Origin of the sequence: Pseudomonas sp. WS 5532, from assembly GCF_012985445.1 — a bacterium.
GTDB lineage: Bacteria > Pseudomonadota > Gammaproteobacteria > Pseudomonadales > Pseudomonadaceae > Aquipseudomonas > Aquipseudomonas edaphica.
This window is the reverse complement of sequence record NZ_JAAQWK010000022.1, coordinates 1-114,857: the sequence shown is the minus strand read 5'-3', so window position 1 is coordinate 114,857 and position 114,857 is coordinate 1. Positions and strand designations below refer to the sequence as shown.

Annotated in this window: 104 protein-coding genes, 1 rRNA gene and 2 pseudogenes (1 of these 107 running past the window's edge); 47 read left to right on the top strand and 60 right to left on the bottom strand. The window is 60.2% G+C overall.

The features are described 5' to 3' along the window. Positions 1-1,619, top strand: the 3' portion of a protein-coding gene (locus HBO23_RS27830; RefSeq protein ID WP_170040545.1) for an LTA synthase family protein. Its footprint begins 403 nt before the window's first position; the window shows 1,619 of its 2,022 coding nt (coding positions 404-2,022); its start codon lies off the left edge, out of view; its stop codon occupies positions 1,617-1,619. On the opposite strand, the gene HBO23_RS27825 is transcribed toward HBO23_RS27830, so the two are convergent. Beyond that, positions 1,620-1,994: a cytochrome c family protein gene (locus HBO23_RS27825; RefSeq protein ID WP_017135415.1), complete on the bottom strand. Its 375-nt coding sequence runs from the start codon at positions 1,992-1,994 to the stop codon at positions 1,620-1,622. Between the two features lie 181 nt (positions 1,995-2,175). Here HBO23_RS27825 and HBO23_RS27820 point away from each other — a divergent pair, with 181 nt between their 5' ends. The 8 genes from HBO23_RS27820 to HBO23_RS27785 all read left to right on the top strand — a co-directional run bounded on the left by HBO23_RS27820 (position 2,176) and on the right by HBO23_RS27785 (position 9,993). Then, positions 2,176-2,556, top strand: a complete 381-nt coding sequence (locus HBO23_RS27820) for a response regulator (protein ID WP_017135414.1) — start codon at positions 2,176-2,178, stop codon at positions 2,554-2,556. 194 nt (positions 2,557-2,750) lie between these two features. Continuing rightward, a complete protein-coding gene (locus HBO23_RS27815; protein WP_169988409.1) occupies positions 2,751-3,365 on the top strand; it encodes a biliverdin-producing heme oxygenase in 615 nt (204 codons plus the stop codon). Further along, on the top strand, positions 3,362-5,590 hold the full coding sequence (locus tag HBO23_RS27810; RefSeq protein WP_099549459.1) for an ATP-binding protein: 2,229 nt from the start codon (positions 3,362-3,364) through the stop codon (positions 5,588-5,590). Before HBO23_RS27815 ends, HBO23_RS27810 begins: the two co-directional genes overlap by 4 nt. 142 nt (positions 5,591-5,732) lie before the next feature. Beyond that, positions 5,733-5,930, top strand: coding sequence for a hypothetical protein (locus tag HBO23_RS27805; RefSeq protein ID WP_170040543.1), 198 nt, complete (start codon positions 5,733-5,735; stop codon positions 5,928-5,930). A 108-nt stretch (positions 5,931-6,038) separates the two neighbouring features. Continuing rightward, entirely contained in the window at positions 6,039-7,937 is a 1,899-nt protein-coding gene (locus tag HBO23_RS27800) for an alkaline phosphatase D family protein (protein ID WP_170040541.1), read from the top strand. Between the two features lie 191 nt (positions 7,938-8,128). Then, positions 8,129-8,470, top strand: coding sequence for a type II toxin-antitoxin system RelE/ParE family toxin (locus tag HBO23_RS27795; RefSeq protein ID WP_017135409.1), 342 nt, complete (start codon positions 8,129-8,131; stop codon positions 8,468-8,470). 10 nt (positions 8,471-8,480) lie between these two features. Continuing rightward, positions 8,481-8,789, top strand: coding sequence for an XRE family transcriptional regulator (locus HBO23_RS27790; protein WP_017135408.1), 309 nt, complete (start codon positions 8,481-8,483; stop codon positions 8,787-8,789). A 190-nt stretch (positions 8,790-8,979) separates the two neighbouring features. Beyond that, positions 8,980-9,993 carry a sensor domain-containing diguanylate cyclase gene (locus tag HBO23_RS27785; protein WP_170040539.1) on the top strand — a complete coding sequence of 338 codons (1,014 nt, stop codon included), beginning with the start codon at positions 8,980-8,982 and terminating at the stop codon, positions 9,991-9,993. A gap of 331 nt (positions 9,994-10,324) precedes the next feature. Here HBO23_RS27785 and HBO23_RS27780 read toward each other — a convergent pair whose 3' ends face one another. Then, positions 10,325-11,341: an amino acid ABC transporter substrate-binding protein gene (locus HBO23_RS27780; RefSeq protein ID WP_170040537.1), complete on the bottom strand. Its 1,017-nt coding sequence runs from the start codon at positions 11,339-11,341 to the stop codon at positions 10,325-10,327. Between the two features lie 223 nt (positions 11,342-11,564). Between HBO23_RS27780 and HBO23_RS27775 the strand changes: the two genes are divergently transcribed. Beyond that, a complete protein-coding gene (locus HBO23_RS27775; protein WP_170040536.1) occupies positions 11,565-12,815 on the top strand; it encodes an aspartate aminotransferase family protein in 1,251 nt (416 codons plus the stop codon). Here HBO23_RS27775 and HBO23_RS27770 read toward each other — a convergent pair. Beyond that, positions 12,812-14,827, bottom strand: a complete 2,016-nt coding sequence (locus HBO23_RS27770; protein ID WP_170040534.1) for a c-type cytochrome — start codon at positions 14,825-14,827, stop codon at positions 12,812-12,814. The genes HBO23_RS27775 and HBO23_RS27770 overlap by 4 nt on opposite strands. A 199-nt stretch (positions 14,828-15,026) precedes the next feature. Here HBO23_RS27770 and HBO23_RS27765 point away from each other — a divergent pair, with 199 nt between their 5' ends. Both HBO23_RS27765 and HBO23_RS27760 read left to right on the top strand, forming a co-directional pair. After that, positions 15,027-15,530, top strand: coding sequence for a DUF6622 family protein (locus HBO23_RS27765; RefSeq protein WP_170040532.1), 504 nt, complete (start codon positions 15,027-15,029; stop codon positions 15,528-15,530). A gap of 71 nt (positions 15,531-15,601) precedes the next feature. Continuing rightward, positions 15,602-16,321: a hypothetical protein gene (locus tag HBO23_RS27760; RefSeq protein WP_017135403.1), complete on the top strand. Its 720-nt coding sequence runs from the start codon at positions 15,602-15,604 to the stop codon at positions 16,319-16,321. Positions 16,322-16,438: 117 nt separating this feature from the next. Here HBO23_RS27760 and HBO23_RS27755 read toward each other — a convergent pair whose 3' ends face one another. Continuing rightward, positions 16,439-17,518, bottom strand: a complete 1,080-nt coding sequence (locus HBO23_RS27755) for a pyridoxal phosphate-dependent aminotransferase (protein WP_170040530.1) — start codon at positions 17,516-17,518, stop codon at positions 16,439-16,441. Positions 17,519-17,614: 96 nt separating this feature from the next. Then, on the bottom strand, positions 17,615-18,970 hold the full coding sequence (locus HBO23_RS27750) for a serine hydroxymethyltransferase (RefSeq protein WP_170040528.1): 1,356 nt from the start codon (positions 18,968-18,970) through the stop codon (positions 17,615-17,617). Between the two features lie 274 nt (positions 18,971-19,244). On the opposite strand from HBO23_RS27750, the gene HBO23_RS27745 reads away from it, so the two are divergent. Both HBO23_RS27745 and HBO23_RS27740 read left to right on the top strand, forming a co-directional pair. Further along, a complete protein-coding gene (locus HBO23_RS27745) occupies positions 19,245-19,850 on the top strand; it encodes a helix-turn-helix transcriptional regulator (protein ID WP_170040526.1) in 606 nt (201 codons plus the stop codon). After that, complete coding sequence (locus HBO23_RS27740) at positions 19,837-20,715, top strand: queuosine precursor transporter (protein WP_017135067.1); 879 nt, start codon at positions 19,837-19,839, stop codon at positions 20,713-20,715. The genes HBO23_RS27745 and HBO23_RS27740 overlap by 14 nt, the downstream gene beginning before the upstream one ends. Before the next feature lie 125 nt (positions 20,716-20,840). On the opposite strand, the gene queC is transcribed toward HBO23_RS27740, so the two are convergent. The 6 genes from queC to cyoA all read right to left on the bottom strand — a co-directional run bounded on the left by queC (position 20,841) and on the right by cyoA (position 26,476). Continuing rightward, a complete protein-coding gene (queC, locus tag HBO23_RS27735) occupies positions 20,841-21,539 on the bottom strand; it encodes a 7-cyano-7-deazaguanine synthase QueC (protein ID WP_017135068.1) in 699 nt (232 codons plus the stop codon). Positions 21,540-21,642: 103 nt separating this feature from the next. Then, on the bottom strand, positions 21,643-22,530 hold the full coding sequence (gene cyoE / locus HBO23_RS27730; protein WP_017135069.1) for a heme o synthase: 888 nt from the start codon (positions 22,528-22,530) through the stop codon (positions 21,643-21,645). Positions 22,531-22,541: 11 nt separating this feature from the next. Then, positions 22,542-22,883 carry a cytochrome o ubiquinol oxidase subunit IV gene (cyoD, locus tag HBO23_RS27725; protein WP_010206434.1) on the bottom strand — a complete coding sequence of 114 codons (342 nt, stop codon included), beginning with the start codon at positions 22,881-22,883 and terminating at the stop codon, positions 22,542-22,544. After that, on the bottom strand, positions 22,883-23,509 hold the full coding sequence (locus tag HBO23_RS27720) for a cytochrome o ubiquinol oxidase subunit III (RefSeq protein WP_010206435.1): 627 nt from the start codon (positions 23,507-23,509) through the stop codon (positions 22,883-22,885). The genes cyoD and HBO23_RS27720 overlap by 1 nt, the downstream gene beginning before the upstream one ends. Positions 23,510-23,512: 3 nt before the next feature. Then, positions 23,513-25,531: a cytochrome o ubiquinol oxidase subunit I gene (gene cyoB / locus HBO23_RS27715; protein WP_017135070.1), complete on the bottom strand. Its 2,019-nt coding sequence runs from the start codon at positions 25,529-25,531 to the stop codon at positions 23,513-23,515. Positions 25,532-25,534: 3 nt separating this feature from the next. Next, positions 25,535-26,476, bottom strand: coding sequence for a ubiquinol oxidase subunit II (gene cyoA, locus HBO23_RS27710; protein ID WP_026013527.1), 942 nt, complete (start codon positions 26,474-26,476; stop codon positions 25,535-25,537). Positions 26,477-26,503: 27 nt separating this feature from the next. On the opposite strand from cyoA, the pseudogene HBO23_RS34120 reads away from it, so the two are divergent. Continuing rightward, positions 26,504-26,795 (top strand): annotated as a pseudogene (locus HBO23_RS34120) (hypothetical protein). 474 nt (positions 26,796-27,269) lie between these two features. Here HBO23_RS34120 and HBO23_RS27705 read toward each other — a convergent pair. Together HBO23_RS27705 and hmpA are read right to left on the bottom strand one after the other, a co-directional pair. After that, positions 27,270-27,776 carry a disulfide bond formation protein B gene (locus HBO23_RS27705; protein ID WP_170040524.1) on the bottom strand — a complete coding sequence of 169 codons (507 nt, stop codon included), beginning with the start codon at positions 27,774-27,776 and terminating at the stop codon, positions 27,270-27,272. Positions 27,777-27,973: 197 nt separating this feature from the next. Further along, on the bottom strand, positions 27,974-29,155 hold the full coding sequence (gene hmpA, locus HBO23_RS27700; protein WP_170040522.1) for an NO-inducible flavohemoprotein: 1,182 nt from the start codon (positions 29,153-29,155) through the stop codon (positions 27,974-27,976). A gap of 147 nt (positions 29,156-29,302) precedes the next feature. Here hmpA and norR point away from each other — a divergent pair, with 147 nt between their 5' ends. Next, on the top strand, positions 29,303-30,847 hold the full coding sequence (gene norR, locus HBO23_RS27695; protein ID WP_170040520.1) for a nitric oxide reductase transcriptional regulator NorR: 1,545 nt from the start codon (positions 29,303-29,305) through the stop codon (positions 30,845-30,847). Positions 30,848-30,942: 95 nt separating this feature from the next. Here the strand turns inward: norR and HBO23_RS27690 are convergent, their stop codons facing one another. Further along, positions 30,943-31,845 (bottom strand): DMT family transporter, encoded by a 903-nt coding sequence (locus tag HBO23_RS27690; protein WP_170040518.1) that lies wholly within the window; start codon positions 31,843-31,845, stop codon positions 30,943-30,945. A 137-nt stretch (positions 31,846-31,982) separates the two neighbouring features. On the opposite strand from HBO23_RS27690, the gene HBO23_RS27685 reads away from it, so the two are divergent. After that, the gene (locus tag HBO23_RS27685; RefSeq protein ID WP_017135076.1) at positions 31,983-32,858 is read left to right on the top strand and encodes an AraC family transcriptional regulator; all 876 of its coding nucleotides are present in this window, start codon (positions 31,983-31,985) and stop codon (positions 32,856-32,858) included. Here the strand turns inward: HBO23_RS27685 and HBO23_RS27680 are convergent. From HBO23_RS27680 to HBO23_RS27650, 7 genes are all read right to left on the bottom strand, one after another. Next, complete coding sequence (locus HBO23_RS27680) at positions 32,855-35,350, bottom strand: LuxR C-terminal-related transcriptional regulator (RefSeq protein WP_170040516.1); 2,496 nt, start codon at positions 35,348-35,350, stop codon at positions 32,855-32,857. The two genes, HBO23_RS27685 and HBO23_RS27680, sit on opposite strands and share 4 nt — an antisense overlap. A gap of 257 nt (positions 35,351-35,607) precedes the next feature. Next, positions 35,608-36,966: a DUF1329 domain-containing protein gene (locus HBO23_RS27675; protein WP_169988435.1), complete on the bottom strand. Its 1,359-nt coding sequence runs from the start codon at positions 36,964-36,966 to the stop codon at positions 35,608-35,610. 26 nt (positions 36,967-36,992) lie between these two features. After that, the gene (locus tag HBO23_RS27670; protein ID WP_099549448.1) at positions 36,993-38,783 is read right to left on the bottom strand and encodes a DUF1302 domain-containing protein; all 1,791 of its coding nucleotides are present in this window, start codon (positions 38,781-38,783) and stop codon (positions 36,993-36,995) included. Positions 38,784-39,265: 482 nt separating this feature from the next. Further along, positions 39,266-40,177: an SDR family oxidoreductase gene (locus HBO23_RS27665; protein ID WP_017135080.1), complete on the bottom strand. Its 912-nt coding sequence runs from the start codon at positions 40,175-40,177 to the stop codon at positions 39,266-39,268. A 173-nt stretch (positions 40,178-40,350) separates the two neighbouring features. Beyond that, positions 40,351-41,253 (bottom strand): alpha/beta hydrolase, encoded by a 903-nt coding sequence (locus tag HBO23_RS27660; RefSeq protein ID WP_099549447.1) that lies wholly within the window; start codon positions 41,251-41,253, stop codon positions 40,351-40,353. Next, complete coding sequence (locus HBO23_RS27655) at positions 41,253-42,035, bottom strand: class II aldolase/adducin family protein (protein WP_170040514.1); 783 nt, start codon at positions 42,033-42,035, stop codon at positions 41,253-41,255. The genes HBO23_RS27660 and HBO23_RS27655 overlap by 1 nt, the downstream gene beginning before the upstream one ends. Before the next feature lie 276 nt (positions 42,036-42,311). After that, complete coding sequence (locus tag HBO23_RS27650; protein WP_099549446.1) at positions 42,312-42,767, bottom strand: flavodoxin; 456 nt, start codon at positions 42,765-42,767, stop codon at positions 42,312-42,314. A 129-nt stretch (positions 42,768-42,896) separates the two neighbouring features. Here HBO23_RS27650 and HBO23_RS27645 point away from each other — a divergent pair, with 129 nt between their 5' ends. Both HBO23_RS27645 and HBO23_RS27640 read left to right on the top strand, forming a co-directional pair. Further along, the gene (locus tag HBO23_RS27645; protein ID WP_017135085.1) at positions 42,897-43,364 is read left to right on the top strand and encodes a PAS domain-containing protein; all 468 of its coding nucleotides are present in this window, start codon (positions 42,897-42,899) and stop codon (positions 43,362-43,364) included. A gap of 58 nt (positions 43,365-43,422) precedes the next feature. Beyond that, the gene (locus HBO23_RS27640) at positions 43,423-44,028 is read left to right on the top strand and encodes a hypothetical protein (RefSeq protein WP_017135086.1); all 606 of its coding nucleotides are present in this window, start codon (positions 43,423-43,425) and stop codon (positions 44,026-44,028) included. A gap of 2 nt (positions 44,029-44,030) precedes the next feature. Here HBO23_RS27640 and HBO23_RS27635 read toward each other — a convergent pair whose 3' ends face one another. Next, complete coding sequence (locus HBO23_RS27635) at positions 44,031-44,990, bottom strand: MerR family transcriptional regulator (RefSeq protein WP_170040512.1); 960 nt, start codon at positions 44,988-44,990, stop codon at positions 44,031-44,033. A 210-nt stretch (positions 44,991-45,200) separates the two neighbouring features. Here HBO23_RS27635 and HBO23_RS27630 point away from each other — a divergent pair, with 210 nt between their 5' ends. The 6 genes from HBO23_RS27630 to HBO23_RS27605 are packed head-to-tail and all read left to right on the top strand — an operon-like array spanning position 45,201 to position 48,125. After that, complete coding sequence (locus tag HBO23_RS27630; protein WP_170040510.1) at positions 45,201-45,758, top strand: antibiotic biosynthesis monooxygenase; 558 nt, start codon at positions 45,201-45,203, stop codon at positions 45,756-45,758. 57 nt (positions 45,759-45,815) lie between these two features. Beyond that, entirely contained in the window at positions 45,816-46,526 is a 711-nt protein-coding gene (folM, locus tag HBO23_RS27625; RefSeq protein WP_099549443.1) for a dihydromonapterin reductase, read from the top strand. A 20-nt stretch (positions 46,527-46,546) separates the two neighbouring features. After that, positions 46,547-47,107 carry a GTP cyclohydrolase I FolE gene (gene folE, locus HBO23_RS27620; RefSeq protein WP_017135090.1) on the top strand — a complete coding sequence of 187 codons (561 nt, stop codon included), beginning with the start codon at positions 46,547-46,549 and terminating at the stop codon, positions 47,105-47,107. Between the two features lie 2 nt (positions 47,108-47,109). After that, the gene (gene folX, locus HBO23_RS27615; protein WP_017135091.1) at positions 47,110-47,481 is read left to right on the top strand and encodes a dihydroneopterin triphosphate 2'-epimerase; all 372 of its coding nucleotides are present in this window, start codon (positions 47,110-47,112) and stop codon (positions 47,479-47,481) included. A 16-nt stretch (positions 47,482-47,497) separates the two neighbouring features. Beyond that, complete coding sequence (locus HBO23_RS27610; protein WP_017135092.1) at positions 47,498-47,794, top strand: DUF1244 domain-containing protein; 297 nt, start codon at positions 47,498-47,500, stop codon at positions 47,792-47,794. Next, on the top strand, positions 47,787-48,125 hold the full coding sequence (locus HBO23_RS27605) for a HopJ type III effector protein (RefSeq protein WP_170040508.1): 339 nt from the start codon (positions 47,787-47,789) through the stop codon (positions 48,123-48,125). Before HBO23_RS27610 ends, HBO23_RS27605 begins: the two co-directional genes overlap by 8 nt. Before the next feature lie 188 nt (positions 48,126-48,313). Here HBO23_RS27605 and trxB read toward each other — a convergent pair whose 3' ends face one another. Then, entirely contained in the window at positions 48,314-49,276 is a 963-nt protein-coding gene (trxB, locus tag HBO23_RS27600; protein WP_017137935.1) for a thioredoxin-disulfide reductase, read from the bottom strand. 292 nt (positions 49,277-49,568) lie between these two features. Here trxB and cysZ point away from each other — a divergent pair, with 292 nt between their 5' ends. Next, complete coding sequence (gene cysZ, locus HBO23_RS27595; protein WP_017137936.1) at positions 49,569-50,333, top strand: sulfate transporter CysZ; 765 nt, start codon at positions 49,569-49,571, stop codon at positions 50,331-50,333. Positions 50,334-50,387: 54 nt separating this feature from the next. Next, complete coding sequence (locus tag HBO23_RS27590) at positions 50,388-51,566, top strand: glycosyltransferase family 1 protein (RefSeq protein WP_138453820.1); 1,179 nt, start codon at positions 50,388-50,390, stop codon at positions 51,564-51,566. Positions 51,567-51,673: 107 nt separating this feature from the next. Here the strand turns inward: HBO23_RS27590 and HBO23_RS27585 are convergent, their stop codons facing one another. The 7 genes from HBO23_RS27585 to rplU form a co-directional block, all read right to left on the bottom strand. Next, a complete protein-coding gene (locus tag HBO23_RS27585; RefSeq protein WP_017137938.1) occupies positions 51,674-52,777 on the bottom strand; it encodes an NADH:flavin oxidoreductase in 1,104 nt (367 codons plus the stop codon). A gap of 165 nt (positions 52,778-52,942) precedes the next feature. Next, positions 52,943-53,425, bottom strand: coding sequence for a glutathione peroxidase (locus HBO23_RS27580; protein WP_017137939.1), 483 nt, complete (start codon positions 53,423-53,425; stop codon positions 52,943-52,945). A gap of 101 nt (positions 53,426-53,526) precedes the next feature. Beyond that, positions 53,527-53,991 (bottom strand): CreA family protein, encoded by a 465-nt coding sequence (locus tag HBO23_RS27575; RefSeq protein ID WP_017137940.1) that lies wholly within the window; start codon positions 53,989-53,991, stop codon positions 53,527-53,529. A 16-nt stretch (positions 53,992-54,007) separates the two neighbouring features. Then, positions 54,008-55,126 (bottom strand): glutamate 5-kinase, encoded by a 1,119-nt coding sequence (gene proB, locus HBO23_RS27570; protein WP_026013771.1) that lies wholly within the window; start codon positions 55,124-55,126, stop codon positions 54,008-54,010. A 109-nt stretch (positions 55,127-55,235) separates the two neighbouring features. Then, positions 55,236-56,459, bottom strand: a complete 1,224-nt coding sequence (gene cgtA, locus HBO23_RS27565; protein WP_016976186.1) for an Obg family GTPase CgtA — start codon at positions 56,457-56,459, stop codon at positions 55,236-55,238. Between the two features lie 193 nt (positions 56,460-56,652). Then, positions 56,653-56,910 carry a 50S ribosomal protein L27 gene (rpmA, locus tag HBO23_RS27560; RefSeq protein WP_003176049.1) on the bottom strand — a complete coding sequence of 86 codons (258 nt, stop codon included), beginning with the start codon at positions 56,908-56,910 and terminating at the stop codon, positions 56,653-56,655. Positions 56,911-56,944: 34 nt separating this feature from the next. Next, positions 56,945-57,259, bottom strand: a complete 315-nt coding sequence (gene rplU / locus HBO23_RS27555) for a 50S ribosomal protein L21 (RefSeq protein ID WP_170040506.1) — start codon at positions 57,257-57,259, stop codon at positions 56,945-56,947. Between the two features lie 239 nt (positions 57,260-57,498). Between rplU and HBO23_RS27550 the strand changes: the two genes are divergently transcribed. The 3 genes from HBO23_RS27550 to HBO23_RS27540 all read left to right on the top strand — a co-directional run bounded on the left by HBO23_RS27550 (position 57,499) and on the right by HBO23_RS27540 (position 59,421). Then, complete coding sequence (locus HBO23_RS27550) at positions 57,499-58,467, top strand: polyprenyl synthetase family protein (RefSeq protein WP_099549439.1); 969 nt, start codon at positions 57,499-57,501, stop codon at positions 58,465-58,467. Positions 58,468-58,662: 195 nt separating this feature from the next. Continuing rightward, positions 58,663-59,004 (top strand): zinc ribbon domain-containing protein YjdM, encoded by a 342-nt coding sequence (locus tag HBO23_RS27545; RefSeq protein ID WP_003230858.1) that lies wholly within the window; start codon positions 58,663-58,665, stop codon positions 59,002-59,004. A 159-nt stretch (positions 59,005-59,163) separates the two neighbouring features. Then, the gene (locus HBO23_RS27540) at positions 59,164-59,421 is read left to right on the top strand and encodes a hypothetical protein (RefSeq protein WP_003194088.1); all 258 of its coding nucleotides are present in this window, start codon (positions 59,164-59,166) and stop codon (positions 59,419-59,421) included. A 191-nt stretch (positions 59,422-59,612) separates the two neighbouring features. On the opposite strand, the gene HBO23_RS27535 is transcribed toward HBO23_RS27540, so the two are convergent. Both HBO23_RS27535 and HBO23_RS27530 read right to left on the bottom strand, forming a co-directional pair. Beyond that, entirely contained in the window at positions 59,613-60,230 is a 618-nt protein-coding gene (locus tag HBO23_RS27535; protein WP_017137944.1) for an FKBP-type peptidyl-prolyl cis-trans isomerase, read from the bottom strand. Positions 60,231-60,334: 104 nt separating this feature from the next. After that, positions 60,335-61,558: an OprD family porin gene (locus tag HBO23_RS27530; protein ID WP_170040504.1), complete on the bottom strand. Its 1,224-nt coding sequence runs from the start codon at positions 61,556-61,558 to the stop codon at positions 60,335-60,337. Positions 61,559-61,743: 185 nt separating this feature from the next. On the opposite strand from HBO23_RS27530, the gene HBO23_RS27525 reads away from it, so the two are divergent. From HBO23_RS27525 to HBO23_RS27510, 4 genes are all read left to right on the top strand, one after another. Beyond that, complete coding sequence (locus tag HBO23_RS27525; RefSeq protein WP_170040502.1) at positions 61,744-62,640, top strand: LysR family transcriptional regulator; 897 nt, start codon at positions 61,744-61,746, stop codon at positions 62,638-62,640. A gap of 109 nt (positions 62,641-62,749) precedes the next feature. Further along, positions 62,750-64,177, top strand: a complete 1,428-nt coding sequence (locus HBO23_RS27520) for an AbgT family transporter (RefSeq protein WP_170040500.1) — start codon at positions 62,750-62,752, stop codon at positions 64,175-64,177. A 19-nt stretch (positions 64,178-64,196) separates the two neighbouring features. Then, the gene (locus HBO23_RS27515; protein WP_170040554.1) at positions 64,197-66,023 is read left to right on the top strand and encodes a CocE/NonD family hydrolase; all 1,827 of its coding nucleotides are present in this window, start codon (positions 64,197-64,199) and stop codon (positions 66,021-66,023) included. Between the two features lie 186 nt (positions 66,024-66,209). Continuing rightward, positions 66,210-68,129 (top strand): methyl-accepting chemotaxis protein, encoded by a 1,920-nt coding sequence (locus tag HBO23_RS27510; RefSeq protein WP_170040499.1) that lies wholly within the window; start codon positions 66,210-66,212, stop codon positions 68,127-68,129. Positions 68,130-68,332: 203 nt separating this feature from the next. Here HBO23_RS27510 and HBO23_RS27505 read toward each other — a convergent pair whose 3' ends face one another. Genes HBO23_RS27505 through HBO23_RS27490 form a run of 4 tightly spaced genes read right to left on the bottom strand, consistent with a single transcriptional unit; the run spans position 68,333 to position 72,432 of the window. After that, on the bottom strand, positions 68,333-68,701 hold the full coding sequence (locus tag HBO23_RS27505; protein WP_017137946.1) for a glyoxalase superfamily protein: 369 nt from the start codon (positions 68,699-68,701) through the stop codon (positions 68,333-68,335). 29 nt (positions 68,702-68,730) lie between these two features. Then, positions 68,731-70,194 (bottom strand): D-aminoacylase, encoded by a 1,464-nt coding sequence (locus HBO23_RS27500; protein WP_099549437.1) that lies wholly within the window; start codon positions 70,192-70,194, stop codon positions 68,731-68,733. A 1-nt stretch (position 70,195) separates the two neighbouring features. Then, on the bottom strand, positions 70,196-71,056 hold the full coding sequence (locus HBO23_RS27495) for a MurR/RpiR family transcriptional regulator (RefSeq protein WP_017137948.1): 861 nt from the start codon (positions 71,054-71,056) through the stop codon (positions 70,196-70,198). 26 nt (positions 71,057-71,082) lie between these two features. Further along, positions 71,083-72,432: a gluconate:H+ symporter gene (locus HBO23_RS27490; protein WP_225933009.1), complete on the bottom strand. Its 1,350-nt coding sequence runs from the start codon at positions 72,430-72,432 to the stop codon at positions 71,083-71,085. 247 nt (positions 72,433-72,679) lie between these two features. Here HBO23_RS27490 and HBO23_RS27485 point away from each other — a divergent pair, with 247 nt between their 5' ends. Further along, on the top strand, positions 72,680-73,072 hold the full coding sequence (locus tag HBO23_RS27485; RefSeq protein WP_099549435.1) for a lysozyme inhibitor LprI family protein: 393 nt from the start codon (positions 72,680-72,682) through the stop codon (positions 73,070-73,072). On the opposite strand, the gene HBO23_RS27480 is transcribed toward HBO23_RS27485, so the two are convergent. From HBO23_RS27480 to HBO23_RS27465, 4 genes are all read right to left on the bottom strand, one after another. Further along, positions 73,073-74,518 carry a SulP family inorganic anion transporter gene (locus tag HBO23_RS27480; protein WP_170040497.1) on the bottom strand — a complete coding sequence of 482 codons (1,446 nt, stop codon included), beginning with the start codon at positions 74,516-74,518 and terminating at the stop codon, positions 73,073-73,075. 197 nt (positions 74,519-74,715) lie between these two features. Next, positions 74,716-75,609 carry an NAD-dependent epimerase/dehydratase family protein gene (locus HBO23_RS27475; RefSeq protein ID WP_170040495.1) on the bottom strand — a complete coding sequence of 298 codons (894 nt, stop codon included), beginning with the start codon at positions 75,607-75,609 and terminating at the stop codon, positions 74,716-74,718. 103 nt (positions 75,610-75,712) lie between these two features. Beyond that, positions 75,713-76,609, bottom strand: a complete 897-nt coding sequence (locus tag HBO23_RS27470; RefSeq protein ID WP_017137953.1) for a LysR family transcriptional regulator — start codon at positions 76,607-76,609, stop codon at positions 75,713-75,715. A 49-nt stretch (positions 76,610-76,658) separates the two neighbouring features. Next, the gene (locus HBO23_RS27465) at positions 76,659-77,423 is read right to left on the bottom strand and encodes a sulfite exporter TauE/SafE family protein (RefSeq protein ID WP_170040493.1); all 765 of its coding nucleotides are present in this window, start codon (positions 77,421-77,423) and stop codon (positions 76,659-76,661) included. Between the two features lie 190 nt (positions 77,424-77,613). Here HBO23_RS27465 and HBO23_RS27460 point away from each other — a divergent pair, with 190 nt between their 5' ends. After that, positions 77,614-78,504, top strand: coding sequence for a LysR substrate-binding domain-containing protein (locus HBO23_RS27460; RefSeq protein WP_170040491.1), 891 nt, complete (start codon positions 77,614-77,616; stop codon positions 78,502-78,504). On the opposite strand, the gene HBO23_RS27455 is transcribed toward HBO23_RS27460, so the two are convergent. Further along, positions 78,450-79,856 (bottom strand): amino acid permease, encoded by a 1,407-nt coding sequence (locus HBO23_RS27455; protein ID WP_017137956.1) that lies wholly within the window; start codon positions 79,854-79,856, stop codon positions 78,450-78,452. The two genes, HBO23_RS27460 and HBO23_RS27455, sit on opposite strands and share 55 nt — an antisense overlap. Positions 79,857-80,051: 195 nt before the next feature. Then, positions 80,052-81,302: a kynureninase gene (gene kynU / locus HBO23_RS27450; protein WP_170040489.1), complete on the bottom strand. Its 1,251-nt coding sequence runs from the start codon at positions 81,300-81,302 to the stop codon at positions 80,052-80,054. 145 nt (positions 81,303-81,447) lie between these two features. Here kynU and HBO23_RS27445 point away from each other — a divergent pair, with 145 nt between their 5' ends. Continuing rightward, complete coding sequence (locus HBO23_RS27445) at positions 81,448-81,921, top strand: Lrp/AsnC family transcriptional regulator (protein WP_003176072.1); 474 nt, start codon at positions 81,448-81,450, stop codon at positions 81,919-81,921. Between the two features lie 166 nt (positions 81,922-82,087). Here the strand turns inward: HBO23_RS27445 and catA are convergent, their stop codons facing one another. The 3 genes from catA to HBO23_RS27430 are packed head-to-tail and all read right to left on the bottom strand — an operon-like array spanning position 82,088 to position 84,489. Continuing rightward, the gene (gene catA, locus HBO23_RS27440; RefSeq protein WP_170040487.1) at positions 82,088-83,017 is read right to left on the bottom strand and encodes a catechol 1,2-dioxygenase; all 930 of its coding nucleotides are present in this window, start codon (positions 83,015-83,017) and stop codon (positions 82,088-82,090) included. A 41-nt stretch (positions 83,018-83,058) separates the two neighbouring features. Then, positions 83,059-83,349, bottom strand: coding sequence for a muconolactone Delta-isomerase (gene catC / locus HBO23_RS27435; RefSeq protein ID WP_099549426.1), 291 nt, complete (start codon positions 83,347-83,349; stop codon positions 83,059-83,061). A 12-nt stretch (positions 83,350-83,361) separates the two neighbouring features. After that, on the bottom strand, positions 83,362-84,489 hold the full coding sequence (locus HBO23_RS27430; protein WP_170040485.1) for a muconate cycloisomerase family protein: 1,128 nt from the start codon (positions 84,487-84,489) through the stop codon (positions 83,362-83,364). A gap of 114 nt (positions 84,490-84,603) precedes the next feature. On the opposite strand from HBO23_RS27430, the gene HBO23_RS27425 reads away from it, so the two are divergent. Then, the gene (locus tag HBO23_RS27425; protein WP_138452827.1) at positions 84,604-85,479 is read left to right on the top strand and encodes a LysR family transcriptional regulator; all 876 of its coding nucleotides are present in this window, start codon (positions 84,604-84,606) and stop codon (positions 85,477-85,479) included. 71 nt (positions 85,480-85,550) lie between these two features. Here HBO23_RS27425 and HBO23_RS27420 read toward each other — a convergent pair whose 3' ends face one another. Continuing rightward, positions 85,551-86,543, bottom strand: a complete 993-nt coding sequence (locus HBO23_RS27420) for an AraC family transcriptional regulator (protein WP_017137963.1) — start codon at positions 86,541-86,543, stop codon at positions 85,551-85,553. Positions 86,544-86,855: 312 nt separating this feature from the next. On the opposite strand from HBO23_RS27420, the gene antA reads away from it, so the two are divergent. From antA to HBO23_RS27400, 4 genes are all read left to right on the top strand, one after another. Continuing rightward, positions 86,856-88,247: an anthranilate 1,2-dioxygenase large subunit gene (antA, locus tag HBO23_RS27415; RefSeq protein WP_170040483.1), complete on the top strand. Its 1,392-nt coding sequence runs from the start codon at positions 86,856-86,858 to the stop codon at positions 88,245-88,247. Beyond that, positions 88,247-88,738, top strand: coding sequence for an anthranilate 1,2-dioxygenase small subunit (gene antB, locus HBO23_RS27410; RefSeq protein WP_056858366.1), 492 nt, complete (start codon positions 88,247-88,249; stop codon positions 88,736-88,738). Before antA ends, antB begins: the two co-directional genes overlap by 1 nt. A 226-nt stretch (positions 88,739-88,964) precedes the next feature. Continuing rightward, positions 88,965-89,972 (top strand): anthranilate 1,2-dioxygenase electron transfer component AntC, encoded by a 1,008-nt coding sequence (antC, locus tag HBO23_RS27405; RefSeq protein WP_170040481.1) that lies wholly within the window; start codon positions 88,965-88,967, stop codon positions 89,970-89,972. 71 nt (positions 89,973-90,043) lie between these two features. Beyond that, positions 90,044-91,447, top strand: coding sequence for an amino acid permease (locus tag HBO23_RS27400; RefSeq protein WP_017137967.1), 1,404 nt, complete (start codon positions 90,044-90,046; stop codon positions 91,445-91,447). Between the two features lie 177 nt (positions 91,448-91,624). On the opposite strand, the gene kynA is transcribed toward HBO23_RS27400, so the two are convergent. Continuing rightward, complete coding sequence (gene kynA / locus HBO23_RS27395) at positions 91,625-92,482, bottom strand: tryptophan 2,3-dioxygenase (RefSeq protein WP_170040479.1); 858 nt, start codon at positions 92,480-92,482, stop codon at positions 91,625-91,627. Beyond that, positions 92,479-93,129: an arylformamidase gene (kynB, locus tag HBO23_RS27390; protein WP_017137969.1), complete on the bottom strand. Its 651-nt coding sequence runs from the start codon at positions 93,127-93,129 to the stop codon at positions 92,479-92,481. The genes kynA and kynB overlap by 4 nt, the downstream gene beginning before the upstream one ends. A 372-nt stretch (positions 93,130-93,501) precedes the next feature. Between kynB and HBO23_RS27385 the strand changes: the two genes are divergently transcribed. Beyond that, positions 93,502-93,846, top strand: coding sequence for a cupin domain-containing protein (locus HBO23_RS27385; RefSeq protein WP_003230905.1), 345 nt, complete (start codon positions 93,502-93,504; stop codon positions 93,844-93,846). Between the two features lie 105 nt (positions 93,847-93,951). Then, a complete protein-coding gene (locus tag HBO23_RS27380; RefSeq protein WP_017137970.1) occupies positions 93,952-95,202 on the top strand; it encodes an OprD family porin in 1,251 nt (416 codons plus the stop codon). Positions 95,203-95,250: 48 nt separating this feature from the next. Here HBO23_RS27380 and mmsB read toward each other — a convergent pair whose 3' ends face one another. Both mmsB and HBO23_RS27370 read right to left on the bottom strand, forming a co-directional pair. Then, positions 95,251-96,138, bottom strand: coding sequence for a 3-hydroxyisobutyrate dehydrogenase (gene mmsB / locus HBO23_RS27375; RefSeq protein WP_017137971.1), 888 nt, complete (start codon positions 96,136-96,138; stop codon positions 95,251-95,253). A 15-nt stretch (positions 96,139-96,153) separates the two neighbouring features. Next, positions 96,154-97,671, bottom strand: coding sequence for a CoA-acylating methylmalonate-semialdehyde dehydrogenase (locus HBO23_RS27370; RefSeq protein ID WP_099549421.1), 1,518 nt, complete (start codon positions 97,669-97,671; stop codon positions 96,154-96,156). A gap of 350 nt (positions 97,672-98,021) precedes the next feature. Between HBO23_RS27370 and HBO23_RS27365 the strand changes: the two genes are divergently transcribed. Next, a complete protein-coding gene (locus tag HBO23_RS27365) occupies positions 98,022-98,969 on the top strand; it encodes a LysR family transcriptional regulator (protein ID WP_017137973.1) in 948 nt (315 codons plus the stop codon). A gap of 331 nt (positions 98,970-99,300) precedes the next feature. Continuing rightward, positions 99,301-99,591: a DUF3077 domain-containing protein gene (locus tag HBO23_RS27360; protein ID WP_017137974.1), complete on the top strand. Its 291-nt coding sequence runs from the start codon at positions 99,301-99,303 to the stop codon at positions 99,589-99,591. A 158-nt stretch (positions 99,592-99,749) separates the two neighbouring features. Here HBO23_RS27360 and HBO23_RS27355 read toward each other — a convergent pair whose 3' ends face one another. The 3 genes from HBO23_RS27355 to HBO23_RS27345 all read right to left on the bottom strand — a co-directional run bounded on the left by HBO23_RS27355 (position 99,750) and on the right by HBO23_RS27345 (position 101,965). Further along, on the bottom strand, positions 99,750-100,697 hold the full coding sequence (locus tag HBO23_RS27355; protein ID WP_017137975.1) for a LysR substrate-binding domain-containing protein: 948 nt from the start codon (positions 100,695-100,697) through the stop codon (positions 99,750-99,752). Beyond that, positions 100,697-101,545, bottom strand: coding sequence for an EamA family transporter (locus HBO23_RS27350; RefSeq protein WP_017137976.1), 849 nt, complete (start codon positions 101,543-101,545; stop codon positions 100,697-100,699). The genes HBO23_RS27355 and HBO23_RS27350 overlap by 1 nt, the downstream gene beginning before the upstream one ends. A gap of 93 nt (positions 101,546-101,638) precedes the next feature. Further along, positions 101,639-101,965: a hypothetical protein gene (locus HBO23_RS27345; protein WP_170040477.1), complete on the bottom strand. Its 327-nt coding sequence runs from the start codon at positions 101,963-101,965 to the stop codon at positions 101,639-101,641. Positions 101,966-102,077: 112 nt separating this feature from the next. On the opposite strand from HBO23_RS27345, the pseudogene HBO23_RS27340 reads away from it, so the two are divergent. Then, positions 102,078-102,167: pseudogene (locus HBO23_RS27340) on the top strand (DUF3077 domain-containing protein); the annotation flags it as partial. Between the two features lie 766 nt (positions 102,168-102,933). Here the strand turns inward: HBO23_RS27340 and HBO23_RS27335 are convergent. The 7 genes from HBO23_RS27335 to rrf all read right to left on the bottom strand — a co-directional run. Continuing rightward, positions 102,934-103,425 (bottom strand): OmpA family protein, encoded by a 492-nt coding sequence (locus HBO23_RS27335; protein WP_017137978.1) that lies wholly within the window; start codon positions 103,423-103,425, stop codon positions 102,934-102,936. A 4-nt stretch (positions 103,426-103,429) separates the two neighbouring features. Next, complete coding sequence (locus tag HBO23_RS27330; protein WP_017137979.1) at positions 103,430-104,692, bottom strand: diguanylate cyclase; 1,263 nt, start codon at positions 104,690-104,692, stop codon at positions 103,430-103,432. Further along, positions 104,689-105,255 (bottom strand): YfiR family protein, encoded by a 567-nt coding sequence (locus HBO23_RS27325; protein WP_099549471.1) that lies wholly within the window; start codon positions 105,253-105,255, stop codon positions 104,689-104,691. Before HBO23_RS27325 ends, HBO23_RS27330 begins: the two co-directional genes overlap by 4 nt. Before the next feature lie 142 nt (positions 105,256-105,397). Continuing rightward, a complete protein-coding gene (gene recD, locus HBO23_RS27320) occupies positions 105,398-107,467 on the bottom strand; it encodes an exodeoxyribonuclease V subunit alpha (RefSeq protein WP_170040475.1) in 2,070 nt (689 codons plus the stop codon). Continuing rightward, positions 107,464-111,138 (bottom strand): exodeoxyribonuclease V subunit beta, encoded by a 3,675-nt coding sequence (recB, locus tag HBO23_RS27315; RefSeq protein ID WP_170040473.1) that lies wholly within the window; start codon positions 111,136-111,138, stop codon positions 107,464-107,466. The genes recD and recB overlap by 4 nt, the downstream gene beginning before the upstream one ends. After that, entirely contained in the window at positions 111,135-114,587 is a 3,453-nt protein-coding gene (gene recC / locus HBO23_RS27310; protein ID WP_170040471.1) for an exodeoxyribonuclease V subunit gamma, read from the bottom strand. Before recC ends, recB begins: the two co-directional genes overlap by 4 nt. Before the next feature lie 160 nt (positions 114,588-114,747). After that, a 5S ribosomal RNA gene (rrf, locus tag HBO23_RS27305) occupies positions 114,748-114,857 on the bottom strand; the annotation flags it as partial.

Sequence of the window (114,857 nt, the reverse complement as noted above, 5' to 3'; positions counted from 1 at the left end):
GGGAAACCTACCCGGTGCTGTGGATAACTGCCTGTTGGTTGGCGGCGGTGGTTGTGTGGGTGTGGGCACTGGTGTGCCTGGAGCGATTGACTCTGGATCATGCGCCCAAAAACTTCGGCAAACTCACGCTGACGTTGGTGTCCGTGATTGGCGGGACCGCCGTGCTGCTGGCCTTGCTCGGCCGCGTGGCTAATCTCAACCTGGAAAACCCGGTGCCGTTGCGCTGGAGCGATGCGTTCTTCTCCGGCAACAGCCAGGTAGCCGCCGTGGGCCTGAACCCGGTGCTGTTTTTGTACGACACGCTCAAGGTTGGCCAGTCGCAATTCGATGAAGCCCAGGTGCGCACGCATTACCCACAAGTGGTCGAGTACCTGGGCGTTGACCAGCCTGACGCGCAGCAGCTGAATTTCATCCGCGAACAAGGCGTGCAGCCTTACAAACTGGCAGGCGAGCGCCCGCCCAACGTAGTTTTCGTCATGCTCGAATCCCTCGGCACCAGCGCCGTGGGCGCCTATGGCAACCCGCTGAACCCCACGCCGAACCTGGACAAGCTGGCGACGCAAAGCTGGTTCTTCAAACACTTCTATGTGCCCGTCACCGGTACCGCCAAAACCGTGTGGGCGAGCATCACCGGCGTGCCCGACGTGACCCGCCAGGAGACCGCCACGCGCAACCCGCTGATCACGCGGCAACACACGTTGATCAACGCCTTCGAGGGTTACCAGAAGTTCTACATGATCGGCGGCAACGCTGGCTGGGCGAATATCAACGCGCTGATCCGCCAGAGCATCGACGGCGTGCAGCTGTTTGACGAAAGCCACTGGCGCTCGCCCCGGGTGGACGTGTGGGGCATCTCTGACCTGGACCTGTTCAAGGAAGGCGACCAACTGCTGCGCGCCGTGCCCAACGGCCAGCCGTTCTTTGCCTACCTGCAAACTTCCGGCAACCATCGGCCGTTCACCATTCCCAAGCAAAATGATGGTTTCCAACTTAACACCGTAACTCTGGAACAAGTCCAGGCTGCCGGTTCGCGCAGTGTCGAGCAATACAACGCAGTGCGCCTGCTGGATTACAACATCGGCCGCCTGATGGACATCGCCAAGGCTGGTGGCTGGTACGACAACAGCATTTTTGTGTTCTTCGGCGACCACAACACACGCATCAGCCAGATCCCGCACATGGCGCCAGCTTTTGAGCAACTGGGCCTGGAAAGCAACAACGTACCACTGCTGATCCACGCGCCGGGGCTTGAGCCACGCGTTATTGACGAGGCCGTGGGGTTGGCGGACTTGCTGCCAACCGTGGCCGGCATGGCGGGCGTGCCGTTTCGCAACGGCGCGATGGGCCGCGATATCCAGCAGCCGGCGCCGGAAGGCGAACGTGTGGTGCCACTGGTGCTGCACGAAGGCACCTTCCCGATTATCGGCGGTGTAACCCAGCACTTCCTGTTGCAGATGCAGCACGACGGCGGCTCACCAACCCTGCACGACCTGGCTTCGCAAACACCGCGCGAAGATGTAGCCGAGCAGCATCCCGAAGAGTTTCAGCGCCTGCAGGGGCTGACCCGTGGGCTGCATGAAAGTGCGCGGTTGATGCTGTTCAGGAACGTACGCGAATGATTACTTGGGTTGGAAGGTTTCCAGGTAGGCCAAGATGTTTTCGATCTTTTCCGGGTCGCTGATACCCCAGAAGATCATGCGCGTACCGCTCACCACCTTCTTCGGCGCTTCGATATAGGCCGCGAGTTTGTCGCGGGTCCAGACCACGCCGGAGTTTTTCATTGCGTCGGAGTACTGATAGTCCGTGGTGGTGCCGGCAGGTCGACCGATGATGCCGTTAAGCTCAGGCCCGAAGCCACCGCGTGCGCCTTCACCGATGCTGTGGCAGCCGCCGCAGGTTTTACTGAACAGTTTGCCGCCCGCCTCGGCATCGCCGGCCGCCAAGGCCGGGGCGGTGTTGAGGATCAGGGCGAGGGTCAGTAAGGTGTACTTCATGCAAGTCTCCACAGCAGGCAACGGTGCGCCAATTATGCCTGTATCCACCTTGCCGTGCCGCTGCGGACAACCCCACGCGACCGCTCTAAAACGACCACCCATCGTTTAAAAAACATCCAATCGAACCTATTCAGCCAGCGCCTACTCCACCCTACTGAACCCTGATGGTGGAGTAAGGATCATGGCTCAGCCATCGATTTTGGTATTGGAAGACGACGAAATCATTCGTGCGTTAATGGTGGATGTATTGGAGGACTTCGGGGCTCATGTGACGTCGTTTCCTTCGGCTGATGAAGGCATGATTTACCTGGAACGCGGCGATGATCCGGTAGACCTGATCGTCAGTGATATCCAGATGCCGGGGTTACTCAATGGCTATGACTTGAGCAAAGTGGTCGCGCATCGCTGGCCGTCGGTGCCGGTGGTGCTGACCTCGGGCAATACCAAGCTGGCGGCGCAACTCGGCGGCTCTGTACGTTTTTTACCCAAGCCCTGGAGTGCAGAGCACTTGGTTGAGTGCGTGCAAACCGCACTGACCCAGCAAGGCGCCTCCATGCACTAATAGCGTCGCGACATCACTTAAACCGAACTTGCTGCAGTGCCCTGTGGTCATTTATTACGCAAGGAGCGACTTTTCTGATCCGCCGGTCAGGCTTTTCGCCTTGTGCGTACAGTTGACGGCAATGACTTGTGTAGAATCGTCGCCCATTTCACGCGTCATTCATGGCCTTAAGGCCCACAGTTCGAGCTTATTGAATGCATTCACAGGCCCATGACGTTAGTGCGCCCTCATTGCTGGAAGCGTTGCGCACAGGCACGGGTTTGCTGCATGTGGCGTTGGAAAAGCGCTTGCCGTTTTTCTCCGATCAGTTGGATGCTGGCGGGTATCGGCGCTTGCTCCAGGCGTACTACGGGTTTTATGGGCCGATGGAAGCAGCGCTGTACGCCAGTGGCTTGATCCCCGACGGGTATGACGCTGTACTGCGTGTGAAAACCCCCACACTGCTGGGCGACTTGCGCGCCCTTGGCTTGAATGATAACGCCATCAACGCCCTGCCCCGCTGCACCGAACACCCGACCTTCGACACCCCCGCGGCCTGCCTCGGTGCCCTGTATGTACTGGAAGGCGCCACGCTGGGCGGCCAAGTGCTGCGCCGGGAAATGGCCCGGCGCCTGGACATACACGCCGATAACGGCGGAGCGTTCCTTGATGTATACGGCGCCGAAACCGGTCGACGCTGGAAAGACTTTCTCGATTACCTGGGCCGCCTGCCGCTGGATGCTGACGCAAAACAGCGCGCGGTCGATGCGGCCCGCTCCACATTCAGTGGCTTCGAGCATTGGCTCGCCCGCCAGGAGGTACTGCTATGAAACCCGACGATTTTGAAGAGCTGCTTGCCAACTGTGCCGACGAACCGATTCGCTTCCCGGGCGCGATCCAGCCCCACGGTGTGCTGTTGACGTTGTCGGAGCCTGAGCTGCGCATCACTCAGGTCAGCGCCAACGTGGCCAGCCTGTTCGGCCACGCACCCGAAGCGCTGTTGGGCCAACCGCTGCACCAGTTAATTGGCGTTGAACCTGCCCAAGCCGTGCAATCGATCGCCGAAAACAACGCGTTTCTCGACGCGCCGGCGCTGCATGTCACGCTCAATGGTGCGCCATTTGAAGGCTTGCTGCATCGCCATCAAAACGTGCTGGTGCTGGAATTTGAGCCGCGCCTTGAAGATTTCAAACCTCGCGCCCTGAATGGTCGCACCAGTGACCTGGGCAAGATGCTGCAACGCTTGCAGTCGGCGAAAACCCTGCAAGCGCTGTACGAGATCAGCGTGACTGAAATCCAGGCCATGACCGGTTACGACCGGGTGCTGATCTATCGCTTCGAAGAAGAAGGCCACGGCCAGGTGATTGCCGAAGCGTCGGCGCCGTCCATGGAGCTGTTCAACGGGCTGTTCTTCCCCGCGTCCGACATTCCCGAGCAGGCCCGCGAGCTGTACCGCACCAACTGGCTGCGCATCATCCCGAATGCTGCCTACGAGCCGGTGCCGCTGCTGCCCAAGCTGCGTCCGGGCACTGACCAGCCGCTGGACTTGAGCTTTGCCACCTTGCGCAGCGTGTCGCCGATTCACTGCCAATACATGCAGAACATGGGCGTGCTGTCGTCCATGAGCATCTCGTTGATGGCCGGCGACAAGCTATGGGGCTTGATCAGTTGCGGCAACCGCGAGCCCTTGCTGGTGCCCAACGACCTGCGTGTTGCTTGCCAGACCATCGGCCAGGTGCTGTCGCTGCAGATCAGCGCCATGGAAGCCCTGGACTTGAGCCGCCAGCGCGAAGAAAAAGTCGAAGCCCTGGCATTGCTGGACCGCGCGATGAAAGCCTCGGAGCAAAACGTCTTCGATGGCCTGGCCCAGCAGCCGCAGGTGCTGATGGACCTGACCCTGTCGGGCGGCGTGGCGATCATCGAAGACAAACAACTGCACCGTTACGGCAATTGCCCCGAGCCTGCGCAGATCCGTGCGCTGCACAAATGGCTGCAAGAAAGCGACGAGCCGGTGTTTTCCAGTCACAACCTGGTCTCGGTATACCCGCCTGCCGCCGAGTTCCAGCAAGTGGCCAGTGGCGTTCTGGCCATGAGCCTGCCCAAGCCTGTGGATAACGGCGTGTTGTGGTTTCGCCCGGAAGTCAAAGAGAACATCAACTGGAGCGGTGACCCGAACAAGCCGCTGAACCTGGAAACCTCCGACGCTGGTTTGCGCCTGCGCCCACGCACCTCGTTTGAAATCTGGAAAGTCGAGATGGCCGGTATCTCCACCAAGTGGAGCCACGGCGACCGGTTTGCCGCCAACGACCTGCGCCGTTCCGCCCTGGAAAATGACCTGGCCCGCCAAGTGTTGCGCGAGCAGCAAGCCGTGCGCGCCCGTGATGAACTGGTGGCGGTGGTGTCCCACGACCTGCGCAACCCGATGACGGTCATCTCGATGCTCTGCGGCATGATGCAGAAAGCCTTCAGCTCCGACGGCCCACATACCTCACGGCGAATTTCCTCGGCCATCGACACCATGCAACAGGCCGCCGGGCGTATGAATGTGCTGCTGGAAGACCTGCTCGACACCTCGAAAATCGAGGCCGGGCGTTATGTGGTCAAGCCGGTGTCGTTGGACGTCAGCCAGATGTTCGAAGAGGCCTATTCGCTGCTCGCACCGTTGGCGATGGAGAAAGGCATCGACTTGTCGTTCAACGCCGAGCCCGGCCTGCTGATCCATGCCGACCCGGAGCGCCTGTTCCAGGTGCTGTCGAACCTGATCGGCAATGCCATCAAGTTCACCCCGCGCCAGGGCAATATCGGCATCAGCGCCATGAGCAATGGTGAAGATATCGTGTTTTCGGTGCGCGACTCCGGCGAAGGCATTGCGCCTGAGCAGTTGCCCCATGTGTTTGATCGCTACTGGACCCAGACCGAAAACAACCCCACCGGCAGCGGCTTGGGGCTGTATATCACCCAAGGTATCGTGCAGGCCCACGGCGGGCGGATTGAGGCTGAGAGTGAGTTGGGGCGTGGCAGTGAGTTCAGGTTTACGGTACCCAAGTCTGTCTGAAACGCATTCAGTCCTACGGATATTAAACATGCAGAAACCCATGGCCGGGAACGTTAACCCGGCCAGTGCCACTGAGTGGGTGCGCAGTCAAAGGGAGTATTGATGCGAGAACATCCCTCCAATTGAGCAAGAGGTTTTTCCCATGAGTATCGTCCACATGCTGCCCGGCTTTCAGTTCAACATAGCTTTCCAACTGGCCAACCAAATGGCTGAAATCGCCACCCAGTCCGCTGAAAAGCCCTCACGTCCTGACAGTAACCCCATGATGCAAAACGCACCGCCCAAGCCCAAGCCTTATCGAACGTCCCTGGAATCCCTGGGGCAAGGCCATCTGCTCTAACACAACAAGGGTAATCGGCTGCAAGGTATCTGCGGCACGCCTTTAACAAAACGCTGACATCCTCTGCGTTACCCTTTTAAGTCCTACCTTGTATGAGCTGCTTGCTTCATGCCGCCATCCGACACACTGCCCGCCGTCATTGCCGGCCCACTGCTCAGGCGCCTGGAACCCCAGCGTCTGGTGATCTGGCTGGTGGGCAGCCGTGTCCTGCCATTGTGCTTAAAGCTGCAAGTGCCTCAAGGCCAAACGCTGACGATCGATCTGGACACCCAGCAGTGCCAAGTCGTGCCCGTTGGACGCCACGCCTTTATCCACCTGATCGACGTTTCCCTGAGCGAAGCCCTGCCGCTGGACGTGAGCATCGACTACGACCTGCTGGTCGACGGCTGTGGCATTGCGCAATGGGCGCCGCACCTGCTGTATGCCGATGCTCCATCGGCGAATTTCGTAGTGCATAGCCGCATCCACCAGTTGGTGCATGGTTCCTGCCGCAAACCCCATCACCACGCCGATGACGGTTTGCTGTGCGTCGACCGCCTGCTGGCTGACGCGCGCACACCGGCCGAGCGCCCGGCGCTGCTGATGATGAGCGGTGACCAGGTCTACGCCGATGATGTGGCCGGCCCCATGCTGCGCGCGATTCATGCGCTGATCGCACGCCTGGCGTTGTTCGACGAATACCTGGAAGGCGCCGTGGTGGATGACAGCGCCAGCCTCTACGGGCATCGCGCCAGCTATTACCACCGCGCAGATCTGCTGCCCGCACTGGACAGCAACGAGACCCTGCGCGAACGGTTTTTCGGCGGTGTGAAAAAACCGATCTTTACCAGCAGCACCGCCGACAACCACCTGGTGACCTTTGCCGAAGTACTGGCGATGTACCTGTTGGTGTGGTCGCCCACGCCCTGGACGTTGATCACGCCACAGCCGCCATCATTAAGCACGCCGGAACACCTGCGCTACGACCACGAGCAAGTGCAGGTCGATCGGTTCCGTGACGGCCTGCCCGGCGTTGCGCGGGTCTTCGCGCACCTGTCGACGCTGATGATTTTTGACGATCACGACATCACCGACGACTGGAACCTCAGCGCGCAATGGGAGGCCACCGCCTACGGCCATCCATTCTCCAAACGCATCATCGGCAATGCCCTGCTCGCTTATATGCTGTGCCAGGGCTGGGGCAACCAGCCAGATGTGTTTGGCAAACTGTTGGAACACACCCAGGCGCTGACCGCCAACGTTCAAGACAACCACTTGCACGCCAGTGCCCACGATGAATTAGTGCAAACCCTGCTGAAATTCCAGCACTGGCATTACGTGCTGCCCACCACGCCCGCACTGGTGGTGCTCGACACTCGCACCCGGCGCTGGCGCAGTGAGTTTGCGCTCAAGCAACCTTCCGGCCTGCTGGACTGGGAAGCGTTGAGCGAACTGCAGCAGGCCCTGCTGGACCACCCGTCGGCCATCATCGTGTCGCCCGCGCCGATCTTCGGCGTCAAGCTGATCGAGACGGTGCAGAAGGTCTTCAGCTGGTGTGGCTACCCACTGCTGGTAGACGCCGAAAACTGGATGGCCCATCGCGGCGCCGCCCAGGTGATCCTGAATATCTTTCGCCACTCGCGCACGCCAGGTAACTACGTGATCCTGTCGGGCGATGTGCACTACTCGTTCGTCTATGAAGTGCTGATTCGCCACCGCAGCGCCGGCCCAAAAATCTGGCAGATCACCAGCAGCGGCATCAAGAACCAGTTCCCGGCGCGTTTGCTGGAATGGTTCGACCGCCTCAACCGCTGGCTCTACTCACCGCGCTCGCCCCTCAACGGTTTCACGCGCCGGCGCACCATGCAGGTAGTGCCGCATATCCCGGAACACGCCGAGGCGGGTGAACGGCTGTGGAATTCGGCGGGCATCGGCCAAGTGTTTTTCAATGCGCAGGGCCAGCCGGAGGGGATTTACCAGCACAACGCGGATGGCAAGCCGCGAACGCGCATGGTGGCGCCGAAGTGAGTTTTCTTACGCCTGGCAAACCAATCTCGCACATACCATTCAGAAAACTCACAACTCTTTATTTTTACTGATTTTTTTTGAAACGCTTCAACCTCAGCCACTCACAAAATAAGTGCCAGGCTCTGACCAATCTTCGCGAAAAGACCCTTCAATCGCTGATTGCCTTATGAACCTATTTTGGTGCACTCTCTGTGAACGACCTACCTCTCGTGTTGAACGTCGCATTTTACCGAACCGAGGCTGGCAACGAGCCCGTGCGTGAATGGCTGATGGAACTGCCCAGGGAATCAAAAAAGCTTATAGGCACTGACATAAAATCGGTCCAACTCGGATGGCCGCAAGGGATGCCGTTGGTTAGGAAGCTGGAGCATCGCCTTTGGGAGGTCCGAACCGATCTTGGTGAAAATGCTGCACGCGTCATTTTTACCTTGGTCGCCAGCCAGATGATTTTGCTGCACGGCTTTATTAAAAAGAGTCAGAAAACGCCTTCAGTCGACCTGAACACCGCCAGGCATCGCAAAAACAAGCTCTGAGGAACATTCCATGAATAAGCATATCGGCTCCAACTTTGATGATTTTCTCAGCGATGATGGGCTCATAGAAGAAGTCTCTGCCGGAGCGTTGAAGCGTGTTATTGCCTGGCAATTGGCAGAGGCGATGAAGGTGCAGAAGGTCAGCAAGAAAGCGCTGGCCGAACGTATGCATACCAGCCGCACCGCCGTCGATCGAGCGCTGGACCAAAACGACGCGGGCATGACGCTGTCCACCCTGGCCAGTGCGGCAAGGGCTCTGGGTCAACATGTCGAAATACGCCTCGTATCGAACACGCAAGCAAGGCCCGCCAGGGCGTGAAAGCTCGTGCCAGGCGAGCACAACGTATGTCGCCCCACCTGCTGATTAATGGCCTATCGCCACACCACTAAAGCAGCACACTCATCCTATTCAAAGCGCGCAAGCCGCGATGTAGAGTAACCTCAGCCACGGTGTACCGGCGTCAATGAAGACTGGCCTTGGAAGCCAGCACAGGCAGGGAAGTGCACAGATGAACGAGACATCCGGCAATAAACCGCTACGCAATAACTTTTCCGAACTCAACGCCGACATGTTGCATGCGGTGATGGAACTGGTCAGCGACGGCATCTGGGACTGGAATGCCAACACGGGTTTCGTGTACCGCAGCCCCGGCTGGTACATGATGCTTGGCTACCCCCGCCACTCCCTGGAGAACAGCGTGTTCACCTGGGAGAACGTGATCCACTCCGAAGATTATCCACGCGTCATGGCCGTATTTGATGACTACATCAGCCAACGCGCGCCCCATTACCAGGCCGAGTATCGTTGCCGCAAGGCTGACGGCACTTACTTGTGGATCGAAGACCGTGGCTACGTCATTGCACGTAACCCCGACAACTCAGTGGCACGCATGGTCGGCGCACACCGCGATATCCATACACGCAAAATCTCCATCGAACAGCTGCAAAAGCGCAACCAGTCGCTGGAAGCGCTGGTGGCCGAGCGCACCCTTGAGTTGTCACGGGTCAATCAGCAACTGCAAATGCAGTTGGACGAGAACCGCTCCCTGGCCGAACAGGATGCCCTGACACGCATCGCCAACCGTTATCGCCTGGAAAAGGTGTTGCTGGAGGAGTGCGACCGTGCCGAGCGCTTCCGTGTACCACTGGCCTTGGTGGCCATGGATATCGATGACTTCAAGCCGATCAACGACAAACATGGTCATGGCGTCGGCGACCAGACCCTGGTGAACGTGGTAGACAGCCTGCAAGCTTGTATGCGCCAAGCCGACTTGCTCGCACGCTGGGGCGGCGATGAGTTTATGGTGATCCTGCCCAAAAGCAGCTTGGACACCGCCAGGCAATTGGCCGAACGTATCCGTCAGGCCATCGCCGAGATGCCCGCCGTGGGCGACTTCAAAGTCACCCTGAGCCTGGGCGTGGTGGAGCGGCGAATGGGCGAAACGCCCGCCGCCTTGATGGCACGTGCCGATCAAGCACTGTACCGGTCCAAAGCCGCCGGCAAGGATGTGGCCTCGGAGTGATGTGGGAGCTGGCTTGCCTGCGCTAGCCGTGTGTCAGTAACCGATGCACTCACAGGTAGGCCGTCATCGCAGCATAGATATCTACACATACCACGTCTGTGACAAGTGGGCTGTTGTGGCGAGCAGGCTTGTCCTGCGTTGGGCTGCGCAGCAGCCCCAAAAAACAGACGCAGAGTTCTTTCAGGAGTATCACGGTACCCGCACTGGGGCTGCTGCGCAGCCCAACGCGGGCAAGCCCGCTCGCCACAGAGGAATGTGGCGGCCTTAGAAAGTTGTGGAGATACCTGTGGCCATCGCAGGCAAGCCAGCTCCCACCTGAGGCAGTGCTGAGTCAACGCACCGGCGGTGCGTACTGGATGCCGCCATTGCTCCACAACGCATTGAGCCCGCGCTTGATCTTCAGCACGCTGCCCTGGCCGATATTGCGTTCGAACACTTCGTCGTAGTTGCCCACTTGCTTGACGATCTGCACCACCCAATCCTTGCGCAGCTTCAGGTCTTTGCCGTAATCGCCGTCGGCCCCGAGCAGCCGCGCAACGTCGGGGTTCTGAGTGGACTTGGCCTGCGCCTCGACATTCTGCGAGGTGATGCCCATTTCTTCGGCATTGAGCATGGCAAACAGGGTCCACTTGACGATGCTGAACCACTCATCGTCGCCCTTACGCACCAGCGGCCCCAACGGCTCTTTGGAGATCACCTCGGGCAGCACCACGAACTCATCCGGGTGGGCCATCTTGATGCGCTGGGCATACAGGCCCGACTGGTCGGTGGTGAGCACGTCGCAACGCCCGGCTTCCAGGCCCTTGGCGCTCTCGTCGGCGGTGTCGAAGGTGATCGGCGTGTACTTCATGCCGTGGGTACGAAAATAATCGGAAACGTTGAGTTCGGTGGTGGTGCCGGCCTGGATGCAGACGGTCGCGCCATCGAGTTGCTTGGCGGCGGTCACGCCCAACTTGTTGTTGACCAGAAAGCCGATGCCGTCGTAATAGGTCACGCCGGTAAACACCAGGCCCATGCCGGAATCGCGGGAGCTGGTCCAGGTGGTGTTGCGGGAGATCAGGTCGATTTCGCCCGATTGCAACGCGGTGAATCGCTCCTTGGCGGTCAACTGGGTGAACTTCACTTTTGAGGCATCGCCGAATACGGCGGCGGCAACAGCGTGGCACACGTCCACATCGAGGCCGGTCATCTTGCCCTGGCTGTCCGGCACGCCAAAGCCCGGCAGGCCGTCGCTGACGCCACACTGGATAAAGCCTTTTTTCTGGATCGCGTCCAGGGTCACGCCCGCGTGGGCACTGCCGGCAAGCGCCACGGCCGTGGCAGCGATAAGGGTTTTGAGGTGGTTCATGCGAGGCACTCCCTGTGAGTCTTTTATTATTCGGCGCCGCACTGCCCGCGCCGGTTTCTGAGGTTGCCCGGCAGTATTGTCAGGTTTGCAGCGCGGCCACAAACGACCTTTAGGCAACAGCTCCTTCCGATTTGGAATGACCCGGCGACTTTATTTCGTTTGCGGCAAAGCCGGGCGCGCGGCTTAGATAAATACACGCCCGCCACTGCCGAGTCCCCGATTCATGAGCCGCGAAAGCATCAGCCAGTCGATTTCCATCGTTCACCCCATCAGCCTCAGTCACGGTAAAAATGCCGAAGTCTGGGACACCACGGGCAAGCGCTATATCGATTTTGTCGGTGGCATTGGCGTGCTCAACCTCGGGCACTGTCACCCAGGCGTGGTGGAAGCGATTCGCGAACAAGCCACGCGGCTCACCCACTATGCCTTCAACGCCGCGCCGCATGCGCCCTACATCGAGCTGATGGATCGCCTTTGTGCGTTTATCCCGGTGGATTACGCGGTAAGCGGCATGCTCACCAACAGCGGCGCGGAAGCGGCGGAAAACGCCTTGAAAATCGTGCGCGGCGCCACCGGCCGCACGGCGGTGATCGCCTTTGACGGCGCCTTCCACGGCCGCACCCTGGCCACGCTTAACCTGAATGGCAAGGTGGCGCCCTACAAGCAAAAGGTCGGCGTACTACCCGGCCCGGTGTATCACCTGCCCTACCCCAGCGCCGATAACGGTGTGACCTGCGCCGAAGCCCTGAAGGCCATGGACCGTCTGTTCAGTGTGGAAATCGACGTCAACGATGTGGCCTGTTTCATCATCGAGCCGGTGCAGGGCGAAGGCGGCTTTCTGGCCCTGGACATCGAGTTCGCCCAGGCCCTGCGCCGCTTCTGTGATGATAAAAACATCCTGCTGATTGTCGATGAAATCCAGTCCGGCTTCGGGCGTACCGGCCAGCGTTTTGCCTTCTCGCGCCTGGGCATCGAGCCGGATCTGATCCTGCTCGGCAAAAGCATCGCCGGTGGCGTGCCATTGGGCGCGGTGGTCGGGCGCAAGGCGCTGCTCGACAACTTGCCCAAAGGCGGCCTCGGTGGCACCTATTCCGGAAACCCAATTGCCTGCGCGGCTGCTTTGGCAACATTGGATGCGATGACCGACGCGCAATTGAAAACCTGGGGGTCACAGCAGGAAGCCGCCATCGTTCGCCGTTATGCCGCCTGGCGCGAGCAACAGCTGTCGCCCTATCTGGGCCGCCTGACCGGCGTGGGTGCCATGCGCGGCATCGAGCTGGCCCATGCCGACGGCACGCCCGCTCCCCAGCAACTGACCCAACTGCTCAGCCTGGCACGCGATGCCGGCTTGCTGCTGATGCCCAGCGGCAAGTCGCGGCATATCATCCGCCTGCTGGCACCGCTGACCACCGAGCCTGCGGTGCTGGAGCAAGGCCTGGATATTCTCGAGGCCTGCCTTAAGCAGTTGAACTAGTAGCGCGCATCCACGGGCTTGCCGCCGTTGGGCCAGTCTCTGACCTTGTCCGGAAAATCCGGGCGCGGTTGGCCAGAGAAATACGCCGCCACATCCACCGCTTCCTGGTCCGACAAACCGCCCTGCCCCAGCGGGAATTTTTCGTGGAAGCCGATCGGCATGTTGCGCTTCACAAACGCCGCCGCGGTGTAAGGCCGCGCCATACCAGCGCCGATATTGAACGACTGCTCGCCCCACAGTGGCGGATACACCAGCTCGCCGTCGGCACGCGCCAGGCCTTGGCCGTTATCGCCATGGCACACCGCGCATTGCTTGGCATACACCTGCTTGCCGTTGTCCAGGTCCGGCTTGATCGCCGGGTCGATCTTGCCCACGCCACGCCCGGCGACTTTATCTTCAGGGCGGGTGTTGTTTTTCATCCAGTCAAAGTAGGCGACCATCGCCTGCATATCCGCCGACTGCGGCGCCAGCGGCTTGCCGTTCATGGAACGGCGGAAACAGCCATTGATGCGCTCCTCCAGCGTGACCACCTTGCCCGCACGCGGCGCGTAACTGGGGAAGAACGCCGACACACCCACAAACGGCGAACCATCCGCCACGGTGCCGGCGTTGAGATGGCAACTGGTGCAGTTGAGCGAATTGCCGACGTTATCCGGCAGCAGCGCCTTGGTTTGCAGGTGCAGGCGCATGCCGCGGACAACCTGGTCGGCGTTGGGTGCGGCGAGCAAATTCGCCAGCCTTGGGGTTTCGAAGGCTGACGAATCGGTGGTGTCAGGGTTGAGTTGGTCACGCAGTTTCTTCACTTGGCCCGCATTGATTGGCGTGCCTTCGTTGCCCCAACGGGTGCGTACGAAAGTGAGAATTTCGGCGGTTTCCTGATCGGCCAGTCGGCTGAAACCGGGCATGGTGTAGACCCTTGGGTGGGCGGCGGTTTGCGCGGTTTCCCAGCCGGTCAGGGTGATATGCAACAGCGAAGTCGGGTTGTTCGAGGCAATGCTCGGGTTACCGGCCAAAGGTGGAAACAGGCCTTTTACGCCAGCGCCGTCACTGCGGTGGCAATCACTGCAAAACTGCATATAGCCCAGGCCGCCACGGCTGGTGAACAGGTCGGCTGGCGGTGCGGCCGGTGCTTGGGCGACCGCTGGCATTGGCAGATCATCTTTACCGGGCGGCAAGGATTTGAGGTAACTGGCGATGGCCGTGAGGTCGTCGTCACTGAAATGCTGGGTGCTGTGGTGGATCACATCGGCCATGTTGCCAGCGACCGTGGCAAAGCGGTTCTGCCCGGTCTTGAGCAGTTGCACGGTGTCTGGCACCGTCCACAGGTTGCGCAGGCTCAGGGCGCGCCAGTGCTCGACGGTTTCACCGGCCAGGTAATGCCGGCCGCTGCGGCCCGTATCGCTCATGGCTTTTTCCTGGAAGGCGATGCCCCGTGGCGTGTGGCACGAGCCGCAATGCCCCAGGCCCTGGACCAGGTAGGCACCACGGTTGAGCACCGCGCTACGCTGCGGGTCGGGTTGGAACGGCTGCTTGTCGAGAAAGGCAACATTCCACAGCGCCAGGCCCCAGCGCTGATTGAACGGGAAGCCCATGTCCGCCTCAAGGTTGGCCTGTCGCACCGGCTCCACGCCTTGCATCAGGTAGGCGTACAGGGCGCGCATGTCCTCTGCGCTCATCTTCGCGTAGGACGGATACGGCATCGCCGGGTAAAGGTTGATGCCCGCCGGCGTCACGCCTTCACGCATCACCTTGTCGAACTGCTCGAAGCTGTAATTACCGATACCAGTGTCGCGGTCCGGCGTGATGTTGCTCGAATAAATCGTGCCCATCGGCGTGCTCAGCTCCAGCCCGCCGGCCATCACCTGACCGTGCCTGGCGGTATGGCAGGCGATGCAGTCGCCCAGTTGGGCCACGTATTGACCCTGCTCGATTTGGGTTGGGGCGGCGTGCAGAGGTAGCGCAAGACACAGCGTCGCCCCCAGCAAGGCCAGGCGGGACAATGAAAAGGCCATTGCATTAATCCTTTAATAACCTGGCGTGGAGTAGCCCCCTCGGCGCAGGCCAGCGGTTGTTTTTATGGGTTCATCAGGCCTTTGTGTTGTAACGGGTTTTGCCGTGGAGGGTGTTGATGTGAGTCAGCGCCAAATCGATGGACAAAACGATGATGGCTCAACGACTATCAGCGCTTCCCGCCCCTGCAAGGAAGCACCCATGCTCGATATCCTCCAAGGCACGCCCGTGTGGGTGTACGCCATCTACCTGTGGATTTGTTATTACGGCATCAAGGCCTGCATGGGCGGGCGTGAGAATCGCCGCTCGCTGCTGATTTTGCCGGTGGTGCTGGTGGTGTGGTCGCTGATGTCGCTGGCGCCCTCGATCCTGTCGAGTGGTGCCTGGGTCGGTGGTGTGCTGGCAGGCTGGCTGATGGGGATGTTGCTGTTCAACGCCGATGGCGCCCGGCTCGATGCCAATGGCGAAACGCTGGTGCTGGCGGGTACCTGGAAAACCCTGTTGATCTCGCAGCTGTTCTTTGCGGTGAAATACTACTTCGGCTATCAGCAGGCCGTGCATCCGTTGCTGTTGAGCACACCTGAGATGTTGCTGGCCGTAGGCGGTGTGTCGGGGTTTACCGTTGGTCTGTTCTGCGGGCGGGCCGATCGATTGCAGCGGGCGCTGAGCGCCTTGCGCCGCGATAAGGGCAGTGTGCTGCCTTGACCTGACCTGCGTGGCCGCCGAAAATGCGCGACGCTTTTTTGTCTCCCGTTTACTGAAGTAGTGAAATTTCAATGCCTGATTCTTACACCGAACACGCCGCCGAAGAATCCGTAGTCGCCCTGCACTCGAAGGCCGAATACGAAAACGCCATCAATCTTTCACAGCATGTGCCTGCGGCCAAGATCATCAGCGAGATGGTGCTGGACGCGTTCCACACCTCCAAGGAAAGCGACCAGATCCGTGAACTGCGCGTGGCCATTCGCCAGGCCCATGACGCTTTCGACGACGACAAGGCCTACGACCTGATGGGCCAGCTCAAGCAACTCAAGGATGCCGAGGCGGCCGACAATATCGCCCTGGAAGACTTGAGCAGTAAGTTCTCGATCAGCCGCATCCTCTCCAGTTTCAAGGACGATCCCGAGTTTCAGGAGCTGGTCTACGGCCTGGCCCTCAAGGTGCTGAACCAGTCTCACCAGGCCATCAGCAACCCAAGCGCCGGCAAGGGCAAAGCTGCACGGGCCAAGAAAGAAGCCGAAGTGTTTGTGATCAGCAAGGATGGCATCAGCGTCACCCTGCCGCTGCGCACGCCGCGCTCCAAGCTCAACGTTGACCGCGAGGCGTTCGAGTTTTTGGGCTTCAGCTTTGTGGGTGAAGGTGATGAGGCTGAGCTTGAAACCGAGAGCTTTGTGGATAACGCCGGCGCCGAGCAGCCGTTGAGCCGCAAGAGTGTGATTACTGCGCTGCAGCAGCAGACGGCGTTTGATGGGTACAGCATCGCGCAGCAACAGTAACGCATTGCTCAAAAGGTGGGAGCTGGCTTGCCTGCGATAGCATCACCTCGGTTTGCCTGATAGACCGAGGTGCTGCTATCGCAGGCAAGCCAGCTCCCACATGGGTTTTGTGTTGCTTTAAAGACTCGCGAACACCTCGCGAAACCGCGCCATCTCCTGTTTGTTGCCCACCGTCACCCGCACCCACTGCGGCCAATCCTTCCACACCCGCCCGACCAATACGCCCTGTGCAGCCAGCTTCTCGATGATCTGTTCTGCCGGTTGCTTCACGTTAATCATGAAGCAATTACTTTGCGACGCGGTGCAGGCAAAACCACGCCCCTTTAGCCAAGCCACGGTTTCGTCACGCAGTTGGGCGTTGAGCGCCTTGCGTTGCGGCACCAGCTTGAGGTCTTCCAGGCTCGCCCGAGCACCGAGTAACGTGGACGCCGCCGGCACATTGTCGCCACCAAACACCGCCAGCCGTTCCAGCAACACCGGGTGGCCGATCGCCAGGCCCAGGCGCGCACCGGCCATGCCGTAGATTTTCGAGAAGGTGCGCAGCACCAGTAAGTCGTCGTGATCCTTGACCCAACTCACGCAGCTTTGTGCGTCGCAGAAGTCGATGTAGGCCTCGTCCACCACCAGCACGCAGCCTTTGGGTTTGTTCGCCAGCGCCTGGCGGATCGCTTCGGTGGGTGTCAGGGTGCCGGTCGGGTTGTTGGGGTTGCACAGGTACAGCATGCCCGCCTGAGGGTCGGCGGCAAGTATGGCCGGCACGTCATGGGCGTGGTCGGCATTGAGGCTCACTTCGTACACCGGTGCCTTCCATGACTCGGCGGCCTGACGCGGTACTTCATAGGACGGCGTGGCCATCACCAGACCACGGGCCTGACTGGTAAACGCCAGCACCGCGTAGCGCAGGGCGGCCATGGAGCCGGCGAATACAGCGACCTGTTCTTCGACAAGCCCCTGCGATTTGGCGAACTGTTCGGCCAAGCCGTACATGTAACCATAGGGGTACAGCCCGGAGAGGCCGATGCCACGCTGCATCGCCTCGCGGGCGGAGTCTGAGGGACCGTAGGGGCTTTCGTTGTAATTAAGCCGCACCGTGTCCGCCGGAGCCGCTGGCTGGCTGGCGACCGCCCAATCCAGGCGGCCCAGCACCGGCAGGGCCGCGCCAAAGGCGAGAAGAGACCGACGACTTACGCTGAACATGGCGCGACTCCTTGTAGACGGGTGATGGTTTCTCACGGTTCGTACAAAGAAGTATGACGAGAAGGCGCTCAGCTGATTTAGCCACCTGCGCCGTGATCAACCCTCCAGGTAGTCGGCGATCGGGTAATTCATGCACAGGGCCTCTACCGCTGTGCGCACCTGCTCGCGCACCTCAGGCCCAAGCCGATAGTCCTGTTCGCCCAGCGGGGTGGCGTTTTCCAACACCCGGCACACCAGCGCAATCACCTGGCGGCAACCCTCGGCGTCGAGTTCGCGTTGCGCCATGCAGCCGGTGCCAATACACAAACCGCTGGTGACCAACTTCGAGCGTGTCTCGCCTGGTACGCGATGCTTGCTCACCACAATGGCGCAAGACTCCAGGGCCGCCTCGGCGATGGCACCGGTCATGGCGCCCCGCAACCGGATCAGTACCGTATGGTTGTCACTGCGCCCGCCCACCACGTCGTAACCCTGGGCCGCAAACGCACTGGCCACCTCATCGGCAAGCGCACGACCACGCCCCATGCAGGCATCAAACTGCGCTGACTTCGCATACCCGAAGGCAGCCGCTTTTGCCGCGATCATATTGACCGCCGGCGCCCCTTGCATGCGCGGGAACACGGCTTGATCCAGCACACGGCTGAACGTCGACCGCAGGCCGGGCACCTTGGTCTCGGCGTCGCGGCCGCACAAAATCAACCCGCCCCGTGGGCCGCCCAATTGCTTGTGCGTGCAGGTGATGGTGACGTGTGCGGCGTTGATCGGGCTCGGGTGGCGCCCCGTCACCACCAACCCGGCAATAGCGGAAATATCCGCCAGCAGGATGGCGCCCGCCTCGTCGGCAATCGCGCGAAACCGCTCAAAATCCACCACCCTGGAGTAAGCACCCGCACCGCAAATAATGATGCGTGGGCGATGGGCCAGGGCCAGGCTGCGCACTTGCTCATAATCGATAAGGCCTTCGCCGGTGGTGCCGTAGCGGATAGCCTTGTAATAGGCCCCGGTGAACACCGCCGGGCTGCCAAGGGTGAGTTCGCCGCCATGGTCGTGGGCCATGCCCAGTAGCGTATCGCCCGGCTCAAGCAGCGCCGACAGCACTTGGGATATGGCATTGGACGCCGAATGAGGCTGCACGCCGGCGTAATGTGCATCGAACAACTCCCGCGCCCTGCGGATGGCCAGGGATTCCACTAAATCGACATTTTCGCAGCCGGTGCGATAGCGTTTGCCGGGCGTGCCTTCGGCGCTCACGTTGACCAGTGCAGAGGCGCAGGCCACCAGAGTGCGGGGCTTGACCGCGCAGGAAGAAGCCACCATTGAGAGGGTGCGATGCTGGCGAGTGACTTCAGCATCCAGCAGGCTGGCGAGTTCGAAGTCTTCTGCGCGCAGATCCGCCAGGCCACGACGCAGCAGGTCGGCCTGGTCTTTCAGAGGTACGGTATTGAATGCCATCAGTGCGGGTCCCTTCCTGGGCGTTGCGTGCCGGTCCGTCCTGAACCGAGAGGATCAATTAAACAGGAAATTAAACATTTTCCAAATCAAATGTTCATTTTCCAGACTCCAGCCCCATCAAAAGCACGCCCGCAGCGCATCCGGACTTTATTGTTAGGGCCGACGCATGCAACACTCCCGCCGCCGCAAAACCACAAGCGCCCCCGGAACGGGCGCTCCCTGCTGTGGTTGCGCAAACAACGGACGTTAACGACTAAAAGGAAGTGGTGAGCACGTGATACACAGACGCGAAAAAACCGAGCACTTGAAGAGCAACATCAAGTACTTGATCAAAAGCCGCGGCGAGACGCAGCTGTCGCTATCGAATGCCGCCGGCCTGACCAGGACCACCATCTACAACATCCTGGAAGGCAAGGTCGTCAACGTGCAGCAGTCCACTGTCCGCAAGATCTCGGACTTCTTCGGTGTTTCCTACGATGAAATCGAGACCCTCGATTTTGAAGCCAAGGAAATCATCGAGAGCAGTGTTTCCCCACAGGGCAACATGAACCCGGCCGCCGTGCCGGTGCTCAAGGAAAGTCTGGTGATCCAGAACCTGGACAAGCGCATTGGCGAGTTGGCCACCCTGTATCCGCTGACCTACTACTTCGGCTCTTCCTACAACCTGATCGGTGTGCGCCTGGAACGTGGCATTCCCGGTATCAACGAGCCGGGCGATTTGCTCATCGTGCAAAAAGGCACGTCAACGCTGGGCAAAGAAAAGCTGGTGTACGACCGGGCCATCCAAAAGATGTTTATCACCCTTGAAGCCTGCGTTGGCTCAGAGCGCCTGTGTGTAATCGGCGACATCATTGAGGAGCGCTTCAATGACAACGTATGAAGCGGGCATCGAAAACAGCAAATACAAGCTGCTGGGCTTTGAGAATGACAAGCGCCTGGCGGTGATCATGGTGATCGCCACCGGCAAGGTCATCAAGATGAAGCTGAGTGAAGTCATCAACAGCGAAATAATGGACAACCTCAATAAAATGGAAGTTAAGAACATGTACAAGAAGTTTTATTCACAGGGAGGGACGCTGACGGCCTACGATATAAACGACCGCAACGAAAACTCCTGGATGATCTACATCATCCTGAACCTGTTGCTGTTCACGTTTTATATCTTCACCAGCATTGCCGCGACCAAGCCTATTTACCTGGAGTCGATGGGCATCATCGTCACGCCAGGCACGTTTCTGTACCCGCTGACGTTTTTGATCGTGGATTTGCTCAACGAGCAATTCGGCCTGCGGCTGGCCAGACGTGCCATTTTGTTTGCGTTCGCCAGTAACGCGATGATCATCATCCTGCTCTACGGCTCGACGTTTCTGCCAGGGCTGCCCGGCTGGAAACTCGATGGCCCTTACAACGATGTGATCATTCAGGTGTCCTCGGTACTGGTCGCGTCCTCGGTCTCGTTCCTGGTGTCGGAGAACATAAACTCCTACTTGCTGTGCAAGATCAAGGAACTGACCAACTCCAAATACCTGTACCTGCGGATTTTCCTCAGTACGTTCTTTGCGGTGATTATCGACAGTTTCCTGTTCTGCTTTATTGCGTTCTATGGCGCGATGCAGACCAGCGACATCTTGAGCATGATCTACGTGCAGATCGCGATCAAAGTCGGCTTTGCGTTTTTTAATATCCTGCCGGCCTATGGCGCGCGTGCGTTGTTCAAACGCTGGATTACCGGTAGCGCAGCCTGATGTAATGCGCTCTAAATGTGGGAGCTGGCTTGCCTGCGATGCAGACAACTCGGTATGTCAGTGACATTCAGTTGATGCTATCGCAGGCAAGCCAGCTCCCACATGACCGAGTATGACTCCTACAACTAGCTCAGTTGCAACTTCTGCTTCAGGCTGCTCATCACACCCGCCTTGTCCTGCAAATACTCATTCAAGCCCCGAGCCCGCAGGTTGCATGCATCGCAATTACCGCAGCCGGTGCCAATGATGCCGTTGTAGCAAGTCAGGGTCTGGTGCTGAACCAGGTCCAGTTGCTGGTGGTAATCTGCCAAAGCCCAGGTCTCAGCCTTGTTCAGCCACATCAACGGCGTGTCCAGGCGCAGCTTGTAATCCATGCCCAGTTCAAGCGCCGTGTTCAGCGCTTTGACAAAGTCATCGCGGCAATCGGGGTAACCCGAGAAGTCGGTCTCGCAGACACCGGTAATCACGCTTTCAGCTTTGACCTGATAGGCGTAGATCGCCGCCAGGGTCAGAAACAGAATATTGCGCCCCGGCACAAAAGTACTCGGCAGGCTTTCGCCCGAGCTGTTCACGGTCGGCACCGGAATGTTGTCGCGGGTCAGGCTGCTGATCGCCAGCTCGTTGAGCAGCGACACGTCCATCACTTTGTGAACGGTGGCGCCCAACTGCTTGGCCAACTTCTGCGCGACTTCAACTTCGGCCACATGGCGCTGGCCATAATCGAAGGTAATGCAGTGCACTTCGTCATACTGCCCCAGCGCCTGGATCAGGCAGGTGGTCGAGTCCTGCCCGCCACTGAATACCATCACGGCTTTTTTAGTCATCACGTTGCTTCCTGCATTTGTAGAATGTGGGAATAGTTTAAAGGCCACTCAATAAAAAGCCCCGCGCTTCTTGCGAAGGCGGGGCTTTTTGTTGCTCGGTGACTCAGTGTGCGTAGGTCAGCAACAGCTCTTTCGGCACTTGGAAATCCAGGGACATCATCACGCTGAGCGCGGTGATGGTGAAGATCGAGAACACGAACAGCTTGCGCGCCCAGACGGTGTCATCCACCGCCTTGTAGCCGGTCCAGGCCATGTACAACCAGTACATGCCCATGGCGGCGGCGACGGCGAGGTAGCTCATGCCGGCATAGCCACTGAAGGTCAACATCAAGGTCGCCACGAGGAAGGCCAGGATGTAGAGCAGGATGTGTTTCTTGGCCACCTGAATGCCACGTTTAACCGGCAGAACCGGAATCGACGCAGCCAGGTAGTCATTGAAGCGGAAGATCGCGATGGCATAGGAGTGCGGCATCTGCCACAGGCTGAACATCACCAGCAGCACCAGCGCAGCCATGTCGAAGCTATTGGTTACAGCCACATAACCAATCACCGGCGGCATCGCCCCCGACAGACTGCCCACCAGCGTGCCGTGAACCGACTTGCGCTTGAGGTACAGACTGTAAAGGCCGACGTAGATAACAAAACCGATCACGGCAAACAGCGCCGCCAACGGGTTAGCCACCTTGTACAACAGGGCTACACCGGCAACACCCAGGACGGTCGCGTAGATCAGTGCCAGTTTCAGGGAGATAAGGCCCTGCACCAGCACACGATTCTTGGTGCGTTCCATCTTCAAGTCGATGTCACGGTCGATGCAGTTGTTGAACACACAACCGGAAGCTACCACCAGGGACGTGCCGATCATCGCAGCCAGAAAAATGGCCAGATCGACATGCCCCTTGGAGGCCAGGAAGAAACCGCCTGCCACAGAAAGCACGTTACCGAAAATGATCCCCGGTTTGGTGATTTGGATAAAGTGCTTAAGCGACATCGGGTCTTACCTCACTTCGCCATCATGAACGTATGGATGCTGAACATGATCCATATCGACAGGCCAACCAGCAGCAGGATCACAAGACCTGCGAACACGAACGCAATCACGTTATCGCGCTGCTCTTTCGAGCGATCCAGGTGCAGGAAGTACACCAGGTGAACCAGAACCTGAATCACCGCAAACGCCAGGACGATCATCAAGGTGATCGACTTCGGCAAGGTTGGGTACATCACCAGGCCGAACGGGATCAGGGTCAGGATGACCGACAGGATGAAGCCGATAGCGTAAGACTTTACGCTGCCGTGGCTCGCATCATGGCTGTCATGGTCATGGGAGTGTGCATTAGCCATTACAGAGTCCCCATCAAGTAAACGACGGTGAATACGCAGATCCAGACCACGTCCAGGAAGTGCCAGAACAGGCTCAGGCAGCTCAGGCGAGTCTTGTTGGTGTTGGTCAGGCCGTGCTTATTGACCTGATACATCATCACCGCCATCCACAGCAGGCCGGCAGTTACGTGCAGACCGTGGGTGCCTACCAGCGTGAAGAACGCGGACAGGAAGCCGGAACGGTGCGGGCCGTAGCCTTCGGAGATCAGCAGGTGGAACTCGTTGATCTCCATGCCGATGAAGCCCAGGCCGAACAGGAAGGTCAGTGCCAACCAGCTCAGTACGCCTTTCTTGTTGCCCTTGTAGAAGGCCAACATGGCGAAACCGTAGGTGATCGAACTGAACAACAGCAAGGCGGTTTCGCCGAGCACGTAAGGCAGTTCGAAGATGTCGTGGCCCGACGGGCCACCCGCTACGTTGTTTACCAGTACCGCGTACACCGCGAAGATCGACGCAAACAAGATGCAGTCGGTCATCAGGTAGAGCCAGAAACCGAATACGGTCATTGGCCCCGAGTCGTGGTGATGGTCATCGTGCCCATGGTCATCGACATGGGCGTGTCCAGCATTGGTCACTAAGTTCGACATGGTTTAAGCCTGTTCCAACGAGGTTTCTACACGGTTGGCCGGGATTTTCTTCTCGGCTACCAGGCGAGCGTGCTGCTCGGCTTCGATGCGTTCGATCGTCTCGACCGGCACCATGTAGCCTTGATCATCACGGGCAGCGTGAATGATGAAGTAACCGATAGTGCCTACCAGGCCCACGATTGCCAGCCACCAGATGTGCCAGATCATCGCGAAACCGAACACGGTCAACAGCGCGCCCATCACCACGCCAGTGGCGGTGTTGTTCGGCATGTGGATCGGCTCGTAGTGCTTAGGACGCTGGTACGCAGTACCGTCTTCCTTGGCTTCGGTGAACGCATCAATGGTGTTCGCAGTAGGAATCACAGCGAAGTTGTAGAACGGCGGTGGCGACGAGGTCGACCATTCCAGGGTATGGCCATTCCATGGGTCACCGGAGTCGCAAGCGTTCTGCTTACGGTCACGGATGCTCACGTACAGCTGGATCAGCTGGCAGGCAATACCGGCAGCAATCATCAACGCACCGAACATGGCGACGTACAGGTACGGCACCCACTCAGGGTTGGTAGTGGCGTTCAGACGACGGGTCATGCCCATGAAGCCCAGCGCGTAGAGCGGCATGAACGCGACGAAGAAGCCCGAGATCCAGAACCAGAATGCAGCCTTGCCCCAACCTTCGTGCAGCTTGAAGCCGAACGCTTTCGGGAAGTAGAAGCTGAAACCTGCGATGTAGCCGAATACAGCACCACCGATGATCACGTTGTGGAAGTGCGCGATCACGAACAGGCTGTTGTGCAGTACGAAGTCAGCACCCGGAATGGCCAGCAGTACGCCGGTCATGCCGCCGATGGCGAAGGTCACCATGAAGCCCAGGGTCCACAGAACCTGGCTGGTGATACGCAGACGGCCGTGATAGATGGTGAATAGCCAGTTGAATAGCTTCACCCCCGTCGGGATCGAAATCAACATCGTCGCCAGGCCGAAGAAGGCGTTGACGCTGGCCCCCGAACCCATGGTGAAGAAGTGGTGCAGCCACACCATGAAGCCCAGTACAGAGATTGCGCCCGATGCATAAACCATCGAGTGGTGACCGAACAGGCGCTTGCCGGTAAAGGTCGAGATCACTTCAGAGAAGATACCGAACGCTGGCAGGATCAGGATGTACACCTCAGGGTGACCCCATGCCCAGAACAGGTTCACGTACATCATTGGATTGCCACCAAGTTCATTGGTGAAAATGTGGAAATCCAGGTAACGGTCAAGCGACAGCAGCGCCATGGTAGCGGCCAGGATCGGAAACGAAGCCACGATCAGGACGTTGGCCCAGGTGCAGGTCCAGGTGAAGATCGGCATGTCCATCAGTTTCATGCCAGGGGCGCGCATTTTCAGGACGGTGGCCAGGAAGTTGACCCCCGTCAGTGTCGTCCCAAGTCCTGATAACTGTAGCGCCCAGATGTAGTAGTCCACACCCACGCCCGGACTGTACTGAATACCCGACAACGGCGGATACGCAACCCAGCCGGTCTTGGCGAATTCGCCGACGCCCAGGGACAGGTTGATCAGCACCACGCCGGAAACCAGCAGCCAGAAGCTCAGGGAGTTCAGGAACGGGTAGGCAACGTCACGAGCACCGATCTGCAGCGGCAAGGCCAGGTTCATCAAGCCGGTGAAGAATGGCATCGCCATGAAGATGATCATGATCACACCGTGAGCGGTGAAGATCTGGTCATAGTGTTCAGGCGGCAGGTAGCCAGGCGAACCCTCGGTGGCCATGGCCAACTGGGTACGCATCATGATGGCGTCGGCAAAACCACGCAGCAGCATGACCATGGCAACGATGACGTACATGACACCGATTTTCTTGTGGTCGACAGACGTCAGCCACTCGGTCCACAGGTAGGTCCACTTCTTGAAATACGTGATTGCAGCAAACAGTGCCAGACCACCCAGCGCGATCATGGCGATGGTCACCATCACGATCGGCTCGTGGAACGGGACCGCATCCCAACTTAATTTACCAAACATCGTTTACTCCTCTGCCCCAGCAGTTGAATGCGAGCCCGTGTCAGAACCTTCAACCACGGCCACTTCTTTCTTCTCGTGCTTGACCGGCTTGCCTGGCTTCATACCTTCGTACTTGTCGACGATTTTCTGAAACAGGTCCGGCTCAAACGCGGAGTACAGAGCGACTGGGTTGTTCTGGCTTGGTTTGGTCAGGGCGTCGTATTCAGCTTGATCAAGCTGTTTAGGTGCGGCCTTGACTGCGGCTACCCAGGCGTTGAAGTCTTCCTGGCTCGTCGAGATCGCTTTGAATTTCATGCCGGTGAAGCCAGCGCCGCTGTAGTTCGCGGAGATGCCTTCCATTTCAGCTTTTTCGTTGGCGATCAGGTGCAGGCGAGTCTGCATGCCCGCCATCGCGTAGATCTGGCCGCCCAGTGCAGGGATGAAGAACGAGTTCATCACGGCATCGGAGGTGATCCGGAAATTAAGCGGAGTGTTCTCCGGGAACTGGATCTCGTTGACCGTGGCGATACCCAGGTCCGGGTAGATGAACAGCCACTTCCAGTCCAGCGCGACCACTTCGATATTGATCGGCTTGACGTTGGATTCCAGCGGACGGTACGGGTCCAGCTCGTGGGTCGACTTATAGGTGATGTAACCCAGGGCGATGATGATGAGGACCGGCACCAGCCACACGGCGATTTCGATCTTGGTGGAGTGCGACCACTTAGGCGCGTAGGTAGCGCTGGTGTTCGACGCGCGGTATTTCCAGGCGAAGGCGAAGGTCATGATGATCACAGGGACCACGACCAGCAGCATCAGCAGGGTAGCGGTGATGATCAGGTTTCGTTGATCCAGACCGATCTGTCCTTTTGGGTCCATCAAGGTCCACTTGCAGCCTCCCAGCATTAACAGCATGCCAATCAGCGGCAAAAAGCCTAGTAATCGGGGGTACCTGTTTTTACTCATCTCACGACCTCTAAAGCAGCTTGCGCAATGCAGTTGGGTTTTGATCGCCAACACTTCACCCTGCCAAGGGTTGGCATTTCTCTTCGATTGAATAAGAGCCTGCCCGTCACGCCATAACTGTACGTTTCACGGACCTGCGGTGAGTTCTTATTCGATTTCGTGGTTAAAGGCCTTGTTACAGACCAATTCCATTTGGTGCGGATAGTTGAAAGGCTGCCGGAACCTTGGGGTCGCACAGAGCCGTCCATCTGCCCCTCGACCGCTCCAGTGCTCAAATATTGAACAGCACCGGACATTCAGTGCGGGCGATTGTAGTTAGCTAGCGATGTATAAACCATGTCTTATAAAGAAATAATTTTTATCGATTACAGCAACAATCCTTCACTAATCCTGCAAAGGTTCGCGATCTTATCGTGTTCGATTCCCAACAAAAACCACAAAAATTGCCGTGTTATTGGGCACAACGCCACTTCCCTTACACCTTGTAAGGGCTTGCAAAACGGATCCAAGCCCCCATAAAACAAGGCATTCGGACATCACCCAATGGCTCGCACGGCGTGACATTCGCGGCATCGCCCAAACGATGAACTGACAGCACAATTTAGCCATCGGGTGCAAATTCAGGCGGCGGTTTGATGGGTCAGAAACGTCCTGCGGCAACGTCCGTGTGACAACATGTCGCACGCTGCGCGCACCTATTGTTGCCCCTCGTCACGGCCCTTTCACAAATCCCTACAACCAAAAACGCCCCGGACTTCCTTCAAGGAAGACCGGGGCGTTTTGGCGAGCAGACTCAGGCCTGGCGTTGGCGATTGCGATAGATGCCCAGCGGCACCAGAATCACCGTCAGCACGAACGCCACCAGCGCCCATTGCGCCAGGGACAAGCCAAGGATGGGCGGGTACGGCGTGCTGCAGAAGCCGTCGACCTGGAAGCCCAATGGAAACACCTTGGCCAGTGGCAGTTCATCGACAATCGGCTGCAGCACATCGACGCCGCAACTGACCTCCGGGAAGAACTGGGTGTAGACGTGGTGGCCTGCAACTGCGACGCCGCCCACGGCACTGAGGACTACCAGCCCTTCAAACACAGTGACCGCACTTTTGCGACGCATGGCGGCGCCGATAAAGGCAAAGATCGCAATCAACAGCAAAGCGTAGCGCTGCAGGATACACAGCGGGCACGGCGCCTCGCCCAACACCACTTGCATATACAGCGCACCGCCAATCAGCGCCAGGCAGATGATGCCCAGCAACACCAGAAAGCGCCGCTCCCTGCCTAAACGCAATTCGTCACTCATCCCCGTTTTCCCTTTGTCGTTGTGCCAATGCCGGCAAGTTTACACACAGAGCATGGTTAAAACAGAGAGGGGTTAACTGCGGATTAATCGGGATAAATGTTGTGGCTGAGCGGACGCCATCGCGGGCAAGCCCGGCTCCCACAGGGAATCGCATTCCAATGTGGGAGCCGGGCTTGTTGTGGCGAGGGTAGATGTACTTATTCCAGCGCCGCCGCCGGGCCGAAGAACTCGTAGCGCGCCTGCTGCTCCGGCACACCCAACGCCTTCAGATGGCGTTTGATCGCCGCCATAAAGCCTTTAGGCCCCAGGAAGTACGCATCCAGGTCACGTTCCTCGGGCAACCACGCCGCCAATTGCTCCTGGCTCAACAGCCCCACCTTGTCCGCCGCAGGGCTCACGCCGTCGTCCTCGGCATAGCAGTAAAAGCGTTTGAGCTGCGGGTGCCTGGCCGCCAGGGCATCGACCCAATCACGGAACGCATGCACGCCGCCGTTGCGGGCGCAGTGGATAAAGTGCACCGGGCGCTCGGTTGCCAGGGCCGCTTCAAGCATGGGCAATGTGGGGGTGATGCCTACCCCGCCGCTGATCAGCACCAGCGGTTTATCGCTGGCCGCCAGCGTGAACTCACCCGATGGCGGGAACAGGTCGATGGTTGCACCGACATGCATCTGGTCATGCAGGTAGTTGGACACCCGCCCACCGGCCTCGCGTTTGACGCTGATGCGGTACAGGCCCGCATCGCTCAGGGCCGACAGGGAATAGTTGCGGCGCACTTCTTCGCCGTCCAGAACCAGCCTCATCCCAATGTACTGGCCCGGTGCGGCTTGCAGGATCGGGCCGTTGTCCACAGGGGCAAAGTAGAAGGAGATGATCTCGTCGCTCTCCTCCACACGCTTGACCAACAGGAACGGCCGCGCACCGCGCCAGCCGCCCGGCGCCTGGGCTTTTTCATCGTAGATGGCCGCTTCGGCGCCAATCAGGATGTCGGCCAACTGGCCGTAGGCCGCGCCCCAGGCATTCATCACCTCAGGCGTGGCGATCTCGCTGCCGAGCACTTCAGAGATGGCGCGCAGCAGGCAGGCGCCCACAATCGGGTAGTGTTCCGGCAGGATCTGCAAGGCCACATGTTTGTGAATGATCTTGGCCACCAGGTCACCCAGTTGGTCCAGCTGATCGATGTGCCGCGCATACATCAGCACGCCATTGGCCAGCGCGCGGGGCTGGTCACCGCTGGCCTGGTGGGCCTGGTTGAACAGCGGGCGAACTTCTGGGTATTCGCTGAGCATCATGCGGTAAAAATGCGTGATCAGCGCTTCGCCGCCGCTCTCCAGCAGGGGCACAGTGGATTTGACGATGGCACGGTCTTGGGCACTAAGCATGGCAGACTCCTGGGTCTCTTTACTGATTACTTTTACCTACTCAGCATTCGTGCCAACTAATTAATCGTTATAATTCAATAAGTTAATTATAATGTAGTCAGTATGACTCCCTACACCTTATAGTCACAAGGACTACAAGGAGTCATTATGACTGCACAATCGCTGCTCACCACCCTGCTGCCCCTGGTCGCCGACCTGTCCCGCGAACTGCCCGAGGGCGAGCGCTATCGACGCCTGTTGCAAGCCATGCGCGCACTGTTGCCGTGCGATGCCGCCGCGTTGTTACGCCTGGACGGTGAGTGGCTGGTGCCGCTGGCAGTGGATGGGTTGAGCGCCGATACCCTTGGCCGTCGCTTCAAGGTCAGCGAACACCCGCGCTTTGAAGTGTTGCTGAGCAGCGCTGGCCCTACCCGGTTTGACAGCGACAGCGAACTGCCCGACCCCTACGACGGCTTGGTCGACGGCCTGCACGGGCACCTGGAAGTGCACGACTGCATGGGTTGCCCGCTGTTTATCGACGACCAGCCCTGGGGCCTGCTGACCCTCGACGCGCTGGACACCGAGCGTTTCGAACGCGTTGAGCTGGATGCTTTGCAAGCCTTTGCCAGCCTGGCGGCGGCCACGGTCAATGTCGCCGAACGCATCGAGCGCCTGGCATTACGCGCCGAGGACGAACATCAGCGCGCCGAGATCTACCGCCAGGCCAGCGGCCAACAGCACAAGGAAATGATCGGCCAGAGCAAGGCGCACAAGCGTCTGGTCGAGGAGATCAAGCTGGTGGGCGGCAGCGACCTGACCGTGCTGATTACCGGCGAAACCGGGGTCGGCAAGGAGCTGGTCGCCCAAGCCATCCACGCCGCGTCCCCGCGTGCGGACAAGCCGATGATCAGCCTCAACTGCGCCGCGCTGCCGGAAACCCTGGTGGAAAGCGAACTGTTCGGCCACGTGCGCGGCGCCTTTACCGGCGCGTTGAATGAACGCCGTGGCAAGTTCGAGCTGGCCAATGGCGGCACCCTATTCCTGGATGAAGTGGGCGAATTGTCGCTGACCGTGCAGGCCAAATTACTGCGCGTGCTGCAAAGCGGCCAGTTGCAGCGCTTGGGTTCGGACAAGGAACACCAGGTGGATGTACGCCTGATTGCCGCCACCAACCGCGACCTCGCCGAAGAAGTGCGCAATGGCCGCTACCGCGCCGACTTCTACCACCGCCTGAGCGTGTACCCGCTGCAAGTGCCGGCGCTACGTGAGCGCGGGCGGGACGTGTTGCTGCTGGCGGGGTACTTCCTGGAGCAGAACCGTTCGCGCATGGGCCTGGGCAGCCTGCGCCTGACCAGCGACGCCCAGGCCGCGCTGCTGGCCTATAACTGGCCAGGCAATGTGCGGGAGCTGGAACATTTGATCGGGCGCAGCGCGCTCAAAGCCCTCGGTAACTGCCGCGAGCGGCCGAAGATTCTGAGCCTGAGCGCCCAGGACCTGGACCTGCCGGACGTCAGCGCGCCGGCTATCGAAGCACCGCTGCAAGCGCCGCAGGCCGCGACCGGCGACCTGCGCCAGGCCACCGAGCACTACCAGCGCCAAATCATCAGCGCCTGCCTGGAACGCCACCAGCACAACTGGGCCAGCGCCGCCCGCGAACTCGGCCTGGACCGCGCCAACCTCGGCCGCATGGCCAAGCGCCTGGGCCTCAAATAGGGCAACTGTGGGAGCTGGCTTGCCTGAGATTGCGGTGGGTCAGCTAGCTCAACTTTGACTGACCCACCGCCATCGCAGGCAAGCCAGCTCCCACATTAGATAGCCTTCGCCTGCAAGACCGGTTGAACCAGCTTAGGCTTACGAAACACCAACACATTCCCCAACATCACCAACACCAGCCCCATCAGCGCCGGGGCGGTCCACTGGTATCCCTCGGCAAACGCCGACACGTTCAGCGCCACCACCGGAAACAGCACCGTGCAATACGCCGCCCGCTCCGGCCCCATGCGCCCAACCAGGGTGAGGTACGCGGTAAAGCCGATCACCGAACCCGGAATCACCAAATACCAGAGCGCGCCGATATACCGCGCACTCCAGTCCATGTCGAAAGGAATGCCGCGCACCGCACAGTAAGTCGCCAGCATCAAAGCGCCATAGGCCATGCCCCAAGCGTTGGTGGTCAGCGGCTTGAGCCCGGCCTTCTGTTGCAGGCTCGAGAGCATATTGCCCGCCGAGAAACACATCGTCCCCAACAATGCCAACCCCAGGCCGAGCAAGGTCTGCGGGCTGGCGGTATGCCCTGCCAGTTCCGGCCAGAATAGAAAGCCCAGCCCCAGCAACCCCAGCGCGCCGCCCATCAACACGTTACGTGCTACGCGCTGGCCAAAAAACACCCGGGCATTGAGGGCGTTCCACAACGTGGCGGTAGAAAACACCACTGCCACCAGACCGCTCGGGATCCATTGGCTGGCGGTCAGGAAGCACATGAAGTTGACGCAGAACAGGCACAGCCCCTGCGCCAGGCAGATCAAATGCCCGCGCCGGTTCATCACCTGCAACTTGCGGCTGAGCAGCAACAGCGCAAACAGCACCAGCGCCGCCAGGCCGAAGCGGTAGACGATCGACACGGGAATCGCCACGACGCCCAATTGCCATTTGAGGGCGATCCAGGTGGTGCCCCAGATCAGCACGGTGAGTAAATACAGGAAAAGGTTCATAGCGGGCTCCGTCGATTGAGGCACAGTGTCCCTTGGCAGCCGGCCGGCGCTCTTGCACATTCTTGCGCTTTTGTCGGGCGCAGGGATCACAGCCATCGCCGGCGGGAGTAGGATGCAAGGCGTCGGAGAGCACAACCATGCCAGATCTGGAATCCCTGCAAGTCTTTCAAGCCCTTAACCGCTCGCCCAACGCACGCCTGGAAGCCTGCGCCGAGCTCGGTGACGGCTTGTCTGCGGCCTTGTGGAGCAACCATCACGACTCGCAGGACTACCAGGCGCCGACCCATCACACCTTGTCCTGCTACATCGGCGGCGGCACCGGCACGTTTCGGCGCGATCAGCCTGGCACCAAGGGCGGCCCGGATAAACTCTGCATACTGCCCGCCGAGCACCAGTCGGCTTGGGTGATCAACGGTGAGATCCGCCTGGCCCACGTGTATTTCAGTCCCGAGCAATTTGCCCTCGGCTGCGTCACGTTGCTCGATCGCGAACCGCGGGAACTGCAACTGCGCGAAAGCACCTTCCTCGAAGACGCCAGCCAGGCCCAACGCTTTCACCAACTGATCGCCCTCAACTGGCAGGAGCCCGCCGAGCGCCTGCTGACCAGCAGTCTGGCCCATGAAATGCTCAGCCACACCTTGCTCAGCCAAGTCGGCGCACGCGATGGCCTGCGTTTGAAGGGCGGGTTGGCGGCGCATCAGCGGCGGCTGTTGGTGGAGTTTATCGACCACCACCTGGAAGACCCGATCAGCCTCGGGCAACTGGCCGGCCTGTGCGCGCTGTCGGAATACCATTTTGCGCGAATGTTCCGCCAAAGCTTCGGCCTGCCGCCCCACCAGTACCTGTTGGCACGTCGCCTGGCGCGTGCGCAAGCCCTGTTGCGTGGCGGCGCCCTGCCCCTTGGCGAGATTGCGTGGCGGTGTGGCTTCTCCAGCGCCAGCCACTTTACCCACCGTTTTCGCCAGGCCATGGGCGCCACGCCCGGGGAATACCGCCAGGCGTTCTGCGCCTAGACCATCAAGCCCAATGTCTTGGCCTTGGCCACCGCTTGGGTGCGTCGCTCCACGCCGAGCTTGCTGTGGATACGCCGCGCGTGAGTCTTGACGGTGTGCAGCGAGATAAACAGCCGGTCGGCGATTTCCAGGTTGGAGTTGCCTTGGGCGATCAGCTGCAGCACTTCCAGTTCGCGTTGGCTCAGCGGGTTTTCCACCACGCCACTGGGCGCCGCCGGGGTTTCCAGACCCAGCTCAATCAATAGCCCCGGCGCACGCAAACGCAGCTCGCGAATCGCCTGCTGCACCTGGCAGCGTTGCGCCAGCTCCAGCCCGGTTTGCAGGGCGCGCCGGGCCACGGCTGAGTCGCCCAACTGCCAGGCCACTTCGCCCAGCACCAGGTGCAGCTCGGTTTCCAGGCAGAGCATGCCGCGTTGTTGGGTGGTGTCGAGCAAGGCATACAGGCGCTCCATGGGCTGAACGGCCACACCCAGCTTCACCTCGGCCAGCACCAGCAAGTACTCCAGCCGTGGAATCAGTTCCAGCGTAGCCGGCGGTGCTTGCCGGGCCTGTGGCCCACGGAAGTGGCGCAGCACCCGGCGCACTGCTTCCACGGTCAGTTCGGCACGGCCCTGTTGCAACCAGAAGTGCCCACTGACCAACAGCAGCACCGCGCGGTATACCGAGTCCGGCACATGGCGTTGCTGCATCAAGCGCTCCGCTTCGCGCAGCTGGGCAAACGCCTGGGCGTAATCGCCATGGTTGGCCGCCAGCAACGCCAGGCCGAGAAACCCATAGAGCACGCGCTTGTCCTGACTGTGCAGGCACAGGCTCAAACCGCTCTCGAAACATTCACCGGCGAGCGTGTCCTGGCCTTGGCGCAACGCCAGATGCCCGCGCCGCAGGGCGATGCGCCCTACCAGTGGCCCCGCCTTGAGGCGCTGGCGCGCCAGCATCGCCTGCACATTTTCCAGCAGGCTTTGCGCCCGATACGGTGCACCGCGTTGCTCCAGCAATTGCGCATGATCCAGTTCCAGCAGCGCTTCCAGCACCAATGAACCATGGGCACGCGCCAGGCACAGCGCTTCGCGGTTCAAGGCTTGGCCCACGTCCAGCTCGCCGCGCAGCAAGGCTTGCTGGGTCAGGCCCGAAAGGCACATCAGCCGGGAAGTCCAGGCGCTGTCGGGCAACGCTTGCAAAGCCTCCAGAAAATGCTCGCGGGAGCGCTCGGCATCTCCATTGAGGTGCAACAACCAGCCCCATTGCGCCTGCCAGCGCGCCAGTAAATGCCGCTGTTTCGCCGCCGTCGGCTGTGGTGCAAACCGGGCAAGCTGGTCGATGCACACACCGGCTTGCTCAAAGCGCCCGGCGAACAACAATGCGGCCGTCACCAGCCCCACCAGTTGTGCGGAGCCAAGCATCAATTCATCGCCATGTTGCTCATGCAGACGCAGCAACAGCTGCGCATTCTGCTGACGGAACAAGTCTTCAAAACTGAAGTGTTGCAACAGGCTCACCGCCATCTCAAACGCTTCGGCCAGCAAGGCCTGTTCAAACGCGGCTTGCCAATCGCACTCGGCGGTAAACCATTGGCAGGCACGCCGATGCCAGGCGCGCTTGGCCGGCCAGGGCTCATCGCGCAGCAAGCGTGCGAGCGGCGCAAAGACCTGCAGCCAATCGGTGGTGTCTTCCCAGGGCTGGATAAAGGCGCCCAATGCCTGCAACTCCCGCAGGTAGTGGGCGCCGTCGCCAGCGCCGAACAGGTGCTCACACAGGCCCGGGTTGAAGCGCGGCAGGTGCGCCAATACCCGCCAGGCCTCAGCCAACTCGACCGGCAAGGTGCGCAGCAGTTCGTGTTGCAGGTAGTCGAGCAAGGTTTTGTCCGGGTGACCATCACCGAGCAAGGCAATGCGTACACCGGCGCACCAACCGCCGCTGAACTGCATCACGCTGTCGAAGCTTTGCCCGCCGCCGAGCAGTTGCTGGACTTGCGCCGGGCTGAAGTTCAGTTCGCTGCACACCAACAGTTCATCGTCGAGCAACAACCGCGGCCAGTTGCATGCCGGTCGCCGCCGCGCGCCCAGCCACCAGGTCAGCGCCGGGCTGGCGACACTGAGCAGGCGGTCGAGCAAAGCATCCAGCTCGGGCGCGGGCAGGCGGCAGTAATCATCCAGGAACAACCACGCCGTGGGCTGCCAGCGGCTGAGGTCAAGCAACAAGGTAGCTTCATCGACAAACGCCAGCCCCAGGTTGTGCGCCAAGCGTTGGCACAACTCATCGGGGCTCAAAGCCGCACCATTGAGTGGCAGCCAATAGACCTGGCAACCCTTGGGCGCCTGCAAGGCACACTCGGCCAGTAACGCGCTTTTGCCACTGCCACCCGGCGCGCACAGCAACTTCACCCTCACGGTTGCTGCGAGCAACGGCTCGGTCAATTGCGGGCGTAACAGGTGATGGGCGGACAGCCGTGGCATGAATCCAGGACGGTCCAGGCAGCGGGTCATGGCGGTCATTGCTGCATCCTGCGTTTTTATTGTTATGCAACCTGACGCCACCCTAGTCCTGTGGTTGGCGGTTGTTGAAGAAGTATTCAGCAGGGTGATTGAAGGGCATTAATTAAAGGCAGAATGCAGACAACTGTGGGAGCTGGCTTATGTGGGAGCTGGCTTGCCTGCGATGCAGACACCTCGGTCTGACAGGCATACCGAGGTGATGCTATCGCAGGCAAGCCAGCTCCCACACAAGCTCGCTCCCATATTTTATATCTGAGTCAGCGAACGCCCTCGGACCGCAGCGCTGCTGGCGTGTAATCCGCCGCCTTGGCCGCGAAGCCGAACACGAAACTGCGCTTTTCCTCATTCTTCATGCCGAGCGCGATGTAGCGCCCGGCAATGATGTCGTACAGGGTTTCCACGGTGTAGGCCGGCACTTGGTGGTCGTAATAGAACTGCGCATGGCCTTCAGCAACGCGCCACAGTTGGCCTCGCCCGTCGTAGTGGTCCACCAGCGCGACCTGCCAGCTGTCTTCGTCGATGTACATGTGGCGCTTGGCGTAGATGTGCCGCTCGCTCGGCTTGACCATGCCGACCACTTCCCACACGCGGTGCAGCTCGTAGCGGGTGAGGTCCTGGTTGATGTGCCCGGCCTTGATGATGTCGTCGTACTTGAGGGTCGGCGAATCGAGCTTGTAGCTGTTGTAGGGGATGTACATCTCTTTTTTGCCGACCAGTTTCCAGTCGTAGCGGTCGGGCGCGCCGGAGAACATGTCGAAGTTGTCGGTAGTGCGCAGGCCATCGGAGGCGGTGCCCGGGCCGTCATACGAGACTTGCGGTGCACGGCGCACGCGGCGTTGGCCGGCATTGTAGATCCAGGCCAGACGCGGCTCCTTCACCTGGTCGAGGGTTTCATGCACCAGCAGCACGTTGCCCGCCAGGCGTGCGGGCGCCGTGACCGATTGCTTGAAGAAGCTCAGCACGTTGGCCGCCTTGGCCTGGTCGATGTCCGGGATGGCTTGCGGCACCGCCACTTCTTCTTCGAAGCGAATCGGCGTGTAGCTGCCATTCGTTTGCGGGGTGGCCTGGGTGATGATGCGCTTGAGGTTACCGCCGTGATAACGGGTGATGTGGTTCCACAACACTTCCACACCATTTTTCGGGATCGGGAACGCGTAGTAACGGTTGCCGGTGAAGTTTTCCAGGCCATTACCGTCGTTAATCGCGTGCACGTTCAGCGCGCTGCGCTTGATCGACTCGTAGATATCCGGCGGCAGGTTGACCGTGCGATGGGTCGGGTACACCGGGATCTTGTAGGTCTCGGGGTAACGCTTGAACATCGCCACCTGGCCGTCGGAGAGCTTGTCTTTGTACTTGTCGACCGTGGCGGCAGTGATCACGAACAGCGGTTTTTCATTGGCGAACGGGTCGGCCAGAAAGCCTTTGCTGTCCACCGCGCCAGCGTTTTTCGGGATGCCGCCGGTCCAGGCCGGGATCGAACCGTCGGCGTTGCCGGCTTTTTCGGCGCCGACCGGCGTCAGGGTGGTGCCGAGCTTGGCGGCCTCTTCGGGCGAGACGGCGGCCATGACGTGGGCGGCCAGTACACTCAGGGCCATCACTGCAAATAGCTTACGCATAGGTTGTTGTCCTTCCTTAAACCAAGTCAGAAGTTCACGCCGAAGCTGAGGGCGATAAAGTCGCGGTCGGTGAGGGTGTTGTAGTCACCGCCGAAAAAGTCGGTGTAGCTCAGGCTCGCGGTGTAGGTGTTGCGGTAGTCCGCATCCACGCCGACGCTGATCGCCTTGGCGCCTTCGTTGAAAATGCCGTTGGGGCCGTAGCCGCTGACGTCATGGGACCAGGACAGGTTGGGCTTGAGGTTCACCCCGGCGAACACGTTGTTGTAGTCGAGGATCGCGCGGGCGCGGTAACCCCAGGAGTTCGCGGTGACGAAGCCGTCGGTGTCGCCGCCGAAACCATAGGCGCCATACACCGAATCGCGGCCATAACGCAGTTTGGTCTTGGCTTCCAGCCCGCCGACGTGCACATAGGCCGCCTCGCCCACCAGCGTCAGGCGTTCGGCACCCAGCACCTGGTCGAAGAATTGGGTCATGGTGCTCTGGATCTGGGTGATTTCCTTGCGGCGGTAACCTGAGTTGTCCGAGCCGAACGAACTGCGGATCGGCGAGGCGGTTTGGCCGGCAATCGGGTTGACCAGCGCCAGGGTCAGGTCGGTGGTGTTGAGTTGCACCGGCGCATTCGGCCGATAGCTGATTTCGCCGGTCCAGGCCGTGCCGGTGGGCAAGGTGGTGGAGAAACTCGCGCCGTACAGGCGGATGTCTTCCGGGTAATCGAGGTAATACTGGCCACGCCCGAGCATGGTGCTCTGGGCCAGGCCCGAACCACTGCCGGGCGCGATGGCGTTGGCAGTGCTGACGATGCGGCCGATGGTGGCCAGGTTGGTGTTGGCGGTAATCGTGCCCACCGTTGGCGTGCGGCTGTGGTAGTTCATGAAGTAGAGGCCGTACTCGGTGTCATCGCCCAGCCAGCGCAAGGCCGCACCGAACTGGCCGCCATCGCGCGCTTCGCGGTCGTTGGCGCGCTGCACCACCACGCCTTCGCGCGTCACCTGAAAGCCCTGGCCAAATGCTGCGGCCACCGGTTGCAACGGCGCAATCGCCGGGCTGCCGACCGTGTAGTTGCCATTGCAGCCGTGAGCCACTACATCGTTACCAAAGAAGGTGCCGCAGTTATCCACCACGGTGTTTTCCCAGTTGAGCTGGTAGAAGCCTTCCACCGACAGCTGGTTAGTCAGGCTTTGGGACGCGAACAGCATGTTGACCGGGATCAGGCCTTCCTTGATCTCGGCGCCTGGGCGGCGGAACGCCGAGACGTCGATGGGGTTGATGCTGTTGATCGAGTTACCGATAAACGTACTTTCACCCCAGCTCACCACCTGTTTGCCGACCCGCACGGCGCCCGGCAAATCGCCGATGGAATAGTTGTGATACACAAAAGCATCCAGCAGCTCGTAGCCGGACGAGCGCGCACCTTCGTCGCGGTGGTTGTTGCTGATTTGCTTGAACTCGCGGTTTTCGTCCTGCAGTTCGAAGTCATACCAGTACTTGCCGCGCACAAAGATGCCGCTGTCGCCGTACTTAAGCTCCAGGTCGTGAATGCCCTTGAAGATCTTGGAGAAGGTCTCACCCTTCTTGAAGTTCAGCCGCCCGTCATCACCGGTGGACGCCTGCCCCGTGCCGCCGTTGGGAATGCCCACCAGCTTCTTGTCAGCATCGCGCATGCCCCAACTGGCGCCGACCGACAGCGAGGAATCGAATTGCCCTTCGATCTCGCCGATGTTGAATGAAACAGCCTGCGCCTGGGCGCAGAAACCCAGCGCAACCGCCGTGGCCAGCGCCTGTGGCGTGAAGATGGCGCGCATTGTTGTTTTTGTCATGCGTCTTCCCCGGTGAGTGACAGAAGGCCCCACCCTACTGCCGCCCCTCGGGAGCGATAAGCGCACCAAAGGGGTATTCGTGGTGTCGCTCGAAAGGATGAACAGGCGCTCTGGCCGCGGTTTGGGCGCCACCATGGATTAGGCAGATGGCGGATTATCAGGAGGATGGATAGCGCACCGGCGATCATTACTGAAATTGCAACAGTCCTTGTCCTGAACTGCTATTACTCATTTTGTTACAACCGACTATTCTTAACGCACTTTCAGGGCAGATGGCCCGCTTGGGTAAATCCAGGAAAAGTCTGATTCCAATAGATTGGCCTAATGTTTCAATCTATTACCGCTGTTCACTGACGTTGATTTGTCGCTCCTTGATCCAACGTCTTACTTCGGCCGCTGCGTTTGCAGCGGCCTTTTTTATACCCAAAATAAAACGGGGCGCCTTTAGCGCCCCGTATTATTCAACTGTGTTCAAGCAACGATCAGAGGCTGAACTTCTGCAAATTGGCCATCATCTCTTTCAACGCTTCGATGTTGTCCTTGGGGTGCGCAGCGCCTTCGAAGTCGCAGATCTGCGCCCAGTGCGCCGCCACATCGTCGGGTGAGAACCCGGCCTCAGGGTCAAACCCCACGCCCAGGCTGCGCTCCCAGCGGGTTTTGCCGATCCAGCCGCCGCCGACTTCAAACAAGCCCGAGGTGTCCTGGCACGCCTCGCTGCCCAGGTACACCACCAACGGGCTGACCAGTTCCGGCTTGAGGCGTTCGAACACCTGCGGCGGGATCAGGCCTTCGGTCATGCGCGTGCCGCCGGTGGGGGCGATGGCATTGACCAGGATGTTGTTCTTGCGCCCTTCCAGCGCCAGGGTGCGGGTCAAACCGTAGAGGCCCAGCTTGGCCATGCCGTAGTTGGACTGGCCGAAGTTGCCATAGATGCCCGAGGTGGACGCGGTAAAGATCACGCGGCCATAACCCTGCTCGCGCATGTGCGGCCAGGCGGCGCGGGTAACTTTGTAGGCACCTTCGACATGCACGCGGTACACCAGGTCCCAGTCACTGTCGTCCATTTTGTGGAAGGTCTTGTCGCGCAGGATGCCGGCGTTGTTGACCACCACGTCGACACGGCCGAACACGTCGAGAGCGTGCTGGACGATCTTGTCCCCCTCGGTTACGGAGTCATGGTTGGCCTCGGCAGTACCGCCCGCCTCGCGAATCTCCGCCACTACACGGTCGGCGGCCGAGGCATTCGCGCCTTCGCCCTGGGTCGAGCCGCCGAGGTCGTTGACCAGCACTTTGGCCCCGTGCCTGGCAAACAGCAGCGCATGGGCACGGCCCAGCCCGCCGCCGGCACCGGTGACGATCACGACCTTATCCTGGAACTGCACTGACTCACTCATACCGAACTCCGTTGGCGACATTGGCAATGGGTTGAGTGTCACGCACGCAGCCTTTGGTCACAATAAACACGGCCGAGGCTGAATGGTGCTCAATAAGACAGCGCGATGATCAACCGGCTGTTGTGGCGAGGGAGCTTGCTCCCGCTGGGCTGCGCAGCAGCCCGGGATTGGCCTCAGGAGTAGGCCACTCGCGGCGCCGGCTGAGCGATGCGTTCACGAAACGCCAAATAATGCTTGAGCACCAGCACCGGCGCTTCGATCTGCGGGTAGTGGCCGATATTGGTCAGTAATACCGAGTCGGCATTGGGCACCAACTGGCGATAACGCTCCACCATATGCGCACCGGAAATGGGATCGACTTCTCCATCGATTACCCGCAGCGGCACTTCATTGCGTTGCATCGCCACCACCCAGCGTTCACGCAGACGGCGGCGCTGGGGAATGTAGGCAATCAACTTATGCAGGATACGCGGGCCGTCATTGCAGTTGATCAAGCTCCAGAAGTCATCCAGTGCACTTTCACTGGGCCGCGTGTTCGGGCCGAAAATCTGGCTGAAACTGTTCGACAAAGCGTTGCGCCCAAAGGCACGGCCGATCATCCAGCCGAGTGGGCTGAGCAAGAGTTTCTGCACCAATGCCGGGCGATGGGTCTCGGGAAACAGCCCACCATTGAGGAACACGCAGCTGGCCATCAGGAAGCGGCCGTCGTAATGGCGCGCCAGTAATTCCTGGGCCACGCTGTCGCCATAGTCATGGGCCAACACATGCACCGGCCGCTCCACACGCAGGTGTTCGAGCAGCGCCTGTTGCAGGTCGGCCTGCTCCAGCAGGCAGTAATCGTGGTTCAGCGGCTTGGCCGAATCGCCAAACCCGAGCATGTCGCAGGCGATCACCAAGTTACGCTGGGCCAGGGGCTGCCACAGGTAGTGCCAGTCCCAACTGGCGGTGGGAAAGCCATGAATCAATAGCAACGGCTCGCCCTGCCCCGCTACCCAGTAACGGATCATGTGGCCACGAAAGAGAAATTCCTGGCCACGTTTGCGCCAGGCTCTGAGCGGTATCTCGGCGAGTGGCATCAGCTTTTATACCCGGGATCTTGCAGGTCCAATTTACGCAACAGCGCCGGCCACGCCAGTGCACCACCCATACCTTGCGCGCTCTTTGTGACAACCGCCACCATCGCCTTGGCACCCGCCAGAATCTGCGGCTCAATGGCAATTAATTCGGCGCCGCCGTTTTGCGCCAGCACCTGGATGTCGCAAGCGCGCTGGAAGGTGAACATTATTAAAAACGTGTCGGCGATCGAACCAGCGCAGGTCAACAGACCGTGGTTGTGCAGCATGAGGAAATTGTTGTCGCCCAGGTCCGCCTGTAAGCGGGCTTTTTCTTCAGGGTTGAGCGCCACGCCTTCATAGGCGTGATAGGCCAGGCTGGACAACACAAAGGTGGATTGCTGGCTGATCGGCAGCACGCCCTGCTTCTGCGCCGACACCGCAACCCCCGCGGCGGTGTGGGTGTGCAGCACGCAGACCACGTCGTGGCGCACTTCATGGATGGCACTGTGGATGGTGTAGCCGGCGGGGTTGATCTCGTAAGGGCTGTCCATCAGCTTGTTGCCGGCCTGATCAACCTTGACCAGGCTCGACGCCGTAATTTCATGAAACATCAACCCATAGGGGTTGATCAGGAAATCATCGGTACCCGGCACCTTGGCGGAAATATGCGTGAAGATCAGGTCATCCCAGCCATGCAGCGCCACCAGGCGATAGCAGGCCGCGAGGTCGACGCGGGTCTGCCATTCGGCAGCGCTGACCTGGTCTTTGACATTCTGTGGCGATAGAACAGGGGCTAGGCTCACGGCAACAACCTCCTTGGTTCGCGTTCTTATTATTTTTCTGGATGAGGAGCCAGTCTAGTCAGGCGCGATGACGCAAGGAGTTGCCTTGGCAGCCAGCTTGATGACTGAGCGAGTCAGTCATGAGAATAGTACAAACGGTGTCAGAGAAGTGCCGCCAATAAAGGCACGGCGAACAGGTTGAGCAAGCCCGTCAGCACGAGCCAGAACACCGGCATCAGCTTGCGCTGGGGCATTGCCTTTATCTGGCGTGGCGGGCCTTGCTGCGTGAATTCCCGGTCAAGCGCGCAGTGCAGTGACCAATTCGGCCAGCCAAGGCTCGGCGTCGGCTTCCGGGGTCACGCTTTCGCTGGCGTCCAGGCGCAGCATCGGCAGCACTTCGCGTACGCCCAGTTCGGCGAACAGTTCGCGCATTTGCTCGCCGCCACCGCAGAACGTGTCGCCATAGCTGGCGTCACCCAGGCCGATCACCGCACCGGGCAGGTCGCGCCAGGCGGCTGGCAGTTGGTCACGAATGGTCGAATACAGCGGTTGCAGGTTGTCGGGAAGTTCACCCATGCCGGTGGTCGATGTGACCGCCAGGAATGCCTCGGGGGCAAAGGCTTGCACGTCGGCCAAGGTGGCGCGTGGGTTGTGCCAGGCTTCAAAACCGGCGGCGTTGAGGATACCGGCGGCGTGGCGGGCGACTTCTTCAGCTGTGCCGTAGACCGAGCCGGAAAGGATGGCGACTTTCATCAATCTGATCCTGTAGTTGAGCGAAAGCGTGGGATATTAGCAGCTGACACAAATATTTCAGTGCACACCGTGCAACATTCAAAAGTTGCCATAGAATTCAGGCTTTAAAAACATGCGATGGATTGCTCAATGATCAACGCCAACCTGATGCAACTGGTGATCAACGCTTCTAACGACGGTATCGTCGTCGCCGAACGTGAAGGCCAGGACAAGCCGCTGATCTACGTGAACCCGGCGTTCGAGCGTTTGACCGGTTACACCCTGGACGACATCCTGTATCAGGATTGCCGCTTCCTGCAGGCGGGTGACCGTGACCAACCGGCGCTGATGGCCATTCGTGAAGCCCTCGACAGCGGTGGAGCCTGCCGGGAGATACTGCGCAATTACCGCAAGGACGGCACGCACTTCTGGAATGAGCTGTCGCTTTCCACGGTTTACAACAAGGCCGACAAGCAAACGTATTTTGTCGGTGTGCAAAAAGACGTTACGGTTCAGGTGAAAGCGCAGCAACGCATCGCTCAGTTGGAAGCCCAAGTGGCCGAGCTTAAAGATGAGCTGGCGGCACTCAAGGCGACGAGCGGAATTAACAAAGTGTAAAAAATGCGGTCTTTAGAGCGATAATGGCTTTTTAATGCCTCACCCTTGAGCTACATCAATGCAACGCGACGCGCTATTGACGCAGGACGAGCTGGATTTTATCCAGGACATGCAGCACAACCCGCAACTCAACCTGCGGGATGCCTGGTCGAGCCTGACCGTTAATGGCGGTGCGCAGATTCGCGATTTGCTCACGCGCCTGGCCGCTCACGACCACGTCACCATCCAGGCACAGTTCGACAACCAGCAACTGACCTTCCCGCTGCATTTGGTGGAAGACGAGTTTCATGCGGTGCATCTGCGCTTGGGCGTGCCGAGCATTTTTGAAGATGGGCCGATGATCCGTCCATGGCGCCTGGCGCTTGAAGCCCCCGTGGCGATGGAAAACGTCAGGGGCAACCCTGCCGCGCTATGGGTGCATGAGGTGTCATTCAAGGGCGTACTGGTGGAAATTCGCGGACGGGTCAAACCGCCGAAAACCTTTTCCCTGTGGTTCAGTCCGTCCGGTTACGAGCGTATTGCCTTGCGCGGCACGCTGGAACGGGAAACCGCGCGGGGTCTGTTCGCTTATCGCCTGAGCCAGAGTGACGCGAATGAGATCGAACGGTTACGCCAGTTCATCCTGCATCAGCACCGGTTGGTCCATCCGCACGTACACGCCTGAAATCAACTATCCAACTGGCCTGCAAGAAACTGCTGCAAGCGGCTCTGCATCTGGCGCCCTTCGCTGCCCAGGCAGCCGATAGACGAACCGGCCAGATCACCCTCGGCCAGGTCCGCAGCGGCACCGGCCAGGAACAGTGGGCAATCCAGGGTCAACGCCAGACGGTTCAGGCGCGCTGCCAGATCATGGTTATGCCAATGGTTGGAGAAAATCACCAGCGCCTTGGGCCGGATCTTTTCACACACCAATGTCAGTTCATCAAAGGGCTGGCCCATGCCCAGCACTTTCACCGGCGTGTCTTCGTGACTGAGCATCAGCGCCGCTACCAGCAGTTCCAATTTACGGCATTCGCCAGGCATGGCCGCCAGCAACACCCGCGGCGCGAGTGGGGCACTGGCAAGCTGCAAGCGCTCAAAGGTACGCATGCGCAGGAAGGTGTCGTAAAAAAGCCATTCACTGGCCTGGCCAAAATGCCCCTGGTGGCGCATCAGATCGCTCCAGAGGGGCATCAGGATGTCCTGGAACGCAACGTTCAGCGGGTAAGTCGCGAAAATCTGACCGTACAGGCTTTCCAATTGGCGATCGTCAAAGGCTTTGACTGCCAGCAGCAACCGCAGTCGCCACTGTGACCACTCACTCTCGTCGACCTTATCGCCCTCGGCACGAATGGTCTCAGCCTGCTGATCGTCACGGGCGAGGATCTTACCGACCTTGCTCACGGCCACGCCGCGTTCAATCCAGTCGAGAATACGATTGACGGTCACAATATCGGCGCTGGAGTAGAGCCGATGCCCGCTTTCGGTGCGCGTTGGCTGGATCAGGCCATACCGCCGCTCCCAGGCTCGCAGTGTGACCGGGTTCACACCTGTCAGTCTTGACACTTCACGGATCGGAAACAGCTCATCTGAGACGGTTGATTCCAGTTGCGAAATGCTATCAATGGGCACATTAATCACGGGCATTTTGAGCCAAAAAGCCAACGTTATTTGGGGTCCCATTTAACGCCTTTCTACCTGTCCTTTTCAAGGCCGTTACTTTTCGGACCACTGCCGCTGGCGTATTTCTTCAAAACAGGAATAATCCTTGCGTGCTTTTTGGTGATGGTCTTACCCGGCCGCCACCTTAGTGCGCCACCTACCCGCTTGGCGCACCTGATTACTTGGAGATACACAATGTCTACCTCTCCCGTCACCTTGATGGTTGCGCGCCGCGTGGCCAAAGGGCGCTATGAAGAATTGATGGCCTGGCTGCGCGAAGGCGAGCAATTGGCCACTGACTTCCCCGGCTACCTGGGTTCCGGCGTGCTTGCGCCGCCGCCCAATGATGATGAGTTTCAGATCATCTTCCGCTTCGCCGATGAAAAAACCCTGCATGCCTGGGAGTTCTCCGCCTCGCGCAGCGCCTGGCTAAGCCGTGGCAGCGAACTGTTTGCCGACCCGTCCGAGCATCGCGTCAGTGGCATCGATGGCTGGTTCGGTGCCGTGGGTGCACGACCACCGCGCTGGAAACAGGCGGTGGCGATCTGGCTGGCATTTTTCCCGGTGTCGCTGCTGTTCAACTTCGGCCTGGGGCCGCTGCTCAGCGAGTTGGACATGTTCCCGCGTGTGCTGGTCAGTACCCTGGCACTCACGCCGCTGATGGTTTACTTCTTTATTCCTCTATCGACCCATCTGCTCGCGAGCTGGTTGCATCCAACACCAACGCCCAAGACTACCCAAGCCGCTGCTTGAGTACAGGCGTGGCCGGTCGCTGGTATAGTTTCAACCTGCCAGCGACTCGAGCCTCCCATGACGGTAACCAACGCCCCGATCCTGATCACCGGTGCCGGCCAGCGTGTCGGCCTTTATTGTGCCGAGCGCCTGCTCGACGAAGGCCACGCGGTGATTTTCAGCTACCGCAGCGAACGCCCAGGCGTTGAGGCCTTGCGCGCGCGTGGCGCGCTCGGCGTGTTTGCCGACTTCTCCACTGAGGCCGGGATTCTGGCCTTTATCGCCGAACTGAAAACCCATACCGACAGCCTGCGTGCGATCATTCACAACGCGTCGGCGTGGGTTGCCGAAACACCTGGCGACGAAAGCCGCGCCTTTACCGACATGTTCAGCGTGCACATGCTTGCGCCGTATCTGATCAACCTGCATTGTTCACCTTTGCTGCAACGCTCGACACCCGCCGATATCGTGCACATCAGCGATGACGTGGTGCGCAAGGGCAGCCGCCAGCACATCGCCTACTGCGCCACAAAAGCCGGTCTCGACAGCCTTACACTTTCGTTCGCTGCGCAGTTTGCGCCGCTGATCAAGGTCAACGGCATCGCGCCGGCGATGGTGATGTTCAACGCGGGCGATGATGCGGCGTACCGCGCCAAGGTGCTGGCCAAGTCAGCGCTGGGCATCGAGCCTGGGCCTGCGGTGATCTACCAGAGTGTGCGTTACCTGCTGGACAACCCGTATGTCACCGGAACCACCCTGACCGTCAACGGCGGGCGGCATATCAAGTAAGCCGTTTGTGAGGATGTTGTATGACCTTGTCCCTGCCCCAACACTACCGCGAGATCCTCAAAGGCCTGGGCGAAGACCCGGAGCGCGAAGGCTTGCTCGACACCCCCAAGCGCGCCGCCAAGGCCATGCAGTACCTGTGTCATGGCTATGAGCAGGACCTGGAAACCATCGTCAACGGCGCATTGTTCGCCTCCGATAACGACGAGATGGTGATCCTCAAGGACATCGAGTTGTATTCGCTGTGCGAGCACCACCTGCTGCCCTTTATCGGCAAGGCCCATGTGGCCTATATACCGACCGGCAAGGTGCTGGGCCTGTCGAAGCTGGCGCGCATTGTCGACATGTACGCGCGGCGCCTGCAGATCCAGGAAAACCTCACGCGGCAGATCGCCGACGCTATCCAGCAGGTCACCCAAGCCGCAGGCGTGGCGGTGGTAATTGAAGCCAAGCACATGTGCATGATGATGCGCGGCGTGGAAAAACAGAATTCAACCATGAACACCTCAGTGATGCTCGGCGCGTTCCGCGAGTCGAACACCACGCGTATGGAGTTCCTGCAACTGATCGGACGGAGCAAGTAGCAATGCCACAACTTCAACCAGGCATGGCGCGCATCCGGGTCAAGGACCTGTGCCTGCGCACCTTTATTGGCATCAATGAAGATGAGATCAACAACAAGCAGGACGTGCTGATCAACCTGACTATCCTGTATGCCGCCCAGGAAGCCGTGCGCGACAATGACATCGACCACGCGCTGAATTACCGCACCATCACCAAGGCGATTATTGCCCACGTCGAAGGCAATCGCTTTGCGCTGCTCGAACGCCTGACGCAAGAGTTGCTGGACCTGGTGATGAGCAATGAGTCCGTGCTGTACGCCGAAGTCGAAGTGGACAAGCCCCATGCGCTGCGCTTTGCCGAGTCGGTGTCGATAACCCTCGCAGCCAGCCGCTGATAGTTAAGTGAGCCTTATGAACGATCAACAACGCCTCGAACTCGAAGCCGCCGCCTTCCGCCGGTTGGTGGCCCACCTGGACAGCCGCAAGGATGTGCAGAACATCGACCTGATGAACCTCTCGGGCTTTTGCCGCAACTGCTTATCCAAGTGGTACAAGGCCGAGGCCGACGAGCGCCACATCGAGCTGAGCCTCGATGATGCCCGCGAAGTGGTGTACGGCATGCCGTATGCCGAGTGGAAAGCCCAATACCAGCAAGAAGCCAGCGCCGACCAACAGGCGGCGTTCGCCAAAGGAAAACCCCATGACTGATCTGAACACCCTGCGCGCCAGCCTCAACAGCGGCGAACACGTTTTTGCCGACACCCTGGCTTTTGTAGCTGCCGGTTACGACTACCAGCCGCAGGCTTTTACCAATGGCGGCGTAAAAAATGCTGCTGGTCAGAACGAAGGTTCATGCAAGACCTTGGGCTTGGCGCTGCTGGAAGGCTTGAGCGACCAGGAAGCGCTGCTGGCGTTTGGTGAGCATTACCGTTCGGTGGTGGCAACGCCGGAGGGCAGTGATCACGGCAATATCCGCGCGTTGATTGCGCATGGTTTGGCCGGCGTGAAGTTCACCGCACAGCCCCTGACCCGCCGCTGATCTAATCTGCCACCCCGGTTTAAGGTGGGAGCTGGCTTGCCTGCGATAGCGGTGTGTCAGCCACCACCGCTATCGCAGGCAAGCCAGCTCCCACATTGAATCGGGTTGGCACATCAGCACTGTGGTGCGGCTTGAATCGTGCGCATAAAAAAACCGGCCTCTCAGCCGGTTTTTTCATTTCAACGGGTTTAGAACGCAGCGTCCTTCAAACCGTCGAGGTAACGCTCAGCGTCCAAGGCCGCCATGCAACCAGCGCCGGCCGAGGTGATGGCCTGGCGGTACACGTGGTCAGCCACGTCACCGGCGGCAAAGATGCCTTCGATGTTGGTCGCAGTGGCGTTGCCTTCACGGCCGCCTTGCACAACCAGGTAGCCATCTTTGGCTTCGAGCACGCCTTCGAACAGCGAGGTGTTCGGGGTGTGGCCGATGGCGATGAACACGCCGTCGACTTTCAGCTCGTCGAAGCTGCCGTCGTTGTTTTTCAGGCGAGCACCGGTCACGCCCATGTTGTCGCCCAGGACTTCATCCAGGGTGGCGTTGAGCTTGAGGATGATCTTGCCTTCAGCCACACGGGCGTGCAGTTTGTCGATCAGGATCTTCTCGGCGCGGAAGGTCTCGCGGCGGTGAACCAGGGTCACGGTGCTGGCAATGTTGGCCAGGTACAGCGCTTCTTCCACGGCGGTGTTGCCGCCACCGACCACAGCGACCGGCTTGTTACGGTAGAAGAAACCGTCGCAGGTCGCGCAGGCGGAGACGCCTTTGCCCATGAACGCTTCTTCCGATGGCAGGCCCAGGTAACGGGCGCTGGCACCGGTAGCGATGATCAGCGCGTCACAGGTATAGACACCGCTGTCGCCGGTCAGGCTGTAAGGCTTTTTCGAGAAGTCGACTTGGTTGATGTGGTCGAACACGATCTCGGTTTCAAAGCGCTCGGCGTGCTCTTTCATACGCTCCATCAGCACCGGGCCGGTCAGGCCGTGGACGTCGCCCGGCCAGTTGTCGACTTCAGTGGTGGTGGTCAACTGACCGCCTGCCTGCATGCCGGTAATCAGCAGCGGCTTGAGGTTGGCCCGGGCAGCGTAGACGGCAGCGCTGTAACCGGCAGGGCCGGAACCGAGAATAATCACTCGCGAATGACGGGTATCAGACATGACTCACTCCTATCGACCGCCCGGACCACAAGGCAGCTGGAATAAAAAAGGACCGCGAAGCACTTGGGGAAGGCTTGAACTCGCAGGCCCTGAAAATAATGGGTGCAGCGTATAGAGGGGGGCAAGATTAAGGAAATACGGAATAACAATCCAGCTCATAGGTGGTCTCTATGCAGTCGCCGCGATTAATCGACACCCTGGTTGCCTAGATGTTACCGCTGATGTCGCCGCTTTCGCCGAAGAAGCAAAGCCGGTAAGGTCGGCGCGTTCGTCTTCTTGCTCGGAGTTCTCCATGCCTGCCCCTGCTCTTTCTGGCCCGCAATACCTGCGTGAAGGCCTCAAACTGGTGTTGAGCCCTGGCCTGCGCCTGTTTGTGCTGCTGCCGTTGGCGATCAACCTGGTGCTGTTCGTCGGCTTGATCTATTTCGCCGGCCATCAGTTCAGCCTGTGGGTCGACACCTTGATGCCGACGCTGCCTGGCTGGCTGAGTTTCCTCAGCTACATCCTGTGGCCCTTGTTTGTGGTGCTGGTGGTGTTGATGGTGTTTTTCACCTTCACCATGCTCGCCAATATCATCGCCGCGCCATTCAACGGTTTTCTCTCGGAGAAAGTCGAGGTAGTGGTGCGCGGCACAGACGACTTCCCCGCCTTCAGCTGGGGCGAGTTGATGGCCATGGTCCCGCGCACCCTGGCGCGGGAAATGCGCAAGCTGGGTTACTTCCTGCCACGGGCCATCGGCCTGTTTATCCTGTCGTTCATTCCGGTGGTCAACCTGATCGCCGCGCCGCTGTGGCTGCTGTTCGGCGTATGGATGATGGCGATCCAGTACATCGACTACCCGGCGGATAACCACAAGCTGGGCTGGAACGAAATGCTCGCCTGGCTGCGCCAGAAGCGCTGGCAAAGCATGAGTTTTGGCGGCATTGTTTATCTGGTGCTGCTGGTGCCGGTGGTCAACCTGCTGATGATGCCGGCGGCCGTGGCCGGGGCTACGCTGTTCTGGGTGCGTGAGCAAGGGGCCGAGGCGATGGCACGGCAGGCGATAGCCAAGTCATAAATCCATCATCCTAGAGTCACAATGACGACATGGCCCACGGTGACACTGTGGGTCATGACGACAGCCTCGCTCCACATCACCCTGATTACCGAAACCTTCCCGCCGGAGATCAATGGGGTGGCCAATACTCTTGGCCGCCTGTGCGAGGGTTTGCGCGCGCGCGGCCATCAGGTCGAGTTGGTGCGCCCCCGCCAGGGCACCGATCAAAGCCGGCCCAGCGACGATGGGTTGCTGCTGTGTCGCGGCTGGCCACTGCCAGGGTACCCGGGGCTGCAATGGGGCCAGTCGTCGATGCACAAGTTGCTGCGGCGCTGGACACGCCAGCGCCCGGACGTGCTGTACATCGCCACTGAGGGGCCGCTGGGGCTGTCGGCGCTACGTGCGGCGCGGCGCCTGGGGATCAGCGTGGTCAGCGGGTTTCACACCAACTTCCAGCAGTACTCCAATCAATATGGCTTGAGCCTGCTCAGCCGCATGGTGACCCATTACTTGCGCTGGTTTCACAACCGCTCGACCCTGACCCTGGTGCCCAGCGCGAGCCAGCGCCTGGAGTTGGAACGTCGCCACTTCGAGCGCCTGGGCATGTTGTCACGCGGCGTCGACAGCCAGTTGTTCCACCCCGCCAAACGCGATAACGCGTTGCGTGAAAGCTGGGCGCTGAATAACGATCAAATCGCCGTACTGCATGTAGGCCGACTGGCACAGGAAAAAAACCTGGGGCTGCTCAAGCGCTGCTTTGAAACCTTGCAGGACACCTACCCACTGCGCCAGATGAAACTGATCATCGTCGGCGACGGCCCGCAACGGGCGACGCTGGAAAAGGAACTGCCCGAGGCAGTGTTCTGCGGCACCTTGCGCGGCGAAGAACTGGCACGGCATTACGCGTCCGGCGATGTGTTCCTGTTCCCCAGCCTGACCGAAACTTTCGGCAATGTGGTGCTGGAAGCCATGGCCTCCGGCCTGGGTGTGGTGGCTTACGACCAGGCGGCCGCCACCCAGCATATTCGCCATGGCTACAATGGCGTGCTGGCGATGCCAGGGGATGAGGGCGCGTTTTGTGACGCTGCCAATTGGCTGCTGGAAGATGCGGAGAGTTTGCGCCGCATGCGCTTGAATGCTCGTCAGCATGCGAGCCGCCAGGGTTGGCCGGCGATTATCGAACAGTTTGAGCGCCAATTGCGCGGGGTGTGCGGCGAGCGGACGGTGATTGCAGGGGAGTCGCGGTTGATCTGATGCCTGTGTTGGCCGTTAGATCGCTATCGCGGGCAAGCCCGGCTCCCACATTGGAACGCATTTTCCTGTGGGAGCCGGGCTTGCCCGCGATGGCGTCGGAGCAGACGCTACACCAGGCTGGTTAACGCCTCACGACTGAACGGCAGAATGTCGCCCTCACGACCTTCGCGCACCTTCACGGCCCAATCCGGGTCCACCAGCAGGGCACGGCCCACCGCGACCAGATCAAACTCATCGTTGTTCAGACGTTCCAGCAGCTTTTCCAGGCTGGCCGGTTGGGCGACCTTGTCGGTGTTGACCATGAACTGCAGGAACTCGCCGTCCAGACCCACACTACCGACAGTGATGGTCGGCTTGCCGGTGAGCTGGCGGGTCCAGCCGGCCAGGTTGAGGTCGGAGCCTTCGAATTCCGGTTCCCAGAACCGACGCGTGGAGCAGTGGAAAATATCCACACCGGCGTCGGATAACGGCTTAAGAAACTCACCCAGCGCCTCGGGGGTTTGCACCAGGCGTGCGGTGTAGTCCTGCTGCTTCCATTGAGAGAAGCGCAAGATGATCGGGAAGTCCGGGCCGACGGCGGCGCGGGTGGCCTGGATCAATTCAATGGCAAAACGCGAACGGTTGGCCAGGCTGCCGCCGTATTCGTCAGTGCGCTGGTTGCTGCCCTCCCAGAAGAACTGATCGACCAGATAGCCGTGGGCGCCGTGGATCTCCACGCCATCCATGCCGATGCGCTGGGCATCCTTGGCGGCCTGGGCGAAGGCGTTGATCACGTCCTTGATGTCTTGTTGGGTCATGCCATGGACGACGACGTTGCCGTCCTTGAGTTTCTCCATCGGGCCGTAGGCCGGCACGCTGGCGTCAGGCTCGGTGCCGATACGGCGCACGCTGCCCACGTGCCACAGCTGCGGGACGATCTTGCCGCCTTCGGCGTGTACCGCGTCCACCACTTTCTTCCAGCCGGCCAACGCGGCCTCACCATAAAAGTGCGGGACGTTCGGGTAGCCATTGGAGGCCTGATGGCCGACCACCGTGCCTTCGGTGATGATCAGGCCCACGCCCGCAGCGGCGCGGCGGCGGTAGTACTCGATGACTTTGGAATTGGGTACGCCACCCGGCGAGAACGAACGCGTCATCGGCGCCATGACAACACGGGTGGACAGTTGCAGTGCACCGAGCTGGAAAGGTTTGAACAAAGCCTGGACGGGCATGGGAGCACTCCACATAAGAGGGATTTATGATGTGGATAATATGGGCCGTGCCGCGTGCTGGGTAGCACTATTGATCTGGGTGATTAAGGGGTAAAAGTGATGAGGGTTTAGGGCTGCTGCGCAGCCCAGCGGGAGCAAGCTCCCTCGCCACAGTGCAGGAACGATTCAGCTCAAGGCTTTTTCGATGGCCTGTACGATCGTCGGATCATCCGGCGCCGTGCGCGGCGAGAATCGCGCCAGTACTCGCCCATCCTTGCCGAGCAGGAACTTCTCGAAATTCCAGGTGATATCCCCAGGAAACTCCGCGCCCTCGCCCGCCAGCAAGCGATACAGCTGATGGCGATCGTGGCCGTTGACGTCAAGCTTGCTGCCCAACGGAAAGGTCACGCCGTAGTTCAGGCTGCAGAACGCCTGAATTTCTTCCTCGGAGCCCGGTTCCTGGCCTGCAAACTGGTTGCACGGCAGGCCGAGTACGGTAAATCCCTGGCCCTTATACTGCTGGTAAAGGTTTTCCAGGGCGGCGTATTGCGGGGTCAAACCACATTTGGAGGCCACGTTGACCACCAGCACCACTTGCCCCTTGAAAGGCGCCAGCGGCAGCTCTTGTCCGTCCAAAGCTTTGAGTTTCAGGTCGTGGAAAGCACTCATGACGAACTCCAGATATCCCATGTTCTTCGCGTTGCGGCTGTTCGAGATTACAGACCACAAGCCTGCAATCATAGACGCCGATTGAAAAACTCGCCCGCCGGTTACTGCGCGGTCGGCCAGGGCAAAATCGGAATCGCGGTGACCGCATTCTGCGGGCTGCCTTCGATCAGACGGTCGCTGTAGACCAGGTACACCAAGGTATTGCGCTTCTTGTCGAGGAAGCGCACCACCTGCATGGTCTTGAACACCAGCGAGGTGCGCTCCTTGAACACTTCGTCGCCATCCTTGAGCTCGCCCTTGAAGTGAATCGGGCCAACCTGACGGCAGGCAATCGACGCTTCAGCGCGGTCTTCGGCCAGGCCCAGGCCGCCTTTGACGCCGCCGGTCTTGGCACGCGACAGGTAGCAGGTCACGCCGTCGACCTTCGGGTCATCAAACGCCTCGACCACAATACGGTCGTTGGGGCCGACAAACTTGAACACCGTCGACACCTGGCCGATTTCTTCGGCCGAGGCCAGCAACGGCATGGCCAGCAGCAGGCCGAGTAATCCTTTCATGACACGCATCGTGTATTTCCTTTATTCAGACCAGGATCAGGTTATCGCGGTGAACCAGTTCCGGTTCGGCCATGTAACCCAAGAGTCCGACAATCGCGTCGGACGATTGTCCAATAATCTTCTGTGCTTCAAGGGCGCTGTAGTTGGCCAGGCCACGGGCGATCTCGCGACCATCGGGCGCCACACACACCACCATCTCGCCACGGCGGAAGCTGCCCTGCACCAACTTGACGCCGACCGGCAGCAGGCTCTTGTTGCCCTGGGACAAGGCTGACACAGCACCGTCGTCCAGAACCAGCGTGCCACGGGTTTGCAGATGACCGGCCAGCCATTGTTTGCGCGCCGCCAGCATGCCGCGTTCCGGCGACAGCAGCGTACCGATGCGCTCACCGGCCTTGAGGCGATCCAGCACACGCTCCAGGCGCCCACCGACGATGATGGTGTGCGCGCCGGAACGTGCGGCCAGCCGCGCCGCACGCAGTTTGGTCTGCATGCCGCCACGGCCCAATGCACCGCCTACACTGCCGGCCACGGCGTCCAGCGCCGGGTCATCGGCGCGGGCTTCGTAGATAAGCTGGGCGTCGGGGTTGTTACGCGGGTCAGCGTCAAACATGCCGTCGCGGTCGGTGAGGATCACCAGCAGGTCGGCTTCCACCAGGTTGGCGACCAGCGCGGCCAGGGTATCGTTGTCGCCGAAGCGGATTTCGTCGGTGACCACCGTGTCGTTCTCGTTGATTACCGGGATGACCTTGAGCTCAACCAGTGCGCGCAGGGTGCTGCGAGCGTTGAGGTAACGTTTGCGGTCGGACAGGTCGTCGTGGGTCAGCAGGATCTGCGCTGTATGGCGGCCATGCTCGGCAAAGCTGGATTCCCAGGCTTGCACCAAGCCCATCTGGCCGATGGCGGCGGCGGCTTGCAGTTCGTGCATCGCGCTGGGTCGCGCGGTCCAGCCGAGGCGGCTCATCCCGGCGGCAACGGCCCCGGACGAGACCAACACCAACTCGACACCGGCCTCATGCAAGGCCACCATCTGCTCGACCCAGACGCTCATCGCTGCGCGATCCAGACCTTTGCCATCCGCCGTCAGCAGCGCACTTCCGATCTTTACGACCCAGCGCTGCGCACCTGTCACTTTGCTCCGCATCATCTTCAACCTTAGATTGAGGGCCCCGCGACCCAGCGCGGCCCATAACGTTATACCCGGATACCAAAACGCCGCTCCTGGGAGCGGCGTTTGAGTTTATCGCAACCTATCAGTCGCGCACGTAAATGATTTCCGGACCGTCTTCATCATCCACGTCTTCTTCGTCCCAATCGTCGTCGCCGATGTCATGGACCGACTTCACGCCGCTGCGGCGCAGGGCACGCTGGTCGTCCAGAGCTTGCAACTGGGCGCGGGCTTCGTCTTCGATCTGCTGGTCGAGTTCTGCCAGTTCTGCCTTGAATACCGGGTCGGCCGCCAGGCGGTCGGCGCGGTCTTCGAGGTAGCGCATGATGTCGCGGGTCAGGCGCTCGGTGCCTTCTTTGGCGATGGCCGAGATCACGTAGACCGGGCCTTCCCACTCCAGGCGATCAACGATCTCCTTGACGCGTTCTTCGTGCTCTTCTTCGAGGATCTGGTCGCACTTGTTCAGTACCAGCCAGCGGTCACGCTCGGCCAGGGCCGGGCTGAACTTGGTCAGCTCGCTGACGATCACTTCGGCGGCGTCTGGTGCGCTGGTGTCATCCAGCGGCGCCATGTCGACGAGGTGCAGCAGCAAACGGGTGCGCGACAAGTGCTTGAGGAAGCGAATCCCAAGGCCTGCACCGTCGGAAGCACCTTCGATCAAGCCAGGAATGTCGGCGATCACGAAGCTTTTCCAGCGGTCTACGCTGACCACGCCCAGGTTTGGCACCAGGGTGGTGAACGGGTAGTCGGCGACTTTCGGCTTGGCGGCCGAGACCGAGCGGATGAAGGTACTTTTACCGGCGTTCGGCAAGCCCAACAGGCCCACGTCTGCCAGTACTTTCATCTCCAGCTTCAGGTCACGCTGCTCGCCCGGCTTGCCCGGCGTGGTCTGGCGTGGCGCGCGGTTGGTACTGGACTTGAATCGGGTGTTACCCAGACCGTGCCAGCCGCCCTGCACAACCATCAGCTTCTGGCCGGCCTTGGTCAGGTCGCCAATCACTTCCTGGGTCGCGGAATCGATGATCGTGGTGCCGACCGGTACGCGCAGTACCAGGTCTTCGCCTTTTTTACCGGTGCAGTCGGTGCTGCCGCCGTTGGAGCCACGCTCGGCATCGAAGTGCCGGGTGTAACGGTAGTCGACCAGGGTGTTGAGGTTTTCGTCGGCCATCATGTAGATGGAACCGCCGTCACCGCCGTCACCGCCGTTTGGACCACCGTTTTCGATGAACTTTTCGCGACGGAAACTCATGCAACCGTTACCGCCGTCGCCTGCTTTTACTCGGATGGAAACTTCATCAACGAACTTCATAACAAAACGCCTCTCGTCGCACGGACGAGCTTAAGAAACCAAGACATAAGACTCTTGCAAAAATGAGCGCAGCGACCTCAGAAAACGACCGCACATCCAGCGCCTGAGCCCATCACAAACAGCTTTGCAAGAGACTCACTCCACAAACGAAAAAGCCCCGTCGCGAGACAGGGCTTTTCCAGCGATCGCGCAATTAAGCGGCGACAACGCTCACGTAACGGCGGTTGAACGCGCCTTTTACTTCAAACTTGATCACGCCTTCGATTTTAGCGAAGAGGGTGTGATCTTTACCCATGCCAACACCGTAACCGGCGTGGAATTGGGTGCCGCGCTGACGCACGATGATGTTGCCCGGAATGATTTTCTGGCCGCCATACATCTTAACGCCAAGGCGTTTGGCTTCTGAGTCGCGACCGTTACGGGTACTACCACCAGCTTTTTTGTGTGCCATGAGTCAATTCTCCTAGTGAGGAATTAGGCTGAAATTAAGCCTGAATACCGGTGATTTTGATCTCGGTGTACCACTGGCGGTGGCCCATACGCTTCATGTGGTGCTTACGACGACGGAACTTGATGATGCGGACTTTATCGTGACGACCTTGGGAGATCACTTCAGCCACAACGGTAGCGCCAGCAACAACTGGAGCGCCGATGTTCACGTCATCGCCATCAGCGACCAACAGAACGCGATCAAAGGTAACGGATTCGCCAGTAGCGACTTCCAGTTTTTCGATCTTCAGGTATTCACCTGGGGCGACCTTGTATTGCTTGCCACCAGTAACAATTACTGCGTACGACATGGTATTTCTCCGATAATCCTGCTCACCCAGCGCTTTATAAGAAAAGGTATTGGCTGGCATGGCTGCATGGGAGGGACGTCCCGAATGCAATTGCGTAAGGCAGGTGCTGCCCAGGAAGTTCAGGGTGCGCGATTGTACGCAAGGTAAATGGGTGATGCAAGGGGCCGTCTATCGCGCCTTGACACTGCCGGGTCAGGGTCCTAGCATGCCGCGCAACCCTTCTGGAGCGACTGTCGCTGATGCAACCCCAAGCTTTCTACCGCGCGGTCGCGGACGATTTTAGCGCCGTCGACGGCATCATCAAGCAGCAGCTCACGTCTAAAGTGCCGCTGGTCTCCAAAATTGGCGACTACATTACGTCGGCGGGCGGTAAACGCCTGCGACCTTTATTAGTGTTGCTGTGTGGCAAGGCTCTGGGCCGCGAAGGCGATGACCTGCGCCTGCTGGCCGCGACCATCGAATTCCTGCACACCGCGACCCTGCTGCATGACGACGTGGTCGACATGTCCGGCATGCGCCGTGGCCGCGAGACGGCCAATGCGATGTGGGGCAATGCCCCCAGCGTATTGGTGGGCGACTTCCTGTATTCGCGCTCGTTTGAAATGATGGTCGAACTGGGCTCGATGCCGGTGATGAAGATTCTTTCACAAGCCACGCGCATCATCGCCGAAGGCGAAGTACTGCAGCTGTCCAAGGTCCGCGACGCCAGCACCACTGAAGAAACCTACATGGAAGTGATTCGCGGCAAAACCGCGATGCTCTTCGAAGCCTCGACCCACAGCGCCGCCGTCCTGTGTGGCGCAACGACCGAACAGGCCGAAGCCCTGCGCACCTTTGGTGATCACCTGGGCGTGGCGTTCCAACTGGTGGACGACCTGCTCGACTACCGTGGCGACGCCGAAACCCTGGGCAAGAACGTCGGTGACGACCTGGCCGAGGGCAAGCCGACCTTGCCGTTGATCTACACCATGCGCGAAGGCACGCCGGAACAGGCCGCTCTGGTGCGCAAGGCGATCCAGAAAGGCGGGATTGAAGACCTCGAAGCTATCCGTGCAGCGGTAGAAGCCTCGGGTTCCCTGGAGTACACCGCGCAGTTGGCGCGTGACTATGCGGCCCGTGCCATCCAGTGCCTGGAAGCCCTGCCACCCAGCGAGTACCGGGATGCCCTGGTTGAGCTGAGTGAGTTTGCGGTAGCCCGCACGCACTGAGCAATATCTGCGAGCGCAGGCTTGTGTGGGAGCTGGCTTGCCTGCGATAGCATCACCTCGGTATAGCTGACACACCGCGGTGCCTGCATCGCGGGCAAGCCCGGCTCCCACAAGGTTCCGAGGCGCCCACCCCAACCTGCAATAAACCCTATATAATGTGCGACTTTTAGCCATCCTGACTTTCAAGGAGCTTTAGTGAGCACGTTGCCACCCTGCCCGAAATGCAATTCCGAGTACACCTACGAAGACGGCGCCCAGCTGATCTGCCCGGAATGCGCCCATGAGTGGTCCGCCAATGGCGAGGCCGAAGTGGCGGGCGACGAAACCGTGAAGAAAGACTCTGTGGGCAATGTCCTGCAAGACGGCGACACCATCACCGTGATCAAGGACCTCAAGGTCAAGGGCACGTCCCTGGTGGTCAAGGTCGGCACCAAGGTCAAGAACATCCGCCTGTGCGACGGCGATCACGATATCGATTGCAAGATCGACGGTATCGGCCCGATGAAACTCAAGTCCGAGTTCGTGCGCAAAGTCTGAACCTGCTGCTTCCATCCCGCGCCAGCCGCGGGATGGCGTTTTGCCCTCTGCGCTGACCTGCCTCAACATCCACACAGAAAAACCAGGAAACCGCCAATAGGCACTTGCTATTCCACGAATAAGAATTATTCTCATTGAAACCCATCAAGGAGAACGACCATGACTTATTTGATAGATGCCTGGCTGGACCGCCCACACCCATACCTGCGGATCCTGCATCGGGAAACCGGCGAAGTCTGTGCGGTGCTGGAAGAAGAAGCGCTGAATGAACTGCAGGATCAAGGCGACCTGGACGTCAACGGCCTGAGTTCCAGTGAACCTGGGGTGCTGAAGGAGGTGGTGCGTAATCTGTTTCTGTTCTGCTATGCCCGAGCGTTGCGCCCGGCGACAGAGCTCAATGGCAAGTTCCATCCATGAACCACCGCGCAAAACCTGAATGCACCGGCTCTATGTGGGAGCTGGATCTGTTGTGGCGAGGGAGCTTGCTCCCGCTCGGCTGCGCAGCAGTCGCAGGCCTTTAGGGGCGCTTCGCACCCCAGCGCAAGCAAGCTTGCTCGCCACATCAATCCCGGCTCCCACATAGGACCCGGCGCAACCATCAACAGGTCTTACAGAACGTCGAGCAACTCAACGTCGAACACCAGAACGCTGTGCGGCGGAATGCTGCCAACGCCTTGAGCGCCGTAAGCCAGTTCGCTCGGCACGTACAGACGCCATTTGCTGCCGGCATTCATCAGTTGCAGGGCTTCGGTCCAGCCGGCGATCACGCCGCCAACCGGGAATTCTGCAGGCTGGCCGCGCTCGTAGGAGCTGTCGAACACAGTGCCGTCGATCAGGGTGCCGTGGTAGTGAGTACGCACTTGGTCTTCACGGGTCGGCTTGGCGCCGTCACCTGCAGTCAGCACTTCAAATTGCAGGCCGGAAGCCAGGGTGGTGATGCCATCACGCTTGGCGTTTTCAGCCAGGAACGCCAGGCCAGCGCCAGCAGCTGCTTCTGCCTTGGCAGCCGCTTCGGCTTGCATGATTTCACGGATCACTTTGAAGCTCGCCGCCATTTGCTCTTGGTCAACGCGGCTTGCTTTGCCGTCGAACGCGTCGGTCAGGCCGGCCAGGATGGCGTCGATGCTCACGCCCGGTGGCGGGTTGTCGCGCAGTTGGTCGCCCAACTGACGGCCGATACCGTAGCTGACGCGGGTTTCGTCGGTGGACAGATTAACTTCGGACATGAAGAGGCTCCGCTGTAGGACAGCACGGTTTCCCGCGCCATCCAAAACTAAAAGGGCCCGCAGACTAGCACACAAGCCCCGCCTCTGATCAGCCCCCTGCCCCACTACCAAAGCGCCAGGTCGTAGGTCAGATAAAGCCGATAGTTATCGCGGTCGCTGGCGTAGGTGGAACGATAGGTCGCTTTGCGCAACTCCACACCCAAGCCTTTGACGGTACCGTTCTGGATGACATAGCGCAGGTTAGTGTCCGACTCCCACTCCCGCGCCTCACGCCCTCTGTAATCACCGTTGCGCCCTTTGTAATAGCGGGTCATGAAACTCAGGCCCGGCAGCACGGCTTCAAAATCATAGTCGTAGCGCAGCATCCAGGTTTGCTCACCGGCCTGGATGAACTTGCCCACACCGGCGTTAGTGAAGGAATACACCGTCGAGACACTGGCATAAGGCAGCGCAGTGTCGCCGTTGACCTTCTGATAACCGACGCCCAGCGCCTGTGCGCCCAGGCGATAGGTGAACAACCCGCTGAACATGTCGCTGTCCACTTTGCCGTTGCGCGCCTCACCCGCATCGCTGCTGATGAAATAACGCAAATCACTGGTCAGCGTGCCGTTACCCACCGGCTGTTTATGCACAAGGCCAAAAAACTGCTGACGATAGAACTCACGCATTTCGCCGTAATACCAAGTGCCACTGAGCTGCGGCGTGAAGGCATAAGAGGCGCCGGCAAAATCGAAATCGCTGCCCTGTTTGCCGCTGTAGCCCTGGGGATAAATAGCCACGCTGTCGGTGGAGTTTCGCTGCTTGAATTTATCCAGATGCCCGGCATGCAGGTACAGGTTGCGAATACCGCTGTACTCCACCTGAGTGCCTTGAAAAGTCTGCGGCAGCAGGCGTCCGTCGTTATGCACCAGCACTGGAATCTTCGGCAGCAAGGTGCCGGTTTTCACCACGGCATCGCCCCAGCGCATCTTTGCGGTGACGCCCAGGCTGGAGAATTCACTGGCGGCATGGCCATCGTCATGCACCGGCAATAAACCCGTGCCGGCGTGAGTCGGGCTGGAGTCGAGCCGCAGCCCCGCCAACCCCAACGCGTCCAGACCAAACCCTAGCGTGCCTTCGGTATAGCCTGACTGCAGGTTGAGTAAAAAACCTTGCGCCCACTCTTTGCGATCCTCGCCGCCGTCGCGGTAATCGTCGTTGAAGTAGAAATTACGCAAGGTCAGGCGAGCCTTTGAATCCTCCCAGAACCCCTGGGCCAGGAGTACAGGCGACACACCTGCCAGCAGGCACGCCGAGGCCAATTTTCCTCGATTGAAAAGTTTATGCATCGCTGTTTCCTCTATGCCTTATTGTCGTTTTTTTATGGGCAGTTCCACCGCGCGACACACTGGACGGCACCTCGCGTTGGAGCGGACACTAACGGCTCGTCGAAAGCCCCACAACGTTATGCGAGATGCGCATCAGGCTATGCGCAAAGCACCGCCAGCCCCTCGCAACCGACAGGAAAATCACGGTGAATCTCAAGCAGCTCGAAGCCTTCAAGGCGATCATGTCCACCGGTTCGACCATCGGCGCAGCAACACGCATGGGCCTGTCGCAATCGGCCGTCAGCCGCCTGTTGAGTCAGCTGGAGGAGGCGTTGGGTTTCGTATTGTTTCTGCGCAAAAAAGGTCGCCTGATGGCCACCGCAGAAGCGGAAGAGTTACTGACCGAAGTCGCCGGCCTGGTAGACGGCATGCAGCGTATCCAACGCCTGGCAGACGAAATGCGCGTGGGCCGCTCGCGCAAAAGCCTGCTCAAGGTCGGGGTGCCCACCAGCATGACCCAAGAGCTTTTGCCACGGATCGTCGCGGAGTTTCTCAAGAGCCATGACGACATCGTGGTCGAGTTGCTGACCGGCTCTTACGACATGATCGAGCGCGCCGTACTCGACCGGTCCGCCGACCTGGGTTTTGTGCGCCTGCCAACGGAAATTCCCGACTTCGACATCGAGCCCGTGCTGCAAACCGAAGGCGTGTGCGTGATGCCCGCCGACCACCCACTGACTCGCCACGCCTGTATCGAGGTGCAGCACTTGCGCAATGTGCCGTTGGTGATGCTCGGCCGACAACGGGCTTTACGGGCTGAGTTGAACCAGGTGTTTCGCGCTGCCAACCTCACGCCGCAAGTGCGGGTCGAAGTGCATTCGGTAGGCGCGGCATGCAGCTTTGTCGCCGAAGGCCTGGGGGTGTCGATCGTCAACGGTTTGCTCGCCAGCCACTTCCTGCACCTGCCGATCGTGACCCGGCCTTTTCGCCCTGCACTGCCTTACACTTTCGGCCTGGCCTATCGCGCCAATGAGCCACGCCCACAGGTGGTCACAGCGTTTGCCGAGCATCTCAAGCAGCGCTTGAACGCACAAAACGCATAGCCCGACCCACCCTGCGCATAACGTTGTCGCCGCCAAAACTTTGCCCTAGTGTCCGCTCCACACGCGTCACTCCCCCATAACAACAACGGCAAACGCCGGGGCAGCCAGCATGAGCGAATCACAGAATTTCTCCACAGCGGCGGCGGTGGAAAAACCCACGCAACGCAAACAGATCAACCCGGCCATCATCCTGCTGAGCATCGTCTTGCTCGCCGTGGCCTTCACCTATGCGGTGAACTCGGGCAAGTTCGAGCGCCAGAACGGGCTGGTAGTGCCCGGCTCTTATCAGGTGCTGGAGAAACACGACAGCCTGGGCCAATTGTTCGCGCTGGAGCCACGCAAGGCCGGCGATACAGTGGCCCGCCCGGTGTCTCTGGTCGAAGGTTTCATGGCCATCCCCAAAGGCATCGAGAAACGTGCAGCGCTGATCTTCATGGTGCTGTTCATCGGCGGCATGTTTGGCGTACTGAACAAGGCCGGGGTGATCGACGCCGGACTGGAGCGTTTACTGGGCCTGACCCGCGGCAACATCTACGTGCTGGTGCCGAGCCTGATGCTGGTGTTCTCGGCGGGCAGCACGTTCATGGGCCTGGCCAAGGAGTTTATTCTGATCGTGCCGCTGATGGTCGCCATGGCCAACCGGCTGGGGCTGTCGAACCTGATCGGGCTGGCTATCGTCACGATCTCGGTGAAGATCGGCTACCTCGCTTCAATCTCCAATCCCGTGGCGCTGTCCGTCGCTCAGCCGATGGTCGGGCTGCCGATATTCAGCGGTTTAAGCATGCGCGTACTGGCTTACTGCAGCTTTCTGCTGGTGGGGATTGCCTTCGTGCTGTGGAGTATCCGCAAGCACGGTTTTGATGCGACAGCGCAGATTACGTTCGAACATAAACCCTTGCCCACGCGCCACTTGATCAACCTGACTGTGCTGCTGAGCGGCATCGGTTTTCTGGTCTACGCCTCCAACCGCTGGGGCTGGAAGTACCATGAGCTGTCGGCGTTTTACCTGTTGCTGACGGTGGCGTTCAGTGTGATTGCCGGGCTAGGTGCGAGTGTCGCCGCCAGTGCCTTTGTCGATGGCATGAAGAAGGTGCTGATTGCCGGCGTGCTGATCGGCCTGGCCACCGCCGTGGAAATCATCCTCAGTACCGGCCAAGTGCTCGACACCATCGTCCACACCCTGGCCAACCTGGTAGGCGACCACGGCCCGATTGTGTCGGCCTACGGCATGTTCTTCGCACAACTGGGGCTGGACGTGTTGATCCCGTCCACCTCGGGCCAGGCGGCGGTGACCATGCCGATCTTCGGCCCGCTGGGCCAACTCTCCGGCGTCAGCCCGCAGACCACTGTATTCGCGTTTCTGATGGGCAATGGCCTGACCAACATGATCACCCCAACCTCCAGTGGCCTGCTGGTGTTGCTGGCCACCGCCAATGTCGGTTGGGGCCAATGGGCGCGCTACATCCTGCCGCTGTTTCTGATCTACGCCGTACTGGCGATGGTGTTGCTGGCTATCGCGGTCACGAGCGGGTACTGAGTCGATGAGTGTTTTCCCCATGCAAACCCTGCACAACCACATGATCCCGATGCGCGACGGCATCCACCTGGCCACCGATATCTATTTGCCGGCAGGCAGCTGCGGCCCTTTCCCGGTGGTCATTGAACGCACGCCCTACGACAAGAGCAAACCCTCTCGCTCGGAAAAACAACTCGACGGCCAGCACATCTCTCGAGAACAGATGGCGGCACGCTTTACCGACCAAGGCTTTGTCGCAATCTTTCAGGACTGCCGGGGCCGCTATGCCTCTGAAGGCGTGTTTACCAAATACACCGCCGAGGGCGAGGACGGTTTCGACACGCTTGCATGGATCGTCCGCCAGCCGTGGTGCAACGGCAAGATCGGCAGCATGGGCCTGTCTTACGCCGCGCATACCCAACTGGCGATGGCCTGTCTGCACCCACCGGGCTTGAGCAGCATGGTGCTCGACAGCGGCGGCTTCGCCAACGCCTATCAGTGCGGGATTCGCCAGGGTGGCGCGTTCGAACTCAAGCAGGCCACCTGGGCCTTTCGCCAGGCCAAGGAAAGCCCAGCAGCCTTGGCCGATCCACAGGTTCGCCAAGCACTGGAGCAGGAAGATATCCATCATTGGTTTACGCGGATGCCCTGGCAACCCGGCCAGTCACCTTTGCGCCATGTGCCGGAATACGAGGCCTACGTGCTGGAGCAGTGGGCCAAGGGCACATTCAGTGAGTATTGGCGCACGTCCGGCATCTATGCCGAGGGCTACTATCGGCAACTGCCCGACATTCCAGTGTTGTTCATGTCCAGTTGGTATGACGCCTATGTCAGCTCCACCCTGGCCAACTACAGCGCCTTCAGGCAAAACACCTCGGCCCACCAGCGGCTGGTGATGGGGCCATGGCTGCACGGTGACCGCAATATCAGCCACAGCGGCGACGTCGAGTTCGGGCCGCAGGCAGCATTCGATGGCCAGGTCGATCAGAACTGGCTGAGCTGTCGCCTGGCGTGGTTCGAACAATCGCTCAAACCCTCGCCTCACGCGCCCAAGGCCAGCGTGCAGGTATTTCTGATGGGGGGCGGCAGCGGCCAACGTGACCCTGACGGCCGACTGCAACACGGCGGACGCTGGTTGCAATCGACGCAATGGCCGCTGCCAGGCAGCCGGGTGCAGACGCTCTACTTGACGGCTCAAGGGCAACTGAGCGGCACTGCACCAGACGCAACCGACGCGTGCTTGAGCTACCTCGCCGACCCGGCCTGTCCGGTCCCGACCCTCGGCGGTGCGCTGACCTCCGGCGCCCCCATCTTCGTGGGCGGCGCTTTCGACCAACGTGAGCGTGCCGACTTCTTCGGCACCCGTGGCGACAACCGCCCTCTGAGCGAGCGCAAAGATGTGCTGAGCTTCCTTACCGAGCCGCTCATTGAAGACTTGATTGTCGCAGGTGATGTACAGATCGAGTTATGGATAGACAGCGATGCACCCGACACCGACTTCACCGCCAAGCTGATCGACCTGTACCCGCCCAGTGCCGACTACCCCGATGGTTTTGCGATGAACATCACCGACGGCATCCGCCGTTGTCGCTATCGAGACTCCTGGGAGCAGCCGACGGCACTGACACCGGGTAAACGGGTAAAGGTCACGATCGAGCCCTTCGCCACCTGCAACCTGTTCAAGCGCGGCCATCGACTGCGCCTGGATATCGCCAGCAGCAACTTCCCCAGGTTTGACGTGAACCCCAACAGTGGTGAGCCTTCTGGCCAGGCCCACCATTCAAGGGTGGCACGCAACACTGTGCACCTGAGCGCGGGTGCCGCGTCTTGCCTCAGACTCACCGTGGTGCCCGCTACCGCACTATAAGCCAGCTGGGAGCCTGCTGAGAGCCTGCGGGGCCGCCGTTGCTGCCAGGCAACAGCGACCCTTCGTCGCACCCGTAAGAAATGTATTTCAGAATCATCGCCTGCCGCCGATACCCCCGTACAAACTTTGGCTGGCTCAAACAACAACACCGTCCAGCAGACACACATCATTCTTGCGGAGCATTCGATGAATAGCTGGTTCGGCAACATCAGCGTCAACCTCAAACTCGGCCTGGGCTTTGGCCTGGTGCTGGTCCTCACCTCGATCCTGGCCCTGACCGGCTGGACCAGCCTGGGCGGCTTGATTGACCGTAGCAACTGGATGAGCGACATCACCCAGCTCAACGCGTCCCTGACCAAGCTGCGCATCGTGCGCCTGCAATACATGCTCGCCAATGGCGACGAAGCCGTGGCACAGAACGTCCAGACCAGCCTCGACGCCTTCGCCGCCCAGCAACAGAAACTGCTGGACAGCTTCAAGAGCCCGGAAAACCGCAAGCTGCTCACCGAGCAGAAAGCCGTCATCACGGCTTACCAGCAGTCGCTGAACAAAATGCGTGAGGCCTACCGTAACGGCAATGCCGCGCGCCAAGTGATGGGCGACAAGGCCGATATCGCCAACGGGCAGATCGACGCACTGGAAGCCAGCGTGCAGCAAGCGCCCGACAGCCCGGAACGCTTCACCCAGTACCAGGCCGTGACGCACGCCAAGGAAGAGTTCCACCTGGCGCGCTATGAAGTGCGCGGCTACACCAACTCCCCCAGCGCAGAAACCGAAGCCCGCGCCGCTGCACAAATCGAAAAAGCCATCGCCGGTTTGAAAAGCCTCAGCGCCGCGTTTGGCACCAGCCAACAAAGCGCACTGACGTCGCTGGAAACCGCACTCGGTGCCTATCGCAGCGCCGTACAGAGCTACAAGGCTGCCAACGCCAACATCGTCACTGCGCGCGCCGAAATGACCACCCAGGGCGCCGACATCGTCACCATCAGCGACAAGCTGTACGACATCCAGCTCGATCGCCGCGACGCCGAAAGCACCCAGGCCCGCAGCCTGCAATTGATCAGCACCTTGCTGGCGTTGTTGGTCGGCATCATCGCGGCGCTGGTCATTACCCGCCAGATCACTCGCCCGATCCAGGACACCCTGGCCGTGGTGGAACGCATCGCTTCCGGTGACCTGAGCCACAACATCCAGGTGACCCGCCGCGATGAACTCGGCGTATTGCAGCAAGGTATCCAGCGCATGGGCACTACCCTGCGTGAGCTGATCAGCGGCATTCGTGACGGCGTAACCCAGATCGCCAGCGCCGCCGAAGAACTCTCGGCCGTGACCGAGCAGACCAGTGCCGGCGTGAACAGCCAGAAGATCGAGACCGATCAAGTCGCCACCGCGATGCATGAAATGACTGCCACCGTGCAGGAAGTCGCGCGCAACGCCGAGCAAGCGTCGCTGGCCGCCGCCGATGCCGATGGCCAAGCCCGCGCCGGCGACAAAGTGGTGGCCGAGGCCATCGCCCAGATCGAACGCCTGGCCGCCGAAGTGGCGCGCTCTACTGACGCAATGACGCACCTGCAACAAGAGAGCAACAAGATCGGCAGCGTGATGGACGTGATCAAGGCCGTGGCCGAGCAGACCAACCTGTTGGCGCTCAACGCGGCGATTGAAGCGGCGCGTGCCGGTGAAGCCGGTCGTGGTTTTGCCGTGGTGGCTGACGAAGTGCGCGGCCTGGCCCAGCGCACACAAAAATCCACCGAAGAAATCGAAGGCCTGGTCGCCGGTTTGCAGAACGGCACCCAGCAAGTGGCCACGGTGATGAATAACAGCCGCAGCCTCACCGACAGCAGCGTCGAGCTGACGCGCAAGGCCGGTGTGTCGCTGGAGAACATCACGCGTACCGTGTCGAATATCCAGTCGATGAACCAGCAGATTGCAGCGGCCGCCGAGCAGCAGAGCGCCGTGGCTGAAGAGATCAGCCGCAGCATTGTGAACGTGCGCGATGTGTCGGAGCAAACGGCTACTGCGAGCGATGAGACGGCTAAATCGAGCGTGGAACTGGCGCGTTTGGGCAGCCAGCTGCAGCAGATGGTCAGTCATTTCCGGGTGTAAAAACCCAACGCTGACTACGCACAAACTCTGTGGCGAGGGAGCTTGCTCCCGCTGGGTCGCGCAGCGGCCCCTACTGAAGTTGATCGATATTTGACATCGGGAGCGCAGCGAATGCCTTGGGGCTGCTGCGCAGCCCAACGGGAGCAAGCTCCCTCGCCACAGGCAAACTTAGACATACTCGGCTTGCCTTGAGTCCCTTGCCCTCAGCCCTCGCCTTCCTCAACAAACACCAGTCGATTCCCAAACGGGTCCTTGATGCTCATCTCCCGCGAGCCCCAAGGCGTTTCTTCAACCCCAGGCTTGGCATACCGGTAGTCCTTGGCCAGCAACTGCTGCTGGTAGCCGTCCACGCCTTGCGCCTGAATCCGCACCGCCGAGCCCGGCGAAGCATCGCCATGGTGCTCGGACAAATGCAGCACGCACTCGCCCAGCGACACTTGCAGATACAACGGGAAATTCGCCTCGAAACGGTGCTGCCAGTCAACCTTGAACCCCAGGAAGTCGACGTAGAACTCCAACGCCTTGGCCTCGTCGAAGATCCGCAAAATCGGGGTGACTTTTCCTAAGTGCATGGCAACTGCTCCGTGTATGAATGCGCCCACTATAGGGACGAAAACCCGCCACGCAAATCCCCATTGCGCGCGAGGAACAGCCCCGGCCGTTGCCCATTGGCCTGCCCATCGCTATAGCTCAGCACGCCATTGACCCACACGCCATCAATCCCCTCGGCAGCGCGTTGCGGTTCTTTGAAATCCGCCACATCACGCACGCGCAACGGGTCGAACAACACCAGGTCGGCCCAGTGCCCTTCACGAATTTCTCCACGCTCGGCCAGCCCAAAACGCGCCGCCGACAACCCGGTCATCTTGTGCACCGCCGTGTGCAGTGGAAACAACCCCACATCCCGGCTGAAGTGCCCCAGCACCCGTGGAAATGCGCCCCACAAACGTGGATGGGGAAACGGGTCTTCCGGCAAACCATCCGAACCCACCATCGACAACGGATGCGCAAGAATACGCCGTACATCCGCCTCATCCATCCCGTAGTACACGGCCCCTGCCGGTTGCAGGCGACGTGCCGCATCCATCAGCGAAACCTCCCACTGCGCCGCGATGTCCTGCAAGTCGCGCCCGCCGACCTCCGGGTGCGGTGTTGACCAGGTAATAGTGATACGAAACGCGTCGGTGACCTGCTTCAAATCCAGCGTCGACGAGCTGGCGGCATAGGGATAGCAATCACACCCGACCGGATGGGTTTGCGCTGCCAATTCCAACGATGCCAACAGTTGCGGACTGCGCCCCCAATTGCCCGCACCGGCGCACTTGAGGTGGGAAATGATCACCGGTGCCTGCGCATGTCGGCCAATCACAAACGCCTCGTCCATCGCCTCCAGTACCGGTTCGAATTCGCTGCGCAAATGCGTGGTGTACACCGCACCAAACGCCGTGAGTTCTTCACTGAGCTGCAGCACTTCATCGGTCTCGGCATTAAACGCGCTGGCGTAGGCCAGGCCTGTGGATAAACCGAGGGCACCCGCCTGCAGACTCTCCTGCAACTGCACACGCATGGCGGCAATTTCACTGGGCGTGGCGGTGCGGTGCAGGTCGTCCATATGGTTGCTGCGCAAGGCGGTGTGGCCGATCAAAGCGGCAACGTTGACTGCCGGATGAGCACTTTCCACGGCAGCACGATAGTCGGCAAAACGTGGATAAGCGAATGCCTCACGCGCCCCCAGCAGGTTCATCGGGTCCGGTGGGTCGCTACGTAAACTCACCGGCGATGCGCTGATGCCGCAGTTGCCGACAATCACTGTGGTCACGCCCTGGCTGAGCTTGGGCAGCATCTGCGGGTGGCGGATCACCACCGTGTCATCGTGGGTGTGCACGTCGATAAAACCCGGCGCCAACACGCGGCCACTGGCGTCGACTTCATGCTCGCCGGTTGCGCTCGACAAGTCGCCGATCGTCTCGATGCGCCCGGCGCGCAGCCCCACATCGGCGACATAGCCCGGCGTGTTGCTGCCATCAATGATCAGCGCCTGGCGGATCAACGTGTCGTACTTCATATCAGTCTCCAAGCGGCAGGCTGTCGGGGCCGCCGCGATAATCGTCGAGGGCCAGCTTGATCCGGCGCAGGCGTTCCTGGTTGTCGTCCGGCAGGGCCAGCGCCAGTTCGGTGGCGAGCAGGTCGATGGCCAACAGCATGCCGTAGCGCGCCGCGGTGGGCTTGTAGATAAAACTGGTTTCGGCCGGTTGCAGCGGCAGTAATACATCCGCCAATTCGGCCAGGGGTGAGTCGGCCAGGGTGATGGCGATGATGGGGGCATCGTAGCTACGCGCAAGCTTCACGACGTCCAACAGTTCTGGCGTCAGCCCGGTGAGCGAGCACACGATCAGCGCCTGCTCCGGGCCTAAAGTGGCCGCCGTGACCCGCATCATCACCGGGTCATGGCTGGCGGCAATCGGGTAGCCCAGGCGTACCAGGCGCACCTGCAATTCGTCACTGCACAGGCTCGATGGGCCGCCCATGCCAAACGCGTGAATCATCCGCGCCTTGCCCAACAGGCTGACCGCATCAACAAAACTGGCCTGGTTAAACCCCGACAGGTGCTGACGCAACGTCGCTTCGATATCCCCCAGAATCTGCCGGTGAAAGGCCGACTGCTCCGGCAACCCGGCCGGGTCCAGAAAACGACTGCCCACGCCACTGGCCTGGGCCAATTGCAGGCGCAAATCACGTAAATCGCGGCAACCGACACTGCGAGCAAAACGCGACAAAGTTGCCGTGCTGACCTCGGCCCGTTGCGACAACGCTTCCAGGCTGGCCGACGCGGCAAAGCCCACATCATCGAGCATCAGCTTTGCGATACGGCCCTCGCCGGCGCTGAACGAATCCTGGCGGGCGCGGATCTGGTAGAGGATGTCCATGACGGCTCCGGCTTACAAAATGAGGCTTATAAAACAAGAGACAGGCCATAGGTGAGACCGAATGCAACCACCGAAATCAAAGTCTCCAGCACGGTCCAGGTCTTGAAGGTCTGGATCACCGTCATATTGAAGTATTCCTTGATCAGCCAGAAGCCGCCGTCGTTGACGTGGGAAAAGATCACCGAACCCGCACCGGTCGCCAGCACCAACAATTCAGGGTGTGGATAACCCAGGCCCATGGCGACGGGCGCGACCACACCGGAGGCCGTGGTCATGGCCACGGTGGCCGAGCCGGTAGCGATGCGCATCAATGCGGCAAACAACCAGCCCATCACCAGCGGCGACAGGTGGAAGGCATGCGCCAGACCAAGAATCTCATTGGTCACGCCCGCGTCCACCAGGATGCGGTTCAAACCGCCGCCTGCGCCCACCAGCAAGGTGATGCTGGCGGTCGGCGCCAGGCATTCATTGGTGAACTTGAGGATCGATTCGCGGTTGAAGCCCTGGGCCAGGCCCAAGGTCCAGAAGCTCACCAGCGTGGCGACCAGCAGCGCAATCACCGAGTTGCCGATAAACAGCAGGAATTGATTGAAACCAGTGCCCGGAGTGGAAATCACGTTGGCCCAACCGCCGATCATCATCAGCACCACCGGAAGCAAGATGGTGCCCATGGTCAGGGCGAAACTTGGCAAACGTGTACGCGGCTCGCGCTCGATAAACTGGCGTTCCAACGGGTTTTCCGCCGGCAAGTGGATGCGCGGCACGATGAACTTGGCATACACGGGGCCGGCGATGATCGCCGTGGGAATGCCGATCAGAATCGCGTACAGCACGGTCTGCCCCACCGACGCGTTATAGGCCAGCACCGCCATCATCGCCGCCGGGTGTGGCGGCACCAGCGCGTGTACCACCGACAGACCGGCGACCATCGGCAAGCCGACCATCAGGATCGACACGCCCACACGCCGCGCCACGGTAAAGGCGATCGGCACCAGCAACACAAAACCGACCTCGAAAAACAGCGGCAGCCCCACCAGAAACGCAATACACACCATCGCCCAATGCGCGTTGCGCTCGCCGAAACGGTTGATCAGCGTGCGCGCCACCTGCTCGGCACCGCCGGATTCGGCCATCATCTTGCCAAGCATGGTGCCCAACGCCACCACCAGGGCGATATGCCCAAGGGTCTTGCCGACGCCCGCCTCGTACGAGCCCATGATCGTGTCGGCCGGCATGCCGGCCATCAAGGCCAGGCCGATAGACACCAACGTGATGACGATAAACGGGTTGAGTCGGTAACGTGCAATCAGCACGATCAATGCAATGATGGCGATGGCAGCGTATGCCAACAGCCCAAAGCCCAGTGGTGCGGCCATGCGGTACTCCTTGGAAAGGGTCACGTCGAATTGGTTGTGAAACTCATAAATCATTACCGGGTGTAATTTTCAATTTTTATGAAAGTAATTTTCGCCCACAGATAAGCGCTGTCGCTTTGGGACATGCCCAACGCCAGCGAATGAAAATTCGGGGGGTGTTCTTACATGAAGTTTTTTGCGTGCGGAAACTCAGCTACCAGGGCCGAGTCTCAGATGGCAGGCCTACCCACAACCAGGAAAACCAACAATGAAGCGCAAGACCCTGCTTGTTCCTTTCGCCGCCAGCGCACTGCTGCTGGCCTTTTGCGGCAGCGCTTGGGCCGATGACAGCCCGGCGTTGAAAAAATGCCTGGATGGCGCCAACACCACGGCGGACATGGTCAGCTGCAACGCCACCGAAGCCAAGATCCAGGACGCGCGCCTGAACAAGGCCTACAAAGACGTCCTTGCGCTTCAGGAAGGCAAACAGAAGCAGCAACTGCAGGACGTACAGCGCCTGTGGATCAAGTACCGAGACGCCAACTGCGGCTTCATCGGCTCAGCGACTGGTGGCACCATCGATCAGGTCAATGGCATCGGCTGCATGCTGGACATGACCCGCACCCGCGCCCAGGAACTGGAAAATATGCTGCCGCTGTAATCAGTCGTGATGCACGCGGGCGCGCTTGAGCAGCTTCTTGCAGCGCTCCGACAAATGCAGCACGCGCAAATGCTTGCCGGCCTTGGTGTAGCGCTCGCGCAGGGTCATCAGCGCAGCAATGGCTGAGTAGTCGACAAAGCTCAGGTGACGACAATCGAGCGTCACCTGGGCCGGGTCGTTGGCCGGGTCGAACTGGTTCAAAAATGGCGTGGTCGAGGCAAAGAACAGCGTGCCGTGCAGGCGATACAGCTTGCTGCCGTCGGCTTCCAGATGCTCATCGGCATACAGCTCACGGGCCTGTTGCCAGGCGAAGTTCAGCGCCGCAATCACGATACCGCAGAGCACGGCGGTGGCCAGGTCGGTGAACACGGTAATCACCGTTACCGCAATAATCACCAACACGTCGTTGACCGGCACCTTGTTGATCACCCGCAGCGACGCCCAGGCAAAGGTCTGCTGGGACACCACGAACATCACGCCGACCAAAGCCGCGAGCGGAATACGCTCAATCAGCGGCGACAAAAACAGAATAAACAACAGGATCATCACCCCGGCGACCCCCCCGGAGAAACGCCCGCGCCCGCCAGAGCTTAAGTTGATCACGGTTTGCCCGATCATCGCGCAACCGCCCATGCCGCCAAACAGGCCCGAGACCATATTCGCCGCGCCCAGGGCCACGCTTTCGCGGTCGGGGTAGCCACGGGTTTCGGTGATTTCGTCGGTGAGGTTCAGGGTCAGCAGGGTTTCCAGCAGGCCGACCATCGCCATCAGAAACGCGTAAGGCGCAATGATGCCGAGGGTTTCCAGGGTCCACGGGATTTGCGGCAACGCGAAGGTTGGCAGGCCGCCGGCGATGTGGGCCATGTCGCCCAACGTGCGGGTTGGCAGGCCAAGCAGGTAAACAGCCAGGCCGACGCCCAAAATCGCCACCAGCGCGGGCGGCACGGCGCGGGTCAGGCGTGGCAGCAGGTAAACAATCGCCATGGTTGCCACCACCAACCCGGTCATCACGTACAACGGCGTGCCGCTCAGCCAGGTTTCACCGCTTTTGAAATGCTCCAGCTGTGCCAGCGCAATGATGATCGCCAGGCCGTTGACGAACCCGAGCATCACCGAATGCGGCACCATGCGCACCAGTTTGCCCAGCCGTAACAGGCCGAACGCGACCATGATCAGACCGCCCAGCAGCACCGTCGCGAGCAAATACTCCACGCCGTGTTGCACCACCAGCGCCACGATCACCACCGCCATCGAACCCGCCGCGCCCGAGACCATGCCCGGCCGGCCGCCGAACAAGGCCGTGAGCGTGCAGATGATAAAGGCGCCGTAGAGGCCCATCAGCGGGTTGAGGTGAGCCACCAGGGCAAAGGCGATGCATTCGGGCAGCAGTGCGAAAGACGTGGTGAGGCCGGCCAGGGCATCGGCGCGCAGACGGGTGAGGTTCATGAGGTACCAGGGAGTAGCGAGGGATATGGCGGGGGATGGTACGGAATTGCGGTCGGTGGGGCCAGTAATGTGTAACAACACATGAACCGAGTCGCCTTCATCGCAGGCAAGCCAGCTCCCACATTTTGAATTGCGAATACATTCAAGTGTGGGAGCTGGCTTGCCTGCGATGGCAACGCCGCGGTACTAAGCGGACATCACACCATCTCGTTGCGAATCCACTCCACCACCGACGTGCGCGTCGGCGCCCAGCCCAGCAACTCACGCGCATGTTTGCCACGCACCCGGCTGTTGGAACCCAGGCCATAGTTGGCCATTTCATAGCCCCACTCAGCCTCAGCCTCAGCCAACGGCCAACCCTGCGGCTCGCCCAGGTTCAGGGCTTGGGCAATTGCGGTGGTCATGTCGACAAACGCCGCTTCGCTGCTTTCCACAAAGTAGAACGTGCCCGGAACGTTTTTGGTCAGCGCCAGCAGATACAGGGCCACCACGTCTTCAATGTGTACGTTGGACCAAATGTTCTGGCCAGTGCCCACATGGCGCACCACACCACTTTTGCGCGCTTGCTTGAGCAGTCGTGGCAATTGCACGCTGTCACGCTTCACGCCCAGGCTGTGGCCGTAGATCAGGGTGTTGCAGATCACCGCCGAGTTCACGCCCTCTTTGGCCGCCGCCAGGATCAGGTTGTCGATGGCCACGCGCGCGGCCTTGTCGACGGTCGGCTCCGGCAGGTTGTCTTCAACGTAGATGACATCGCTGGATTTACCGCCCGAAGCATCGCCAACAATGCTCGAACCGCTGGTGTGCAGGAACGGCTTGTTCGAACCTTTCAAGGCTGCCAGCAAGGTTTCCACCGCAGCACGATGGTCGCTGCTCGCGGCATTGATCACCGCATCAGCTTTAGAAGCCTGTGCGGTCAACACGGCGGCGTCATCCAGCGTGCCGATCACGGGCGTGATGCCCAGGGCGGTCATTTCAGCCGCTTGCTCGGCGCTGCGCACCAGGCCGGTGACCGTGTGGCCGGCCTTGACCAGGCCGGTGGCGATGGAGCCGCCGATAAACCCTGCTGCGCCGGTGACGAATACGTTCATGGAGGTTGCTCCTGACTGGGTAAGTGATAGGCCCAGTATCAAGGACTCATTCCTGCCGAATAAGCCCATGCTGCCCAATTCAATCTTGCGCACAGGTCACGAATCAGCAGGCATACCGCGCAAGCTTGGTTTGAATGAAATCCAGGAAGCACTGGATGCGCAGCGCCAACTGCGAGTTACGGTAGAACACCGCATGGATCGGCTGGCGATAGCCGCTGTTGAAGGCTTCCAGCACCGGTACCAGGCGCCCGGCATCGATGTCGGCGTTGGTCATGAAGTTCGACAGGCAGCAAATGCCCTGCCCTTCCAGCGCCAATTGACGCACGGTTTCACCGCTGGAGGCGGCAATGCTCGGCTGGATCAGCCAGCGGTCGCCTTCCACGTGGCGCAGCGGCCAGTGGTTGAGGGTTTCGGTCTGGGTGAAGCCCAGCAGCGTATGGTCGACCAACTCGGCCACCGTCTTCGGCGTGCCGAACTGCTTGAGGTAGTCAGGGCTGGCGAGGATATGCAGCGGCGTACAACCCAACGAGCGCGCATGCAGGGTCGAGTCGGCCAGGGCACCGATGCGGATGGCAATGTCGGTGCTCTGCTCCAGCAGGTCGATGATCAGGTCGTCACTGTTCAGCTCCAGCTGGATATCCGGGTAGAGGCTGCGAAACTCGGCAATGTACGGCACGATCCCATGCAGCATGAACGGCACGGCCGCATTGATGCGCAGACGCCCGGCGGGGTTCTTCTGGCGCGACGACAGGCGCTCTTCCAGCTCGTCCATCTGCGCCAGGATCAGCTTGGCCTGCTCGAAAAAGTACTTGCCCTCCTCGGTCAGGTCCATGCGCCGCGTGGTGCGGTTGATCAGCGTGGTGTCGAGCTTGGCTTCCAGGCGCGACAAGGTGCGGCTGACGGCCGACGGCGTCTGCCCGACCTGCTCCGCGGCTGCCGAAATCGAGCCGCACTCAATCACGCTGACGAAGATCTGTAGCTCATCGGATCGGGCTTTCACGGGGTGTCCTCTCAATCGGTTCGCGACAGCTTACACCGTGAACAGCCACTCAGCCGCTGATCAGTAGATGGCCCCCCAACAGCGCCATGCCGACGAAAAACACCCGTTTGAACAGCACCGCGCTGATGCGCTGGCGCAACACCTGGCCCAGCCACATCCCCAACAACGCGGGTATCAGCGCCAACAGCGAGGCGCTGACTTCGCCACCGCCCAGGGTGCCACGCCAGGTCAGCGCTGCGGCCAACGCCAACGTGGAAGCGGTGAACGCCAGCCCCAGTGCCTGCACCAATTGATCGCGGTTCAAACCCAGGGCTTGCAGATAGGGCACGGCCGGAATCACGAACACGCCCGTCGCCGAAGTGATAAGGCCGGTGACCAGACCGCACAACGGGCCAAGCCAGCGCTCGGTTTTAGGTTTCACCTTGAAGGTCGGCAAAAACAAGCCACTTAACGCATACACCAGCAAGGCGCCACCCAGCGCGCGAACCACCCAATGCCCGCCGTCCGTGCCCAGCCACAACGTGCCAAGCCCGGTGCCGAGAATAATCAGCAGCAGCATTGGCCACAGGCGCTTGAGCAAGGCGCTCAAGTGGCCACCGAACGCCAGTTGCCAGAGGTTGGTGACTGTGGATGGAATGATCAGCAAGGCCGCAGCCTGCGCCGGGAGCATAGCCAGGCCGAGCATGCCCATGGCCACGGTGGGCAGGCCCAGGCCGATCACGCCCTTGACGGTGCCGGCCAGCAGGAAGGTGCCGATCACCAGCAGGGTCAAGGCCGGGCCGAGGTTTTGGTAGAACGCGAGGAAGGTAGTCATGAGGCGATTTTGCAGGATTTCGGTGAGGTCGAAAATTCGCCATATACTGAGGTAGCCTCTTGTTTTGCGTGAGGCTTAAATAGCTATCGCAGGCAAGCCAGCTCCCACATTGGACTGTGTTCACAAAGCAAAAGGTGGGAGCTGGCTTGCCTGCGATAAGGCCAGTGAAGTCACTCGAGAAACCTCAGCCATGCACTTTGACCTGATCGACCTGCGCCTCTACCTGCACACCCTCGACACCGGCAACATCACTGCCGGCGCGGCGCGCAGCCATTTATCCCTGGCGGCGGCCAGCGCGCGTATCCGTGCGATGGAAGCGTCATTGGGCATCGAGTTTCTTGAACGCGGCCGCCGTGGCGTCACGCCAACACCCGCAGGCAAAGCCCTGGCCCGCCACGCCCGCCTGCTGTTGCAACAGGCCGAGCACCTGCAACAGGACCTGGCCGAATACGCCCAGGGCATCAAAGGCCAGGTGCGCCTGCTGTGCAACACCACCGCCCTGAGCGAATACCTGCCGGAACTGCTGGCGGACTTTTTGCGCCAACACCCCAACCTCGATATCGACTTGCAGGAGTTGCCCAGCCTGCGCATTACCCAAGCCTTGCGCCAGGGCACAGCAGACCTGGGGATTATCTCCGATGCGGTGGACACCCACGGCTTGCAGACCCTGCCGTTTCGCGATGACCCGCTGGTGCTGATCATGCCCCTCGATCATCCGTTGGCGACGGCGAACTTCATCGACAGCCTGCAATACGATTATGTAGGCCTGACCGCCAACAGCGCGCTTTCGGTATACCTGGAAGAACAGGCATTGCACGCAGGCTTTCGCCTGCAAACACGCATTCGCGCCGAGGGTTTTGATGGGTTGATCCGCATGGTCGCCGGCGGCGCCGGCCTGGGCATCGTGCCTCAGGCCGCATTGGAACGTTGGCCGACAGAAAAGCGCATTAAAGCCCAGCCATTAAGCGAAGACTGGGCCTGTCGCAAACTACTGTTATGCGCCCGCTCCTTCGAGCAATTGCCCGGTTACGCCAAAGCCTTGTTCGACGCCCTGGCCCTGCCCTTGCGGAAAAACCCGTAATACACCGCTGACAGGATCATCAGGAATGGCACGCCAAACACCAGCGTCATCTTGAAGGCCTCGGTGAAGTACGTGGTGATCATCACCGCCCCCATCAGCACCAGGCCCAGCAGTGTGCTGTAGGGAAACAGGCGCAGCTGGAACGACAGCTTCGGCCCGCCATGACGCTTGCGATAACGGCGAAAAAACAGGTGCGTGAGGAAGATCATGAACCAGGTGAAGATCGCGCCAAACATCGAAATCGCCATCATCAAGGTGAACGAGCTTTCCGGGTACACCACGTTCAACAAGGTCGCCAGGGCAATGCCGGAGCTGGACAGCAGCAACGCGTTCAGCGGAATGCCGCTCTTGCTCAAGGCGCCCATGGACTTGGGCGCAAAACCTGCACGCGACAGGCTGAACATCATGCGTGTGGTGATGTAGAGCTGGCTGTTCATCGCCGACAACGCGGCGATCAGGATCACGAAATTCATCACCCCGGTGGCACCGGGAATACCAATGGTCTGCATTACCGTAACAAACGGGCTCTGGGTCTGGCCGGCCTGGTTCCACGGCACGATGGCGAGCATCAATGCCAGGGTCAGCAGGTAGAACACCACCAACCGCACGATGGTGGCGCGAAAGGCCTTCTTCACCGCTTGCTCCGGGTCGGCGGCTTCACCGGCGGCCACGGCGATCATCTCTACGCTCAGATAGCTGAAGATCGACACGATCACTGCGATCCACATGCCGCTCAGCCCATGGGGGAAAAACCCGTCGTGGGCCGTGTAGTTCTGCACGCCATAATCAGGATTACCGGAGCCGAACACCACGTACACCGCGAGGATGATGAAGCCGACGATTGCGGTGATCTTGATGGTCGAGAACCAGTATTCGAAGTTGCCGAAGGTCTTTACGCTGATGGCATTGAGCAGGATCAGCACACTGGAAAACGACACGATCCACACCCACTCCGGCACGTTGGCGAACCAGTACTTCATGTACATCGCCACCGCCGTGACCTCGGCGCCCACTGCCAGCACAATCGCCGCCCAGTAGGCATAACGCACCAGAAAGCCGGCCAGCGGGCTGATGTAGAACTCGGCGTAGGCACCGAACGAGCCCGAGGTGGAGTGCGCCACGGTCATCTCCGCCAGGCAGCCCATCAACAGCAAGGTGATCAACGCACCGATGGCGTAACTCACCAGCACACTCGGCCCGGCATAACCGATGGCGTAGGCGCTGCCCATGAACAGCCCCGTGCCGATGGCGCCACCGATGGCGATCATGCTCATCTGGCCGGAAGTGAGCTGGCGCCTCAGGCCCAGTTCGCGATGGGTGATCTCTGCAAAGCCGTTGTCTGGCGTGGTCACGTGGTGTGCCCCTTTATTATTGTGATTGTTATGGCTGGCGCTGAACCTTGTGGGAGCTGGCTTGCTGTGGCGAGGGAGCTTGCTCCCGTTCGACAGCGCAGCTGGAGCCGGCTTTTTGGGGGCGCTTCGCACCCCAGCGCAAGCAAGCTTGCTCGCCACAACAAGCCAGCTCCCACATTTTGATTCGTGTTGTACTTAAGTGACGCTGTTGCGCACTTTGAATTGGGGTTGGTCCCAGGTGCGGTTGTCGAGGATTTCGCCAAGGATCTTTACAGCATCAAATACCTCGGTAAAGCTTGTGTACAACGGCGTAAACCCAAAGCGCATGATGCGCGGCTCACGGTAATCGCCGATCACGCCACGGGCGATCAAGGCCTGGATCACCGCATAACCTTCAGGGTGTTCGAAACTCACGTGGCTTCCGCGCCGGGCATGCTCACGCGGCGTAATCAGCTCCAGCCCGTGGGCGGCGCAACGGGCTTCGACCAGCGCGATAAACAGGTCGGTCAAGGCCAGGGATTTGCTGCGCAGGCTGGCCATGTCGGTCTGGGCAAAAATCTCCAGGCCGCATTCGACCATTGCCAACGACGTGATCGGCTGCGTGCCGCACAGGTAGCGCGCGATGCCGGCGCTTGGCGCGTACTGAGCTTCCATGGCGAACTGGCGCGTGTGGCCAAACCAACCCGATAGCGGCTGGCGCACCACATCCACCAACGCCGGGTTGACCCACACAAACGCCTGCGAGCCCGGCCCGCCATTCAGGTATTTGTAGGTGCAGCCAATCGCATAATCGGCACCGGCCTTGTTCAGGTCGATGGGCACCGCGCCCGCCGAATGCGCCAGGTCCCAGATGCTCAGCGCGCCACATTCGTGGCTCAAGGCGGTGAGCGCCTGCATGTCGTACATGTAGCCGGTCTTGTAATTGACGTGGGTAAGCATCACCACCGCCACGTCCTGGTCGATGGCTTGGGGCAGCTCGTCCGGGCTGTTGACCAACCGCAGGGAATAGCCCTGTTGCAACAACTCGGTCAGGCCTTCGGCGATGTACAAATCGGTGGGAAAGTTACTCGCCTCGCTGACAATCACCTTGCGCGCAGGCTCGCGTTGGCGCTGCACGCTCAAGGCAGCGCTGAGCACCTTGAACAGGTTGATCGAGGTGGTATCGGTAATCACCACTTCACCGTCACGCGCGCCGATCAGCGGCGCCAGGCGGTTGCCCAGGCGTTGGGACAAATCCGCCCAACCGGCGCTGTTCCAGCTACGAATCAAGCCATTGCCCCACTCCTCGGCAATCACCTGCTGGGCGCGCGCCATCGCCGCCACCGGGCGGGCGCCCAGAGAGTTGCCATCGAGGTAGATCACGCCCGCAGGCAAGGCAAACTGCTGACGCAGTGGCGCCAGCGGGTCCTGGGCGTCGAGGGCTTGGCAGTGGCTTCGGGTGGTCATGGGTTGTCCTGATTTTTTATAAGTGAAGATGGACCAAATAATGAACGAAGTTTTAGAGAATTTTCGTGCAAAGTGGTGGGTAACAGGCTAATTAAGCTGTAGGAAATTCGAATTTAACCCCCAAATACGCGGATTTATTCTAACCATGATTCTCGACGCCACCGACCTGCGCCTCCTGCATTTTTTGCAACAGGATGGCCGCATCAGCAACCAGGAACTGGCGGAAAAAGTCGCCCTGTCGCCCTCCGCCTGCCTGCGCCGTTTGCGCCTGCTGGAGAGCGAAGGAATCATCAGCGGCTACCGCGCCGTGTTGAATGCCGAGCAGTTGGGGATTGAGCTTGAGGCCATCGTGCACCTGTCGTTGCGCCAGGATGTGGAGGACTGGCACGAGACGTTTATCAAGAAGGTGCAGGGGTGGCCGGAGGTGGCCAGTGCCTATGTGATTACGGGTGCAAGCAACTATGTGTTGCGTGTGCAGGCGCGCAACCTCAAGCACTTTTCCGACTTTATCGTGAACCACCTGAACCGCACGGCCGGGGTGATGGATATTCGTTCGGAGATTGTGTTGCAGAAGATCAAGGACCGGGATGAGGTGTTGGATCTGGTGGTGCGCAAATAACCGCAACACTACAAAACCTGTGGGAGCTGGCTTGTTGTGGCGAGGGAGCTTGCTCCCGTACGACAGCGCAGCTGGAGCCGGCTTTTTGGGGGCGCTTCGCACCCCAGCGCAAGCAAGCTTGCTCGCCACAACAAGCCAGCTCCCACATTTTTTTGACCGCGGTTAATCAGTCTTCGAGGGCGCGAACGCGCTGCATGCGTTTTTGCTCTACCGGCGCGTCTGCCAGTTGCAACTCAAAGTCAAAATCAATCTGCGCAAACCGCCCTTGCACCCCAAACTCGCGCGCCAATTGCTGATCGTCACTAAAGCGAATCTCGGCGATCAACTCATCGCGCGTCGCGTAGGCAAAATCATCATGCAGGTACGGGTCGTCCGACAGGTTGATCTGCGTGGTCAGGTGCCGATGCCCCGGTGCCGAGATGAAGAAGTGAATATGCGCCGGCCGCTGCCCGTGGCGACCCAACTGGTCGAGCAACTGCTGAGTCGGCCCGGTCGGCGGGCAACCGTAGCCCGACGGCACGATGCTGCGGAACCGGTAGTTGCCCTGGGCATCGGTCTCAATGCGCCGACGCAGGTTGAACTCCGATTGCGTTGGGTCAAACCACGAATAGGTGCCACCCGTGTTGGCCTGCCACACATCCACAATCGCACCCGCCAACGGCTTGCCGTCGGTGTCGCGCACTTGCCCGCGCATAAACAGCGGCACTGCGTCGTCCTTGCCATCGTCCAGCCGCGCTTCGTATTGGCTCAGCGGCGCGCCGGCCACGTACAGCGGGCCTTCGATGGTGCGTGGCGTACCGCCGGATTTGCCGGCCTCTTCGTCCGCAGCGTCCATCAGCAAGTCCAGGTAATGCTCCAGGCCCAAGCCGGCAGCCAGCAAACCCGCCTCCTGATTTTTACCCAATTCATTGAGGTAATTGACCGCCTTCCAGAACTCTTCCGGGGTCACTTCCAGGTCTTCGATGATGTTTACCGTATCGCGCAGGATCCGGTAGATCAGCGCCTTGGTGCGCGGGTTGCCGCCGTCGTTATGGTTGCCGCTGGCTTCTTCGAGAAACGCCTGGGCATGGGCAGTCTGGGACAGTCGGATGGACATGGTGCAATCCTCATCTTGTAATTATTGGGTGCAAAACAGGCTCAACGGTCGTCCTCATGGATCGACGAAGGGTGGCGGCACAGGGCGTTCACTTCGATGGCCATGTAGGGAAAAAGCGGCAGTTGCATCAGCAGGTCGTGCAGGTCTTGCACGCTCTCGACGTCGAACACGCTGTAGTTGGCGTAGTGCCCGGCGATTCGCCACAAGTGGCGCCATTTGCCCTCCTGTTGCAGGCGCTGCGCCAGGGCTTTCTCCTCGGCCTTGAGGGTGGCGGCGCGCTCGGGGTTCATGTCCAGCGGCAGGTTCACGGTCATTTTTACGTGGAACAACATGGCAGGCGCCTCTTAGTGTTTGTCACGACGCAAGAACGCCAAGCGTTCTTCATCAATGGCCAGGCCCAGGCCCGGTGCGGTGGAGACATGCAGCTCGAAATCGCGGTACACCGGCGGCTCGGTGAGGATGTCTTCGGTGAGCAGCAGTGGGCCGAACAGTTCGGTGCCCCACGCCAGCGTGTTCAGCGTGAGAAAGGCATGCGCCGACGCCAATGTGCCGATGCCGCCTTCGAGCATGGTGCCGCCGTACAAGCCGATGCCCGCCGCCTCGGCAATCGCGGCGGTGCGCAACACCGCCCGTGGGCCGCCGTTTTTGGCTATCTTGAGCGCGAACACCGAAGCCGCGCCTTCGCGGGCCAGGTTGAAGGCGTCTTCGACACATTCAATGGATTCATCGGCCATGATCGGCGCCGGGCTCGACAGGTTGAGCCGGGCCATGCCGCCACGGTTATTGCGCGAAATCGGCTGCTCAATCAGGTCAATGCCGTTATCGCCCAGCACCTTGCAGGCGCGCAGGGCCACGGCTTCGTCCCAGGCCTGGTTGACGTCGACACGCACACTGGCACGCTCGCCCAGGGCTTTTTTGATCGCGATCACATGGGCCAGGTCGCGATTGACCTCTCCAGCGCCGATCTTCAACTTGAAGAGGCGATGACGGCGCAGGTCGAGCATCTTTTCGGCCTCGGCGATGTCCTGTTCGGTGTTGCCGCTGGCCAAGGTCCAGGCCACCGGCAAGGCGTCACGTACACGCCCGCCGAGCAGTTCGCTCACCGGCAGGTTCAGGCGTTTGCCCAGTGCATCGAGCAAGGCGCTTTCGATGCCGGATTTGGCAAAGGTATTACCGCGAATGCTGCGCTCCAGGCGCAACATGGCCGCGTTGATATTGCTCGCGTCCTGGCCAATCAGCAGCGGCGCGAAGTGACGGTCGATGTTGACCTTGATGCTGTCCGGGCTTTCGTTGCCGTAGCTCAAACCGCCGATGGTGGTGGACTCACCGATGCCTTCAATGCCGTCGGCGCAGCGCAGGCGGATGATCACCAACGTCTGGTTTTGCATGGTGTGCATCGCCAACTTGTGCGGGCGAATGGTGGGAAGGTCGACGATGATGGTCTCGATCGACTCGATGGCGCAAATCGGCATGGCTATACCCGTTGGGTTCTTTATAGATTTGAGCCGATTCTGTGCCGTATCTTTAAAGGCTTCCAATATAGAATGGGTCTCGCACGATACCCTCAAGGTATAAAAGGAACCGTCATGGAACTGCGTCATCTTCGCTATTTCCAGGTGCTGGGTGAAACCCTCAACTTCACCCGCGCAGCCGTTCGCCTGCACATTGCCCAGCCGCCATTGAGCCGGCAGATCCAGCAACTGGAGGATGAACTGGGCGTGATGTTGCTGGAACGCGGCCGCCCGTTGCGGCTGACCGAAGCCGGGCGATTTTTCTATGAGCACGCCAATGTGCTGCTGGAACAACTGGCCAAGGTTTGCGATACCACGCGGCGCATCGGCCAGGGCGAAAAGACCTGGCTGGGCATCGGCTTTGCGCCATCGACCCTGTACGGCGTGCTGCCGGAGTTGATACGGCGGCTGCGCAACCATGAGGCGCTGGAGCTGGAATTGGGCTTGTCGGAGATGACCACCCTGCAGCAAGTCGAGGCGCTCAAGGCCGGGCGCATTGATGTGGGTTTCGGGCGCATTCGCATCGACGACCCGGCCATCGTCCAGCGCGTGCTGGTGGAAGATCGACTGGTGGCCGTATTGCCCGCCGGCCACTCGCTGCTGGGCGCGCCCGCCACCCTCGCGCAATTGGCCGCAGAGCCGTTTGTGCTCTACCCCGGCAACCCGCGCCCCAGCTATGCCGACCATGTGATCGCGCTGTTCGACGCCCATGGTTTGAGCCTCAAGGTGGTGCAGTGGACCAACGAGTTGCAGACGGCCATCGGGCTGGTGGGCGCGGGAATGGGCGTGACGCTGGTGCCGGCCTCGGTGCAGGTGTTGCACCGGGCGGATATCGGCTACACGCCGATTGTGGAAGCCACTGCGACCTCGCCGATTATCCTGAGCAGGCGAGTGAATGATCAGTCGCCAGGGCTGAGTCATTGTTTGCAGTTGGTTGAAGAGTTGATCTGAAACCCTCCAAACACCGCAATTCCCCTGTGGGAGCTGGCTTGCCTGCTCCCACAGTTTGATCTTCATACAGTTCAGAGACTGCGCAGGCGTTTGCGCTGCAGGGTTTGGCTGGGGGATTCATCGAAGAGTTTGCGGTACTCCGCCGAAAACCGACCCAAGTGGGTAAAGCCCCAGCCCAGCGCGATCTCGGAGATGGTGCGAATTGAACCATGCTCGAGGATTTCCTGGCGCACGACACCCAGTCGGTACTTCTTCAAATACGCCATCGGCGACAGCGCAAAGTATTTACGAAACGCATCGAACAGCTTGAACCGCGACACACCCGCAGCCGCTTCCAGGTCTTCCAAATGGATCGCCTCGCGGGCGTTGTCGTGGATGTATTGCCGCGCCCGAATCAGGTAATGCGGCAGCTTCACGCCGAGCACGTCGCGCAATTCTTCTGAATAGTTGTTCGGCTGGGCCAGGATCAAACCCTTGATCAACGAGCTTTCCAGATCCCGCGTAAACGCCGCCTGCTCATACAACTCGCTGCTGCACTCAAGCTCCGCAATAAAGTAGCGCGCCATGCGCCACCACGATGCCGAAGCACCGTCCACCGCATCCATCACCGACTCAAACCGCAGTGGCGCTTCAATCGGCCGTTGCAGCAACCCTTCCAGCGACTCACTCATCGCCGCCCGCGTAATCACCACCTGCAACTTGCGACAATCACCGGAAATCGCCAGCACCTGATGCTCGTTAGGCGACAAAATCACGCCTTGGTCACGGTTGGAACTCAGGCGCTCGCCGTTCTTGCTCAATTCCTGCTCGCCCACCAACGGCAGGCTCAGGCTGTAGCTGCTGAAGTGCTCGGCGTCTTCGATATCAATGGTCACATCGGTGCCGTACTCGATCACGCCCAAGGTGGTGGCGCGGGACTTGAACACATTGGCGCTGTGGTGAAAACGCAGGCGCTCGGGCGTGCTTGTCGCCAGGCGGTGCGGCCCGCAGATGCCGGACATCCAGCTGCAGGCGCCCTCCAGGTCGAAGCGTTGAATATGGATTTCGCGTGTATGGCTACTCATCAGGGGCACCCACGGCGGTTAGGCGGTTGCGCGCTCTGGCGGCGCGTCGTTGGCAATCGACAGCAAGTTCTACGCCACGCCCGCCTGAATGCAACCGGGTGGATAGCAAGCGTCGACTATGTGGATAAGCCGCAGGCATTTGCGACCTTCCCTTGGTATGACAGTAGCGCATGGCGTCACCTGGGCGCACTGAACTGGGTATTTGCTGCCCAATTTTGCGGCCTGCCTTCACCCATTAAGCGGATAGCCCGCGCCCTGCCCCACTGCCTCTAATACCCCACCGATTAGCCCCTATCTAAAAAGGTGCCTCCCATGAGTGGTGCAAGAAGCGTCGAGCAGTGGAAAACGTTTATCGAAGGTTGCCTGGACTTTCGGCCGGTGGATGAAGTGTTTCGCATCGCCCGCGACATGTTCACCGAGCCCGAACTGTTCGACCTGGAGATGGAACTGATCTTCGAAAAAAACTGGATCTACGCCTGCCACGAAAGTGAACTGGCCAATAACCACGACTTCGTGACCATGCGCGCCGGGCGCCAGCCGATGATCATCACCCGCGACGGCGAAGGCCAACTCAATGCGCTGATCAACGCTTGCCAGCATCGTGGCACCACACTGACCCGCGTCGGCAAGGGCAACCAATCGACCTTTACCTGCCCGTTCCACGCCTGGTGCTACAAGAGCGACGGCCGGCTGGTGAAGGTCAAGGCGCCGGGCGAGTACCCGGAAGGTTTCGACAAAGCCACACGCGGCCTGAAAAAAGCCCGTATCGAAAGCTACAAGGGCTTTGTGTTCATCAGCCTCAACGTGCAAGGCACCGACAGCCTGGAAGACTTCCTCGGTGACGCCAAAGTGTTCTTCGACATGATGGTCGCGCAGTCGGCCACCGGTGAGCTGGAAGTGTTGCCGGGCAAATCCGCCTACACCTACGACGGCAACTGGAAACTGCAAAACGAAAACGGCCTGGACGGTTATCACGTCAGCACCGTGCACTACAACTACGTGGCCACGGTGCAGCATCGTCAGCAGGTGAATACCGAAAACGGCAGCGCGTCCGCCAGCACACTGGACTACAGCAAACTCGGCGCCGGCGACGCGAATACCGATGACGGCTGGTTCGCCTTCAACAACGGCCACAGCGTGCTGTTCAGCGACATGCCCAACCCCAGCGTGCGCTCGGGCTACGCCACCATCATGCCGCGCCTGGTGGAAGAACACGGCCAGCAGAAAGCCGAGTGGATGATGCACCGCCTGCGCAACCTGAACATCTACCCGAGCCTGTTCTTTCTCGACCAGATCAGCTCGCAGCTGCGCATCATCCGCCCGGTGGCGTGGAACAAGACGGAGATCATCAGCCAGTGCCTGGGCGTGAAAAACGAGTCGGATGCCGACCGCGAAAACCGCATTCGCCAGTTTGAGGATTTCTTCAACGTATCGGGCATGGGCACGCCGGATGATCTGGTGGAGTTTCGCGAAGCCCAGCGCGGTTTCCAGGGCCGCCTGGAGCGCTGGAGCGATATCTCACGGGGCAGCCATCGCTGGGAAACCGGCCCTACGCCGAACAGCAAAGCCATCGGCATTCAACCGGCCATGACCGGCACCGAATTCACCCACGAAGGCCTGTACGTGAACCAGCACCGTAACTGGCAGCAATTTCTGCTCAAAGGCCTGGACCAGCAAGCGCTGACACTGCGGGAGGTGAAGTGATGGATGCCCAATTGCAGTACCGGATCGAGCAATTTTTCTATCGCAAATCCGAACTGTGCGACGCCCAGGACTGGGACGCCTATGTGCAGCTGTTCGACCCGCAGAGCGAGTTTCACTTGCCGCAATGGGACTCGGAGCACGTGTACACCCGCGACCCCAAACGCGAAATGTCGCTGATCTACTACGCCAACCGTTCGGGCCTGGAAGACCGCGTGTTCCGTTTGCGCACCGGCAAGGCCGCGTCGGCCACGCCGATGCCGCGCACCTTGCACTTGATCAATAACGTGCGGATCGCCGAGCAGGCAGACGGCACGCTGGAGGTGAAGCTGAACTGGCACACGCTGTTCTATCGCCTGGCCACCTCAGAGCAGTTTTACGGGCCTGCCACTTACCACCTCAAGCCGGATGGCGACAGCTGGCTGATCACCCGCAAGCACGCACTGTTGCTCAACGACACCATCAACTCGGTGCTGGATTTCTATCACTTGTAGCAGAGAACTTTTGTGACAAGCACCGTCCTGTGGCGAGCGGGCTTGCCCCGCGTTGGGGCGCGAAGCGGCCCTAATTCAGGCACTGCGGTTTGACTGGATAAATGCGGTGACTTTATTGGGGCTGCTTCGCAGCCCAACGCGGGGCAAGCCCGCTCGCCACAACAAGCCCGGTCGCCACAAAAGCTCACGGGTCAGCCACAAAAATCAGATACGCGGAGTTATGCGGATGAATCACAAAGTGGCCTTCAGTTTTGCCGACGGCAAGACCCTGTTTTTCCCGGTAGGCGCGAATGAAATCCTGCTGGATGCGGCATTGCGCAACGGCATCAAGATCCCGCTCGATTGCCGCGAAGGCGTGTGCGGCACCTGCCAGGGTCGTTGCGAGTCCGGCGATTACACCCAGGATTATGTCGACGACGAAGCCCTCTCCAGCCTCGACCTCAAGCAACGCAAGATGCTCAGTTGCCAGACGCGGGTGCAGTCCGACGCTACGTTCTACTTCGATTTTGATTCGAGCCTGTGCAACGCGCCGGGGCCGGTACACGTGCGCGGCAAGGTCAGCGAAGTGCAGCAGGTGTCGGCCAGCACCGCGATTTTGCAGGTGACCCTGGACAACCCGCTGGACTTCCTGCCCGGCCAATACGCCCGCCTGGCGGTGCCCGGCACCGACAGTTGGCGTTCGTACTCCTTCGCCAACCGGCCGGGTAATCAACTGCAGTTTCTGGTGCGCCTGCTGCCCGATGGTGTCATGAGCAACTACCTGCGCGAGCGCTGCCAGGTCGGTGATCAAGTGCTGATGGAGGCGCCATTGGGTGCCTTCTACCTCAGGCATGTCACCCGGCCGCTGATACTGGTGGCCGGCGGCACTGGCTTGTCGGCCTTGCTGGGTATGCTCGATGAGCTGGCTGCCAACGGCTGCAACCAGCCGGTCCACTTGTATTACGGCGTGCGCGGGGCCGAGGACTTGTGCGAAGCACAACGCATCGAAGCCTACACCTCGACAATCCCCGGCTTTCGCTACACCGAAGTGCTCAGCGACCCGTCACCCGAGTGGCCTGGCAAACGCGGTTACCTCACCGAACATTTCGACCTGGCCGAATTGCGGGACAGTTCGGCCGATATGTACGTATGCGGCCCCCCTCCAATGGTCGAATCCATCCAACAATGGCTGGCGGATCAGACACTTGATGGCGTTCAGCTGTATTACGAAAAGTTTACGCAGAGTAATATCTGACCCTCAGCAGTTCTGAGGGGCTGATGCGGCGTGCACTCACCCTCAAGAAAAACAAGTAGAAGGGAATGTTAATGGCGGATGACATGGTTAACCCGGTGGGCCTCAAGCGTGGCCTGAAGAACCGGCACATTCAGCTGATCGCCTTGGGAGGGGCGATTGGCACAGGGTTGTTCCTTGGCTCGGCCGGGGTGCTCAAGTCGGCGGGGCCGTCCATGATCCTGGGCTACGCGATTGCCGGTTTCATCGCGTTCCTGATCATGCGCCAGCTTGGCGAGATGATCGTCGAAGAGCCGGTGGCCGGCTCCTTCAGCCACTTCGCCCACAAATACTGGGGCGGTTACGCAGGTTTCCTCGCGGGCTGGAACTACTGGGTGCTCTACGTGCTGGTGGGCATGGCCGAACTGACAGCCGTGGGCAAATACATCCAGTTCTGGTGGCCGGAGATTCCGACCTGGGTCAGCGCGCTGGTGTTCTTTGTCGCGGTCAACCTGATCAACACCCTCAACGTGAAGTTCTTCGGTGAAGCCGAGTTCTGGTTCGCGATCATCAAGGTGGTGGCGATTGTCGGCATGATCGTGCTCGGCTGTTACCTGCTGTTCAGCGGCACCGGTGGCCCGCAAGCCTCGGTGAGCAACCTGTGGAGCCACGGCGGGTTCTTCCCCAATGGCGGCATGGGGCTGTTGATGTCCATGGCCTTCATCATGTTCTCGTTCGGCGGCCTGGAGCTGGTGGGTATCACCGCAGCCGAGGCCAGCGAGCCGCGCAAAGTGATCCCCAAGGCCATCAACCAGGTGGTCTACCGCATCCTGATTTTCTACGTCGGCGCGCTGACCGTGCTGCTGTCGCTGTACCCGTGGGACCAACTGCTGCAAACCCTCGGCGCGTCGGGCGATGCCTACAGCGGCAGCCCGTTTGTACAGATCTTCTCGCTGATCGGTAACGACACCGCCGCACACATCCTCAACTTCGTGGTGCTGACCGCGGCGCTGTCGGTGTACAACAGCGGCGTGTACTGCAACAGCCGCATGCTGTTCGGCCTGGCCGAGCAAGGCGATGCGCCCAAAGCGCTGATGAAACTCAACAAACAAGGCGTGCCGATTCGCGCCCTGGCCATTTCGGCGCTGGTGACGATGCTGTGCGTGGTGGTCAACTACGTCGCGCCGCACAGTGCGCTGGAACTGCTGTTTGCGCTGGTGGTTGCTTCGCTGATGATCAACTGGGCACTGATCAGCCTCACCCACATCAAGTTCCGCAAGGCCATGGGCGAGCAAGGCGTGACGCCGTCGTTCAAGACCTTCTGGTTCCCGTTCAGCAACTACCTGTGCCTGGCGTTCATGGTGATGATCATCAGCGTGATGCTGGCGATTCCAGGGATTAACAACTCGGTGTATGCGATGCCGGTTTGGGTGGGGATTATCTACATTGCTTATCGGTTGCGGATTAGAAAAAGCAACGCGGTAGTGAACGCACGGTGATCCCTGTGGGAGCCGGGCTTGCCCGCGATGGCGGTGGGTCAGTCAGTGGATGAGCTGGCTGACAGACCGCTATCGCAGGCAAGCCAGCTCCCACATGAAGCGGACGCAGAGCGTCCAAAGCGGCATTCCCACGCAGAGCGTGGGAACGATCAGCCCCGGGATTCCGGGGCTTTTTGTTTAGAGCGTGGAACGCACTCGCCACAGTTCGGGGAACAGCACGGTGTCGAGCATCTTGCGCAAATAACCCACGCCTTCCGTGCCACCGGTGCCGGGCTGGAAGCCAATGATGCGCTCCACCGTGGTCACATGCCGAAAGCGCCACTGGCGGAATGAGTCTTCCAGGTCGATAAACTTCTCGGCCAACTGATACAAATCCCAATACCGACTCGGGTCGCGATACACCTCGCGCCACGCCGCCTCCACGGACTCATCGTGAACCGTGGCCGCCGCCGGGTCGCGTTCGGCGCGCTTGGGGTCAATCGCCAACCCGGCTTTAACCATCAGATTAATCGCCTCGTCGTACAGCGACGGCGTGGCAATCGCCACTTTCAACTCGTTCAACAATTCTGGCCGATGCGCGTGCGGCCGCAACAGCGCTGCGCTTTTATTGCCAAGGATAAATTCGATCTCACGGTACTGGAACGACTGGAACCCCGACGACTGCCCCAGAAACGGGCGAATCGCCTTGTACTCCGACGGCGTCATGGTCGCCAGCACGGCCCAGGCATGCACCAGTTGATCGAAGATCCGTGACACTCGCGCCAGCATCTTGAATGCCGGCGGCAACTCGCCCAGGCGCACGTGCTCGCGGGCGGCCTTGAGTTCGTGGAGCATCAGTTTCATCCACAGCTCTGAAGTCTGGTGCTGGATGATAAAGAGCATTTCGTTGTGATCGGGCGACAGCGGGTGCTGGGCGCTGAGGACTTTGCCCAGGTCCAGGTAGTCGCCGTAGCTCATGGACTCGGAAAAATTCAGTTCGGCGTTATGCCATTCTTCCGGCGGCTGGTAATCAGGTGAAAAGGGACACTGGCTCATCGCGTGGGCTCCTTGAGCGGGCGGAGAATGGCACGGACGGGGCTGGCGTCCAGGTTGGCAAAACGCAACGGCAGCGCGATCAACTCATAGTCGCCCTCCGGTACATCATCAAGCACGATGCCTTCGAGAATCGCCATGCCATGGCGGGCCACGGCGTTGTGCGAATCCATGGTCTTGGACTGTTGCGGGTCCAGGGACGGTGTGTCGATACCGATCAGACGCACGCCCAGGCTGGCGAGCAGCTCAATGGTTTGTGGTGCGATGGCGGTGAAGTTCGAGTCCCACTCGGTCAGCGGTGCTTGTGGATAAGTGCGCAGTAGCACACGCTCAGGCAAGTTATCCACACGCCCTTGCAACTGATGCGGCTGCACCAGCGCGCCGCTGCCCAGGCAATGCAACACCCGGCACGGGCCCATGTACACATCCAGCGACACCTCGCCGATCGGCGCACCGTCGGCGCTGTAATGCAGCGGCGCGTCCACATGGGCGCCAGTGTGCGGCGAAAATGTCACGCGCCCCACATTCACCGGGCACTCCGGGCCAAACTGCCACACGCGCTCTTCCTGGAACGGCGTATCGCCCGGCCAGGTTGGCGTCGCCGTGCTCAAGGGCGGGCTGATATCCCACCACGTTTTTATTGGGTTCATTGCAAGGCTCTCACTCGTTCTTGGGTGAATGATACGAGGGCCAGCCGTGCATTTTCTTGCTAATTCCTGCGCAACACGGGAAATTTTTTGCAGTTACTGCGGGGAAATAGCGCTTTACCGCACAAACCTATCACTCAAGAGCGCCTCCTTTCCCTGTGGGAGCCGGGCTTGCCCGCGATGACGGCGGCACAGCTGCATCTCCAGTACCTGACACTCCGCTATCGCGGGCAAGCCCGCTCCCACATGGACTGCACAGTGTCTGAGAGATCGCATTCGGCTGCGCTTCTGGGCATCCCGATGTCGAGTTCAGACCACTGACACAACGCCCAAGGCCTTAGGGTTCATCTTTCCCTTCCCTGCCTCGGAGCCATCATGTCCAAGCCCATCACCGTACTGCGTGACACCCACCCGCTACCTGTCCTGGATGCCTGCAAATGGGAAAAGCTCGAGGGCGACCCGCACACCGTCAACCTCAACGCCTACACCAGCGAAGACGGCAGCAAGATCATGGGCACTTGGATCTGCACACCAGGCAAGTGGTACGTGGAATACGTGAAGTGGGAATATTGCCACTTCCAGGAAGGCTACTGCGTGATCACACCAGAAGGCATGGAGCCGATTCACCTGCGCGCTGGGGATATCTTTGTGGTGGAACCCGGTATGAAGGGCACGTGGGAAGTGGTCGAGACCGTGCGTAAGTATTTTGTGTTTGCATAAGCAGCATCAGATAAATCCTTGGCCTGCTTCAGTTTTTCCCTAGCGTGAGTCCGGCCCCTTTAAAGCACCCTGCGATGAGTCTTCCCACTCACGCAGGCTGCCCAATTGAACGTCCTGACCAAAGTATGTGTGTTAAACATCTGTGTTTTTCTCGCACCCTCTGCCCTCGCTGACTTCATCAGTGACAGCACCGGCAAGCTTGAGCTGAAGAACTTTTACTTCAACCGTGACTACCGTGAGCCCAATGCCACGCAGTCCAAGCGCGAAGAATGGGCACAAGGTTTCGCGTTGCAAATTGAGTCCGGGTACACCGAAGGCACCGTGGGTGTTGGCGTCGATGTCCTCGCCATGGCGGGCTTCAAGCTTGATTCAAGTGCAGACCGAACCCGCTCCGGCTTATTGCCGGTGCGTCAATCCGGCAAAGCCGAAGACAGCTATGGCGAAGCCGCTTTTACGGCAAAATTCAGGGCTTCCCAAACGACGCTGAAAATCGGTGCGCTGGCCCCACCAGCGCTACCGATACTGGAAAAAAACGTCGGCCGCTTGCAGCCGCAGCTTTTCAAGGGCGCGCACCTGCGCTCCCAGGAACTCAAAGACCTGACGCTGGACGTGGGCAGAATTACCCACGTCAACCAGGTCGACTCAACCAACTATGAAGCGTTGGCGGTCGCCACCGGCGCACGCAGGAATATCGTGGTTCGTGGGAAGAATCAATCGAATGCATTCGACTTTGCAGGCGGTAGTTACGCCGTCAACAAACAACTCACCGCCAGCTACTACTACAGCACGCTGGACAACCTCTACACCCAGCACGCGGGCAGCCTTCAACATACCTATCCAGTTGCCGAGGACCAAAGCCTGAAAAGTGAATTGCGTTACACGCGCTCTCTCGATAACGGCCAAACCAACATCGACAACACCGCAGTGGGTGCGATGCTGACCTACGCATGGGGGGCGCATAAATTGGGTGGGGCCTACCAAACCATGTCAGGCAACACAGGCCACGCAGCTGTAAGAGGAAGCTATCCCACACTGGTGAATTTTCTGCAGTACAGCGACTTCGCCAATAAGGATGAAAAATCCTGGCAAGTACGCTACGACTACGACTTCACCGCGCTGGGCGTTCCCGGCCTTTCCATGTTTACGCGCTATGCATCGGGCAGCAACGTCGACCGAGGGCCGGGCCGTTCGGACGGGCGTGAGTGGGAACGGGATATCGATGTGAGCTATGCCTTCCAGAATCCGACCCTGAAAAACGTCAAAGTCCGCTTACGCAACGCAATGATGCGCTCCAACTTTGAAAGCGATATAGACGAAACACGCTTGATCGTCAGCTACGAAAAGCCACTGTGGTAACCGGCAAAAACCCGAGAGCCCGCCCGACGCGGGCTCTCGGAAACGCCCCTACTTGGGTTTGCGATAGCTGTTGATGATCGCCGAGAAGTCTTTACCCCCTTCCCCACGCTGACTCATTGATTGATACAACTGCTGGGCCACGGCGCCGAGGATCACCGGTTGCTTGGCCTGGCGTGCGGCTTCGGTAGCCAGCCCCAGGTCCTTGAGCATCAGGTCGGCGCCGAAACCACCGGTATAGCCACGGGACGACGGCGCAGTTTCAATCACGCCCGGCCATGGGTTGTAAGTGTCGGAACTCCAGCAGCGCCCGGTGGAGCTGTTGATAATCCCGGCCAGCACTTGCGTGTCGATGCCCAGCGCATCGCCCAGGGCCATGGCCTCGCTGACGCCGACCATGCTGATGCCGAGCAACAGGTTGTTGCAGATCTTGGCGATCTGGCCGGTGCCGACATCGCCACAATGCACGATATTGCGGCCCATCTGCGCCAGCACCGGTTGCAGGGTGGCGAACAGTTCCGGGGTAGCGCCGACCATGAAGGTCAGCGTCCCGGCTTGCGCGCCACCCGTGCCGCCGGAGACGGGTGCGTCGGCCACCACCACGCCTTGTTTTGCCGCCGCCGTGGACACATCGCGAATGGTTTGCGGGTCGATGGTGCTGCAATCCACCGCCGGCACGCCTTTGCCGATGCCAGCAAGCACGCCATCTTCATTCAGCCACACGCTGCGCACATGGGCAGCGGCCGGCAGCATGGTAATCACCAGCTCCGCGCCGCTGGCCGCATCACGCGGCGAGTCGCTGATGGTGCCGCCCAGTTCGGCCAACTCCTTGAGCACTGTCTGGTTCAAATCAAACAGGTTCAGCGCATGGCCAGCCTTGATCAGGTTGCGGGCCATGGGCGCGCCCATGTTGCCCAGGCCGATAAATGCAATCTTCATGATCGTCTCCCCAAATCAGCGCAGGTTGATGGTGGTGTTGACGCCATCGTTGACCGTGTCGTCGTCGAACCAGCGGCTGGTGACGGTTTTGGTCTGGGTGTAGAACTGCACCACTTGCTTGCCGTACGGGCCGAGGTCGCCGAGCTTGGAACCGCGCGAACCGGTGAAGCTGAAGAACGGCACTGGCACCGGAATCGGGATGTTGATACCGACCTGGCCTACATCGATTTCGCTCTGGAACTTACGCGCGGCCGCACCGCTTTGGGTGAACAGGCCAGTGCCGTTGCCGAACGGGTTGGCGTTGACCAGCGCGATGGCCTCATCCAGCGTGGCGACTTCCAGCACCACCAGCACCGGGCCGAAGATTTCCTGGGTGTAGATCTGCATGTCAGTGGTCACGCCCGAGAACAGGGTCGGGCCGACGAAGTTGCCGTGTTCGAAGCCCGGCACCTTGATGTCGCGGCCGTCCAGCTCCAGCTTGGCGCCTTCTTTCACGCCGCTTTCGATCAGTTCCAGAATGCGCGCCTTGGCGCGTTTGGAGATCACCGGGCCGACATCCGTGCCCGCTTCACTGCCAGCGTTAACCTTGAGTTTTTGCGCCAGCGCTTTCAAATCCGGCAGCCACTGCTTGGCCGCGCCCACCAGCACCACCACCGAGGTGGCCATGCAACGCTGGCCTGCCGCGCCGAAACCGGCACCGACCAGCGCATTCAAGGTGTGTTCGCGGTTGGCGTCCGGCAGCACCACGGCGTGGTTCTTGGCGCCCATCATCGACTGCACGCGCTTACCGTGTTTGCCGGCCAGGTCGTACACGTGGGTACCAACGGCGGTCGAACCGACGAAAGAAACTGCCTTGATATCTTTATGGGTGCACAGCGCATCCACCACATCCTTGCCGCCGTGCACCACGTTGAGCACGCCGGCCGGCACACCGGCTTCCAGCGCCAGTTCTACCAGCAGCATCGTCGACAGAGGGTCTTGTTCGGACGGTTTGAGCACGAAAGTGTTACCGCAGGCAATCGCCATCGGGAACATCCACAGTGGAATCATCGCCGGGAAGTTGAACGGAGTGATGCCTGCGCATACGCCGATGGGCTGACGCAGGGTGTAGGTGTCGACGCCACCGGCGACGTTTTCAGCGAATTCGCCCATCTGCAAGGTGCCGATGGAGCACGCGTGTTCAACCACTTCCAGGCCACGGAAAATATCGCCTTCGGCGTCGGCAATGGTCTTACCCTGCTCGGCGCTCAGGACTACGGCGATGCGCTTGGAATGTTCGCGGATCAAGGCTTGCAGCTTGAGCATGATGCGCATGCGTGCGCCGATCGGCGTGAGCTTCCAGGTTTGAAAAGCTTGATGGGCAGCGTCGATGGCGGCGTTGACTTCATCGGCGGTGGCGAAAGGGACTTTGGCCAGCACCTCTTGAGTGGCCGGGTTGACGATGTCTTGCCAGTGGGTGGTCTTGGATTCGACCCATTCACCCTTGATCAGCAACTTGACCTGTTGCACGGAAATATCGGCAGAAGCGTTCATGTGGTCTCCAAATCTTATATTTGTGCAGAGAACCAAGGCCAGGGGTGTGCTCTCAATAGCTGACGGTCGCGCCTGCGTCCCAGCGTAAATCCGGTTCATCCCTAACACTTTCATTTGGGACTTGGCCCTGCGGGTTGGAGCTGTGATCGCGCCAGTCTGCGTTGCGGGACTTGAAGAGGCAGAAGCATCCTCTTCGTCCCGCGCCTTGCCTGACACAATCACAGCTCCAACGCGATCCGCCATCTATTGAGAGCACACCCCTATCGCCTTGAAGAATGAGGCGTTCGGACTGTTTTTGGAGTATAGATGTGCAAATCTCTAATAAGAACGCACATAAAAGCCGGTCCAATATGCAAAAAAACATCACGTCGCTAGGCTCCCTGAACTGGGATGACCTGAAGTTTTTCCTCGAAGTGGCCCGCACCCGCAAGGCCAGCGTCGCCGCCAAGCGCCTGGCGGTGGACTACACCACCGTGTCGCGGCGCATCAGTTCGTTGGAAGTGTCGCTCGGCACATTGCTGTTCGAGAAATCCCGGACCAACGGCTTCGTGCTCACCACCGAAGGCCAGCGTTTGCTGGGGTATGCGGAGTCCATCGAAAGCACGCTGCACATGGCCTGCGAGCAGGTGTCCGGCTCTGGCGTGGCGCTGTCCGGGCATGTGCGCATGGGCTGCACCGAAGGTTTCGGCAGCTTTTTTGTCACGCCGCAGCTCAGCCACTTTGTCGACACTTACCCGGCAATCTCGGTGGATATTTTGCCCCTGCCCCACTTCATCAGCCTGTCCAAGCGCGAAGCCGACATAGTGATCGCCCTGGAACGCCCGGAACACGGGCCGTATGTGTGCTGCAAACTGTGCGACTACAAGCTGCAGCTGTACGCGACCCAGGACTACCTCGACCAACACCCGCCGATCCGCAAACCGGCAGATTTGGCCGAGCATCCATTTATCAGCTATGTGGATGATCTGGCGTTCAGTTCGGAGCTGTTGTACCTGGCAAACGTGGTGCCCGGCGCCAGCGCGAGTTTGCGCAGTACCAGCGTGATCGCGCAGTACGTGGCGGCGCAGCAGGGCCGGTCGATGGCTATTTTGCCGTGCTTTCTGGCGGCGCAGGATCCACGGTTGTTGCCGGTGCTGGGCGAGCAGATTGCGATAACGCGGCAGTTTTGGATGTATTGCCGGGAGGATTTGCGGAAGCTGAAGCGGATTACGCTGTTGTGGGATTACATCAGGGAAGTGACGGAGCAGAACGCGGGGTTGTTGATGGGGGAAACGCGGGAGATGAGGTTCGCGGATTAAAGGGCCATCAGCGACGATTCGCTTTAATTTGCAGGACGTTTCCTAGAGACTCTCTACCCTATTGCGCCTTACCGTTTGGGTCACTAGCCTCCTGACTTCGCTGCTCATCAGCGATCGGGTTTAGCGATCCGGGTTTCAGGCGTGACACTGCCCCCAACAGTATCAGCTGGCTCTCGTCAGCTTTTAGCGTTTTATGGCGGCTGTGTGCGGGAGACTTTCGAGTCTACCCGGGATGCGCTCTGGCCCGGATCGCTAACCTGCACACAGCTGCCACCCTCTTCATGTTTAGCGATGTGATGTGGCAGCTCTACTTCAGCAGAGAGCAATCATCATGAGCAAAATCGTCCCCGATCCACCCCTTTCATCCATCACCACCCTCGGCGTCGTCACCTTCGGCGACTACGGCGAAAACCAAAAACCGCTGTTCCGCGTCAACTCCGGCATGCCCATCGAGCAAGCCCTGGAACACGCCTCCACCCTGCTGTTCTACTCCAAGAAACTCGCCATGGAAGCCGCCATGGATGTACGCGGCGAACAATACGCCTGGGCCGCACACTACCTGTGTGAGATGGGCAAAGCCGTGGTGGATGACCTGACGCAAGCAATGACGCCTACGAGCTAAAGGCTAGATCGCAGATCGTTCCCACGCTCTGCGTGGGAATGCCGCCCTGGACGCTCTGCGTCTGCTCTTGAAGTCGTGACGCGGAGCGTCACAGGATGCATTCCCACGCGGAGCGTGGGAACGATCGGAATGTGGGAGGAAGCTTGCTCCTTCCACTTCTAAACCGCACCAGCCCCAGCTATTTGCGGATACCGAGCCCGCACTTCCCGCAAAAACTCACCCGCGGTGCTCTTGAGCCAAACAATTAACCGAGCGATATCGGGCTCCGACTGTCGTCCGTTTCGGCAAATTATGTAATAGGCCGCTGGCGACATCATCACTGGGCTATTCAGCGCAACCAATGTGCCGCCTTCCAATTGGTCGTACACCAACGCAGTTCTGCCCAGCGCAATCCCTGTGCCCTTCACCGCCAGACTGATCGCCTGGCTCGAATCCGGAAATCGCGGCCCATGGTGATAAGGCGGCGCCGCCAGCCCCTGAAATGCAAACCAGCTTTCCCACCCCGGACACACCTGATCGTCCACCCGATGGATCAGCGGGTACCGGGCGACATCTTCCTGTGCAATATCACCCTTCAACCGCAGAAACTCCGGCGAACAAACGGGGAACACCGCGTCGCGCATCAGCAGTTCAACATGATGATCCGGGTAGTCGCCGTACCCCATCACCACCGCGACATCGTATTGATGAGCCTCCAGGCTGGCGCCGCTCATGTCAGCGCTGGTCAACACCAGGTCAATGTTGAACGAGGCCTCAGTGTGAGAGCCGTGCATTCTGGGAATCAGCCACGTCGAACAGAGGGAAGAGGTGCATGAGAGGTACAACGGCTGGGATTTACCGGGGTTGAGCGAATGCAGCACCCCGTCCAGCGCCTTGAAAAATCCGTCGGTTACCGGCAATAAGGCCTGCCCCGCTGCCGTCAGCTTCACACCGCGCGAGTGCCGCTCAAACAACAGCACGCCCCACCACTCCTCAAGGCCCGCAATTTGATGACTGATGGCACTGGCGGTGAGGTTGAGCTCAGAGGCAGCACGCGCAAAACTACCCGTTTGCGCTGCGCTGACGAACGCTTGAAGCATGGGTGTGGGAGGCGGACGCTGGGCCATCAGGTGCTCACTTTGATCAAGATGATCCCGCAAACAATGACGAATGCCGACAGCATCCGTCGCCAACCGAACCGTTCATGAAAGAACAGCGCGGCAATAATGGCGCCGATAATAACACTGGTTTCCCGCAGCGCTGAGACCTTGGCGACCGCATCCAGCGATAACGCAAACAACACCAATCCGTAAGACGCCAGGTAAAAAACACCGCCTAACAGGCCTACTCGCCAATGCCCACGTATTGCTTGAGCCAAGGCTGAACGCTCTTTGGAATACGCCAGCACAGGGATCGGAATACTCTGGAACACTGTCAGGTAGATGATGTACTGCATTACCGTCTCACTCGCTCTTACACCTTTGGCATCCACCACCGTGTAAGACGCAATAAACACACCGGCGCACACCGCCATCAGGATCGGTTTGAACATCTGCGCCGTCATCCTGCGCACAAAGGTCAGGCTGATAATCCCCACACAAATCAGCAACACTCCGGTCAAAGCCTGGAGTGACAACTGCTCATGCAGCAGAAAGTAGGAAAACAGCGCGACCAATACGGGCGGTACCCCACGCATCACGGGGTAAACCTGGCCGAAGTCACCCGTTTCATACGCCTTGATCAGAAATAGCCGATAGACCGTATTGAGCATCACGGAGACGAGGATATAGCCCCCAACCTCCAGGCTCGGCACTCTGACAAATGGCAAGGCCAGCAGGCATATCACTAGCGCGGTACCATCAACCATGGCCAAGGTCATGAAGCGACTGCTACCGGCGCGGACTACAGCATTCCAGGTGGCGTGCATGAAGGCAGAGATCAAGACCAGCGTGATCGCGATATCGGAGTTGTCCATGGGGCTCGGCTTTTTCTTTTTGAGATAAGAACACTTCAAATGTCTAGCAGGCCATGTCTGATAACTTGCTCTTTCTAGGTATCGAGACAACACTCAAGAAAAATCGAAATGCACAGCCATGGGTGCATTTTTCGACAGCGCTAACCGTTCTGACTGATCAATCATCGCTGCATTCCGGAACGTTACGTGGCGCTTCGAATCTCGAGCCGCTATTGCCTGACTGTCACGCTGCAACGCCGAGAACATAGACGAATCAACTGTTACGTCCGCCCCGGAATAAATCAGAGCGAGTACCTCAGCATTACTGATAGACATCGGCTTCTTGTCCGGAAGTTGAGTGGGTGTGCCTTGTAGTTCATCAACCAAGGCTGTTGCATGGCTGCACACCTCTTGGCTGAAATTACTGCCTTTTATGATCATCGAGATTCTTTAAGGTGGTTAGTTAGAGCGCCCATTTAACTAAGCCCACCACTTGCGAAAAAGCGAAACCTCATCAGCTTAGCCATCAAGATTCGTCATGAGTGTGGGTGTAGAGCAATACGCATGGGCCGCGCATTACCTGTGTGAGATGGGCAAAGCCGTGGTGGATGACCTGACACAAGCAATGACGCCGAGCAGCTAAGCGAACACGCCAGCAAGCACACTTCAAAACAAAATATGGGAGCGGGCTTGCTCGCGAAAGCGGTGGGTCAGTGAGTAAATCCTCAGCTGACCCACCGCCATCGCGGGCAAGCCCGGCTCCCACAGTTGAAGGGTGGCGGGCACAGGATTCAGGTCTGCCACAAACAAGTGTGGGAGCTGGCTTGCCTGCGAATGGCGGTGGGTCAGGCAGGTTATCTGCTGCTGATACACCGCATTCGCGGGCAAGCCCGCTCCCACAGTTGAATGGTGGCGAGCACAAGATTCAGGTCTGGCACAAATAAGTGTGGGAGCTGGCTTGCCTGCGATGGCGGTGGGTCAGGTAGCTTATCTACTGCTGATACACCGCATTCGCGAGCAAGCCCGCTCCCACAGTTGAAGGGTGGTGGGCACAGGATTCAGGTCTGGCACAAATAAGTGTGGGAGCTGGCTTGCCTGCGATGGCGGTGGGTCAGGTAGCTTATCTACTGCTGATACACCGCATTCGCGAGCAAGCCCGCTCCCACAGTTGAAGGGTGGTGGGCACAGGATTCAGGTCTGGCACAAATAAGTGTGGGAGCTGGCTTGCCTGCGATGGCGGTGGGTCAGGCAGCTTATCTACTGCTGATACACCGCATTCGCGAGCAAGCCCGCTCCCACAGTTGAAGGGTGGTGGGCACAGGATTCAGGTCTGGCACAAATAAGTGTGGGAGCTGGCTTGCCTGCTCCCACAGTTGACCGCATTGCCACGTTGGGATTGAGTGAGGTGCTTAGTCGGCAATCACGACGATCGACACGCGCCGGTTCTCGGTGCGGCCTGCCACGGTGGTGTTTGACGCCACCGGTTCGCTGCTGCCCAGGCCGCGCAGTTGGATGTTTTCTTCTTTCATGCCCACGCTGGTCAGCACCTTGCCCACGCTTTTGGCGCGGCGCAGGGATAACTGCTGGTTGTAGGTTTCTTTGCCCGAGGCGTCGGTGTGGCCGTCTACGCGCACGCGGTCGATACCGGCGCCCGTCAGGGCTTTGCCGATGCGTTCGACGATGTCGGTGCTGGCTTTGTTGAGGCTTTCGACGTCGCTGCCGAACAGCACTTTGCCGGATAACCCGAAGGCCCAGCCTTCGTCGGTGAGTTCAAAGCCTTGTTGTTTGAGGACCGCGACTTGCGCCGGGGTCAGGCCTTTGGGCGGCGGCGTCTGGCAGCCGCCGAGGGCCAGGAAGGCCACCAGTAAAGTGATAAACAGAACACGCGTTTTCGAGAACAAGGGATCAACTCCTGTGTTGAACGTTGGCAGCGGTAGGCTCCGCCTCCGCCGTTTGCTGGCCGCCCTGGGACAGCCGCTTGGCTTGGTACATGGCCGCGTCGGCGGCATTAAGCAGGGTGCCGGGAGTGGCGCCATGATCGGGGTAGATGGCGATGCCGATACTGAGGGAGGTCAGCACCTGGGTATTGCCGGGCAACGGGATTGGTTTGTCCATGCTGGCAATGATCTTGTCGGCGATGCGCTGGGCATCCTCGGCCTTGTGCAGCGGCGCCAGCAGGATCGCGAATTCATCACCGCCCAGGCGCGCCACCAGGTCATCCTCACGCAGCTGCGCACGCACGCGTTCGGCGACGGCGACCAGCACGGCATCGCCGGCGGCGTGGCCAAAGTTGTCGTTGATGTCTTTGAAGCGGTCGCTGTCGAGGAACAACACCGCCACTTTCTCATTGATCTTGGCGGCGCTGCGCAGTGCGCGAATCAGGCGGCCTTCGAAGAACGCGCGGTTGGGCAAGCCGGTGAGGCTGTCGTGGCTGGCTTGGTGGGCGAGGGTTTCATTTTCACTTTGCAGGTGGCTTTGCCAGGCTTCCATCTCACCGAGCAAGGCGTTGAAGTCGCTGCCGAGGCTATCGAGTTCGGCGATCTGCGCCGGTGGCACGCGGCGGTCGAAATCGCGCTCGCTGCGGGCGGCGTGGGCCACGGCGGCAAGGCTTTGCAGCGGTTGGGTGATGCCTTGCAACAGACGCCGCGCCAGGTACAACGCAACCCAGGCGCTGAGCGCGGTACAAATCAGAATCCCGGCCAGGCCACTGAGCAAAAAGCGCAGCAGGCTGCCGCCATGGCCGACCAAGTGAATGCTGCCGACGGGCTGGCCCTGATGCAGGACCGGCTGGCTGATGGGCTGTTCGAGCAGGGTGTGCGCCACCGCCAGCTCGACCTTGGAGAGCATGCCGGTTTCGGGCCGTACCCATTGCGCCAGCAGCTTGCCGTTGGCGTCGAAGACTTCGGCCTGGGCCACTTCTTCAGTCGATGCAATCAGGCTCAACGCTTCGGTGGCGGCGGCACTGTCATCGAACACCACCGCAGCTTCCACTGTGTAGTTGATGGAGCGCGCGATCAGGTGCAGGTTGTGTTCGGCATACACCCGCAGCGCCAGCACGCCGAGCAGGGTCAGCGACACACTGGCCAGGGTCACGGCCACCAGTGCCAGGATCAAATGCCCACGGCCAATGACCGAACGCAAGGTCGGCCGCGCTTTAGCGGTTCTCATGGCGCTGGCGCTCGACGTCGGGACAGTTGCAACACACTGGGGTGGATGCGCACGCCGCTACGGGCGACGGAATCCAGGTTGACCTCGAACGACACTTGCTCATCGCCCACGCGCAGGCAGAACAGGCTGCCCACGGTGCATTGGTCGCCGCCTTCGCTGATGCTGAGCACCGGGTGGCCGATCAATGAGGTGAACAGGCGGCTGCGTTCATCGGCGGTGAGTTTGCCGATGTAAATGGCGTCGCAGGCACTGACGATATCGGGATTATCGGCCAGCAGGCGCTGCACCACCACCGGGCGGCCAGTGGCCTGGGTGGTGCCTTTGACAAGGTCGTCGGTGTATTGGGTGGGGCCGACGATGCACAAGCGCAGTTGTGCAGGCTCCACCGGCCAACGGGCATAACTGAGGATGCCGAGTACCACTTGGGTGACCGCCTGGGCGCGGTGATCCGCCAGGCTGGGCGTCTGCGCAAATACACGCGGGGCGAGCAGGCATAGCACCGCCACCAGTAACATGCGTCTCCAGCTCAAACTGCGCTCTGTGGGCGAGACAGCCACGTTCATGCAGCAATTCTCTCAAATATTTTACAGGGTGATGCCGCAACGATAGCACAGCGGCGGAAAACCCCACGAACTGGGGGTTTATCAAAGCCCGCTATATTTTCAGAAAAATCAGACAACTAAACCAGAAATATTTAATGACCAATCAGTCAGTTTTATCGAGGGCGGCATCCAACTCCAGCATCAACCCGCTCAGGCGTTTGACCTTGCGCCGCACCGCTTCTTCAAACACCCCGCCTCGCGGTTCGATCAAACTGAACCAGCGTTTGGCGCGGGTGATGCCGGTGTAGATCAGCTCTTTGGTCAGCACCGGGTTCAGCGCATCGGGCAGGATCAGCGCCGTGTGAGTGAATTCGGAGCCCTGGGATTTGTGCACGGTCATGGCGTACACGGTTTCCACATCATTCAGACGGCTGGGCAGTACAAAACGCACCCCACCCTGGCCATCGTTGCGTGGGAAAGCCACACGCAGCACCTGTGGGCCACCGTCGCTTTCGGGCAGTTTGAGGGCGATGCCGATGTCGCCGTTCATCAAGCCCAGGCCGTAGTCATTGCGGGTCATCAACACCGGGCGGCCTTCGTACCATTGGTCATCGCCTTCGATCAGCCGCACTTTGCGCAAGGCGGCGGTGATGCGCTGGTTTAAACCTTCCACGCCCCATGGGCCTTTGCGCACGGCGCAGAGCAGTTGGAAGGCGTCGAAGGCTTGCAATAGTTGTTGCGCCCAGTGGGTCCAGGCGGCGTCTTCGCGCGCTGTGTCGAGGGCCGGGCGCGCGCTGTGCAGCAGGTTGAGGTAATAGCGATAACCCTGGGCGTCGTCGCCCTGCCCGTCCAGCACCAGGCGCTCAAGCGCGTGATCGTGTTCGCCCTTGAGGCTGAGGCAGAACAGGTCGTTGTGGCTGCGCGCGGCAAGCAGTCTGCGCGCCTCTTCGGCATTTTGCTGGTTAACCCAACGCGCCAGTTGGCCGATGCCACTGCCTTCGCCGAAGCGTCGCGAATAGCGCAGCATGACCACTTGCTGGGCGAGCGGATGACTGCCATCGAGATCTTCCTGCAGGCCGCTGGCACTGAGGTCTTCGCCGCTGACCGCTTGCAGCCATTGGCGCGTGTCGGGGCTGTACCAGCCAGCTTCGGCATCACGGCATAAGTCGCCGAGCACGGCGCCGGCTTCGACCGAAGCGAGTTGGTCTTTGTCCCCGAGCAATACCAGGCGTGCGTGGGGCGGCAACGCGTCCAGCAGGTTGGCCATCATTTCCAGGTCGATCATCGAGGCTTCGTCCACCACCAGCACATCCAATGGCAACGGGTTGCCGAGGTGATGCCGAAAATGTCGCGTGCCGGGGCGGCTGCCAAGCAGGCGGTGAACCGTGGTGACCTGGGTGGGGATTTTTTCCCGCACGCTGTCCGGCACATTCAGCGAGAGTACTTGCTGGCTGATGGATTCGGTGAGGCGTGCGGCGGCTTTGCCCGTGGGCGCGGCGAGGCGGATGCGCAATGGGCTGTTGGCCTCTACCGCCGGGGCCTGCAGCAGCGCGAGCAAGCGCACTACAGTGGTGGTTTTACCCGTGCCGGGGCCGCCGGTAACGATGCTGAAGGCACCGCGTGTGGCCAGGGCGCAGGCAAGTTTTTGCCAGTCGATCACGCCGTCCGGCGGCGCTTGATCGAACAAGGTGTTCAGGCGTTGCGGCAAATCAGTGGCGACGGTTTCCAGGGTGGCCAGGCGCAGGCGTAATGCCATGTCGAGGCGCCGTTCGTAGGTCCAGTAGCGGCGCAAATACAGGCGTTTGCCGGACAGCACCAGCGGGCGGCTTTGGGCCGATTCAGTGCCATCAACAGCCAGCGCGACCAAGTGGCTGGCGGCCAGCGCCTGGCACCAGTGGGCGCCATCAAGGCCGTCGAGCAATTGCGAGGGCAGCAACATGGCGCCGGTTTGCAGGTCGCCTTCGGGGGGCAATGACAGGGCAAAGTCTGGCGCTTTAAGGGTTTCGAACAAGTCCAGGCAGACGTGGCCATGGCCCAGTTGGTGGCTGGTCAATGCGGCGGCCAGCAATACCAGCGGGTCGGCCTGCGGGTCGAGTTCGTGGAGGAAGCCGACGAAGGCTTTGTCCAATGCGCGCAGCCAGCCACGCTCAACCCAGCGTTCCAACAACTGCAACAGGTCGGCGGCGCGACTGAGGGGTAGCAGCTCCTCAAGCGGTAAGGGCGACAGCCTCATAGCAGCACTCCTTGTTCCCAGGCGGGCTCAACCTTGGGCGGTATGGGTTTGCCCTGGAACAGCAGGTCCAAGCCTTCGATCAGCTCACGTGGCGGCCGGGTGAAATACGCGCCCTGGCTCGTGGCCTGGGTGCCCCGCAGGAACAGGTACAGCGCACCGCCGACATGGCGGTCATAGTCGTAATCCGGCAGGCGTGCCTTCAACTGGCGGTGCAGGGCCAGCAGGTAAAGTACGTATTGCAGGTCGTACCGATGCTCGAGGATCGACTGTTCCATGGCGTCCTGCGTGTAGGCCGAATCGTCAGGGCCGAGCCAGTTGGATTTGTAGTCGGCCACGTAATAACGGCCGTCGTGTTCGAACGTCAGGTCGATAAAACCCTTGAACATACCGTTGAGCAGCACCGGTTCGGCGGCCACTCGGGACACGCCGTTGTGGGTGTGCTGGCACACTAGCTTGTCGAGGGCCAGCACGTCGACTTTGTGGCTGGCGAACCAGAACTCCATTTCGATCTGGTAGTGCTGCAGGCTGCTGAGGGCGACTAGATCGTTATCTACCGGCAGCGGCGTTTGCAGCAAATGGCCGAGCCAGCCGCTGAGGGTGACGATCCAGCCTTCCCAGTTGCGCCGATTACAGCGGGCGCCCACGGCTTTTTCGATGGCCTCGGGCGTCACGTTGAAGCCTTCCTCGCCCGCCCATTCCAACAGACCATGGAGAAAGGTGCCGGGGTTAGGGCCACGTGGGAAACGGTGAATGTCGCCGCCAGACGCTGCCACTTCACGCGGTGCGTCGGGGTCGAGGCGTTCGTCGTCGAACAGCTTCTGGGCTTGTGGGCTTTCTGGTGCTTCTAGATTAGCGGCGCTCATGCTGTCGCCAATTCTTAGCGCACTGTAAGAAGCGATCCACCAGTTTTCAGCGGCTTTGCGCGTGGGCAGTAACGGTGCCAGCAAGGTAGCCTCGTTACGCGGCGGGTGGAACAGGCTGTCTTGCGCGTCGGGCACGTGGGTGTAGTGGATGGCAGCGCAGCCCTCCTGCAAGTCCAGCAGCCAGCGCGCCAAACCGGCGGACTCGCCCAACGAGGCACCGCCACCGAGCAGATAACCCAGCGCGGACAGGTGCAAGACCGAGCTGCTGTTATTGCCACGTTTGAGGTCGGCAATGCCCAACCAGCACGCGTGTTTGGCGCGCGTGAGGGCGACGTAGAACAACCGCAGGTCTTCGGCCAGGCGCTCGTCGTCGGCTTGGGCAATCAGCTCGGCGGTCGGCCGCAGGCTGACTTGGGATTTGCCCTGTTCGTCGTGGTAATGCAGCGGCAAGCGGCTGCCATCCACCGGCTTGGCCGAGCAGATAAACGGCAGGAAGACCAGGTCGTATTCCAGGCCCTTGGATTTGTGGATGGTCACCACCTTGACCAGTTGTTCGTCGCTTTCCAGGCGCAGAATCTGTTCTTCACCGGCCTGGCCCGACAGTGCCAGGTGTTCGGCCAGGTGGCGGATCAATGCCTGCTCGCCGTCCAGCTCTGACGCGGCCTGTTGCAGCAGTTCGCTCAGGTGCAACAGGTTGGTCAATACGCGTTCGCCGTCACTGCGGGCGATCAGGGTTTGCGGCAGTTTGAAATCATGCAGCAGGCGTCGCAGCATCGGCAGCACGCCTTGGGTACGCCAGATCGCGCGATAACCACGGAACTGCATCACGCGGGTTTCCCACGCCAGTTCGTCCTGGTTCAGACGCTCCAGTTCCGCCAGTGACAGGTTCAGGGTGACGCAGGCCAGGGCGGCGCGCAGTGGGCGCTCGACGTCCGGCTCGGCGCAGGCCTTGAGCCAGGCCAGCAGGTCATGGGCTTCCTGGGCGGCGAACACCGAATCCTTGTCAGACAGATAAACGCTGCGCACGCCACGGGCGGCCAGCTCGGCGCGCACGGCTTGGGCTTCTTTGCCGTCGCGCACCAGGATGGCGATGTCTGACGGGAGTACGCCTTTTAAGCTGCCATCCGGTTGTAGGAAACCCGCGCGGCCCTGCTGCCCGCCATTGAGCAACTCAACAATTTGCGCAGCGCAGGCCGCCGCGAGTTGTTGGCGATAGACCGCGTTGGAAATCGGCTGATCGGTGGGCAGGTGCCAGAGGTTCATCGCCGGCAAGGTTTGACCATCGACCTGCAACTGCTCTTTGCGGCCTTGGGACAACACCGAGTGGAACGGCACCGGGTTGTCGCCATTTGGCTCACGGAACAGGAACGCGCCACGGCCGGTCTCGGCACGCTGGAACACATGGTTGACCGCCTCGACCATCGCGTGGCTGGAACGGAAGTTGGTGCCCAGGGTGTGATGGCGGCCGGTGGTGGACTGGCGGGCGCGCAGGTAGGTGTAGATGTCGGCGCCACGGAAGGCGTAAATGGCCTGTTTGGGGTCGCCGATCAGGAACAGGCCACTGTCTAGGTGGTTTTCTTCGATGCGGTAGATGCTGTCGAAGATGCTGTATTGCACCGGGTCGGTGTCCTGGAATTCGTCGATCAGGGCGACCGGGAATTGCTCACGGATCACATTGGCCAGGCGCTCGCCGCCGTCGGCTTGCAGGGCGGCGTTGAGGCGGATGAGCATGTCGTCGAAGCCCATTTCGGCGCGGCGGCGTTTTTCTTCTTCGAAGCGTTTACCGACCCAACCGGCGGCGTGTTGCAACACGGCGGCATCGGGGGTTGGCAGCGCGTCGAGGCTGGCCTTGAGGCTGGTCATGGCGTCGATGCCAGGGTGACGCGGCGGCTCGCCCTTCCAGGCTTCGGCCATGCCATCGGGCGTGAGGCGGGTGAAGCCGGTGCCGATGTCGAGTTGTTCGAGGGTTTCGTCAGCGGCCCAGGCGCTGATCTTTTCGAACCAGGGTTCGAAGTAACGCGCCTGCATCTTGCGGCCGTCGACGGCTTTGGCGGCGACGGCTTGCAGGCAGATATCGCGCAGCTCGATGGCCCATTGTTGCCAGGGCGCCTTGAGCGCGACCAGCGCTTGGCGGCGTTCTTGCAAGCAAGCGTTGATCAATTCGGCCGGCTCACGGGTTTCATCGGTGGGCCGTTCGCTGCCGAACAGCGCGCGCACGCGTGGCATCAGCGCGGCGGGGCCGCTCCAGTTTTTGCGCACCCAGTTGAGCGCATCGTCGTGCATTGGGTAGCAGAACAGCCGCCAGTAATCGCGCAGCACTTCGCCGAGCAGGTCGCTGTGGTCGGTTTCCAGGGTTTGGGTGAACAGGCTGCCGCTGTCGAACGCGTGTTCGCGCAGCATGCGCTGGCACCAACTGTGGATGGTCGAAACCGCAGCTTCGTCCATCCATTGGGCGGCGATGTCCAGGCGGTTGGCACAGGCAGGCCATTGCTCGGGCAGGTATTGGTCACGCAGGTCGGCGATCAGGGCGTCCGGTTGCTCAATTTCGTCGCGGAAGAACCGCGCGGCTTCGGCGAGGCGGATGCGGATGCGTTCGCGCAGCTCTTTGGTGGCGGCGTCGGTGAAGGTCACCACCAGGATTTGCGGTGGCAGCAGTTCACGACCAAAGCCGGATTCGTCGCCACCGTGACCAAGCACCAGGCGCAGGTACAGGGCGGAAATGGTGAAGGTCTTGCCAGTGCCGGCGCTGGCTTCAATCAGCTGGCTGCCTTTGAGTGGGAAGGCCAGGGCCAAAGGTTTACTGATCATGCGCTGGCCTCCTCGCTGCTGAGTGATCGCCATGGGGCGTTGATCAAGGGCCGATACAGGGTTTCGGCCCAACCTTCGAATTCTTCGCTGGCGATGAGCGTGGCGTAATCCGGGAATTGGCGAGTGAGCGCCGGGGTTTCGCGGCGTTCGCCGTCGGTGGTCAGGCCGTCACCTTCATAGGCTTTGCTGGCTGCCGCCTGGGCCTTGTCGGGGTCGGTTTGGCCAAGCCAGGCGAAGGCGGTTTTCACGGCGACGGGCAGTGGTTTGCGCATGCCGGTGTGCCAGGCCAGTAAAAGGTTGCCGAGTAGTTCCTGGGCGACGGTTTTTTCCAGCGGGGCCAGCAGCAGGGTGTCGTCACTGGCGACCAGCCCGGTACTGAGTGGCAAGCCGCAGGCGCAGGCCACCACATGATTGACCCACGGGCGGATCAGTCGATGCCACTTGCGGGTCTTGATCGAGCCAATGCTGTTGGGGATGGTGGTGACGCTTAACAATCCGCCATCACTGCGCCGATGCAGGCCACTGATCCAGCCTTCGAGTTCAATGCCTTGATGCTCAAAACTGATCGGTTCGGCAGCGGTTTGTGGCGTAGGCCAGAGCGCCAGTAAGTGTTGATAACGCTGCAGTAGATCGGGCAATGGCTCGACCAATTCATTACGCAGGCATTCGCCGAAACCGACCATGGGCAGCAGGCCACTGCCTTGCAGGCGCAGGGCTTGGGCATTCAGGGCCTGGTCTATGTGATCGGGCTGGGCCAAGGCTGCATTGAGCAGGCTGTCGCTGAGGCTGTAGCGTTGCAAGGCATCGAGAACGAAAGGTTCTTCATCGGCCAGCGGGACTTCGGCGGCTTCGAAGAACACTTTCAGACGCTGGCTGAAGAAGTGTTTGACGGGGTTGCGCACAAAGTCTTGCAACTGACCGAGGCTCAGAGGTTCTTCCTGGTGGTGCTCTGCCAAGTGTTCTTCTGTAGCCGTGGCCACGGGTGCTTGATGGAGCAATTGCCATTCGCGGGCGTAGCTGAACAGCGCATCACCTTCGTGGAAATAGCGGGCGCTGAAGGGTTGGAGTGGGTGCTCCTGGGTCATGGCTTCCAGCAACGGTTCTTGTGTGTCTGCGTTATGCCAGCCGCTGGCGAGGTGGTCACGCAACTGGCCGATCAATACCGAGGCCGGGCGATCACTGTTGTCGCGGATGCTGCGGCCTACCCAGCTGATATAGAGCTGATCGCGGGCGGACAGCAGCGCTTCGAGCAGCAGGTAACGATCGTCTTCGCGGCGTGAACGGTCGCCGGGGCGGTAGTCGCTGCCCATCAGGTCGAAGTCCAACGGCGGCTGGGCTCGCGGGTAGTCGCCGTCGTTCATGCCGAGCAGGCAGACCAGCTTGAACGGGATGGCGCGCATGGGCATCAGGGTGCAGAAATTGACAGCCCCAGCAAGGAAGCGCTGGGACAGGCGGCCTTGGTCGAGGCCGGCGAGCCAGGCTTCGCGGACGACGGTAAGGGGTAACTCGTCCTGCAGGCCGACGGACTCGCAGGTTTCCAGCCAGTCTTCTCGCAGCTGTTCGAGTTGGCCGAGTAGATAGTCGTCGTGCTCGCTGCTGGGCAGGAAGAACAGCTGCATCAGGCGTTGCAGGCGCTCGCCCCATTCTGGGGGGCTTGCCGGTTGTGACAAGGCTTGATGGGCGTGGTTTAGCGCATCGAGCAAGGCGACCAGTGGGCCGATCAACGCGGCGTCCAGCCCGCCGATTTCATCGTAGGGCTCAATACCGTCACAGGCGATTCCAGTGCCCACGGCATAGCCCAGCAACATACGGCGCAGGCCGAATCGCCAGCTGTTTTGCTCAAGCTCCTGGGGGAGGCCGAGGCCGGCGCGCTGTTCGGCGTTGAGGCCCCAGCGAATGCCGGCGCCTTCGATCCAGCGGTGCAGCGTGGGCAGATCGCGCTCCTTGATGGCAAAACGTTCGCGCAAGGCGGGGACGTCGAGCAGGTCGAGGATTTCGCTGACGGGGAAGCGGCTATCTGGAAGTTTTAGCAGGTGTTCGACGGCGATCAGCAGCGGATCGCGGCCGCGTTGGCCTTGGTCGGTGAGGGTGAACGGGATGAAGCGTGGGTCGTTTCGCTCAAGCTGGCCGAAGACGGCGCGGATGTGCGGCGCGTAGCTGTCGACGTCGGGGACCATGACGATGATGTCACGCGGGCGCAGTGTGGGGTCGGCGCTGAAGCGTTGGAGCAATTGGTCATGGAGGATTTCCACTTCGCGTTGGGCGCTGTGGGCGACGTGGAAGCGGATGGAGCTGTCGTGATTTAGATCGACACCCGGCCACAGTTCGCGGGTTTCATTGAGTGGGCGCAGTTCGAGGATGTCGTCCTGCAATTGGTTGAGCAACGTGGTGGGTTCGTTGTCGCTGAACAGGTCGATGCGGCCATCACGGAAGGCGGCGCGGTAGCTGTTGGGGTCGTCGTAGCTGTCCAGCAGGCTAATGTAGTCGCGGCCCTGTTTGCCCCAAGCGGCCAGCAACGGGTGCGCATGTTGGTGCAGGGTTTGCGGGTCGATGGTGACTGGCATGCCGGCTTTGCGCGCCTGGCGTTTGTACTCGTTACGCAGCAGGTCTTTGTCGGCGACGATGTCGGACCAGTGGTGGCGGCAAGGGTTGTGTACGCACAGCAGGACTTGGCTGAAGCGTGCCAGGCCGGCGAGTGCTTCCAGCGCTTGGGCGGGCAAGGATGAAATGCCGAAAACGATGACTCGGGACGGCAGCCCCTGAGGGGCTTTTTCGAGGGTGTTGATCCGCTCGATAAAACGCTGGTGAACACCGGCACGGCTTTCGGCCATGCCCTCTTCGCCAACGTCCAATAGCAGTGCACGCCATAGTTCGGCCTGCCAACAATTTGCCGGGTTCAGGGGCTTTGCTTCGCCTCGGCCATTGCGCAGTTGATGGCGACCGGCGGCCCAATCTTCCAGCCAGTCGGCGCGGTAGACCTGGTATTGGTCGAACAAGTCGGCCAGGCGTTCGGCCAGTTGATAGCGTTTGCGCAGGTCGGTGTCGTCGGTGAGAAAGCGCTGCAGGGGCTCGAAGTGCGGTTGGTCGATGAGCTCCGGGAGCAGGCGCATCAGGCGCCAGGTCAGCGGGGCCTTATCGAGCAGGGATTTGGGCGGGATTTCGTCTTTGCCCAAAACCATGCGATAGAGCTGCCACATGAAGCTACCGGGGAGTTGCACATCGATAGCCGCGGCGATGCCACAGCCGCCCATATCATCTTCTTCCGGATCTTCTGCCAAGGCCAACTTGAGCCATTGGGCAATGCCGTTGCTTTGGACCAGAGCAATTTCGTTTTCCAGAGGAGCCAGGGGATAACGGCGCATCCAGCTGACTACCAGACTGCGCAGTTCGTCCAGGCGGTTGCCGTGAACCACCATGAATCCAGCGCTGAGGGACGTCGCATCCGGCATAACGGCTTCCTTGGGAAAAGCAAAATCGAGGCATGGACTTTAGCATTGAAGGCGGTGGCAGGCTGCAACAGGGAAACGCTTGATACATTGCGTGCCCACGCTTTTCGACCGCCCAAAACAAAACCCCATCTGCTTTCGCAAATGGGGTTTCGGAATTTAATCTTGACGATGACCTACTCTCACATGGGGAAACCCCACACTACCATCGGCGATGCATCGTTTCACTACTGAGTTCGGGATGGGATCAGGTGGTTCCAATGCTCTATGGTC

Coding starts and splice junctions, on each gene's coding strand:
- HBO23_RS27825 (WP_017135415.1), bottom strand. CDS start 1,994: ATGAAGTACACCTTACTGACCCTCGCCCTGATCCTCAACACCGCCCCG.
- HBO23_RS27820 (WP_017135414.1), top strand. CDS start 2,176: ATGGCTCAGCCATCGATTTTGGTATTGGAAGACGACGAAATCATTCGT.
- HBO23_RS27815 (WP_169988409.1), top strand. CDS start 2,751: ATGCATTCACAGGCCCATGACGTTAGTGCGCCCTCATTGCTGGAAGCG.
- HBO23_RS27810 (WP_099549459.1), top strand. CDS start 3,362: ATGAAACCCGACGATTTTGAAGAGCTGCTTGCCAACTGTGCCGACGAA.
- HBO23_RS27805 (WP_170040543.1), top strand. CDS start 5,733: ATGAGTATCGTCCACATGCTGCCCGGCTTTCAGTTCAACATAGCTTTC.
- HBO23_RS27800 (WP_170040541.1), top strand. CDS start 6,039: ATGCCGCCATCCGACACACTGCCCGCCGTCATTGCCGGCCCACTGCTC.
- HBO23_RS27790 (WP_017135408.1), top strand. CDS start 8,481: ATGAATAAGCATATCGGCTCCAACTTTGATGATTTTCTCAGCGATGAT.
- HBO23_RS27785 (WP_170040539.1), top strand. CDS start 8,980: ATGAACGAGACATCCGGCAATAAACCGCTACGCAATAACTTTTCCGAA.
- HBO23_RS27780 (WP_170040537.1), bottom strand. CDS start 11,341: ATGAACCACCTCAAAACCCTTATCGCTGCCACGGCCGTGGCGCTTGCC.
- HBO23_RS27775 (WP_170040536.1), top strand. CDS start 11,565: ATGAGCCGCGAAAGCATCAGCCAGTCGATTTCCATCGTTCACCCCATC.
- HBO23_RS27770 (WP_170040534.1), bottom strand. CDS start 14,827: ATGGCCTTTTCATTGTCCCGCCTGGCCTTGCTGGGGGCGACGCTGTGT.
- HBO23_RS27765 (WP_170040532.1), top strand. CDS start 15,027: ATGCTCGATATCCTCCAAGGCACGCCCGTGTGGGTGTACGCCATCTAC.
- HBO23_RS27760 (WP_017135403.1), top strand. CDS start 15,602: ATGCCTGATTCTTACACCGAACACGCCGCCGAAGAATCCGTAGTCGCC.
- HBO23_RS27755 (WP_170040530.1), bottom strand. CDS start 17,518: ATGTTCAGCGTAAGTCGTCGGTCTCTTCTCGCCTTTGGCGCGGCCCTG.
- HBO23_RS27750 (WP_170040528.1), bottom strand. CDS start 18,970: ATGGCATTCAATACCGTACCTCTGAAAGACCAGGCCGACCTGCTGCGT.
- HBO23_RS27740 (WP_017135067.1), top strand. CDS start 19,837: ATGACAACGTATGAAGCGGGCATCGAAAACAGCAAATACAAGCTGCTG.
- queC (WP_017135068.1), bottom strand. CDS start 21,539: ATGACTAAAAAAGCCGTGATGGTATTCAGTGGCGGGCAGGACTCGACC.
- cyoE (WP_017135069.1), bottom strand. CDS start 22,530: ATGTCGCTTAAGCACTTTATCCAAATCACCAAACCGGGGATCATTTTC.
- cyoD (WP_010206434.1), bottom strand. CDS start 22,883: ATGGCTAATGCACACTCCCATGACCATGACAGCCATGATGCGAGCCAC.
- HBO23_RS27720 (WP_010206435.1), bottom strand. CDS start 23,509: ATGTCGAACTTAGTGACCAATGCTGGACACGCCCATGTCGATGACCAT.
- cyoB (WP_017135070.1), bottom strand. CDS start 25,531: ATGTTTGGTAAATTAAGTTGGGATGCGGTCCCGTTCCACGAGCCGATC.
- cyoA (WP_026013527.1), bottom strand. CDS start 26,476: ATGAGTAAAAACAGGTACCCCCGATTACTAGGCTTTTTGCCGCTGATT.
- HBO23_RS27705 (WP_170040524.1), bottom strand. CDS start 27,776: ATGAGTGACGAATTGCGTTTAGGCAGGGAGCGGCGCTTTCTGGTGTTG.
- hmpA (WP_170040522.1), bottom strand. CDS start 29,155: ATGCTTAGTGCCCAAGACCGTGCCATCGTCAAATCCACTGTGCCCCTG.
- norR (WP_170040520.1), top strand. CDS start 29,303: ATGACTGCACAATCGCTGCTCACCACCCTGCTGCCCCTGGTCGCCGAC.
- HBO23_RS27690 (WP_170040518.1), bottom strand. CDS start 31,845: ATGAACCTTTTCCTGTATTTACTCACCGTGCTGATCTGGGGCACCACC.
- HBO23_RS27685 (WP_017135076.1), top strand. CDS start 31,983: ATGCCAGATCTGGAATCCCTGCAAGTCTTTCAAGCCCTTAACCGCTCG.
- HBO23_RS27680 (WP_170040516.1), bottom strand. CDS start 35,350: ATGACCGCCATGACCCGCTGCCTGGACCGTCCTGGATTCATGCCACGG.
- HBO23_RS27675 (WP_169988435.1), bottom strand. CDS start 36,966: ATGCGTAAGCTATTTGCAGTGATGGCCCTGAGTGTACTGGCCGCCCAC.
- HBO23_RS27670 (WP_099549448.1), bottom strand. CDS start 38,783: ATGACAAAAACAACAATGCGCGCCATCTTCACGCCACAGGCGCTGGCC.
- HBO23_RS27665 (WP_017135080.1), bottom strand. CDS start 40,177: ATGAGTGAGTCAGTGCAGTTCCAGGATAAGGTCGTGATCGTCACCGGT.
- HBO23_RS27660 (WP_099549447.1), bottom strand. CDS start 41,253: ATGCCACTCGCCGAGATACCGCTCAGAGCCTGGCGCAAACGTGGCCAG.
- HBO23_RS27650 (WP_099549446.1), bottom strand. CDS start 42,767: ATGAAAGTCGCCATCCTTTCCGGCTCGGTCTACGGCACAGCTGAAGAA.
- HBO23_RS27645 (WP_017135085.1), top strand. CDS start 42,897: ATGATCAACGCCAACCTGATGCAACTGGTGATCAACGCTTCTAACGAC.
- HBO23_RS27640 (WP_017135086.1), top strand. CDS start 43,423: ATGCAACGCGACGCGCTATTGACGCAGGACGAGCTGGATTTTATCCAG.
- HBO23_RS27635 (WP_170040512.1), bottom strand. CDS start 44,990: ATGCCCGTGATTAATGTGCCCATTGATAGCATTTCGCAACTGGAATCA.
- HBO23_RS27630 (WP_170040510.1), top strand. CDS start 45,201: ATGTCTACCTCTCCCGTCACCTTGATGGTTGCGCGCCGCGTGGCCAAA.
- folM (WP_099549443.1), top strand. CDS start 45,816: ATGACGGTAACCAACGCCCCGATCCTGATCACCGGTGCCGGCCAGCGT.
- folE (WP_017135090.1), top strand. CDS start 46,547: ATGACCTTGTCCCTGCCCCAACACTACCGCGAGATCCTCAAAGGCCTG.
- folX (WP_017135091.1), top strand. CDS start 47,110: ATGCCACAACTTCAACCAGGCATGGCGCGCATCCGGGTCAAGGACCTG.
- HBO23_RS27610 (WP_017135092.1), top strand. CDS start 47,498: ATGAACGATCAACAACGCCTCGAACTCGAAGCCGCCGCCTTCCGCCGG.
- HBO23_RS27605 (WP_170040508.1), top strand. CDS start 47,787: ATGACTGATCTGAACACCCTGCGCGCCAGCCTCAACAGCGGCGAACAC.
- trxB (WP_017137935.1), bottom strand. CDS start 49,276: ATGTCTGATACCCGTCATTCGCGAGTGATTATTCTCGGTTCCGGCCCT.
- cysZ (WP_017137936.1), top strand. CDS start 49,569: ATGCCTGCCCCTGCTCTTTCTGGCCCGCAATACCTGCGTGAAGGCCTC.
- HBO23_RS27590 (WP_138453820.1), top strand. CDS start 50,388: ATGACGACAGCCTCGCTCCACATCACCCTGATTACCGAAACCTTCCCG.
- HBO23_RS27585 (WP_017137938.1), bottom strand. CDS start 52,777: ATGCCCGTCCAGGCTTTGTTCAAACCTTTCCAGCTCGGTGCACTGCAA.
- HBO23_RS27580 (WP_017137939.1), bottom strand. CDS start 53,425: ATGAGTGCTTTCCACGACCTGAAACTCAAAGCTTTGGACGGACAAGAG.
- HBO23_RS27575 (WP_017137940.1), bottom strand. CDS start 53,991: ATGCGTGTCATGAAAGGATTACTCGGCCTGCTGCTGGCCATGCCGTTG.
- proB (WP_026013771.1), bottom strand. CDS start 55,126: ATGCGGAGCAAAGTGACAGGTGCGCAGCGCTGGGTCGTAAAGATCGGA.
- cgtA (WP_016976186.1), bottom strand. CDS start 56,459: ATGAAGTTCGTTGATGAAGTTTCCATCCGAGTAAAAGCAGGCGACGGC.
- rpmA (WP_003176049.1), bottom strand. CDS start 56,910: ATGGCACACAAAAAAGCTGGTGGTAGTACCCGTAACGGTCGCGACTCA.
- rplU (WP_170040506.1), bottom strand. CDS start 57,259: ATGTCGTACGCAGTAATTGTTACTGGTGGCAAGCAATACAAGGTCGCC.
- HBO23_RS27550 (WP_099549439.1), top strand. CDS start 57,499: ATGCAACCCCAAGCTTTCTACCGCGCGGTCGCGGACGATTTTAGCGCC.
- HBO23_RS27540 (WP_003194088.1), top strand. CDS start 59,164: ATGACTTATTTGATAGATGCCTGGCTGGACCGCCCACACCCATACCTG.
- HBO23_RS27535 (WP_017137944.1), bottom strand. CDS start 60,230: ATGTCCGAAGTTAATCTGTCCACCGACGAAACCCGCGTCAGCTACGGT.
- HBO23_RS27530 (WP_170040504.1), bottom strand. CDS start 61,558: ATGCATAAACTTTTCAATCGAGGAAAATTGGCCTCGGCGTGCCTGCTG.
- HBO23_RS27520 (WP_170040500.1), top strand. CDS start 62,750: ATGAGCGAATCACAGAATTTCTCCACAGCGGCGGCGGTGGAAAAACCC.
- HBO23_RS27515 (WP_170040554.1), top strand. CDS start 64,197: ATGCAAACCCTGCACAACCACATGATCCCGATGCGCGACGGCATCCAC.
- HBO23_RS27510 (WP_170040499.1), top strand. CDS start 66,210: ATGAATAGCTGGTTCGGCAACATCAGCGTCAACCTCAAACTCGGCCTG.
- HBO23_RS27505 (WP_017137946.1), bottom strand. CDS start 68,701: ATGCACTTAGGAAAAGTCACCCCGATTTTGCGGATCTTCGACGAGGCC.
- HBO23_RS27500 (WP_099549437.1), bottom strand. CDS start 70,194: ATGAAGTACGACACGTTGATCCGCCAGGCGCTGATCATTGATGGCAGC.
- HBO23_RS27495 (WP_017137948.1), bottom strand. CDS start 71,056: ATGGACATCCTCTACCAGATCCGCGCCCGCCAGGATTCGTTCAGCGCC.
- HBO23_RS27490 (WP_225933009.1), bottom strand. CDS start 72,432: ATGGCCGCACCACTGGGCTTTGGGCTGTTGGCATACGCTGCCATCGCC.
- HBO23_RS27485 (WP_099549435.1), top strand. CDS start 72,680: ATGAAGCGCAAGACCCTGCTTGTTCCTTTCGCCGCCAGCGCACTGCTG.
- HBO23_RS27480 (WP_170040497.1), bottom strand. CDS start 74,518: ATGAACCTCACCCGTCTGCGCGCCGATGCCCTGGCCGGCCTCACCACG.
- HBO23_RS27475 (WP_170040495.1), bottom strand. CDS start 75,609: ATGAACGTATTCGTCACCGGCGCAGCAGGGTTTATCGGCGGCTCCATC.
- HBO23_RS27465 (WP_170040493.1), bottom strand. CDS start 77,423: ATGACTACCTTCCTCGCGTTCTACCAAAACCTCGGCCCGGCCTTGACC.
- HBO23_RS27460 (WP_170040491.1), top strand. CDS start 77,614: ATGCACTTTGACCTGATCGACCTGCGCCTCTACCTGCACACCCTCGAC.
- kynU (WP_170040489.1), bottom strand. CDS start 81,302: ATGACCACCCGAAGCCACTGCCAAGCCCTCGACGCCCAGGACCCGCTG.
- HBO23_RS27445 (WP_003176072.1), top strand. CDS start 81,448: ATGATTCTCGACGCCACCGACCTGCGCCTCCTGCATTTTTTGCAACAG.
- catA (WP_170040487.1), bottom strand. CDS start 83,017: ATGTCCATCCGACTGTCCCAGACTGCCCATGCCCAGGCGTTTCTCGAA.
- catC (WP_099549426.1), bottom strand. CDS start 83,349: ATGTTGTTCCACGTAAAAATGACCGTGAACCTGCCGCTGGACATGAAC.
- HBO23_RS27430 (WP_170040485.1), bottom strand. CDS start 84,489: ATGCCGATTTGCGCCATCGAGTCGATCGAGACCATCATCGTCGACCTT.
- HBO23_RS27425 (WP_138452827.1), top strand. CDS start 84,604: ATGGAACTGCGTCATCTTCGCTATTTCCAGGTGCTGGGTGAAACCCTC.
- HBO23_RS27420 (WP_017137963.1), bottom strand. CDS start 86,543: ATGAGTAGCCATACACGCGAAATCCATATTCAACGCTTCGACCTGGAG.
- antA (WP_170040483.1), top strand. CDS start 86,856: ATGAGTGGTGCAAGAAGCGTCGAGCAGTGGAAAACGTTTATCGAAGGT.
- antB (WP_056858366.1), top strand. CDS start 88,247: ATGGATGCCCAATTGCAGTACCGGATCGAGCAATTTTTCTATCGCAAA.
- antC (WP_170040481.1), top strand. CDS start 88,965: ATGAATCACAAAGTGGCCTTCAGTTTTGCCGACGGCAAGACCCTGTTT.
- HBO23_RS27400 (WP_017137967.1), top strand. CDS start 90,044: ATGGCGGATGACATGGTTAACCCGGTGGGCCTCAAGCGTGGCCTGAAG.
- kynA (WP_170040479.1), bottom strand. CDS start 92,482: ATGAGCCAGTGTCCCTTTTCACCTGATTACCAGCCGCCGGAAGAATGG.
- kynB (WP_017137969.1), bottom strand. CDS start 93,129: ATGAACCCAATAAAAACGTGGTGGGATATCAGCCCGCCCTTGAGCACG.
- HBO23_RS27385 (WP_003230905.1), top strand. CDS start 93,502: ATGTCCAAGCCCATCACCGTACTGCGTGACACCCACCCGCTACCTGTC.
- mmsB (WP_017137971.1), bottom strand. CDS start 96,138: ATGAAGATTGCATTTATCGGCCTGGGCAACATGGGCGCGCCCATGGCC.
- HBO23_RS27370 (WP_099549421.1), bottom strand. CDS start 97,671: ATGAACGCTTCTGCCGATATTTCCGTGCAACAGGTCAAGTTGCTGATC.
- HBO23_RS27365 (WP_017137973.1), top strand. CDS start 98,022: ATGCAAAAAAACATCACGTCGCTAGGCTCCCTGAACTGGGATGACCTG.
- HBO23_RS27360 (WP_017137974.1), top strand. CDS start 99,301: ATGAGCAAAATCGTCCCCGATCCACCCCTTTCATCCATCACCACCCTC.
- HBO23_RS27355 (WP_017137975.1), bottom strand. CDS start 100,697: ATGGCCCAGCGTCCGCCTCCCACACCCATGCTTCAAGCGTTCGTCAGC.
- HBO23_RS27350 (WP_017137976.1), bottom strand. CDS start 101,545: ATGGACAACTCCGATATCGCGATCACGCTGGTCTTGATCTCTGCCTTC.
- HBO23_RS27345 (WP_170040477.1), bottom strand. CDS start 101,965: ATGATCATAAAAGGCAGTAATTTCAGCCAAGAGGTGTGCAGCCATGCA.
- HBO23_RS27330 (WP_017137979.1), bottom strand. CDS start 104,692: ATGAGAACCGCTAAAGCGCGGCCGACCTTGCGTTCGGTCATTGGCCGT.
- HBO23_RS27325 (WP_099549471.1), bottom strand. CDS start 105,255: ATGAACGTGGCTGTCTCGCCCACAGAGCGCAGTTTGAGCTGGAGACGC.
- recD (WP_170040475.1), bottom strand. CDS start 107,467: ATGAGGCTGTCGCCCTTACCGCTTGAGGAGCTGCTACCCCTCAGTCGC.
- recB (WP_170040473.1), bottom strand. CDS start 111,138: ATGATCAGTAAACCTTTGGCCCTGGCCTTCCCACTCAAAGGCAGCCAG.
- recC (WP_170040471.1), bottom strand. CDS start 114,587: ATGCCGGATGCGACGTCCCTCAGCGCTGGATTCATGGTGGTTCACGGC.